The sequence below is a fragment of the Sphingomonas mali NBRC 15500 genome (assembly GCF_001598415.1).
GTDB lineage: Bacteria > Pseudomonadota > Alphaproteobacteria > Sphingomonadales > Sphingomonadaceae > Sphingomonas > Sphingomonas mali.
The window spans coordinates 1-94,081 of sequence record NZ_BCYX01000019.1 but is presented as its reverse complement, the minus strand read 5'-3'; the positions used below and the strand labels follow the sequence as shown (position 1 = coordinate 94,081).

Here is a 94,081-nt window from a genome sequence, read left to right as displayed (position 1 = left end):
AGGCCTGGCTCGACCAGGTGCTCCGATTCGGCTGGCGCGCCGAGCCACTCGGCCGTCCGCGCACCATCGACGGGATGACGCTCGGCGCGCTCCGGATCGAGATCACCCCGGACACGCCCGTTCTCCTGGCGGCCAACGGCATCCACGCGCCGGCCGAGCTCGAACGGGAGGCGGCATGATGGCGACCCGGCTCCCATCCGCCGAGACGGTTCCCGACCCGACGCGGCAGCTCCTCGAGCATGGCTATTGCGTCCTCAGCGGCGCCCTGCCCGCCGAGACGATCGGGGGTCTCGACCACGACCTTGCCCAGGCCTTCGCCGTCACGCCATTCTGCCAGGGTGGCTTCTATGGCGAGCGCACCAAGCGCTTCGGGCGCCTGCTCGCCCGCAGCCCCCGTGCCGCCGAGCTGGTCATGCACCCGGTAATCCTCGCCATCGCCGAGCACATCCTCGCGCCCTGGTGCGACTGCATCCAGCTCAACCTGACTCAGGCGATCGCGCTCCACCCGCGAGCGCTGACGCAATTGCCGCACCGCGACCAGGACATGTGGCGCGGCCCCACCGGCAGTATCGAATATCTCGTCAACGTGATGTGGCCGTTCACGCCGTATCGCGAGATGAACGGGACGACGCTGGTCTGGCCCGACAGCCATGGCGCAAAGGCGATCGAGCCGAGCCCCGACACCGCACCGATCGCGATCGAGCTCGATCCCGGCGACGCGCTCGTCTTTCTCGGATCGACGCTGCACGGCGCCGGCGGCAACCGCAGCTTCACCACCCGCCGCGGCGCGATCGTCAGCTACTGCCTGGGCTGGCTCAAGCCCTATGAGAACCAGTGGCTCGCCTATCCGCCAGAAACCGCGCGGCATTTCGCGCCCGAGCTCGCGGCGCTGGTCGGCTACCGCCAGCACCGCCCCAACCTCGGCAACTACGAGGGCCAATGCCCGTCGATCCTGCTCCACGACGCGCCCACCGGCCCGATCGGCGCGGTCGACGCGCTGCGCCCGGACCAGCAGGCGCTGATCGCGGCGCATGTCGACGGGCAACGCGAACGGGAATGACGCGATGAGTCCCGGCGCCACCTTCGAGCGGGTCTATCACGAGCTGAAGCGCATGCTGGCCGAAGGCGAACTACCTCCCGGCAGCCCGATCGAACCCGCGCTGATCGGACAGCGGATCGCCGCCAGCATCACGCCCATTCGCGACGCACTGCATCGCCTCACCGGCGAGCGGCTGGTCGAGGCGCCGAACCACAATGGGTTCCGCGTGCCCCAACTGACCGAAGCGGCACTCCGCGATCTCTATGACTGGAACGCGCAGCTTCTCCGTCCCGCCACCCGTCATATCCGCCCGGGTTCCGGCGAACGTGTCGTCAGCGCGGCCGTGGCAGAAGAGAAAGATGTAGCCACGGCAACTGCAAACCTGTTCATCGAGATTGCCCGCGCGACTGGCAGCGCGGAGCATGTCCGCGCAATCCAGCAGCTCAATGACCGCCTGGCACCATTTCGTCGTCTGGAAGCGGTCGTGCTTAAATGTCTCGATGAGGAATATCGATCCCTTGTTAGTGCTATCCTAGCGGCGGAAGGACCAGATCTCCGCCGTCGGCTCGCTTCCTATCACCGCCGCAGGTTGGGCGAGGTACCCGCTCTCCTGGCGGTAGCCTCGCCATAGTACCCGATGCCGTCGCGATCTCCCCGAAGACGCCACAACCCATATTGTCGAGGAGCAACCACATCATGGTGACCAGTCACCGGCGATGGCGATCAATAATATGATGCGACAAGATTGCGCTTTATCAGTCGTACCCATGCTCGGCCCGGTGCCAGGCGAGAGCCTTCGCGCTCGGGCTATCGCCCGCGACGAGCGGGGATCTCATCCGCGTCGTGGAAAGGCCCGCGTATTCGGTGTTGATGAGCTTCTCGGACGTGAGGATACCGCCATCGGCCGCGACCGAGATGAAACCGAGGTCGAACAGGGTGTGGATGTCGGCGCGGAGCAGCAGACCATTTTGCGTGACGTTGGTCTCCTTCCCGAGAAATGGGCGGATATGCGCGGCCTCGAGCAGTGCCTCGATTCCGCACCCGGTCACCACGCACTTGCCGCCATAAGCCGCTAGTAGGTCGCGCCGAAAGCGAGGCTGTCCTTGCCGCCGCGTGACCGCGCGGAGGATCTTCTCGCGCCCATCCTCGATGGTCTTGGGGTCGAACTCCTTGTCGGGAATCTCAAGGCTCGCCTGGCCCGTCCAACGCTGGAGCGTGAAGTTCGTGGGCTTCCCGCCGGCGTGGGCGACATAGCGAAACCGCCCTTCATAGCGGAAGCCGGCCTCGGGATATTGGCGTTTGCTCTCGCGGTAGAAGGCAATTAGCTCATCGCCGTTCACTTCGTGATCGATGATCATGCGATCGGTGCGGCCCTGGATCTGGCCTTGCCACTGGAGAATATCCCCCTCCAACCGATCCTTATATTGCGTTCGATCCTTGGTCTTGTCCCTGGTGACGAACAGCCAGATCGAATTGGTGTCCTTGAGGCGAAACACGCCATTATCGAAGTTGGCATCGGCGATGCCGAAGCGCTCGCGCATAGGAAGCCGCGCGTAGATCTCGCCCTCGACGAACTTTGGCGATAGCCAGCGCGAAACCTTGAAGCCGAGCGCATGCATACGCGCGATGACGGGAGCCCCACCGGCGAAGTCATCCGAGTGAAGGGCTTTGGCGCGACCGTGCTGGAACCCATATGCGGCGGCGGCCAGGGGCTTGCTGTCATAGCCCACCCCGTCCTCGACCACGAAATGATCCCTGGACCGATCGAAGCCCGCCTCCGGAACGCTGTATTCCGCGATGAATGCATCGCGCCCGAGTTCCCGGAACCGCGCCATCGCCAAGCGCACGGCGCGCGGATCAGTCAGATCAGCAAGCTCTCCCCCAGTCGCCATTCGTTCCCCCTTTTGATCCCAGCATTCACTACAGTCCATGAATGTCCAGCGCGGTCGGCGAGGGTACGGGGCGGGGCCCCTGACGCGCGGAAAAAATATCTGTGGGAAAGCTGGCCCGGGAGTGCGCGGCGGATTGACTATCGTTCGCAGTCTGTTCTTCCTGTTGCAACCAGACGAATCGCGCTGTAAAACGATTCAATCCGCGGCATTCCGCGGTATAGGAGTTTGATCGATGGGGCGTGACGGAGCAAACGCGAAGCGCGTGACGACGACGCTGACCTTCCAACGCAAGTCGCAATTGGAACGCGTCGCCGAGCGCGAGGGCGTTAAGGAGGCATGGCTGGTCCGCCGCGCCGTGGAGAAATTCCTGGACGAGATCGGAGCTGGGTCGGTGCTTGGAACGAAGGGCGACGAAAATGCGCACGGCTGAACTGTTCGCCGGGTGCGGCGGGATGGCGCTTGGCATGGCTCGAGCGGGCTTCGATCACGCGCTCATGGCTGAATATGATCGCGACGCGGTCGGCACCGTGCGCCACAATCGTGACCGGGGGCTCGAGCACATCGCCCGCTGGCCGATGGAGCTCACCGATGTCCGCGACATCGACTGGGCCGTGCATCGCGGCCAGATCGAGGTCATCTCCGGTGGGCCGCCTTGCCAGCCGTTCGGGATCGGCGGCAAGAAGGCCGGGCATGAGGATCTGCGCGACATGTGGCCCGAAGCGATCCGCGCGATCCGCGAGACGGGGCCTAGGGGTTTCCTGTTCGAGAATGTCCGAAATCTCGCGGGGCCCCGCTTCTCGCCCTATCTCGAATGGATCAGGCAGCACCTGCGCCATCCCCAGGATGAGCGCCGCGACGGTGAAGGATTCCATGAGCATCGCGAGCGCCTGCGCGCCTCGAGCAAACCGGCCAAATATGAGGTGATCGCCCAGGTGGTGAACGCGGCCGATTTCGGCGCGCCGCAGATCCGTTTCCGCGTGTTGATCTTCGGTCTCGCGACCTCGCTCGGTGTCGCGCCCTCGCCGATGACGCCCACCCATTCGCGCGATCGCCTGCTTTGGGATCAGTTCGTGACCGGCGACTATTGGCACCGTCACGGCATCGCTCCGCGCGCGCCGGTATTGGAGCGCGACCGTGCGCGCGTGGCTTGGCTGCGCACGAGCGAACGGGAGCCAGAGGGCCTGCCCTGGGTGACCGTGCGCGACACGCTCGCCGATCTCGGCGATCCCACGGGTCGCGACAATCATGTCTTCCAGCCCGGCGCCCGGGTCTACAAAGGGCACACGGGTAGCCCGCTCGACTTGCCGTCCAAGGCGCTCAAGGCCGGCGATCACGGCGTGCCGGGTGGCGAGAATATGATGGTCCTCGACGATGGATCGGTGCGCTATTTCACGCTTCGGGAAGCCGCGCGTCTCGTTGGGTTGCCGGATGACTTCGCTTTCCCCCGCTCCTGGTCGGAGAGCATGCGTCAATTGGGCAATGCCGTGCCCGCCCAACTCAGCGAGGCGGCGGCGCGCTGGCTTGACGAGATGATTAGAAGTGGGGATGTCGATCCGGTAGGCCAGGCCGTCGCGTGACGCGCGACCTGGCTCGACTGGATCGGGCGAGGCGTGGCGAAGAAATCGGAAGATTCCCTAGCGTTTGAAGGTCTGTCGCGCGCGCTCGCCGAGGTCGTGGCGATCGCGGACGCGGGAGTTTCTCCAGCGGTCTCGCGGCGCATTCGTAAGGGGCTCGCCGAGCATGCCGACGCGATCGAGTTGGCGCGCGCCGCCACCGATCCGATCCGCATGCCGCTCACCAGCTTCGATCCGTCGGACCCGAAGACGATCGGCCGCGTCGTCGCCCTCGCGCTCCTGGCCCAGGCGCGCGTGCCGCTGCGCTCGATCGAGCCGGCCTACGGCTCGGGCGTCTACGCGATCTATTACGAAGGTGATCATCCGCTCTATCGCCGGATCTCGGGCACCGAGACGCCCATCTATGTCGGCAAGGCGGATCCTTCCGACAGCGACGCGAGCACGCCTCGGGAACAGGGGCCACGGCTGACGGGCCGCCTGATCGAGCACGCGGGCACCATCGCGACCGCCGAGGGGTACATGGATCTTCCCGAGGGAATGCACCTCATCCGCCTCGCCGACTTCACCTGCCGTCGGCTGGTTTGCGCGACCAATGCCCAGCTGGTCGCCGAGAAGCATCTCATCGGTATGTTCTGGCCGCTCTGGAACTCCGAGACCAAGGCCTGTTGGGGCATGAGCAAGCATGGCGACGCGGCCAAGACGCGCGCCAATAAGCGTTCACCCTGGGATGTCGTCCATCCCGGTCGGCCCTGGGCGCTGGCCCCAGTGCTCGAGGATTCGCTATCGCTCGAGCAAATCCGCGCGCGCGTTGACCAGACCCTCGACAACGCGCCGCCGCGCACCGATCACGCGTCACTGCTCGAGGAAGTTCTCGCCGCCTTCCGACAAGAGCATGCCGACCTTTCCGTGCCGCTTATCCCGCCGGTTGGCGATATCGCGGGGCCTGAGGATGACGAGGCGGGTGGCGAGGACGACTGAGCCGGTTGATCCCGCTCGAAGCGCGCAGATGGCCAAGGTGCGCGGGTGGGATACCAAGCCCGAGATGCGCGTACGGCGGGCCTTGCACGCCGCTGGAATACGCTACCGGCTACACGCGAAGGATTTGCCGGGGCGGCCCGATATCGTCCTGCCCTCACGGCGGGTCGCGATCTTCGTGCATGGCTGTTTCTGGCACCGCCATCCCGATCCGAATTGCAAATTGGCACGGCTTCCGAAGTCGCGGCTGGACTTTTGGGTGCCCAAGCTCGAGGCCAATCGAGCGCGCGACGAGCTGAAGGAAGCGGCGCTACGGGACGCGGGTTGGACGGTGCGCGTGATCTGGGAATGCGAGCTCGATCGCGACAGGCTCGAACGGTTCGCACGGGAAATCGTGGAAATGCCGAGGGTCAGGACAAGCCGTGCGCGGCGGCGGTGACCGGGCAAGATCGTTCCTCGCCCGGCCTCGACCTCAGCCGGCCCGGACCAGATTGGAGATCGCCACGAACGGACGGCGCGCGAGTTCGAAGCTGTCGATCCAGCGCCCGCCCGGTCCAAAGCGCGCCACGGCCTCGTCGATGAGCGGCGGCACATCGGGCCCCTCGATCCGCCACATCGGGTGGTGCACCTGAACCACCAGCGGCTGAGCAGGGCCATGGACCAGAAGTGCCGGCACGGGCCCATCGGACACAACCTCCATATCGCCGCTGCGCGCGACCCGACCGAGCGCCTCCAGCGCGCCCGCTCGCCAATCGCGCAATTCCGGCGCGGAGAAATCGCCATCGCCTCCCAGCCGGTGCGCGGGATCGAGCATCGCGCGGGCGTAGGTCAAGCCCAGCCGCCAATCCAACAGGCCATGATAGGCGCGATTGCCATAGCGCTGCAGGCACTCGTAACAGGCCTGATCGCAGCGAGCCCGGTGCCCGTCCCGCATGAAATCCGCGAGCGGCCAAGCGGTCTCTTCCCGTACCATCGACGCGAGCAACTCGACCGCCCAGGGTGCGTCGGTGGGAAGGGATAGCTGCCGCGATAGGCCCGAGCCGTTCACCAACGTGTCCGCGATCTGAATGATCGGCCACTCCCGACCGTCGGCGTGCGCTACGCGCGGCGGCAGAATCTCGAATTCACTGGGATCGACGTCGAGCTCGAGCGCGGCGCGGTCGATCAGCAGGAAGGCCATGGTGAAGGCCGATGCTCGGATCGAGGTCACCGTGTTCGGGCCAGCGACCGAAGCGATGTTCAGCTCCGGTCGCATCGCCACGGGAGAAAGGAACAGGCTATCGGTGACCTTGCGCGAGGCGAGCCAGATACGGCCGGAGCGACCCGTGCCGGTCCAAGATCCGCGCAAGGCGGCGGCGGCGTCATCCAGAAGCGCTTGGTTCTCCATCTCGAACCGCGGGCTTCCAGGGCCGGGGCGCCAGAAGCGCTGGGTGCCTTCGTTCAAATCGAAGCCACCATCGAATAGATCGGTCCCGGTCGCGCCGGGATTGAGTCGAATGATGTTCGCCGAGCGCTCAAGCGCGAGCGCTACGTTCTCGTTGGGCACGGGAGTCGTCGCCACCGGGGTCGCCTCGGCGCAGACGACGCGGGCGCGAACCACGCGCAAATCATCCTCGCCGATCTTGACGGGCGTGAAGTCAGTCCGGAAGGCCCCCGGTGTGACGCATTTACGAAAGCTCTCGGCCGCGATCGCGTTTCCGCAAGCGGCGCACGCCGTCGCCTCGGCGGTCTCGCGGCGTGTCCAACCGCCGCACGCGGCGCACGCGCCGATCCACCAATCCTCCGAGATCGGATCGCGCGCGGCTTGATTGGGCAGGATCCAACGCCCGCGCTTGCGTGGCTCGGGCAGGGTCGAGGTGAAGCCGACCGCGCGGTGCAGCCGCTTGTCCCGCACCAACGTCGAGCCGGGCGCGAACTCGTAGATGGCGAGGTCGGCGTCACGGTCGGTCGCATCCCAGCACCAATCGTCTCCTCCTTGATGCTCGAGCCCGAGATAGAGGGGCCGCGCTCGGGTCGGCATGCCGTACATCGGCAATAGGCCTCCCTCCGCTAGCGAATGGGCGACACCGATATCGTATCGGGTCTCATGGTCGATGACGATCGCGATCGCGTCCATGAGGACGTCGACGTCGAGCGCGGCGCGCACCTGTTCGAGCAGGGTGTCGCGCTGACCTACCATCACCGCGGTGACCGCCGCGTCCCGGACGTCGGTGGTCGCGCTGAGCGTGTCGCGCAGCGCCGAGGGCCACGGCGAGTTCTCGTCCTTGTAGAGGTCGACCCTGACGAATTCGCCATGGATGTCGGGCGGAAGCAGGTCATAGCCTGGGTAGCGCGCGCCATGTTCGATCCTCAGGCGCCGGAACGCCGCCTGGAGCCAAGCTTTTCGGATCACCCTGAGCGGGATGTCCTCATAGCCCGTCGCGAGGAATGGAGGTGGCGGCGCGTCGCCGGTGATCCGCCCCGGATGGCGGAAATAGTGAAGATCATGGCTGCGGCTGCGGCACACGGTGAGCGCGAGCGAGAAGGCTTGACCACGACGACCCGCGCGGCCGACACGCTGCTGATAGTTGAAGCGCTGCGGGGGCATATTGGCCTGGTACACGGCCTGGAGAGGGCCGATGTCGATGCCGACCTCCATCGTCGTGGTGACGCTCAGCAGATCGATCTCCTTGGCCAACCGCGGAAGCTCGCCGGTGGGGTCCGCGCCGTCCTCGACCAGGATGCCCCTGAAGCGCCGGAGCCGCTCGGCGCCGTCGCGCGTCTGCCCGGTCAGTTCCTCGCTTCGCAATCTGAAGGGATCGGTGGAGTTGTCGCCCGCGCGCGCGATCCGATGCGCGAGGAAATTGTGCCGCCAAAGCGAAGCGATCTTACCGCTCGGGGTCTCGTCCAAGGGCGTGAAGCAGCGCGTGCATCGCTCGAGCCCGCGATGAAGATGGACGCGATCACAAGACCCGCATCGCCAGAAATCATCGTCCGCCCGGGAGAGACGAACACCGAGCCCGAACAACCTGATAAGGCCGCCGGTGTGGCCGTGCGCGGCGAACGCCGAGAGCACCGCGTCGAGCACGCGATCCGGGTCACTCGAATCGATCGCGCGGGCGAAGCGCGCGACCCGGTTCGTGTCCCGAACGTCGCTGGCGTCGTTCCAGAGCGACACCTCGGTGGGGTCGACCCAGTGCGAGGCTGGAATCCGGTACGCGTCCGCGAACACGCGTAGCCAGGCGTCCAAGCGATCGCGTTCCACGGTGCGCTCCCCTTCGAGGAACAACGTCGGATAGCCGAGGCCGGCCTCCTCGAAGGAGAAGTAGGTCTTGTTGAAGAGCGTGTCGTAGATCGCGGCCTCCTGGCCATCCACGATCGCCTCGCGGGCGTCGATCATCGCCTCGCGCATGCGCGGGTCGGATGGGGGCTGCCAATGCACCGCGTCGCCGTTCTTGTGGAACAGCGTCCACCAATGGTCATCGTCGGTGACGGTCGCTTCGCTGGGATGAATCCCAAGCCGCGCCATGGCGGCGATGAGCGGGGCGGCGGGCAGGGGAACACCGGCTTGCGTGCCCCGATAGCTGGGATCCGCCGGATCCTGGCCAATAGAGCGCAGCGTGGCTACCGCCTCCCCTTGCCCGCCGGCGCGGGCGATCTCGCGCTCCAATCGCTCGACCTCGCTCCACTCGCGATTGGCGATCGCTTGTTCCTGCGCGGCGCGCAGCGCCACGAGCGCCTCGGCGCGATAGGCTTGATCCACTCTCTCGCGTAGCAACCGAACGGTCATGTCGCGGATCAGCGCGCGATGATGGTTCGCCTCGAGATCGATCGCCGCGCGGGCCGCGTCCTGACGACTGTCCGAGAAAACGATGGCCTTGGGTGAGTCCAAACCACTCGCGTGCAGCAATTCGAACAATTCGGTCGCGAGCAACTGCGACGTCTTGGCGAAACCGGTTCGGAAATTCCGGATGGGACTCGATCGTCCCTTGGTGCGGAACAGATAGGATGTTCCGCAACATGGACAGGCGGCCGGAGCCGCCGACCCTTTGTCGCCGGGCCCGCGGCCTCGCGCGTCCCTGGCGGAGTCGGCGTCCGAGCGGCGGAAGAGCAGGCCCGGCAAATCCGTTTCACGCGGTGTGCCCACGCCAGTCGCGAGAACCCGCGCGCCGAACGGATCCAACCGCGCCGCGACCCAGGTCGGCGCGCTGCCATCCCGTTGGCCGGTGACCTCGGGGGGAGCCGCCTGCCCCCGGCTCGTCGGCCAGAAAATCGCGTAATCGCGATAGGCGAGGTCCTCGAACTCCGTTCCGGCGGACGCGTAGGGGAGCGCCTCCAGATTCTGACTGCTCGGGAGAAGCTCGATCGGCGCGCCCGCTATGCTTGCCGACCGCATGCCACCGAGCATGAGCTCCCCGCACGCTTCGCAGTAGAGCACCTCGATAATGCGTTTCGCGGGAGCATCGGGGCCATCGTCGCGTGGCGCGAGGCCCGTTCCACGCTCGATCGAGAGCGCCTCGTACACCGGCGCGCCCGCGGCATCCCGATCCATCGCGGCGAACAATCCCTCGAGCGCGCGGAAGAAGATATGCGCCCTGAAGGAGGGTGTGGTCTGCGCGACGCGCGGGCCGTCGCGATCGTATTGACGCAAGGCGTCGCCAAGTCCTCGCGCCAACAGGATGCCGCGCACCGCCAAGGCGTTGGGCGCGCCGAACAACGCCTCGCCGAGCTCGGAGACCGACCGCGCGCGCGCGCCATTGGCGTCGGTAGTGGCGGCGACCAACCGCGCCGCAGCGGCCTCGGCGAGCGCGCGGACGCGTTCGACCGCGCTGGCCGCGCTGGCCGCGCTGGCCGCGCTGGCGCCGGTGAGCGCCGTTAGCGCATCGGTAATCGGCGCGTCGATCCGTGCCAGGGGAGGTACTTGGAGGACGGCGCCTCCTTGTTCTCCCGCCGCCGCGTCCACCAGCGCCTCGAAGGGCCTAGGATCAAGGAGAATGCCGGGGCTCGATGGTACCACGGGATCCCCGCGGACGACACAGTCGCGCCAGAAATCGGGATTCTGGGCACCGGGCGATCCAGTCTCGGCGAAGGTGCCGAGCTCGCCGAAGAAGTCCCACAGATAAGTGAGTGACGCGGTCGCCGCCGCGTCCTCGCCCTCGACCGGAAGCGAGGCGCTCGAGGCGAGAATCCGGAGCTTGTGGCGCAGGTCGGGACGGTCCAACCCGAGACGGTTGATCAGCATGCGGATGAGGCCAGCCACCTCGCCACCGGACGAACCGCGCACGAGGTGGAGCTCGTCGATGACCAAGTGGAAATAGGCGTCGGGGTCGGAGGCGAGCCAGTCCCGCGTCTGGTCGAAGATCGGCTCCTCGACCTCACGCGCCAGCATCGCGTTCAGCATCGACGAGTTGGTCACGAGGATGTCGGGCGGCGCCGCCTGCATATCCCAACGCGTGTTGAGCTCCGCGCCGTCCACCGAGGGGAATAGGAAGCGTGTCTCCTCAAGCGCGTCGAGATCGCGGTCTCGTGCGAGCTGCGCGTCGTAGCGCATGGCCATATCCTGGCTATCAGCGAGGCCCCGCAGATACCCCCGCGCCTTCTCGACGGCGCGGTCCCGCTTATCCTCGGTGGCCTTGTCCCGGCGGACCGGATGGGTCTCGAAGCCCGTGGGCGGCGTCGCACTGTTGTAACGGCCGAAAAAGATGCGGTTGCCCCGAAACCGACGATCGCAGACCTCGCGCGCGGCTTCCGAATCCAGCGCCTTACGCAGGCGCGTGAGCTGGTCCTCGACGAGCGCGTTCATCGGGTAGAGGATGAGGGCGCGAAGCGCTTTCGGTCGGTTCGGATGCTCGAGGCTCCGGGCGAGCCGGAAATCGTCATCGCCTTCCCACCAATCCTCCGAGCCCAGCACGCCGTTCGGAGCCGGCCAGGACACCGCTTCCTCGGCGATGCGGGCCAGAATCGGCAGAAGGAAGGATTCGGTCTTTCCCGAGCCCGTACCCGACGTGACGATCCCGGGCCGGCCCGGCCGCACGCCCCGCGCGAGCATCTCGAACTGATGCTGGTAAGGCTTGTACTCGGGAATGCGGCGCGGCGTCGCGCCCTCGGCCTGATCGACGCCATCGAATAACCCTGACGCCGCGAGTTCGACGAACGCGACGCGGCCCTCGCGCGAGAACGCCGCGAGCGGTCCCGGCGCATCGACAAGAGCCTCTAACCCGGATTCGGCGGACCGATAGCGCAGGATCGGTTCGATATAGGGCTCGGCGCACATCCGCCCTGCGGTGGCGAGCAACGCCCGGCGCGCGGTCGCGACATCAGCGCGCCTGATTTTGAAAGCGGTATCCAAATAGGCGACGAAATAGTCGCGCATGCGCTCGAACGCGCCGATCGGATCAAGCATTGTTACCCCCCTTACGCATCGTATCGGCGCCGTTTCTGAGCGGCGTCGTTAAGCTCGCCTCCTCGCTCGGTCGCGCGCCTCCCGCCTTGAGCCAGCCCGCCCAAGCGATGAACTCATTCGCCAGCCGTTCGACGTCGTCGGGTCCGAAAACACGACTCGCCGCCCCGCGAAACGCCTCGACGCGGTCGCTAACCGCGAGGCCCATGAGCGGAGGCTGGACAAGATCGAGCGCCAGCTCGAGATCGCCCCGATTGGCTATCTGCTTCGGTGCGAGAGCGGCGCCGTCGAACCGCATCGGGAAGAGTTCGCCGACCCGGCCGTCCGCCAACGCGAAACGCTCCGCGTCATCCTCGACAAGCGCGGCCAGCAAGAGGTTGGCCGGCAGCCGGCCGCCCGACGCGCGATTGGCGCGTGCCGCCTCGGCCAGCCAGAACCCGCCGGCGGAGACATCGACATCGTCGAGAACGGCTAGGACCAAACGATCGGGATTGGCGCGAGCCCGCCCGATCGCGCCGGCCAGCGGCGCGACGCCCGCGCGCGCGCCGCCGTCGATCAGATCCGCGAGGCTGAGTATGGATGGGTCCGAGGCCCCGACCCGCACCGCGAGCGGGCACATGCGCGCGATCCATGCCTCGATGATATCCCGCGCCTTGGGACCGATCGCCACGACCAACTCCCGCGCGCGGATGGCGCTATCCATCACCATAAACCAAGGCTCTGGCGCCTGGATGGGGTTTACTTCCATCAGCGCGCGACCAAGCTCAGCCTCGGAGATCGAGACGCCGGCCTCAGGAACGGGATCAACGGGCTGGGAGGCTGGGACGTTCGCGCCTGGCGACAATCCGAACCTGGATAGCCACTCGGCGGCATAGGCCGCCGGCTCATCGCGCGCGCGCGCGATTAGACCCTCGAGCGACTTGGTGAAGCCCGCGGTCTCGCCGCGATGCCGCCGCCGGGCTTCCTCAAGCGCGCGTTCCGCCTCGGCGGTTTCCTCCCGGATCGCCGCGAGCGCCGCTTGGTCCGCGGTGAGCTTTCGCCGCGCCTCCGCCATCTCATTGTCGAGCCGCGCGCGCGCAGCGGACTCCAACTCGGCGACCGATGCCAGGGCCTGTTCCTCCAACTCGGCCCGGACGCGTTCGCGTTCCGCCGCGATCTCGGCCGCGATCGTTGGCGCGGAGAGCAGCGCCTCGACAAGGGCATCCAGATCCACTCCGGATCGCTCGGCCTCCTCGATCAACCCCTTGGCCCGATCGAGCGCGGCGCGGGTGTCCGCCGAGCGGAGCGCGGATAACCCGTCCAGGACAGCCGCCACATCCCTGAGCGCGCTCGCGGCAGCGGCGGCACGCGCCTTGTTCGGCGCGTGCGGAAGCCATTTGCGCAGGTCGCTGGCGAGTTGCTCGACCAACGTGGCCGGGGGGCGCCAATTGCGGATGTCGGAACCGTGGCCGGAGCGCACAATGGGAAGGGCCCAGCGGCCATCGGGGGTGGGTACGCCGGCGATCGTCTCCGGCGTGCCGCTCAGCACGCGCATATGGCCGAGCTGACGATCATCGGTCACGCGATAGCGATCGTCCGCGCCGCGTTCGAGCTCCGGGACCAGCACCCATTGGTCGTCGATCTCGGGGAGCAACAGGCCGCCCGTGGACGGGGCGATCTCAAGACCTTCGATCGTCGCCAGTCGCCGTAGCGCCTCCATATCGCGAGGCTCCATGTCGTGCAGGAAGCGCGTGGCCGGTTTGACCTGGATGGTCATGAACGCGTCCTTGCCATCCTCGGCGACAGCTTGACGCTCATTGGGTTTGACCTGGAATGTCCATAGGCCGCCAGCGGCGGCGTAGCGTAATTCCGGGGACAGGGAAAAGACGAGGCCCGAGGTCGGGAACCAGCCGCGTTCCACCGGGCCGTCCCAGCGCCTCCCGTCGAGCGAGTAGAGAAGCGGCCGGAGGCGCGCGAAATTATGCTGCGCGTACTCGACCTCGCCGAGCAACTGGCATTTCTGAACGTCCACCGCGTCTAGATCCCTTCCCGCGCAACCCGCCAGCTTGGCCGGACCTCGCGCTCCCCATTGTTCATCGTCGCCATGGTGCGCCACCGCCGGGACCTATCGGCAGGCGCGTGGCGGCGCTCGCCAGAAGCCGAGGCCAGGATCGCCGGATGGATCGCACGCGCGGCCCGTTCGACGATGGCGTCGCACGCATAGCCATAACCGTCCTCCAGCGGACCCGAGGCCGTCGCGGTGAGGAGGCGGACCCAGCGCGCGAAGTGAATCGGAAGACGCGCGTCGATCGCCCGCAGCCTTCCCTCGGCGACCGTGAAGGGTCGCTCGTCGACCTCGGCATAGGCATCGAGGATCGCGTCCTCCCGGTCGCGCCAATGCCGGGGTCCGCCCCGTCCCTCGACCTCCCACATCGACCCGATATCAAGGCGATCGAACGCCACATGCCGCAACGGCGCGTGACGGCTCGCTAACGGCACCGATCGACCTTCGCCGTCCTCCCGCCCGCGCGCCAAGGGTTCGCGAATCCGCCAGCGCGAGAGCGGATCGGGGCTGGCGCGTAGATAGCCAACCTCAAGATCCAGGACCTGAGCGAGTTCCAGCAGCGCGGACGCCTCCGCCGCCCACACACATTCGGTCGGCGGTGACCAGCCGCTCACGCCCGCGCGAGTCTCCCGCTTCAGGTCCAGCCGAGCGCTCGCCGCGTCGAGGCGGGCGAGAAAGGTCTCGCTCAGCACGCCCTCCAGCGTGAGCCGGGAGACCGCGCCCACTCGGGTGATCGCGCCGCGCGGTCCGAGGGGAAGGGCCGACCGGCCGCGAACGCCACGCGCCTCGAGCCAGCACAGCATCCCCGCGTCGCCCAAGGCTCGGATCACGTCCCAGGGCGACACCTTGGCGTCGCCGACAACCTGACGGCAAATCGCGAACACGTCGGCCAGCGGCATGGTTCCCGTCTTGACCGCGAGCGCCTCGGTGAGATCGAGAAGCGCCGGCGCGACGGCCTCGCCACCTGGTTCAGCGCCGCTGGCGATCTCCTCATGCCTGGCGTCGCGCGGCCACGCCGGAGTGGGAGGTGGATCGGCGTTGAACAGGCGCTCGGGCGGATCGCGGAAGGCGGGCACCAGAATCGCGCGCCGAAGCCTAAGACGCCGGCGTAGCGGCGGGCCAATGCGCCGCGGTTCGACGACGATGTCGACTTCCCCATCAAGCGGTTCTCGCGGCGTCAGCAGCCACCGACCGCTTCCAACCTCGGTGACCATCAACCGATCGGCGAGATCGCCCTCCAAACGGAGGCTTTCGACCAAGCCGCTCACCTCAACGACGAAGGGGAGCGCCGGCCGCGCCAGGATGGCGCCGTCGACGCGCCAGAATTGACTGGGCGCCAGATCTAGCAGGCGGTCGCGGTCCACGCCTTCGCCGCGACCGTCCAGGCCATCCAGGTCATGGATTAGCGCCCAGCCGTCGGCGCCCGCGACCGCCGCGCGCGTCCGCGCGCCGAGGCGGGACCGAAATGCTCGCTCCCGGACAAGCGCCGCCTGAGGCCGTGTTCCGGCGCGTTCGCCAGCCCAACGCAGGCGACCCCAATCGCGCTCGATCAAGGGGATCATGTGCCCTCGCGTCGCCGCGACGACGAGGCGCGAGGAAAGGGCATGATCGGCGAGCGCTTGCTCAAGGTCGAGAGGCGCGCCGCTCTCGGGGTCGACGAGCCGGTGGGCGCCCCACTCATCGACGAGGATCTCGAAGCCCCCACTCTCCGCGGCGGCGCGGAGCTGGGCTGTGACGAGCCGCCACCCCGACCAGAAACGATGGTCGGCCAAGGCACGTTCGGCCTGCAACCAGGCCGACCGGAATGAGTCGAAGGTCTCCTCGAACGTGCCAGAGAAACCACCGCGCTCCACCAACGGCGCTAGCCAGTCGAGTACCGCCCGTGGTGATTCCAGATCGAAACCACCCGAGCCAAGATCGGAGAGCAGGCGACGCGTGTCGTTGCGTGATGGAAATGTCAGCTCGATCGCGTGGCCGATCTGCGTACGGAACCTCGGATCGGGGAGCTTGAGCGGGCGGGTCAAAGTGGTCTCGGACCGCTTCACCGTCATCCTCGCCAGCCGACGCCACAGCTTCGGAAGCGCGTCGCAATGGGTGATGACCAGATCCCAACCCATCAGGTCGCGCAGGCGGCGGCGGAAGTCATTCTCGTCGCTGTCCGCCGCCTCGCTGGCGGCGAGACAACACAGGATCAGCAAGGGTAGCAACGCTTCCTCGGGCTTCTCCGAGCCGGTCAACCAACGCTGCACGCGAAAGCGGGGTGGGAATACGCCGAGGAAAAGCGATCGCGCGGCGCTAGGCTCGAGCATCAAGCCCGCGCGCGCGGCGCTCCGGGCGAAGAGATTATCATCGACATGCAGGATCGTGACCGGGCGGCCATCGCCTGCCTCGTCGTCGAACAACTCGCTCCACAGCCAGTCACCCCATTGGGCCATGGTCGTCGTGACCACTCCCGCCCCTCCCTTCACTTACCATCGTCAGCGACCAACGCGGTCGCTACCCCCCCTCGCGGCCATATGGCTTCATGTTCCTCCAAAGATCGAGACGCTATTTGCACCGAAGCGGTTGAATGGTCTTTCCGAACTTGTTCGATTGTTGGGACGATCGCACCACCGTAGGATTGCCCCGGAGCAGGGACTGAGTAGAGCAGGCAGGCTAAGGCATTCGCCACCTCCGTGGGCGTCGCTCGCGCTGAACTACTGAACCCGCTGGCCGACCCAGTGCGTTATTTGGCGATCCGAGGCGCCGATCGCCTCCCGGTGGTACGCACGTCACGCGCGAGGATCCGTTGGGATGCTGGGCGTTCTACTCAGGCTTGACGTATCGCCACCCGCATCAACGCACTGATATCAATATGATCGGTTCCCCGACACCGAAGCAAGAGGATGTTACCGCGCGGCGGTTCCGTTCCGGCGTGGCGAACTATGGCTGTTCGCTTCGGGTGAGATGGGACTTTACTCGAAATTGAATATCCCTATATACGGTTTTGCCTACCTATAAGGCGGGCGGGCTCGCCTTCAAGACGAGCATTCCATCAGCCATAATCGGCGGCCCCGGCCCGTCGATCTGTCAACACGACGGAGAACAAAATGCCCAATGCTAAAACCATCTATTCGACGACCGCGCTCACCACGGAACATCCGGCGCTCGCGGACCTGGACCTCAAGCACGGCAACTATAAGGCCTTGGGAGAGTCCCCTATCGGACAGGCTCTTTGCAAAGTGATGAAAAGTGAAGCCGCTGTGCTTTCCCTCGTCGCTTCACAAATCGTCGCTCCCTCTCGACCGCCCATCGTTAGCCTGAGCAAGCTTCTCACGCATGCCCTTGGGGAAAAGGTTTTCGAACCGGACTTCAAACGCCTCACTGGGCGCTACGTGCGTCAGATCCTTGAACATCTTGATTTCAGTTGGAAGCGCAGCGGCGTTGACGTTGTCGTTAAGGGCACACCGTATGCGTCCGGTTCGATCTACAAAATCTAACGCCACCAACTGAAGCACCGGGGAAGCGCATTGTCGGGATGCGGTTCCCCGTTCGGTTCAATGCCGAGGCGTTTGGCAGAATGAAGGAGATCTCATCGCCAATCTGTTGCTGCACATGACGGTCGAATGGCGCGTCCAAACCTGCTCAGGGAGCGGGCCGGAAACCGGATATGGCTCGACGGCACTGACAAATTGTCATGATCGGTGTCGGGGAGGCTGAATTCAGCGCGGCGAACCATTTTCCTGGGCCGGCGCGGACGCCATTATCAAAACGATATTACCGTTCAGCCAGCCGCGCCACTGATCAAAGATCGGCCCCGACCTTAGTTGAAACCGAAACGTTGCTGAGGTTTGGCTCGAATCAATCGTACAGGCTACGCCCTTAGCATTATTCACGCTCGTGCCCTCGAAGTTGCATTCGACCAGTCGATAGCCCGGCTCCGTCTGATATGTGACCTCGTAGGATTTCGTTTTGACTCCAATCCCATGATCTGTCTGGTATTGCGAAATAGCCCGCCGCATTGTCTTCCGGATGGGCGGAAGTTCTCCGGGCGTGAGCGCCGCGCGCTGCTGGTTGAGTGAGACGGTCGCCCTTAGCCAGCCACGCCACTGATCATAAAGTGGGCCAGACGTCAGCTTGAAGCGCAAAACGGCGGACGTCCTATCAGCCGCTACCTCACAGGAGACATCCGCGTAGTGCGCGGCGCTCAGTAGTTCGTAACTGCATTCATTGATGAGGTAGCCGGGCTCGGCGGCAAAAACTTTTGCATAGGGCGCGGTATTTGAGGTCAGCGCGTGATCATCCTTGGTTTCGGACACGCTATGATCGACATCTACTGCCGCGGGCGGCGGAGGCCCAGACACATTGGGAGTTGGTAATACGCTTGTCTTCGCGGAGGACCGGGTGAGGGTCGCAGGAGAAATCTGATACTCGGTTATCAACTGCGCAGGCAAACCCGAGAGATTTGTGGGACCCATCGGCGCGACGGGAAGCGCGGGTGAGATCGCTGCCGTTGGGTTCGGCGGAGGTGTGGGTGTGGCGATCGCGACGTCCGGCATCCAAGCAAATTGGTCGTCGCTAGGGTAACTCGTTCTCTCGTGCCAACACGCCGAGGTGGAATTTGCCTTCAGCCATTGGCCAACGGGAGACGCGGGCAATCGAGACATGGGAATCAGATCGTTTATTCCGGCGACTGGGATAGTCGTTCCGTCAGGCAGCTCCATTTGCGTCACGCCGCCGACCGCAATCGCCACAAGATACCCCTTCGACGAGAAAACGGGCCCGCCGCTATTGCCCGGATTGAGCGGCGCGTCGGTCTGAAGCAGATTGCCATCATCAGGACTTCCCATCAGTCCCGGCGCGACTCTCAGGTCGCGGTTAAGCGGATACCCCATCACGAACAGGTAACTGCCTTGCGCAAGAACGGCCGGCGGCATGAGGGCGGAGACGGGACAATAAGGCGAAGGAGTTCTGGGTGTAACAAGTTCAAGTAATGCCAGATCATTGACTTTGTCGCGCACAACAACGCGCGCCGCAACAGGGTCGTCCTTGCGGTGCACAAAGCGCACGTTGATCGTGGTACGCCTAAAATCGTCGCCAGTTTCTGGCACGACATGGTCGTTCGTAACGATATGGCGATCGTCTACCAGAAATCCCGACCCTTGAATGACTACATCAATTTTGCCGCTGAAGCGCTCGCCAATCATCTGGATCTGGGCCGTGCGCGGCCCGTAATAGCGGACGATGTCGGTCGCCCCCTCACCCGGCGTTTGCGCGTGAGCGTTGGCTGACCAAAGGCAGATTGCGCAGGCCGAGGCCAGGACGCATTTCACGAATAGACCTTTCGCAGAGCCTCTTTGTCGAGCTTGCTCAGCCCCCCTTGTCCGGTCCAGTTTTTATTGCAGTAATTCATAATCGAGTTTCCATCAAAGGCTGTCGCGAAGAAATCGCCGTCCGCGCCTTGCGGTGCCTCCTTGCACCAGTCGGGACGATCAGGGCGGTTCTGCTCGTGACTAAAGCCTAGCGCATGGCCAAACTCGTGAATGGCGATTGCCTCTACACAAACGTTCCGGCCGCGCGGGCAACTGATCGGCCTCCAGCGCACCATTGCAAAGTTCAGCGTTAGCCCTCGCGGTCGCCCGTCCAGTTTCCTGCCCAACTTTAGCGTCTGCGGCGTCTCATCCCGAACCGAGACACGAATACCAGAAGGCGGTCCTTCGCAGCCGCCCCACCCTTGAAAGACAACTTTACTGTAGTTCTTATTCCCCCAGCTGGTCATGACCGCTTGCTGGACCAGCGCACGATCCTCAGGTTTTGAATCGTTGAGATTCTCCCAACACACATCAATGACGGGAGGATCATCCCACCGTTGCGAGTACAACACGTATCCGTATTTATGAACAATTTCCCGGCCAACATCGATTGCCGACTGACCGCTCGAAGCGCCCGCGAAGAGCACAAGCGACAAAACCAGGAATCGTGCCCGGAACATTGCCACCCCCCCTTAAGCTCATATTATTGAAGATGCAGCCACGAGTCTTAAAGCTAAAGCATACACCAATAATTCCCTTCTGTGCAAATCGCTTTAATTGATATACTCCAATCGACTCCAAACTGTAAGCAGTGATACGTCCATTTTGGGGGTAATATTATGACCATCATTCGCTTGGTGACCCTGTTCTCCTGCGCGATGACCTGTTCCGCCTGTACATCTCTATCCAGTAGAACCGACCAACGTACGGCTGCCGCCAGCGACGCAGTAAAGGGTATCCCTTATAAACTTCCAGTTCTTCAGTATGATATCAAAGTTACTAGAACGCTGGCGCAGTGCATGGAGAAGGCGGGAGAGGGCAAAGCCGATATCGAGGTCGATGCTCTGAAATTCCTGGTCAAGGCGGAAGCGACCCCTACGGTCATCGGCGGGGAGCGTTACTCCCTAGATTATGAAAAGCTCGCTGGGTTCACAAAAATAAGCTCGGTGTCGCTTGCATTCTACGCGAACGGAACGTTGAAGACGTTGAACGCTGCCGCCGAAGATCGAAGCGCGGCAATCGTTGCCGACACCGCTAAGTCGGCATTCGCAGTGGCAAAGATTGCGATGGGTATTCCTGGCGCAGCACAGGCGCAAGGCAATAGCGGCGTGGCTCAGATGCTCGTCTGCGCACCCCGAGCGCAACAGTTGCTGGACAAGCTCAAGGAGGAGACTGCCAGTCTGAAACTAGCCAATGCGGCGCTCGACAAAGTAACGGAGCAGGTAAACGCCCTTACGAGTCAGCTCGCAATCGGCACACTAAACGCTGAAGGCAAGGGCACCCTCCAACACCGGCTGGACGACCAAAAGACGAAAGCCAAAGCAGTTGCCGATCAGCAATCGGCAGTGGAGAAGGCGACTGCGGCTTTGTCCCTCGTGACGGTTGAAAGGGCGCCCGTGAATGCACAGCGCCTCAACGGAGAGTTGGATCTGGAGGGACCAGATCTGGCGAAGTTCACAAAGCTGGTCACGCGAAAGGTGCTCACTGCCGGGCCCAACGCGGTGAATCAATGCGACGACGAGCGGATCGAAGACTGTGTTTCGAAAATGGTCCAGGCGCAGTGGGTGATCGAATCGCTAGCGCCAGCAATCGGCGCGAAGCTCGCGGTCAATGATCCGGCGGCAATCCACGCGGCCAAGCCCCAGCCCGGCGTCTTCATCCGTCCACCTGAGCCCGGACGACTGCTTGTCTGTAAGGCAAGTAAAGAGTCGGACGATTGCACAGCTGCGTCTGCCGACCTGCTCTTCAAGTCGCCTGATTCAATGATACCGCAACTCGGGCAACTGCGCTTCCTGCCGTTTATAAACGGCCCGTTTCAGAACAATTCCCTGAGCCTCGCCCTGAACGAAAATGGCGGAATAGACAGCTTCGAATATAAGAACTTGAAAGCGAGAGGCGAAGTCCTTGCCGGCGCCATCGCGGATGCAACGAGCCAGGGTGTCGCTTTTGCCGACGCCAGTCGCAAGAAGAAGCTGGACGCCATTGCTGCGGAAGCGGCAGCCGCCAAAACCGATCGAGAGACTCAGATAGCGTTGCTCCAGTTTCAGATCGATAGCCTTACAAAACAGGCAGAAATTACGAAGCTCGGGAATACGGACATTGCATTGCTTCAGTCCCAAATCGATAATATCACGAAAGAAAAGGAGCTCGATAAGCTCACCCAACCTCCGGCGGTTACAGAGCTCGATAGTGTGAAGGCTGATACGGAGTTAGCGGTTGCCCGGAAGACGCTATATGAAGCGCTACGCGCGCAGCAGCAGGCGAAGGAAGCGCTCGGGACGCAATAGCCGGCCATGCACTTTGGCGATCACCCAGAGCAGCTATGACCAGGAGCGCACCGGCCGGGACGCTTGAAAGCGAGTTCGTAGGGGAAGAACTTGCCGACGACTGTTCGGTTAAATTGGGGCGGCCGTTCATCAACATCATGTTGGCAGATCGACACGCTCAAGGCGCGAGCGGACGCTTGGAGTAGCCGACAGTGATTTCATAAGCGTTGAAGCTCGACAGGCAGCAAGGAATTCCTGATGCTGGCGACATTCGGCGACTTTCGTCGATAAATAAGATCCGCTTTCGGGGTGGCCGGCTCGGTCGCGGAATGACCTGGGTTATGGGCGCGTAGCTGCCACTGCGAGCTTCATCAACAAGCGTCCCCTTACGCCGTCTGAGCGCCCGTAGACAGACGGGCGACTTTCTACCGTCATGTGGTTGCGGCTACGTGATCGGGATCGGCGCCAGAGCAGCTGGAAGATCACAATTGAGGCGCGAAGCTGCCAAGTTTGCGAGATCGCCAGCGATATCAATTCTTCCTAGGCAGCCGCACTCCGTTTAAGCGCGGCGATATGCTCCTCGCAGATCACCTGCACGGTGCGACCCAGCTCCTCCACGCGCTCCCGAAGCCAGGCCAGTTCCTCATTGCTGATGCGATAGTGCTTCGAGTACCGCGCCTTGACGTACGCGGCTTTCAGCTTCTCGAAGCGTCCGCGATCCACGCGGGTGTCGCGCGGCCACGCATCAATCAATCGCGGATCGATCCGTTCTGCCTGCGTCCGGAGAAAACCGAGATTGTGAACGTGCGGCGTGTAGAAGGTGCACACCAGCAGCACGCAGTGGTACAGGAACTCAGAGGTCTGGTGGAGGTCGAACGCCGCTTCTTTGAGGCGCCCTTGACCTAGAACGTACTTCGCCGTGTCGAGACGACCAGCGGCCGCAGGGAACCATTCCGCGAAATATTCCTGCGCCATCGCCAGCGCCTGCCGTGGCGTCTTGGGCTTGGGCTCATGCAGTTCGGTGCTGTCGCTCTCGTACAGCGCGATCCCGTCGCGGACGACATCCATGAAAAAGTACCGCCCGTGCGCCAGCCCGTCGTTCACCTCGTGCAGCGTGTGGACGATGAAGTTGACCGGCGTGCGCAGCGTCTTGGTGACCGCCAGTTCGCGGTTGAGCCGATCCTCGGCCGTCGACCAGAAGGCGGCGCGGTCGGTCAGCTTTTCATGGTTGACGATGATCAGCAGGTCGAAGTCGGACTGGTATCCCTTGGCCGTGTGCGGCTCGTCGACCCAGCCGCCCCGGGCATAGCTGCCGTAGAGAATGACCTTGAGAATGCGCGCCTGCTTCTTCCAGTCCGAGGTCGCGATCGCGGTCGCGTCGCCGAGCTCCTCGAACAGGATCTGCACCACGCGCTCGAGCTCGCGCTGCTTGGCGGGGGGCAGATGATCGAGATCGGTGCGCATCGCCGGAATCCTAGAGCGCCGCGACGGCGATGCAACCGCCGGGAGCGCGATCATGCGCCATTTCGGACCGGTCCCTCGTCAGCGCCGTCCCCCGCGAGGTGGCGGGCGAGCAGGACGAGCGCGCTCGCGAGCAGCCGTTCGACCTCGGCCAGATCCACGCCTAGCCGCGCGGCGACCGTGGCATAGTCATATTCGTCGATCGCATGGAGCACGAACACCGCCTGCTCGGGCTCGGGCAGCGCGGCAACGGCGGCACCCATGCGGGCAACCAGTCTCGCATCAATATCGGACATCGAAACGCTCCTTCCCGCCGGCCAAGGGGACCGGCGGCGACGCACAGCGGGCGCGTCACAAGCGGGGGCCCCGCACCGCAGGGGCGAAGCGTGAGCGGAGCACCCGGCATCGCCGGGTTGCGGGGCGCCGCGGCGCGCCCGACACGCGGCGCCCGGTCACGGCTGGCCGGGGAGCGATCGGGCCGGCCATTGGGGGTGTTGCGAACGCCCGCGAACTGACGCAGAATCGTTCGCGCAGCGCGGTTCAAGGCCGGCGGCCCGCTGCGGACTGACCGCCAGGCATCAAGCGCTTCCGGCCCTTTCGGTCGGGGGTAATATCCGAGGCATTGCCCGGCACGAGACAGGCTCTCGTGCGATCGACTTTCCATGTCCGCGCCCCGCGCGGCGCCAGCTGCTCGCGGTAACGCGATGCGGCGGCCGATTGACGACGCCGACCCGTCGCCCCGAGACGGCGGCACCGGTGAGGCACGCTTCGACATGCTCTACCGCGAGCAGGCACCTCGCCTGCGGCGATGGCTCGATGCGCGCCTGCGCTCGACCGAGGACGCGAACGACCTGGTGCAGGACGCGTTCGCGCGCCTACTCGGCTCGGGCGCACGCGAGGGCCTGCGCCAGCCCGAGGCATTCCTCAACCGGATCGTCCGCAACCTGCTCATCGACCGGTCGCGCCGCGTCTCGAACCGCACCCCGCACATGCCGATCGACGAGGCGAACGAGCCCGCGACCCGCGCAACCCAGGAGGACGCCATCGAGCTCGCACAGATGCGCGAGCGTTTTCGGACCGCCGTCGACGCGCTGCCGCCGCGCACACGCCAGGTGTTCCTGCTCCACCGGACCGATGGCCTGGGCTACAAGGATATCGCGACTCAGCTCGGCATCAGCATCCGTACCGTGGAATGGCATGTCGGCGAGGCGCTGGTGAAGATCGGCAAGGACCTGAGGCAATGACCATCGCCGGCGGCCGGGCGGAGGATGGCGGCGAGGCGCTCGCCCGTGAGGCCGCGCACTGGTTCGCGCGGATGCGCAGCCCCGATGCCAAGGACAGCCGCGCCGAATTCGAGGCATGGCTGGCCGAGCACCCCGCGCACCGGAGCGCGTACAACCGCGCGTCCGAGATTTTCGCGATGGGAAAGCTGCTCGCGGAGCTGGACGAACCGATCCCGCCATCGGCGCCGACCCGCCGACACGGCGTACTGGCGGTGGCGCTGGCGAGCCTGGCCGCCTGTGCGGTTGGCATCGGCGGATGGGTGGCCTTGGATCACGCGGGACCCGGCATGGCCCCGCGCGACGCCATTGTCGCCACAACCGACCATCGCAGGCTCTCGACGGTCGCCGGCGAGGGACGCGTCGTGCGGCTCGCCGACGGCTCGACCGTGCGCCTCGGCGACCAGACCCTTCTGGACGTCGATATCGGGAGCGGCCGGCGCAACCTGAGATTGTCGCGAGGCCAGGCACGTTTCGAGGTCGCGCACGAGCAGCGTCCCTTCATCGTCTCGGCCGGCGGTGGCAGCGTGACCGCCCGGGGCACGATCTTCGAGGTCGCGTTGACGCACTCGGGCAAGGTCGATGTGCGTCTCCTGCAGGGCACGGTCGATGTCGCGCTGCCCCGCGCCCCGGCGTCGCCGCCAGCGCCGGTCCGCAGGCTAGCCGCCGGCGAGGGAGTCTCGTTCGTCGCGCGGCCGGACGTCGCCGCGATATCCGCTCCGTCCATCGGCGTGAAGGCGGTGCCGTCCGCGGCCGCGCGCGAGTTCGCGGGAACGCCCGTCGCCGACCTGATCGTGCTCGCGAACCAGAGGACCGCGCGTCCGATCCGGCTGGCCGATGCCTCGCTCGCCGCCCAGCGCGTGTCCGGGCGATTCCGGGTCGACGACACCGATCTGCTGGCCAGGCGGCTGGGCGCCCTGTTCGGCCGGGACGTGGACACCAGCCGGCCCGGCGAGATCGTGCTGGCGCCGGCGGGTGGCGCAGCGCCCGATCCCGCGGCGATCGGCAAACGCCGCGCCGCGCCGGGGGAGGCCCCGCGCTAGCCGGACTGGCGAACACGTTGAAGATAAAGCCAATTTGGGCGAAATCGGCGTTTTCCGACGCGCGCAGGGCCAATATATCAACCGCCAGCTTGTCGCACAGACCCGTGCGGCCGGGTGGCCACCGCTATGTCCAGGCCTGATGGCTAAAGGCGGTGGCGCATGTTCCAAGACATGCTTTTCCCGCCCGGCTTCGGCGGCACGAGAAGCTGCTTCGAAAACAATCGAATTATAACCGGATTATAAGATTCTTATAACCGCGAAGCGCGCTACAGTCGGATGGTCATGGCCATGACATTTCCCAACTGGAGAAAAGCCATGAACCGCGAACACGAAGACACGATCGAGCTCGGCGCCGTGAGCGTCGAGACCAAGGGCCTTATCGTCGGCGGCCCCGACCAGGACAACGGCCAGCTGAAGCCGTTCGGCCTCAGCGACGACTGACCAGCCTGGTGCGTGCCCTCCGGGGCACGCACCGTTTCCTGGTGACATCACCATGCCGCCCATCGATCGCGCCGGCATCGCCTGGTGCCTCTGTGCCCGCCAGGCCGTGTTCCTGGATCTGGCGCGCGATCGCTATTTCTGCCTTCCCGAGGCGCTCGACCTGTCCTTCCGGCGCTGGGCCGCGGGAGAAGCGCCCACCCCCGCCGACCTGGCGCGGCTCGTTGCCTGCGGCGTCGCCGAGCCCGACGCGCGAGAACCGGTCGCGGCGACCAGCCATGCGGCGCCGACCCTCGACCTGGCGACCGACCTTCCACGCAGGCAAACCGTTCGTGACATCGCGGCAGCGGTCGTCCTCCAGCTCGGCGCTCGCCGCGCACTGGCGCGATCGCCGCTTTCGACCATTATCTCCGGGATCGAGGCCCGTCGTCTCGTCATGACCGCGAATGACCGGGATGAAGCGCGCCTGCGCCGGGTCGCGGGAGCCTTCGCGGCGAGCGCCGCTATTCTGCGGGCGCACGACCAGTGCCTTCCAAGGGCGATCGCGGCGCGGCGCCTGTGCGACCGGCTCGACCAGGCCGCCGCGCTGGTCTTCGGCGTGCGCCTCAGCCCGTTCGCCGCGCATTGCTGGGTCCAGTCGGGAGACGCCGTCGTCACGGGCGATCTCGAGGTGGTCAGGCTCTACACCCCGATCCTGGTGGTCGCGTGAGACCGCGATACCTGATCCTGGTCGGAGGGGGCGACGGCTTCGCCGCCCGCGCCGGACGCATCGCCGAGGCGCAAGGCTTACGCCTTGCCCGCGCCACGCCGCCATTGGCCGTCCTGGTCGACGCGGCCTGCGGTTTCCTCGACATGGGCGCGGACGGCGGGGTGGTCGGCACGCTGTTCCCCCGCCACGGCGCGCCGCGCGCGATCACCGGATTCGAGGAAGCGGAACGCGACACGCTCACACACGGGGGCAGCCAGGAACTCCTCAGCTCGCATTGGGGCGGCTATGTGAGCGCCTGGGTCAAAGGGGACGCCGTCGAGATTCTGCGCGATCCGTCGGGCGCCCTTCCCTGTTACCGCGCCCGCATCGGCGAGATCGCTGCCCTCGCCTCGGACCTCGATCTGCTCGCCGCAGCGGGCATGACGCCGGCCGGCATCGCGTGGGATGCGCTCGGCCGGATGCTCTACTCCTGCGGGCTTCCCATGGTGGAGTCCGCGCTCACCGGCATCACCACGCTGCTCGCCGGCACCGCTATCATCCTGGAAGGGCACGCCGAGCGGCCGGCGCCGGGGTGGTCGCCCTGGGCGTTCGTCGAGCCGTGCGCGAGCGAGGAGCGGGCGGCGACGTCCGAGCGGCTGCGGCGGACGGTCGAGCACTGCGTCTCCGCATGGTCGTCGCTCTATCGCCGTCCGCTGCTCAGCCTGTCCGGCGGGCTCGACTCGTCGATCGTGGCGGCCTGCCTTGCCCGCTCGAAGCGCGCCGCCACCTGCCTTACGCTCCATACCGACGATCCCGCAGGCGACGAGCGTAGCTATGCGGCGCTGCTGTGCGAGGCGCTCGGCCTGCCGCTCGCCGAATGGCGCTACGACCTCGGTGCCGTCGACCTCGGGCACGCGCTGGGCGCGCATTTGCCGCGCCCGATCGGCCGGGCCGAGGCGCAACCTTATGAGGCGGCGCACCGGGCGGTCGCCGCGCGGGTTGGCGCCGACGCCTTTTTCAGCGGCAATGGCGGCGACAATGTCTTCGGCTTCTCGCAATCGGCGGTAGCGCTGGCCGACCGGGCGCTACACGAGGGGCCGGGCGCGGGCGCGTTCGCCACCTTGCGCGACATCTGCCGCCAGACCGGCGCGGGGCCGCTGCGCGTGGTTCGCGCCGCCACGCGCATCGCCAGGCAACCGCCCGCCTATCGCTGGAAGCCGAGCCCGGCCCTGCTCCATCCCGAGCTGATCGCGTCGCTACGGGATTTCCCGCTTGTCCACCCCTGGCTCGAGGCACCGGCATGGGTCCTTCCCGGCAAGGCAGTCCATATCGCGGGGATCGCGCGCGCCCATCCCAACCTCGAGTCCGACCGCGGCCGCATCGCGCATCTGGTCAACCCGCTTCTGTCCCAGCCAATCATCGAAGTCTGTCTGTCGATACCGAGCTGGCAGTGGCGCGAGGGCGGGCGCGACCGCGCCATGGCGCGGACCGCCTTTGCCGGCATGCTTCCCCAGGCGATCGTCGAGCGGAAGGTCAAGGGCACGCCCGATCCGTTTTGCGGCGAGATCGTCCGACGCAAGCGCCAGGAACTGCGCGAGCGCCTGCTGGGCGGCCGGCTCGCCGCGCACCGGATCCTCGATCCGGACGCGGTCGACGAGACTCTCCGTGCCGATCGCGCGACGACCAGCGAGGAGAATGTGCGCCTGCTCGAGCTGATCAACGCGGAGGCCTGGGCCGGACGGTGGTCATGACGGCAGGCGTGCAAGCGCGGGCCGGACGACCACCGACGCGTCATCTCGGGTCAGGAGCCGCGGCCTCACGCCGCAGCGCATCCCAGCGCGCGACCTCCGCCTCGCGGCCGGACGGCCTGATCCCGCTCAACCAATAATCGAACCAGTCGATCGATCGCGTGTAGACCGCGAGCCGGTGTGCCGGCTGCCATTTGACGTGATATTCGTCGGGAAAGACGTACATGTCGATTGGGCGGCCGAGCTCGCGAAGCACGGTGAAGGTCTGGAGCGCGCTCAGATATTCGGTGTCCGCCACCTGGACGAGGATCGGGGCCCGGATGCGTCCGGCATTGGGCGTGAATGCGATCTCCTTCCAGAAGGCGGTCGCGGCCTGACTCTGGTCGACGGTCTTGGGGTAGCCCATGGCGTAGAAGATCCGGGCCGCGCTCGGGCCGACCCGCATCGCCAGGTTCGTGTCCCAGCAGCAACTGCTCATCGCATAGGCCGAGAACAGCTTGCTGTGGAGAAGCGCGAAGCCCGCGGTCGACGATCCGTCGCTCAGCCCGGTGATGCCGATGCGGGCGGGGTCGGCGATGCCGCGCGCGATCGCGACCCGGACCGGCGCCTCGACCGCCTCGAGCACGCTGCGCCGGTCGGCGAAGTCCTTGAGATCGATCCGGCTGGCCTTCTCGAAGTCGCTGGTGCCTCGCAGCCCGATCTCCCGCGGCCGGTCGACACTCAGCACCGCATAGCCGCGATTGGCGAATGCCTGGATCGGATAGTCGTCGCCGGTGCCGCCACGCAGAAAGCCGCGCGAGACATATTGGACCACGACCAGCGGGTAGCGCGTGCCCGGCCTGTAATCGACCGGCAGCACCAGGTCGGCGAACGATTCCGCGCCGAAGCTGTTGCGCGAGCGCAGCCGCTCGACCTTGCCGAGCCGGAGGTGCGCGAATTCCGGATTGGGATCGAAGATCACGTCGCGCCGCCCGCTGCCAGGGTCGAGGCGCTCGAGCCGGCGCGGCTGGGTCGAGCCTTCGCGCAGGCAGATGAGCGTCTCGCCGGTCGGCACACAGCCGAGGAATAGGTCCTCGGTGGCATAGAGGCGTCGCACGTCCCGCGCGCCCGGCGTCCATTCGTAGATGGCGGTAACGCTGTTCGCCCAGCCTTCGTGCCGGAGGAAGCGAACCTTGCCGCGCGTCCACCATGGGTAGCTCGCATCCGCGCATTCCGGCGCCGGGCACGAGAAGCTGCGGCCACCTTCGGCGACGGTGAGCCGTCCGCGCTCGGAAAAGAGGGCGTCCGGCGGTACCCGCACCGATGCGGTGGCGCCGGACGGCGCCCGCGCCACCGTCCAGCTGCCTTCCCGCATCGACGGCTGGTCGAGCAGCGCGGCTTCGCTGGATGTCGCCGGCCGCGTCGCGCCGTTTGCCAGGTCGAGGACCCGGACGGCCCGGGCGATCGGCGCCGGAGCGAAGGGCCGGTCGCTCGCGGAGGGCGCGAAGCGATCGTCATAATGGAATCCCGACAATCCCTCGCGGTCGATCGCGGCGAGCGCCCCTCGCAGCTCGGGCTTGCTCGCATAGACGATGCCGCGTCCGTCCGCCGTGAAGCGAAAGTCGTCGATATCGTCGATGCTGTTCGTGATCGCCTTGCTGCCGCTGCCATCCGTCTGGGCGCGCCACAGCTGGACGGCACCACCGTCCCGCCGGCGATAGACGATCCATTTGCCGTCCGGCGACCAGCGCGGCGTGATCGGATCGGTGAACCCGCTCGGAAAGCTCGCCCTGCCCCGGAAATCATAGCGCAGCCGCAGGAAGTCACCGCCACGATCGACCACCGTCGCCGCTCCCCCTGGGCGGAGGTCGACCACCAGCATCGCGACGCAGAAGCTGTTGGTGGTCGGGTCCCCGCGCCGGAGCTGGAACGCGGCGTGGGTTCCGTCCGGCGAGACCGAGAACAGCCCTTCATATTGCTGGTTGTTGTCGACCGGGCCGATATCGCGCAGCCGGACGAGGTCCTCGGGTACCAGGTCGCGGACGGGGAAGCCCGCGCCGGACGGCATCAGGTCGGCACAGGCCGGGGCCGCCCATGCCGTCGCCGGCGCCAGGAGCAAGGCGACGGCGAGCGCCATGCGTACGCTTACCATTGCTTGGTCACCGAGAAGCTGACGAACCGGCCGATCGGCGACTGGTTGGTCGAATCGAACGGGATGGCGGCCGCCGCCGAGTTGCGGATCGGATCCGGCTCCTCGCCCAGCAGGTTCTGCACGTTGAGGCGGAACTCGATATTGGCGAGCGGCCCATGCCTGACGGACGGCCGGAACGCCCCGCTCAGGTCGAGGGTGGTGAAGGCGCCGATCGTCTCGGTCTGGGGGAAACGGTTGTCGAGCGTGCTGCCGACATAGTTGAGCGCCGCCGACAGCTGGACGCTTCCGGCCTGCCAGCTCGCCGAGCCGTGCGCCCGGAAATGCGGTGGCGTGAAGATCAGTCCCGCCCGTCCCTCATAGGGCTGGCCTGCGACCGGCTGGCGCCTGGCGTCCAGATAGCTCGCCGATGCCGCGAGCTGGAGCCGGCCCCCGCCCCTGAGGGCCGCGCTATAGTCGATCGCGAGGTCGACGCCGCGGTCGTGCTCGCGCGCGGTGTTGCGCAGGCTCGAGTCGACGACGGCGGCGACCTGCGCCGGATCATAGGCCTGTCCGCTCTGGTTCTCGAGCCCGAGCGGCGCCCCCGCGATCAGGCCCTGCAACAGGCTCGCGCTAGGAGCGAAGAGCACGAAGTCCGCGGCGACCGGGTTTGTCAGGGCCGTCGTGTAGTCGCTGACGCCGCTTGCGATACGGCCGCGATAGTCGATGTCGAACCAGCTCGCCTCGATGCGCAGGCCGGCGAGGAAGTGGGGCTTGACCTCGACCGACAGGGTCGAGCTCGTCGCCCGTTCGGCGCGCAGGTCGGGATTGCCGCCGGCCAGGAGCAGCACCGTCGATCCCGCCGAAAGCGGCGGGACCGGCTGAGGCGAGAACTGGCTTTGGTCGAGCAGGATCGCTTCGCGAGGCTGGTTGACCTGCTGGAGGGTCGGGATCTTGAACGAGCGGCCCCAGCTGTACTTGAGCGTGATGTCCGGGTGGGGCGCATAGACTAGCCCCAGCTTGGGAGTCGCGACCGCGTCGATACCCTTGTAGCTTTCGTAGCGGACCGCGGCGCTGAGCCGCAGCGCTTCGATGAAGGGCATTCGATTGGCCGCGCCGACCAGGGGAACCGACAGCTCGCCATAGCCGAAGATGCTCTCGCGGCGCTCGCTCGCGTCACGGGTGACGCGGGTCACGCCCGCGCTGGTCGAGCGGACGTTGAAATCGAGCCGGAAGCGACGATAGCCGCCGCCAAAGGCAAGGCGGACCTCGCCGCCGGGCAGGCGGGCGAGCGGGCCCTCGGCACCCGCCTCGAAATTGGTGAGGTGGTTGTCATAGGCCGAGCGCCCGACCTGGAGGTTGCCGTTGATGTAGCGCCGCGCCGTGCTGACGGTGTCGCTGTCCCCGTCGGTCATCTCGAGCGTGGCTTCCCACCCGCCGCCGGGCCGGAGACGAAGCAATGGCGTGACCGCATAGGAGCGCACGACGGGCAGACTGAGCTGGCCGAAGACGGTGACCGGCGCCGTCACCGAAAAGGTATTGCCCTTGCGCGAGCGGCGGTCGGCGAGCTGGGCGTCCAGCTCGAACGAGACCCAGCTCGCCAGGTCCTGATGGCCGGTGAGCACGCCGCTCACCTGCCGGCTCCCCGTTCCGATCATCTGCGTCGGATTGAGGCTGCGCGAATAGGGCCGGTCGTCGGCATAGATCGGCGTCGCCTTGCTGTAGTCCAGCGCGGCCATGAAGCCGCCGGTTGCCCAGCGCGCGCCGCCGACGCCTGAATATTGCTGCTGGACGTTGCCGCCTTGCGTGGAGGCGCCGACCCGGGCGCTGGTCTGGAGACCGTCATAGTCGCGGCGCAGGATAAGGTTGGCGACGCCGCCGACGGCATCCGAGCCGTAGAGCGCCGACGCGCCATCGGTGATCACCTCGATGCGTTCGAGCGCGGCCAGCGGGATGGTCGAGATGTCTACCCCCTGGTTGACAGCGTCATAAGGAAGGCGGTGACCGTTGAGGAGCGTCAGCGTCGCGTCCGAGCCCAGCCCGCGAAGGTTGAGCGTCGTCGAGTTGTTGATGTTGTTGTATCCGCCCTGGTCGCCGCCCCCCGCGACCCCCGGGTTCTGCCCGCCGGTGAAATTCTGCGGGATGATCCGCGAGACGCTTGCCATGTCGGGGAGGCCCTGCTCCTCCAGCCCCCGGCGCGTCATCACGATGACCGGCGAGGGCCCGCTGGCACCGCGGATACGCGTGCCGGTCACCGTGATGTCCTTGGCCTCATCCCCGGCTTCTTGAGGACGCACCCGCACGACCAGCGCACCCGCCTGCTCCTCGACGATCAGGTCGCTGCCGCCTATGGCGATCCGCACCGCCTGCTCGACCGTGAATCTGCCGCGGACCGCCGGCGACCACCTGCCGCGCACGTCCTCGTCGGCAAACAGGATCTCGCGGCCAGCCTGGCGCGCCACCGCGCGCAGCGTCGTCGCTAGGTCCCGCGACGGCAGGTCGAACGCCACCGGCGCCTCCTGCGCGGTGGCCGGCGGGATGGCCATGCCCGCAGGATATGCGGCAGCGGCGAGCAGCACCGCGCAAAGTGCCTTTGTCGAGATCGTCATTCTATCCTCCCTTGGCCGGTTGTTCCGGCGCTGAGGGGGTTGACGCGGTGCCTCGCCAACTACGGGGCGACGTACGAAAATAATTTTCGTGCCGGCAGCACCTGCGGGCCTGCACGGATCACGCACTTAGACCGAGCAGGCCGGCAGGTTCGGAAACGAATAAGGGACGACCGCACCCTCAGCGGGCGGCGACTGGCAACGCCACCGGCACCATCGAGGCTCGCCAGAGGCGCTGGGCACGCGGTACTCCCGGACCTAGTACTGTCCGAAATTTGTCGTTGTTTTTCGGACGGGCGATTGCGCTCCAGTCGCGCGGGATCGGTCCTCCCGCGATGCTTTGTCGTTCGGCGTCGGCGGATATAGGACTCCGCTTGCCGCCCCGACACCGGCGGTCACCCGCCGACCGTCTCCACCTTTCCGCGGTGCATGATGCAGCCAGCACGAGATCACCTTGCCCGGATCGACCGGTCCGCGGCCATTCGATGGGGAAAACATCTTTTTTTCATTCGCTTGCTCGCGTCCGCCCGAGCGCCGTGCTAGCGTCCCGAATCGGGACAGTCCGGGGGTGGGCTGCCGCGCGGGGAGTCTGTTTATGGGGGGTGATCGGGCGCTCAGCCTGCTCAATGACATGTTGTGGAACAGCCTGATGGTGGCCGGGCCGGTGCTGATCGCGACCCTGCTCGTCGGGCTGGTCATCAGCGTCTTCCAGGTGACGACGCAGGTTCAGGAAATCACGCTGAGCTACGTGCCCAAGATCCTGGTCTCGGCGGTCATGCTGATCGCGATCGGACCGTGGATGCTTGGCCGCGTCACGCAATTCGCGACGTCGCTCTACCAGCTGATCCCCACCCTCGCGCACTGATCCAATGCCTGCGCTGAGCGACGAGGCTGTCGCTATCCTGTTGTTGACCCTGCGCGTGGTGCCGGCGTTCGCGTTCACCGCGCCGTTCACCTTGCTGCGCGTGCCGGCGATCGTGCGTGTGCTGCTGAGCATCTCGCTCGCGGCCTGGCTGGTCACCGCCAATCCCGCCCAGACCTGGCAGAGCGGCTTTGCCGGACACGGGCTGGCGATTGCCGCCGTCAACGAACTCGTGCTCGGTATCGGTCTCTCGCTCTCGCTGCAGTTCGCGTTCGCCGCCTTGCTCACGGTCGGGCGGGCCCTCGACATCCAGGCCGGCTTCGGCCTCGCCGTGCTGGTCGATCCCACGACCAAGAGCCAGATGCCGCTAGTCGGCACGCTCTTCGCCTATGCGGCAGCCGCGATCTTCTTCACCAGCGACGGCCCCGCCAATCTGCTCGCGATCTGGACCGCGTCGGTACAGGCCGTGCCGCTGGGGACCGGCGCCCTGTCCGGCGATCTGGGCCCGCTGCTCACCTATCTGTCGAGTGCGTTCGTCATCGCCTGTGGGCTTGGCGGCGCGATCATGCTGGGCTTGTTCCTCGCTGACCTCGCCATCGCCTTCATGTCGCGCACGCTGCCGCAGATGAACGTGATGCTGCTCGGGTTCCAGGTGAAGGCATTGATGACGCTGGCCTTGCTGCCGGCGTCGATCGCCTTGTCGGGCGCCCTCCTCCTTCGCCTGCTCCGGACAGCGCTCGAGGCAGCGCCTCAACTGGTGGCGGCGCGCTGACATGGCCGAGGGACAGGAAACCAACCGGACCGAGCAGGCAACGCCGTTCAAGCTCAAGCGCGCCCGCGAAAAAGGCATGGTCGCGCGCGGACTCGACCTCGGCTTCGTCGCCAGTCTGATCGGGCTTGCCGCGTTCGTCATCGTCGCCGGTGCCAAGCTGGCCTCGGTCCTCGGTGTCGAGATGCGCCGTGCGCTGGTCGGCGGGATCAGCGCGGCAGGCGATCCCCATGCATCGATCGCGCTCGCCGCGGGCTCACTCTGGCCGGTGCTCAAGCCTGTCGTTCTGCTCGGCGCGACGGTGATCTCGGTCACGCTTCTGGTCGAGATCGTGCAATTGCGCGGACTGGTGTTCAGCGCCACGCCGCTCACCCCCGATTTCTCGCGGATCAATCCCGCCAAGGGCCTGAAACGCCTGTTCTCGTTCCAGATGCTCAAACAGGCGTTCAAGAGCATCCTCAAACTGGCGATCTACACGACGATCACCGTGCTCGCCATTCGCACGGCGCTCGCCGGTGCCAGCGGGCGCATCACCGATGCGGCCAAGCTCGCCGAGGCGCTCGATCATGCCGGCATGAAACTGTTGCTGCTCTTCATCCTGGCCGCCGCCGGACTTGCCGTGATCGACCAGCTTCTCGCCCGCGGCGACTTCGCTAAGCAGATGCGGATGAGCCGGCGCGAGGTGACGCGCGAGCATAAGGAGCGCGAAGGCGATCCGCGGCTCAAGAGCAAGCGCAAGCAGCTGCACAAATCGTTCGCGCAGCAAAGCCAGGGCCTCGCCAATCTGCCGGGCTCGGACATGCTGATTGTCAATCCGCGCCACGTCGCGGTCGCGCTCGCCTATCGTGCCGGGGCCGGCGCGGCACCGGTCGTCCGGGCCAAGGGCGCGGATCGCCACGCCTTGCAGCTCAAGGCCGCCGCCGCCCGCCTCGGCATTCCGATCATCGAATCGCGCGGGCTGGCCCGCGCATTGTTCCGCGACAGCGAGATGGGAAGCGAGATCGCCCCGCGTCACTACCATGCCGTCGCCGAACTCTATTTCAAGCTGGGAGCAACCGCGCGTGCTTGACCGCCTGCTGCGCAACAACCGCGATCTTCTGCTGGTTGCCGCGATCTTCCTGATCCTCGTCATCCTGTTCGCGCCGATCCCGGCTGCCGTGCTCGACCTGTCGATCATCGCCAATTTCGGGCTGGCGCTGACGATCCTGCTGCTCACCTTCTATGTGGCGAAACCGGTCGAATTCTCGACCTTCCCCTCGCTGCTGCTGGTGGCGACGCTCTACCGCCTCGCGCTCAACGTGGCGGCGACCCGACTGATCCTGACCGGTGCCAGCGCCGGCCAGGTGATCGGCTCGATCGGCACCTTCGCAGTCCAGGGCAATTTCGTCGTCGGGCTGGTGGTCTTCGCGATCCTCGTCGTGGTCCAATATATCGTCGTCACCTCGGGTGCGCAGCGCGTGTCCGAAGTGGCCGCGCGCTTCACCCTCGATTCGATGCCCGGCGCGCAGATGAGCATCGACGCCGACCTCAATATGGGCCTGATCGACCAGGTCGAGGCCGGGCGCCGCCGCAAGGGGATCGAGCGAGAGGCGAGCTTCTACGGCGCGATGGATGGCGCATCCAAGTTCGTGAAGGGCGACGCGATCGCCGGGATCATCATCCTCTTGATCGACATCATCGCCGGCTGGATAGTCGGTGTGCTCCAGCTCGGGATGGAGTGGAACGAGGCGCTGCAGCATTTCACCTTGCTGACGATCGGCGACGGCATCGCCGCGCAGCTGCCCGCGCTGATCATCTCGGTCGCCACCGGCATCATCGTCACACGATCGGCGTCCGACCGCGAATTGTCGACCGAGGTATTCAGCCAGCTTGCCTCGATTCCGCGCATCCCGCTCATCGTCACCCTGGTCCTGATGCTGCTGCTGCTGTTGCCGGGCATGCCGAAATGGCCGATCCTGGTGATCCTCGGCCTGGCGGTGCTCGCCTGGCGGCGTATCCGCAGCACCACCGCCGCCAAGGACACCGTCATCGCCAACGAGGTGGCGGCGTCGCAGGCCGCGAGCGCCGGCCAGGCCTCGATCGAGATCCGGTTGGGCGCCGCGCTGGCGGAGGCGTGGAAGGCGCAGCAGGCGATCATTCTCGACCGCGTCGAAGGGCTGCGCCAGGTGCAGGAACAGAAGCTCGGCATCGCGTTCCCGCCGGTCCGTATCCTCGACGGGTCGGGGCTCGGCGACACCGAATATGAGATCCGGCTGTTCGGGTCGCGCTTCGCGCTGGGCGAAGCGCGACCCGACCGCGCGCTGGTGATTGGCGCGGCGGGCGCCGCGCCGGCGATCGAGGGGATCGCGACCACCGACCCCAGTTTCGGACTGCCGGCGGTTTGGGTCGACGCCGACGGCGAGGAGGCCGCGCGCGCCGCCGGGCTCACCGTCATCGATCCGATCACCGTGCTGATGACCCAGTTCAGCGAGGTCGTCTCGGGCGAGGTCGCGACCCTGCTCACCCGCCCGGTCGTGACGCGGCTGATCGAGGACGCCAGGACCCGCCAGCCCGGGCTGATCGAGGAGCTGATCCCGGCTATCCTCGGCGTTCCCGACATCCAGCGCGTGCTCCAGAACCTGCTCGCCGAAGGCGTGTCGGTCGCCAATTTCGACCTGATCCTCGAGCATCTCGCCGACCTCGCCCGCACCCAGCGCGACCCGGCCGAACTGACCGAGCAATTGCGCCAGCGGCTGAGCTACGCGATCTGCAACCAGTTGCGCGGCGACCATCCCGATCTTGCCGTGCTGAGCCTCGATCCGAGAATCGAAAACCAGATCGCCTCGGGGCTGGGCGCGGCGCAACAAGGCGGCCTGCCGATCGAACCCGGCCTCGCCGATCGCTTGATCCGCCGCCTGTCGGCGCTGGCCGAGGCGATGCACCGCGACGGGCGGGCGCCCGTCCTGTTGTGCGGCGCCGAGTTGCGCCGCCACCTCAAGGCGTTCACCAGACGCAGCATTCCGCGCCTCGCGGTGGTTTCGGTCAACGAGATACCGATGCGGATCAATCTGAAGTCGTTCGATGTCGTCAAGCTGGAAGGATGAAATGATGGGCGAGGAGACCGGTCGAGCCGCGAGCGAGGCGAGCTATCAACGCCTGCTCGGCTATCTCGAGCACGACCCGGACAATCAGGCCTTGCTGGCCGACGCCGCCGAGGCGGCGATCGCGGCGGGCCGCGCCGACGCGGCGTTCGGCCTGCTCGACCGCGCCGCCGCCCGATCCGCGCCAGGCCCGCGCGAACGCAGTCTCGCGGGGCTCGCGGCGATGCATAGCGAACGATTCGCCGATGCGATCGCGACGTTCGCGGCGCTGCTCGACGACGGCATCGACAATCCGGCGATCCGGTTCAACCTCGCCTGGTCGCGCGCGGTGTCCGGCGATCCCGAGGGCGCGCTCGCCATGCTCGACGACGCCACCTGCGACGCGCTGCCGCAGGCCGCCGCGCTCGATGTCCGGTTGCGCCACGCCGCGGGCGGGTTCGAGGAAGCGTATCAACGCGGCAAGCACTATCTCGACCTCCATCCCGAGGACCCGGCGCTCGGCGCGGCGATGTCGGTGCTGGCGCTCGACATGGACGAGCCCGAGTTCGCCGCGGCCTGCGCGGCGAAAGCGCCAGGACATGCCGATGCGCTGACGACGCTCGGCACGCTGGCGCTCGACGGCAGCGATGCGAGCCAGGCGAAAGCCTTGTTCGACGAGGCGCTGGCCCGCAATCCCAAGGCGCCACGCGCCTGGGTCGGCCGCGGGTTGTCCGAACTACTTACCGGGCAGACCGACAAGGCACCCGCCGATATCGACCGCGGCGCGGAATTGTTCGGTAGCCATCTCGGCTCGTGGATCGCCGCCGGCTGGGCCCATTTCGTGAATGGCGACATCGCCACCAGCCGCGCGCGGTTCGAGCACGCGCTCGCCCTCGACCCGACCTTCGCCGAAACTCATGGCTCGCTCGCCGTGCTCGACATCCTGGCGGGCGATATCGACGCCGCGCGCGAGCGCGCGACGATCGCCGCGCGGCTCGACCGGCAAAGCTACGCGGCGGCCCTCGCCCAGGCGATGCTGAGCGCGGGGAGCGGCGATGCCGACAGGAGCCGCGCGATCATCGAGCGCGCGCTCCATTCGCCGCTCGACGGCACCGGCCGCACCCTCGCCCAGGCGCTGGCGCGGATGGGCGCGGGCGGCGGATCGGTCCACTGAACGCCGCAGCCGGCGGCCCGATATGACCTGGCGATAGAAGCGCCGCGTCGTCGATGACCGGCAGAAACCGCGAACGCCCCCGCGCGAGCGACCGATCAGCCTTCAGGTCGCCCGGAAGTCGCGCGCGACGCGGTCGAGCAACTGCTGCGCTTCGGGCGATGCCTCGATCAGCCGCAGGACCTCGCCAGTTACCGCCTCGAACGCGGGCTCGGCGACCAGTTCCTCGCCCAGCCGCTCGCCGAGCAGGCCGCGCACCAGCGCCCGGCGGAAATCGCGTTCGGGCAGATCGCGGATCGCGGCCAGTGCCTCGATTCTCTGTTGCGCGGTCGCCGACCTGCGCTGCTCGCGATCGGCGCCTCGCACGCGGCCCCGCTCGCTGCGCTGCAATTGCTCGCGCAGCAGCAGCAGGATCTGGTCGGTTGCGCTGATCTGGGTCATCTGACCTAGTTGGACCGCCCGGAAAACTGACCGAGCAGCAGGCTGGTCGCCGACATGGTCTCGTCCCCGCCATCGCCTGCGGTAAGCTCGCTGATGCGATCGATGATCAGCTGCATGTCGCGATTGAGCGGCAAATTTTCCTCATTGGTCGCGATACCCAGCCGCAATTGCTCGACCGCGGCTGCGAATTCGTCGCGGATGAGATAGGTCAGGCCGGCGACGAACGTGCGCAGATAATGACCGTCCGGCAGGAGGGCGAGCGGCCCCCAGGTCGACAGCGCGTCGCCCGCTTCGCCCGAGGTCAACTGGAAGAAGCCGAGCTGGAAGCGCGCGATCGCGAAATCGGGCGCCAGCGCCACCGCCGCCTTGAGCGCCGACAGCGCCTCGATCGGCCGGCCGATCGCGGCGAGCAGCGATCCGCGCAGGAAATGAAGCCTGGGATCGTCCGGAAAATCCGCCAGCGCGCGATCAACCTGCGCGATCTCGTCGCCCTTGTCGGCGGCGATCGCGGTCATCAGCTCCTGGAGGCGGATATCGTCGCAAAGCGTCATGTCGAACTGTCCCTAGTGATGCCTGAGCCGCCGCCGAAGCCGTTCGATGGCGCTCTTGTGGAGTTGCGATACCCGGCCGCGCGTCAGCCGCAACAGATCGGCGATATGCGCGAACGTCAGCCCGGTGTGATAGTGCTGGCGGATCACCGCGCCTTCATTGGCGGGCAACCGTTCGAGTTCGGCGGCGATCGCCGCCTGGGTCTGGCGCCAGGCGAGGCCTTCATAGGGCGTCGGCCGGCGATCGACGCCGTCCGCCTGCTCGACCATTCCCGTCCCCTCAAGCATCAGCCCGAGGGCGAGATCGACGGCGAGATCGGCGAGGGCCGCGAGCGGGTCGGCCGGCGCGGCCTCGATCGGGCCGAGCGACCGCATACGTTCCTGCCGCAACCGCTGGCGCTGGCTCAATTGCGCGTCGAGATCGCTCATCCGCTTCATGCCGTCGGCGACATTGCCGGCGATCCGCGGCCGGGCATAGGCGCCGAACGGTACGCCCAGCAGCGGATCATAGCGGTCGAGCGCCTGCAACAGGCCTTCGTAGGCGAATTGCTCGAGATCGCCGCGATCGACCGCGCGCCGGCGCCAGCCGAAATGGCGCGCCGCGACCGAGCGCGCGAGCACGATATAGCGGTTGAACAATGTCTCGCGCGAGCGGCTGTCGTCCTCGAACCGCGCGCGCCGCCACAGCGACGCCTCGGCGCGCACCGGATCGGTCACGATGTCGAGCCCGGTCTCGCGCGTCGGCTTCATCGGAAACTGCCCAGGACGCCCTGAATGACGAGGCTCCAGCCGTCGATCAGCACGAACATCAGCAGCTTGATCGGCAGCGATATCGTCGCCGGCGGCACCATCATCATGCCGAGCGACAGGAGGATCGACGACACGACGAGGTCGATCAGCAGGAACGGCAGCAGGATGACGAACCCGATCGTGAACGAGACCCGCAGCTCATTCATGATGAAGGCAGGCGCGAGCTTGAGGATCTCGACCTGGTCGGGACGCGCCGGCACCGGCGTATGCGAGATCGCATAGATCGCCTCGATGTCGGAATCGCGCGTCTGGGCGAGCATGAACGTCTTGAGCGGAGCGCTTCCGCGGGTCATCGCCTCTTCGGCGCCGATCTGGCCGCCGAGGAACGGCTGGACCGCCTGGCTGTTCAGCGTGGCCAGCGTCGGTCCCATGGAGAATGCGGTCAGAAACAGCGCCAGGCTGATCAGCACCGGATTGGGCGGCGTCTCCGGCATGCCGAAGGCGTGCCGGACCATCGACAGGGTAATGATGATGCGGACGAAGCTCGTCATGCTGATGAGGATGGCCGGCAGGATCGCCAGCATCGTCAACAGCAACGTGGTGCGCACGACGTCGGCCGAGAGCCCGGCCTGGGGTGCCGCCGCGGCCGGCATCGCGACGAACAGCGCGCCGCCAGCGAGCGCCAGCAACCACCTATTCACGCAGCCTCTCCGCCGTCCGCCAGCGCACGCTCGCGCAGCACCTGGCTCGATCCGACCTGGATCAGGAGCAGGAATTCGCGTCCGTCGTGGCGCACGACACCGATATCGGCATGCATGTTCAGCCGCCGCACCTCGACGACCTCGATTACGCCGGTGCGCGGGCCGACCTGGCGCAGCCACCCGGCCAGGTCGCCCTTGCCCATCCGCTGGCGGATCAGGAGTATCGCAAGCACCGCGATCGCGATGCAGATCAGGAAGGCGATGATGATGCGGCCGACCGGCACGTCCACCCCGCCGCCGCCCAGGCGGCCGACCGCCTGATCGGCGAGCAGGATCATTCGGCGACCTCGCTCAGCCGCACACCGAACTTGTCTCCGACCGCGACCAGTTCACCCTGGCCGATCACCACGCCGTTGAGACGCAGCTCGACGGCCTGATTGAGCGGCGCGTCGAGCGTCACCACCGACTGCGGCTTGAGCGCACCGAGCTCGGCGACGGTCATCCGCGTGCCGCCGACAAAGGCCTCGATCTCGACCTCGACGTCGTCGATCATGCGCGCGGCGAGCGTCCGGCCGGACGGCGTCGCGGTATCTGTTTTCTTGGGAGAGGGCTGGTTCACAAGGGGGTACTCGTTGGAGAGACGGTCAAACGATGGTCAGCTGCAGCCGGTCATCCTGGCGATCGACGGTGCAGCGCAACGGCTTGGGGCGGTGGCCGATCGCGACATCGACCGCGGCGGTCAGGTCGCGATCGAGCACCAGGACATCGCCGACGGCAAGGCCGGCAAGCTCGGTGGTCGTCAGCCGGCTGCGGCCGACCAAAGCGGAGACCGTCACTTGCTGGCCGGCAAGCGCGATGGCGAGCGGCGCTACGGTCTTGCCCGTCACGAACGGCGGCAAGGCCGCCCGCGCGCGCCGGACGATCAGCTCTTCGCTGAGCGCGATCTGAAGCAGATCGGCGCGACCTCCGTCCGCCACGCGCCACGTCCACCACGGTCCCCTGCCGGACTCGACCGTCCCCGGGCGCCAGGCCGCGCCACCCAGCCCCAGGGTGGCGGCGAGGCGGCTGCGGAAATCGGCAACGCAGGCCGCGGCCGCCGCATCGAGCGCGGCGCGATCGGCCGGCGTCGGCGATGCCCCATCGTCCGGCCCACCGTACATCATCGCCGCAATCCGCGCGTCGGCATCCTCGGCGAGCGACAGCACGACACCATCAGCCAGTTGCCAGCAGGTGCCACGCGCCGCCGCGGGGTTGGCGCCGACCGCGGGATCGCCAGCGAGATCGACAGATCGCGCGGCGAACCACGCCGCGCTCCATTCACGCACGCAAGGGCGCAGCGCGACCTCGCGCACGGCGCGTTGGACCGCTTCGGGCGGCAGCCAGGATCGAACATGGGTCATGCCAATGCCGCCGATCAGCCCTGCCCGCGGATGCCGAACAATTGCTGGATCATGTCATTGGTCGCGCTGATGATCTGCGACGATGCCTGGAAGCCGCGTTGGACCAGGATGAGGTCGGAGAATTCGAGCGTCAGGTCGACGTTCGACGCCTCGAGCCGGCGCGACTGCACCTTGCCGACGCGCACGTCGCCGCTCGGCAGGATATCGCGCATCGCGGTCTCGCGCGCGCTGAACATGCCGCTCGATTCCTGCGTGAGGTCCGACGTGTCGCGGAAATCGGCGATGGCGACCGCGCCGAGCTGCTGCTTTTGCCCGTTCGAATAGCTGACCTCGAGCTGGCCGGAATCGTTGACGGCCAAGGCGGCGAAGGTGCCGACGCCATAGCCGTCGACCGACCCCGCGCTCAGCGTCGAGGAGGCTCCGGCAAAGCTCTGCGCGCCCGAGAAATCGAGGGTCACGACCGTGCCCGACCCCGGATCGGTGAAATCGAGCTTGCTCGCGCTCGGATCGGCGATGGCGCCGATGAACTTGAGCTGTTTGGTCTGGGGCTGCGCGTTGGCGCCGGTTCCGTCCTTGAGCGGGCCGTTGGTGTCGTTGACGGTAATGTTCCAGGTGCCGGGCGTAGCGGTCGCCGACGTGTCCTTGGTCGCGGTCACCGTCCAGACGTGCTTGCCACCATTCTTGTCGAATATGGTGATGTTGCCCACCGTGGGCGGGGTGGTCGCGTCGGTCGCGATGAAGCCAGTAAAGGGAACCGAGGTTGTCGCCTTGGGTGGATTGGTCCGCGAGACGTCGACCGAGAGGGTCTGCGGGCGGCCTGAAGCGTCGAGCGTGGCGAGCCGCCAGTCGGTGCCTGACAGCACGATATAGCCGCTCTTGTCGATGTCGAAACTGCCGGTTCGCGTGTACATCACGTCGTTGCCGCGCATCAGCATCAACAGGCCCCCGCCCTGGATGGCGAGATCGAGGTCGCGATCGGTCTGGCGCAATTCGCCGGCCGCGAAGTTGAGCCGGCCAGGCGCGTTCTGGACGCCATTGCCGGTCGCGCCGCCATAACCGTTATTCGATCGGCTGTTGGCACCGAGGATGTTCTCGAAACTGACGGTCGACCCCTTGAACCCTTGCGAGTTGAGGTTGGCGACGTTGTTGCTGATCTGCTGCAGCCCGCGCGAATAGGCGGCAAGCCCGCTCAAGCCGATATAGATCGATCCGAACATGTCAGTTCCCCTGGCGAATCTGGGACACGTTGGCGAGCGACAGACCGGAAATGGTCTGCTGGTCGCCAGTGGTGATGGTGAGCTGCGGGTCGCCATTGGCGAAGGAGACCGCGGTGACCTTGCCGGAAATGACGGTCGAGCCCGACGGGATGTCGACGATGCGGCCGAGCAGCGACGCCGCCTGGGCGGTCCCTTGCGCCGAGACCAAGGTGCCGAGCTTGTCGTTGGTCGTCTGGCCGAGCTGGATCTGCGAGAATTGCGCGAGTTGCGAGACGAACTCGAAATTGTCCATCGGCTTCAAGGGATCCTGATAGGTCAGCTGGGTCAGGATGATCTTGAGCAGTGAGTCGAAGCTCAATCCGAACGCGCTCGTTGCCGCGCCCTGAGTTCCGCTACTGCTGGTGTTGGCCGACACCGGCTGGGTCGGGGAAATCGCCTGCATCTCAATCCTTCCTGTCTTGCCCGGCGGCGCCGGGACTGCGGCTGACGCGCAATTCGCTGAGCACGAGACCGTGACGCGCGAGCAATTGGGCAACCGCCTCGTGCATCGAACCGGCATCGCCCTCGGGCTCGCCATCGGCGACGACCGTCACCGCCACGCCCGCCTCGCCATGGTCGATCGACACCTTGACGCGCGACGCGGCGAGCGTCTGGTCGCGAACCGCGATGCGCGGCGCGCCGCCGGGCGACGCTGCGTCTTCGGCCAGCACTCCGGCCGCGCTCAGGCGCGGGACCGGCGGTGGCGATGATGCCAGGCCCGGCGCGCCGCCGGCTGCCGCACCGGGCCACAGCGGTGCGACAGCCGGCGATCCGCCGATCGCCAGCTGTCCGGCCAGCAGCGGGTCGGAAGCCAGCCCGGACGGCGCTCCCGAACCCGGCTGCGTTCCGGACGGCGGCTCAGGCGCGCGCGACGGGTCGGAGGCGAGCACGGGCAGCGCGCCAGGCGGCGGCACCGGCGGCTGCGGCACGCCAGGCTGGTCGGACTCGGACGCGAGGGCCGGATCGTGCCGGGCGGTCGCCGCGCGGTCCTCGAAGAACCCGCGCTCGTTGAACCGCTCGACCGAGCCGCGCATCGTGCCCGCGGCGAAGCGCGCCGACGGCCGGCCCGATTGCTCGACCAGTGCGCGGTCGACCAACGTCACCAACGTATCGGCGAACGACGCGCCGGACGCGGACCGCGACGCCCCGGAGGGCTGTGCCGCGGTTCCGGCAAAGGGAGCGGCCGGGCCAGGCGTGATCGCGGTCATCGCCGCCGCCAATCGAACGTCGCCCGCTCGGCAACCGCGGCCAGCGCCGCTTCCTCGTCGAGTCGCGCGGCGTCGCGGGCGAGCCCGCGTGCGACGTCGCCGGTCGCGCGCATCGTTGCATCGAGCCGACGCCAATGATCGGTGCGCGCCTCGCGCACCGACGCCATGTCCCGCGCCACAAGCGCCGCGCGTTCGGCGGTCGTATCGGCGTCGAGCAACGCGGCCCCGATCGCCGATACCATCTCGGGGAGGAAACGATCCGAGCCGATCGCCGCGTCCCAGGTCCGGGCGAGTGCGAGAACACGGTCGGCGTCGCGCTCGGCCGCCTCGACCGCGGCCGTCTCGCGCGCCTGGGCCTCACCGACATCGATCGCGGCGACATCGCGTTCGACACGCTGGAGCAGTTCGAGTTCGCGCATGCGATGGAGAGCACGTCGCGGCGTCATGACGGCCACGAGGTCTTGAGCGCACGCACGGTCTGGGCGAAGTCCGAGCGCTCGTCGGCGGGCTGGCGCAGGACGGCGGCGATCGGCTCGCGCGCGGCGATCGCCCGGTCGATCCGGTCGCTCGACCGGGCCCGATAGACCCCGCTTTCGATCATCACGCGATTCTCATCATAGGTCGAGAGCAGAGAGGCGATCTCACGCGCCTGGGCGGCGTGATCGGGATCGATCAGCCGCGAGGCCTGGCGGCTGACGCTGCGGATGATGTCGATCGCCGGAAAATGGCCCTGCTCGGCGAGGTTGCGCGACAAGACGATATGGCCGTCGAGCAGCGACTTCATCACCTCGACGATCGGGTCGTCGACCTCGTCGGTCTCGCTCAGCACCGTCATGATCGCGGTGATCGCACCCCCGCCCCGGACCGCGCCGCAACGCTCGACGATGCGCGGCAGAACCGCGAACACGTTGGGCGTATAGGCGCGCACGGTGGGCGGGGCGCCGGCAGCGAGGCCGATTTCCCGCAGCGCCATGGCCAGCCGCGTGATCGAATCGATCAGGAGCACGACATGCTCACCGCGATCGCGCCAATATTCGGCCAGCGCCAAGGCCTGCTCGACCGCGCGTGCGCGCATCACCGGGCTTTGGTCCGATGTGGCCGCGACCAGGGAGAAGCGATCGGGCGCGGCGGACGTGGCGGCGAGCGACCAGAGGTCGGAGACTTCCCGCCCGCGCTCGCCGACCAGGCACAGGATGCAGCGATCGCAATCGATCTGGCGGGCGAGCTGCTCGACCAGGCTGGTCTTGCCCACGCCGCTCGCCGCGAAGATGCCGACCCGCTGGCCGACGCCCAGGGTCAGGAGGCCGTCGATCGCGCGGATGCCGGTCGCCAGCACCGCCGCCGGATTGACCCGGTCGAGCGCCGAGATCGCGGCTCCCTCGATGCGCGTCGTGCGATCGATCCTGCCCTTGCCGTCGATCGGGCGGCCGAGCGCATCGACGGCACGACCGGCAAAACCGTCGCCCCGCGCGATGCCGGAGCGGCCGGGCGCGGCGGTCACCCGCGCGCCGAGGCGGAGCCCGCTATGCTGTTCGAGCGGGATCAGGGTGATACCGCGCTCGCTCACCGCCACGACCTCGGCGATCGCCTCGCGGCCATCCGGGCCGGCGATGTCGCACAGCTCGCCGAGCGCCGCGGCGGGACCCGTCGCGCGAACGAAGCCGGCACCAAGTTCGTCGAGATGCCCGTAGAGCGGCGCGGTATCGACCGCTGCCAGCCGATCGAGGAAACGATGCGGCTTCATGTCCTGCGCTCCATCGCCGCCAGCGCGCCGTCGAGGATCGCCCATTGTCGTGCCGGTTCGACGTCGATGGCGCCGAGCTTGAGATCGATCCGGCACCCCCCGGCATCCAAATCGGGGTCGATCGCGAGACGCGTGCGCGCGACGTCGATCCGCGTGCTCAGGGTATCGAGCGCGTCGCCCGGAAAATCGGCCGCGCTGACCCGCACGCCAACCACCGAATCGGCGGCAAGGCCGGCAACGTGATGCGCGACCGTGCGCGTCACGAGCTCGCCGAGGTCGGAGCTTTCACCGAACATCTTTCCGAGCGCGGCACGGGCCAGGGTGACCGCGAGGAGCTCGAGCTCCTCGAGCCGCTTGTCCCAGACCGCGCGCGCGTCAGCGAGGCCGCGCTCGACCTGCGCGGTGCGGCTGGCGTCGGCGGCGACGGCGGCGTCGCGCCCTTCGGCGCGCGCGGCCTCGATAGCGCGCGCCGCCTCGCGCTTGTGCGAAACGAGCGCCGCCTCGAGCCGCGCGATCTCGGCCTCGAGCTCCGCCAGGCGCGGATCGGGCGCCACGGTCTCGACGGCCGCGTCCCGGTCGCGGCGCGGCGCCGCCGGCAGCGCGCCGACGCTTGCCAGCGCGTGAGGCTCCTTGATGAGCCCGGTCATCGCGATTTTCCTGCCGCGAGCAGCCCACCGGCTGCCTGAAGCAAGGTCCGTCCCGCAACGCGCGGCGCGGCGTTCGCCTCGCCCTGACCGTCGAGCAGGGCCGCGCGCGCGGCCGGTGTCATGCCGCCCTCGCCGTTCCGCGCCGCCGCGATCAACGTTTCGAACCATTCCGAATGGCTACCGGGCGCTGCCGGGCGCGGCGGTGCCGCCGGCCGCTGGCCCCGCATCGCCGTCTGCAGCCGGTCGCGCTCGTCCGCGTCGAGCCCGGCGAGGATCGCCCGGCGATCGCTGCCCGCCAGCGCGGCGAGATCGCGCGCGATCGCGGTGAGCGGGTCAGCCGGCATTGGCCACGTCCGGATCGCGCAAGGTCGCGCGGATGCGCTCGATCATCGCCTCGCGCTCGTCGGCCGACAGGCGCGGCGTCCGCATCGCGGACCGGACCCCCTGCGCCAGCGCCGCCAGCAGAAGGAGAGCGACGGCGATCAGCACGTACAGCCAGAACCCGCCGAAGCGAGCAGCACCGGCGGGGCTCCCGACAGGCGGAACGGCAGCGGCCGGAGCCACCGCCGTTCGCGCCGCCGGGGTGGTCTCGCCGGTCGGGCCAAGCCCGACCTGGAAGGTGAGTTCGTCGCCGGCCGCCTCGTCGAGCCCCACCGCGGCGGCGATCTCGTTGCGCGCCAACCGGCTCTGATCAGGGTCGAGCGGCATGGCGGTCGCGACGATGATGCGCAGGCGGAAATTGCGCTTCGGCGCATTGGGCAGGGTCGCCGGCGTCGCGGCGCCGGCCGGGGTCGCGATCGCCCCCGGCGTCGCGCTCGCGGCGGGTGCCGGCGCCGGTGTCTCTGGAACATCGACCTGGTCCTTGCCGAGGACGATGACGCGTACGTCGGTCTGCACCCCTGGCAAGGCCGGTTCGACCGCGGCGCGCACCCGCGCGCGATAGTAGCGCTGGACCGCCTGCTGCTCCTCGGCGTCCGGCGCGAGCGTTACCTCGGGCGCGCTCGACTGGCTCAGGACCCGGCCATCGGCATCGACGATGACGACATCGCCGGGCGCCAGATCGGGCACGGCGAAGGCCACCAGACGCTGGATGCCGGCGACACGGTCGCTGTCGAGCTGGCGTCCTTCCTTGGTGATCAGCTCGACCGCGGCCTTGGACGGGCTGCGTTCGCTGCGGAACAGCGAGCGCTCGGGCATCGCCAGATGGACGCGGGCGGTCTCGACCTCGTCGATCAGCATGATCGTGCGTTCGAGCTCGCCCTGGAGCGCGCGCTGGTAATTGATCCGCTGCGCGAAGTCGGTGAGGCCCATGTCGGACTTGTTGAACAGCTCGAAGCCCACTCCGCCCTTGAGCGCGATATCGGATCCGGCGATCAGCAGCCGCGCCTGGTCGGCCTGGTCCGACGGCACCGCGATGCTGGCGCCGTTATCGCCGAGCCGGTAGGCGATGTTCTTGGCGTCGAGCTGGGCCGCGACCGCAGAGGCCGCGGCGGGACGCAGATTGCTGAACACCGGCACGTAGCCTGGGCGCAGGAACAGGAAATAGCCGAGCGCCAGCAGCCCGAAGACCACGGCGAATACGATCGCGATCAGACGGACCGGCAATTGCCGCTGGGGGGACGCATCACTCATGATCGGCGATCCGCGGCTAGAGCTGCATGTTCATGAGTTCGCGGTATCCGTCGAGCAGGCGCCCGCGCACCTGCATCGCCAGTTCGACCGACAGCCGCGCCTGCTCGAGCGCGAAGGTCACCTGATGGATCGGCACATTGGGATCGAGCGTGAACTTGCGCACCATGTCATCGGCGGTGGCAAGCTTGCTTTCGACCCCCTGCATGCCGGCCGAGAGGATGTCGCCAAAACTCGCCGCCGGTGCCGGCTGCGGCGCGGCGGCCACCGGCCCGAGGGTAGTGAGTGCCGGCGGGGCCGCCAGCACGCTGTCGATCGCCGCGATCGCGCTCATGACGACCGCCCGAGATTGAGTGCGCTCGAGAACATCTGGCGCTCGATCGCGAGCGCGGTCAGATTGGCCTCGTAGGAGCGCGAGGTGCGGATCATCAAGGTCATTTCCGAGGCCTGATCGATGGCGGGCAGATTGACGAACCCGTCGGCGCCGGCCGACGGATCGCTCGGATCATAGACGCGCCGGACGCCGCCCGGCATCGCCTCGACCCCGAGCACGCGAACGGGTCCGGGCTGACTGACGGCGCCCTTGCGGGCCAGCGCGTCGGCGAAAGTCGCGTCAGGCCCTGAGATGACGCGCATCGGGCGATAGGGGTCGCCCGAGGCGGTGCGGCTCGTGTTCAAATTGGCGAGGTTCTGGGCGATGACCTGCAGCCGCTGCCACTCGACATCGAGCCCCGAGCGACTGATCGCCATGGCGTCACTCATTACTGGCCTCCCCGGATGACGGTGCGCGAAATGTCGAATTGGCGGCCGAGCAAGTCGATCAGCGCCGAATAGCGCCCGGCCGTGGAAGCGGCGGTATCGAGCTCGAGGTCGGTCCGCGGCTCGTCGCCGAACGGTGCCCGCGGCAACGCCTCGATCCTCGGCTCGACCGCGGCGATCGCATCGGGACCCTTGGCGGCGGCCGCCCTCAGACTGTCCTCGAACGTCACGCGCGACGGCCGATAGGTCCTGGAATTGGCATTGGCGATGTTGGTCGCGGTCACCTCGAGGCGGAGCGCGAGGCCGTCCAACGACTTGGTGATGAGCGCAGCTGAGACAGGATCCACGAATGGGTACCTTATTGAACGAGGATAGCGGCGTGGAGCGCGCCGGCGGCCTTGATCGCCTGGAGCACACTGATGATGCCGCGCGTGTCGACCTTGGCCCGCGACAGGCCCTGGACGAGATCGGCGACGGTGGTGTTGGGGAAATTGACGACAGTGTCGCGCTTGCGATCCTCGACGGTCAATTTGGTGTTGGTGACGACGAGGCTGCCGACCGAATTCAGATCGCTCGCGAACCCGCCGGCGAAATTGGGCTGCGACGCGGTGCGCTCGCCGGTGATCGTGACCTTGAGGTCGCCCTGGGCGATCACCACGCTCGAGATGCGCACGTCGCCACCCGCGACGATCGTCCCGGTGCGTTCGTTGATCACCACGCGGGCCACGCGGACCGGCTCGACCGGCAGGCTCTCCAGCCGCGCCATGAACCCGGCGAACTGGCTGGCATCGCCGCGAAAGGCGATCCGTACCTCGTCGGCATTCTTGACCGAGGCAATGCCGGCGCCGAACTGCAGGTTGATCGCCTCGGCGATGCGCTCGGCACCCTCGAAGCTGGGCTCGCTCAGTACGAAACCAACGGTGCCGTCGCTCGCAAGCAATTGGGTGTCGACCGCGGTCTCGACGGTCGCGCCGGCCTCCAGCATCGCGGTGGTCGGATAATTGCGCTGCTCGCGGTTGAGATCGCTCTTGAAGTCGTAGCCGCCGGCCAGCAGCGGCCCTTGCGCCAGGGCATAGACATGCTGGTCAGGCCCGAGCAGCGGCGTCATCAGCAGCGTTCCGCCGGCCAGGCTGCGGGCGTCGCCGATCGACGAGACCGTGACGGTCAGTCGGTCGCCGACATTGGCCGAGGCGGGCAAGGTCGACGTGACGATGACGACCGCGACGTTGCGGCTGTTGATCTCGTCGTCCGTCACGCTGGTCCCGAGCCGGCTGAGCACGTTGCGCAAGGCCTGGCGGGTGACGCCGTTACGCCGCGTATCGCCCGATCCCGCCAGGCCGGTCACCAAGCCGTAGCCGATCAGCGCATTGTCGCGCCATCCCTGGAACCGACCGATGCCCGACAGCGGAACGCCGGCCGTCGCAGGCCGCGCGCCCGCGCTCGCGGGCACGGCAAGGCCGGCAAGAAGCAGCGCCAGCAGTGGAAATGCCCCCCGATGCCGCATCATCCAAGCCCCAGGAAGCGAAATACACGGGCGACCAGACCGGGCTTGGCGCTACGCGCGACGAACCCCTTGCCGTCATAGATGATCTTCGCGTCGGCGATCCGGCTCGACAGGATGCGGTTGTCGGCCTCGATGTCCTCGGGGCGGATGCGTCCCTCGATCCCGATCAGCGTGTTCTCGCCGTTGAGCTTCATCGTCTGCTGGCCCGACACCATAAGGTCGCCATTGGGCAGCACCGACCGGACGGTCACCGTGATCTGCGCGACCAGCTTATCGCTGCGCGTGACCGCGCCGCCGCCCGAATAGCCGCCGCCGAACTGAAGGCTGCCGCTCTCGCTGAGCTTCCCGCCGGAGACGGATCCCCCGACCTGCGTGCTGCGCTTGGAATCGGTCTTGGTCGTATTGGTCGATTCCGCATTCTCGTAAACCACGACAGTCAACAGATCGCCGACTGCGGTGGCGCGGCGATCGGCGCTCATCGCCGACCAGTTGCTGCGCTTGTAGAGGTCGTCGGCGTGCGCCGCGCCGGCGGGCAGCGCGATCGCGGCGAGCAGCGTGAGCAGAACCCTCATGGCGTCACCGTCGCGACCGGCGCGGCGAATACATGTCCGCCGCGGTCGCGGACGAACACCCGTCTGCCGACGCTGCCCGACTGCAACGCGGTCACTGAACGCTCGACCGTGACCGGGCCGGCACGCGACACCAAGGTCATGGCATCTCCCTTTGCGACGGTCGCGGGTGGCGGCACCACCAGATGGCCGAGCGGACTTCCGGCAGGCAGGTCGCGCCGCGCGACGAGATAACCGCGCGCGGCGTCGTAGCGGATCGCTGCCGTCATGGCCGCGCACGGCCCGGCCGCAATCTTGTCGCGCGTGATGGCGGTGCCCGCCGCGATCGCGGCGCTGGTCACCTGGCAGACACCCGCGCCCGCTTCAGCGCGGCGAACATACCGAAACGTCACGACGCGGGCGTCGCCGCCGTCCACCACAATCCCGGGCACCGCGCGGCGCACCAGGGTGGCGATCGCGCGCCGCGAGAGCGACAGGCGATCGCGGCCGACCGGCAGCCGCGCAATCTCCACCGCGCCAAGGCGCCCGAGACCGCCCCGCCCAGCGACATCGGCAAGCGTCACCGCCGGTCGCGACAAGACGATCTCGCCACGATCGGCCAACGCCAAGGAGTCGCCGCCGACGAATGCGGCAGCCAGGACGAATGCCATCATCTCAGCGCCGGAGGCCGTTGGCGATCGACATCAGCTGATCAGCTGCCTGGACGATCTGCGCATTGGCGGCATAAGCGCGCTGGACGAGCATCAGCTCGACCATCTCGCCGGTCATCTCGACGTTCGAACGCTCGACCGACCCCTGCACCAGGGTCCCTGCCCCGTCTTCGCCGGCGACCGCCTCGCGCATCCGGCTCTCGTCGCCGATCGAATAGAGGCCGCCGTCGAGCGCGGTCAGGCCACTCGTATCGTCGGCGGTCACCAGCGAGATCTTGCCGATCTCGACCGGCGCCGCGTCGGCCGAGGTGACCGCGTTCACCGTGCCGTCGGCGGCGATGGTAAACGACGTCGCGTCGGTCGGCACGCTGATCGCCGCCTTGAGCGGCAGACCGCTGTCCGCTGCCGCCAGCATGCCGTCATCGCCGACCTTGAGCGCGCCGCCGCGCCACAACAAGGTCTGGCCGCCGGGGCCCATCAATTCGATGAACCCCCGCCCGTTGATCGCGAGATCGTTCGCCTTGCCGGTCGATTGCAGGTCGCCCGGCTCGTCAAGCGAGGGCGCGGCCGAGGCCATCACGCCCGCGGCGGAGAACAGATCCGCCGCATTGGCCGCGGGCACGTCCGGATCGTTGCGCGACGCTAGCACCGTCGAGAAGCGGACGTCCGAGCGCTTGAACGCCGGCGTGTTGATATTGGCGATATTGTTGGAGACGATGGCGAGCGCGCGCTCCTGCGCCTGCAGGCCGACCGCGCCGACATAGAAGGCGCCGTTCATCGACCGACCTGCCCGAAGGTGGAGATCGCCTTGCCCATCAGATCGTCATAAACCTGGACGAGTTTCGCCCCGGTCTCAGCGCCCCGCAGCGCTCCCATCATCGATATCATCTCGTCCCCCAGCGATACGTTCGACGCCTCGACCGCGCCCTGGCGCAGCGACGGCGTGGCGATCGCCTCGGCATCGTCGTCAGCGAGCATGAACAGCGATCCGTCGAGCGGCGTCGCGGACGCCCCTTCGCGGATCGAATAAACCGCGATCTGACCGAGCGGCTTGTCGCCGTCGAGAATGGTGCCATCGGCCGCGATCTTGGCCGTTCCGGTGTCGAGCACCAGATCGCCGCCGCCGGCCTGCTGCAGCGCATAACCCTGCGGCGTGATCACCCGCCCATCGCTCGCCAGGGAGAAATTTCCCTGCCGCGAATAGACCAGCTTATCGCCCGCCTTCAGCTGGAAGAAGCCGCTACCGTTAATGGCAAGATCAAGCGGGCGTCCGGTCTCGACCAGCTTGCCGGCCTGCATGTCGACGCGCAGCCGCGAGAGCGTCGCAGCGAAGTCGCCATTGACCTGATCACTCGATTGCAACTGCCGCTTGAAGCCCGGCGTCGATACGTTCGCCACGTTCACCGCGGCCCGATCCACGCGAGCCGAAGACGCACGCATCACCGCCGTGGCAGAATCCACTAAACCCGACATTTCCCCGCACCCCTATGTCCCTATATGGGACACATCTTGAGCGAGTCGGTCAAGCCTTTCTGAGAAATAAATTCACATTGGATCAAAATCATACGCGTTGACGTGATGGGTTGGACGACCCCTGCGGTGCAAGAGCTTTCGTGCAGCGATGAGCACCGGTCGGGTGCATCCATGTGTTCGGCCTGTTGATGCAGCACGACATGGCTGCTGGCCCTGATGAAGTCCGCGGATCGGATCCCTGATCACGTCATCGCGCTCGAAGCGCTCTGCTCCCCTGGGTTTGTTCGATCCCCGGTCTGACCGGTTTGTCATCACCACTCAGCTGCCCTTACACCATCCCGCCGCCGCGCGCTTCAGCGAGCGGCGAGGGCCGCGGTCACGCGGCGGTGGCCGCGTAGACCTCCTTGCGCGTCATCACCGCCCACGCGATACGCGCTGTCTTGTTGGCGAGCCCGACGGTCGCGATCTTCACCGGCTTGCGCTCAAGCAGCTGTGCGACCCAAGGCTGGCGGCTCGCATCCTTGCGCGCCATGCGCATCACCGCAGCGGCGCCGACGACCAGCAGCTTGCGAAGATACCCGTCACCCTGTTTGCTAATGCCGCCAAGCCGTTCCTTGCCGCCAGAGCTATGGGCGCGGGGCGTAAGACCCAGCCAGGCCGCGAACTGACGACCCGAGCGGAACAGCGATGCGTCGGGCACGGCTGCGGCGATAGCCGACGCGGTGATCGGACCGATGGCGGGGATAGTGGCGAGCCGGCGGCTTGTGTCATCCGCGCGATGCCAGGCCAGGATCTGCGCCTCCAACCGGTCTATGTCGCTCGCCAGCGAACGTAGCTGGGCACCGCTCGTGTGGAGCGCCGATCGCGCATGTGCCGGTAGCTTCCCCTGCTCCTCGTGCAGCAACTTCATCAGCGCTGTGACACCGCCGGGTCCTTTGCTGGTGACAATGCCATACTCCGATAGATGGGCTCGCAAGGCGTTAATCAGTGCGGTTCGCTGCCGGACCAGCAGATCGCGCGTCTTGTGGAGCATCAACACCGCCTGCTGATCGACGCTCTTCACCGCGACGAACCGCATCGTCGGCCGCGTAACAGCCTCGCAGATCGCCTCTGCGTCGGCCGCGTCGGTCTTGCCGCGCTTCACGTACGGCTTCACATAAGCTGGCGGCATCAAGCGCACATCGTGGCCAAGGTGACGTGCGCCCCTGATTGTTACCACTCAGAGGTAGAGTGCGGCTCCTTCATGATGGTTTGTTGAGGGGATGGCAGCGTGCCTGGGGGCATGCCCCCAGGTACGTTGGCCGGCGATCTCGGCGGGGGTCTTCCCGCCCAGTTTCGAGTGCGGCCTGACGTGGTTGTAATCGTGCTGCCAGGCATCGAGCACGAAGCGGGCATGGGCCAGCGACGTGAACAGCATCTCATTGAGGCATTCGTCCCGCAGGCGGCCGTTGAAGCTGTCGATGATCCGCTGCGAATAGCGTATCCTCCTTCTCTCGCCGCATTCGATTTGATGATGGTCGTGCCAGCCCTATCGCCTCGAAACACGGTAACGAATTCTGGCGCAGTAGTCTCTGCGGCAACAGAGCACTCCGCTAGTGGGACAGGTTAAGACCCATCAAACTATTCGTAGAGAATTTCGCGGAGCTTCTGTTGCACCTGGGATGTTTCTCCGCCGTTAAAACATTCTTCATCAGAATGAATTTCGATTACATTAGGCGCAATAGGTCTAACAGTAATTTTTCCAGTCGTAAGATCGATTGAATTAGGCGTTTTTCCGACATGGCTCCAAAATTGATGCCCTATCCACATCTTGGATCCGATCGCCTCTATGTATCCTTGCTTAATTTCTACCCGTGCCGGATTGCGGGAGGTATCGATTACCTCGGCTTCCAAAGGGAACGGGAGTCCGTTCGACTTCATCGGCAAATTGGCAAAATCTTTGCCGACAGCCTCATACTCGAGCGGGTCTGATGCATTTTGCCAATAGTCGTAATCAATGTCTGCTATCCAGGCTTGAACAAAGCTATCCTCATTCAAAAATGGCCGCACCCATTCGTCCCATAGTCCAGCGGACCCAGGCTTCACTTCTTCGATCGTGATGACAGTCTGCATCATAGCTGGCAGTTCAGCGACATGGAGTTTCAAACCGCCAAACTGTAATGGCCCACCCCATTTTGCGCCTGACTTTAAACGCTTACATAGCTCGGAAACTGAAACGTTGCTGCCATCCGTTTTTTTAAGGCGGCTATCGATCTCCAGTCCCGGCCAAGTATCCGCGATTTTTTGCAATATCACGTCGTTACTAATGCCGCGCTGGCGCGTCGGATGCTCGAACTTTTGTCGTCCAACCATGACCTTTTCATCGAATGATACATCGAGAAACAAGACGATCGTCATTTTCTCAAGGCGCGAACTCATTTGAACTCCTTAACGACGACGGTAACATTGTTGGCTCGACCAAATTGAATTAGCGGGCGAGCAGCAGCTGCGCCTCCCGGTTGCACACGCATATCCAGTATCATATTTGCTGGCTTACCACTCACCGTTGCACCGTTAGTTCCGAGGTCAACGATATGATCCTCCATGCGAGCCATCCATGTGGAGCCAGCAGTGTCAACCGTTTTCAGGCTCACCAAATTTTGTCCGTTCTGAAAGTCGACCAGCGGGAAATAGCCGTTCTTTTCGGCACCTACGTTATACCAACCGTTCGTCTCGCCGTATTCAGTTTTCGCAAGATAAGATTCGACCCATTGCCCTCGTTCAGTCGGCCGAAGATTGAATACCTCCGAAAGCTTGGGACCAACCTTCCCTACGACGCTACTGTCTGCGGCGCGATCTATCGCTGCCGCTTCGCGAGATAGTCGCAAGCCTTCTTCGCCGATACGAACAGCCTCCATTCCCTTTCCAATTATTGGGAGCAGCGTAACGGCGTCCATCGCACTCAGCTTTTCGCCATTATACGCACGGTAGCCGAGATCGGCCACGCCCCCGACTAAGGTGACAGTCTTGGCGACCTCCCACTCGCCTTTCATAAGCCCGACACCGAGATCCCTGACCCCTTGTTCACCAATTTGCTGCTCACGGTCGTGTAGAGCTTGAACTTTGTCGGCGAGATCCGAAAACTGCTTCCCGTACTCGCTGCCCTCCGCCGCTCCGCGGTAGATCGTGATGGCCATTTGTTGCGCCATAGGATCTCCCGCCAAGCCAGCGAGTGCATCCCGGTCTAGATCGGCGAAGGACTTTAACTGATCTCCCAGTCTAACCCCGTATCCCTTAAAGTAACCGGGAGTATCAATCCCTTGCCCATAGACATTTCTGATACCCTGAGCGAATGAAATACTGGGATCAAAGTTTAGGCCCGTGAAAGTCCCCAATGCGGGAAGGCCATCGGGCGATTTCCCACCGAGCGCGTCGGAGCGAGCGTCGGCTGCGGCTCGTCTGGCAGCGGCAGCGGCTTCCTCCTCGCCGCTTAGTGCCTTGCGGCTCGCGGTGATAACGATGTCGTCAGGCAAAGGCCCAACATCAAGCACCTGCACGGTGGCCATGATTGAAGGGTCGATCCGCGAAATAGCTTTATCGTCCAATGTATCGATGACGACGGAAGGCCCATTGCCCGCCACTGGCGTCTTGTCCTCGGGTTTGGCCCGCCGTTTCGCGGCGACATCGCCACCGCCCCCAATCGCGTTCCCGATTAGGCTGCCAATGGTGTTGCCGACTACGCTGGGCAGTGAGGCTAATACGTTGTCGCCGAAGTCCGAGCCCTGGATGAGACTGCGCGTCGCGGCCTCAGCGATGGAGTCCGCAGCACCCGCGATTCCGCCCTTGAGCGCATTGCCGGGGTTGAAACCCTTCAGCTTGGGATCAAACCCGACCGACCGCCCGACGGCACCGCCAACTCCTGCGCCGATCCCTGCTGCCGCGACGCCGACCCAGTCGAAGTTCTTCTGCAAGCCGGTCACGACGCCGACGCCCTGGCTGATCGCGCTGCCGAGCGCGCCGCGAACAAGATCATTGCCGAAAGTCTGAAGACCCTTCAGGGCCCCGCTAGCCGTCGTACCGAACGCGTTCACCCCCTGAAGCGCGCCGCCGACGGCGCCACCGATGGCGGCCAGAGCAACGCCTTTCCAGCTGAAGCTGCTTTGGATGCCGGTCGCTACGCCAACCACTTGGCTGGCCAAGCTGCCCAACACTGCAGTGGTGGCACCAGCGACAACCGTGGCCGCAGTGCCGGACAAGCCGAGACTCGAAGCAAAACCCGCGCCGACGCCGTGTGTCGCAATCGTGACCGCAACCGCGATCACGACGAGCAAGATCTGCCCAAACGCGCCGCACTTGTTACCTTTTGCCGCAGCTGGCGGTGCCGGCTCCGGCGGCAAGGTCGGCAGCGTGTCGCCAATCGCCTCGCCGGGATTGTAAACCCGGTAGGTGTTGGCGTTGTTGTGGAAATTGGTGACCTTGTTCGGGATCTGCAGGGTCTGCCCTGCGACCAGCGACGTGCTCGCGGTCAGGCCGTTGGCATCGGCAATCAGATACCACAGGCTGGAGTCGCCCCAGACCGTCTGGGCGATGGCCTGCAGGCTGTCGCCGGTGCGGACGGTGTAGGTCGTCCCCGATTGGTCGGGATAGCTGCCGTTGATCGGCTGGAAGTTCTGGTCGAAATCGGCACTAGCGACTGGCTTGCCGTACCGGAACCCGTTCTTGCTCGGCGCAGCACTGCGGTCGGCCGCCAATGCCTGGGCATAGTCGGTCAGACTGGGAGCAGGTCCGTTATTGCCAACATCACCGATACGGTGGCCATCGAAATAATAATAGAGCTGCCGCGGCCCGAGGGTGGTGCCGAGCTTCTCCTCGCGCACGAGCACCTGGCCATAGGCGTCGTTTTGATAGGTCATCACGCGATTGCCGGCATTGTCGATCGCCTGCGCCAGATGGCCGTTCACATCATAGCTCAGCTGCGTGTAGCCCTTCCCCCACTGGCCGGTGTTGGGATTGGATGGATCGGTCGCGCCGATCGTGATCCGCGTCTGCTTGGCGTCATCCCACCATTGATAGCTATAATCGGTCTGGGTGGTGACGCCTTGCTTGACCGCCTGCGTATGCGTCAGCACGCCCTGATCGGCGCCGCTATAGCCCGAGCCCGCGACATAGAGCCGGTAGTCGTTGTGGAGCGTCGTCGTGACGTTGCCGTTGGTGTAGTCCACATCGGTTTCGTCGGTGACCCGGTTCGCCCGGTCGTATGTCATCGACCGCGATAGGTCATTCCCGGCGGAAGCGGTATATTGGTTGTAGGTGGTTACCCGACCCAACGCGTCGTTGGTGCGCTTCGCGCGCAGCACGCCGCCGATCGTCGTATTCTCGAGGAAGCCGTCGGTCGTGTAGCTGTAGACTTCGGTATGGCCGTCATAACCATAGGTCGCGGTCTGGCGATTGCCCGCCGCGTCATAGCCGATCGCGACGCCTACAGCGCCGGTCGTGATGACACCCCCGGACAGCGTCCCCATGGTCAGGGTGAAGCGGTCCATGCTGTCATATTTGTACCAATAGTCCTGCGGAGGCACGACCGCACCATTGATGCCGTCCGTATAGACGCTCTTCACCTCCCGGCGATTGCCATTGGCGTCATATTTATAGGTGATGTCGGCCTTGGCGTCCTTGAACTCGGTGATACGGCCAAGCGCATCGTAGCTGACGGCCGCATTCTGATAGAAACGGGGTGCCGCATCTGTGCTGTTATAGGTTTCGAGCGTGCGGTTGCCTTCGCTGTCATATTCGAAGGTCGACTTCATCTTCAGGGCATTGTCGGTGATGCTCGAGACATAACCGTTGGTGTAATAAGTGTAGGAGACCGATTGCCCGGTCGAGCCGGTCTGCTGGACGAGATGGCCGGCGAGATCGTAGCCGTAGCCAAAGGTGTGGCCGCCGAAATCCTGGCGCCACACCATTTGCCCGAACAGTCCGTCATTCTCATAGGAGGTGAGGCCGGCGGCGTTGGTGGTTATGGTCTGCCAACCGCCGAAATTGCCAAGGCCCGTCGTCACGATCTGGCCGCCTGGGACGCCATACCAGACATAGGCATAGTTCGTGGTAAGACCGGCAAAGTTCGTGGTCGTGGTTACCCGACCCTTATTGTCGTAATCGGTCTTCTCGACAATCGAAGCCCCGTAGAGCGAATTGGTGTGGGTGATGCGCTGGCCCAGGCCGTCATAGCCGTAATAGTCCTTCAGCTGGACGCCGTTGGAATTGCCGCCGACCCGCATGGGGTGGTCGACCTCGATGAGCCGACCGGCCTTGTTGTAGGTGTTGTTCGTGGTCGCGTTCAGTTCGTCGGTCGAGGTCCGCAGATCGCCGAAGATGTCGTAGCCGAACGTCTTGTGCGTGCCATCGGGATTGTATTGGATGAGCGTGCGCGCGTCGGCACCGCCATGCCCGCTTCCGGCCAGCAGGGTTTCTCGCGAGATTGGGCCATTAGCGAGATTGCTGTTGGCATCGCGCTTGCCCATGAGGCGGCCGGAAACGTCGTAGAAATAGGTCTCCGTCGGACTTTGCAGGGTGGTGTTGCCGGCCTCATCGGTTACCTGAACCTGCGGGCTGACCTTCTTGGTGAGCTTGCCGAGCGTATTGTAGTAAAGGCTTGTCGTCGCCGATTTGCCGTCGACCTCCGACGATATCTCGCCGAACGCATTGTAGTTCTGCGCGCGATGGATGAGATATTGCGATGCCGCCTTGGTATCGATCACCCAGCGGGTCTCATGGTTCTGGGGGTTGGTGTAGCTGTCACTACCCAACGCCAGGATACCGCGGACATGGTCATCACCGTTGAGCGGCGGCAACTTGCTGCCGTCGCTCGCATAGGCATCGTAATAATATTCGAGAGTGCGCGTGCCGCTCGCCGGCCGCGCGCCCGCGGCATCGACGTCCCAGGCGAACACGCCATCGCCGCCCTTGGTGATGGTCGAGGCGCTGAACGCACCGGTCGTGCCAGCATCGCGCCAATAGATTTTAAGCGTAGTCGCACTGGACTGCTGCGGCGTGAAGACGACCTTGGCCGGCGACCCCACCGTATTGGTGAAGCCGCTCACGCTCTGGCCATTATAGCCGAGGTTCAGCGTGCCGGTGGCCTGGGAGACGAGCGTCGAGCCGTTATAGGTCTCGTACTGAATCTGATAGCTACGATTGCTGTAGAAATCAGCCAGCGCCGCCGCATCATAGGTCCAACTGCCGCCGCTGTTCTGGACGATCCAGGACGACCAAGCGCCATTCTGGTAGTAGCGGAATTGCTGCTTCGTGACTGTCACGCCGGACGGCGGATTCAACTGAACGGCGTGCGAGGCTTCATAGGATTGCGTCAGGACGGATGCCTCACCGCCGACGGTGAACGTGCCAAAGCTCCGAACCGTCCTTAGGATACCGCCGATGTCGGGCACCTGTAGCAGATTGCCGGTAGCGTCGTTCAGCTCGACCCAATATTCCATTGATCCGTTGATCCCGGTCACGTCGACCGACTTCAAACCCTGCTGTCCGAACGCCGCAGTGGAATCGATATTGCGGACCGACCAGCCGTTCGAGCTGCCGGCAGCACGATAGAGGATGCGACCGCTGACCGCGTTGCCCGGCAAGCCTGACAGGACTAGCAGGTCGTGGCCGCCGCCGTTGGTCAGCATCGCCTGGCCGGGCCCGCCCACTGCCGCGGGATCGAAGCGCGTGCTCGGAGTGCCCGCCGCATCGACCGACAACGTTCCCTGCTTCGCATCATAGATGTGGCCACCGGCATCCATCGCGAAGTACTTGATTTCCCAGCTACTATTGGCCGCCAGGTTATTGAACGGAGGTTGCGTCAGATCGTAAGTAAACCAGCCTGCAATCGTGGCGCCGGCTGAGTTCTGGAATTGGGTCGCGTTCAATTCAGTGTAGGCGCCGGTGGATCCCGTCGGTCTGACGAACATACGCAGCGCAGTGGCGCTGGCATTTTCCAGAGGGAACTGCAGCAAAGGGGGCGGCGTCGCGGAGCCATAACTGTCGGATTCGTTGGGACCGTCGTCCCCCTTGTTTGGAATAGGAGGCACGTCGATATTCATCGATATTTGCGCGATATTCACCTGTCCGGTGAATACATCCTGATAGATATTGAAAGTTACATCGCCATCAGGGAACACAAACCCGCCGCTGTATGGGCTATCTTTAGTGTCAGCGATCCAAAATTGTCCTTGGTAGAAGTCACCAAGATAAGTGGTCACGCCCGACTTCGTGACAGAAACATGAACCGTACCACTTCCGTATAAGGTCGCGCTATTGAGATCGATTTCGAGCCGCCGATAATCGTAGGTATGAAAGCCGGCCCATCCGTGCTCAACGCTGGCTAAAGCAGTGATTGCGTCGGCCTTGCTTGGGGATACGCGGGCATCGGGACTTTCCGTCACGAGGCTGCCGGCCGCGCCAGTCGCCACCGCATTACTGGCAGACACGGCGTTCGCACTGGAATTGTAGAACGTGGTTCCGCCTGATCCGGTGGTATCGACCTGCACGGCATGGATCGGATTGGCGCCTGCGTTGTTGCTGGCGGGCTGGATGGTATCGGTGAGCTGGTTGCGCTTGTCGAACACACTGATGGTCTGCGTGATGGCGCCGCTTTGGTCGGCGAGCAGCGCGCTGAGACTGGTGTAGTTCTTGAGGTTTACGGTGCCGGTGCCCTGGAGCAGCATCGTGGCGTTGCCGCTGCGATCATAGACATAGGCCTTGGTGACGCCATCGTTGAAATTGGTGCGCCACACATGTCCGGCATTGTCGTATTCGGCAAATTCCTGGGCATTGGCGATATTGCCGCCCGAATTGGTGCCGCGCGCGATCACCTCGCCAAAGGCGTCGTAATATTCGTCGGTGGTGTCGCCATAGGTCCAGGTGCCGCCGCTCAGCACGCCTGATTTGCGGCTGGTCTCGCGGCCAGCTGCGTCATAGGTGATGAAGACGCCGTCGCTTTCCGTCGTGCCGTTGGCCTTGAGACGCCCATAAGTCTGCGCCACGACGTTGCCGGCATTGTCGTAGAAATAGCTGGTGGCGAAGTTGGTGGAATCGGTGACGCTCGTCAGCCGGCCGCCTTTGCCATAGGCATTGGTAGTGACGCGATCGGGGGCCGAAGCAGTACCGTCACCATGGACGGTCGTGGTCACTACTTCGTTCAGGCCGTTATAGGTCATGTCGGTCGAGGGCGTGACTGTTACGCCACGATAATCGACGAATGCGTTCTGCTCGGTGTGCTTGACCCGCCCGAGCAGGTCATAGCCCTGCTTGGTGTAATCTCCGTTCGCCTCGGTCTTCTGCAAGACCTGGCCGAGGCCATTGTAGGTGTAGGTGATAGTCGAGGCGGCCGAGCTCGTGCTCAGCACGCCATTGGCATCGAGCGAGGAGGCAGCGAGGTTCAGCCTGCTTTCCGAAACACGCCGTCCGGCGAGATCATAGAGGAAGGTGGTGATCCGGTCGTCGTTCGACGCGGCCGGCGCGGCCGGTGCCGTGCTGGTGCCGGGCGTACCGATCAGCTGTGTTGCAAAACGGGTCTCTTTCTTGACGTTGCCGTTATGGTCAAGATCCCAGGTCGTCAGGTAATTGGCGGCATCGACCTGAGCGGTCTTCTGGCCGAGCTTGTTGTAATAGGTGTAGGTGACGTTGCCGCGGCCATCGGTCTGCGTGATCGCATTGCCCGCCGCGTCGTAGCTGGTGAACGTCGTGATGTCGGTCGTGCCGTAGACGTAGTTGCCGCCGACATATTCGCCATATTGCACGCCGATGACGAGCGTTGAGGTCAGGCGGTTGTTGCGGTCATAGTTGAGCCGCGTCTCGCGATACGTACCCGTGCCTGCGGGCGGTGTGCCACCGGGAGTTCCTGGCAGGGAAACGGGGGTGGCATAGACGCGCTGGGACTTGATATTGCCCGATGCGTCGAACGTGCGCGTCGTCAGCGTGCCGACCGCGCTGATCTCGGCGCTCTTTCGGTCGAGGTCGTCGTAGAAGACGAAACTGCTCGCATTGTTCGCGTCGGTCACCTTGATGAGGTTGCCGCGAAGGTCATATTGATAGCTCTCGACCACCGGTTTGTTGGTGGTGCCGAGATTGTCGGCATTCTGGACCGGAACCGCGTCGCCGGTCTTGGTCTTGACCAGATCGTTCAGATAATAATCGTAAGTGGTGGTGCGCTGCTCGGGCAGGCCCGCAGCCTCGACCACGCGGATCTTGTTGCCGCGCGCGTCATAGGCATAGGTGTTGGTGATGGTCGTGCTCGCGTCGACCTGCATGGTCTCACTCAGCAGCAGCCCGCGCTTATCGTAGACGTTGGTGGTGAGGCTGCCGAGCTTGCTGGTGGCCGTGTCGCGGTCGCCAAACACGTTATAGTGGAAATGCTCGAGGATATTGTCCGCGACATTGGCATCGACGACCTGGGTCGTGTCGGTGACGTGGTCGAGCTTGTCGTAGATGAAGCTAGACACCGCATCGCCGCCGGTGTTCACCCCGGTCGTGGAGACGATGGTTGGACGGGTCGTGACGGTCGGCGTGCCGGTCGGCTTGGCGGCATAGCGGGTGACCGTGTCGATCTTGCCCGACGCGGTATAGGTGGTCGCGGTCGCATAGCCTTCGGGGTCGATCTGCAAGACCAGCCGGTCGAGCGCGTCGTAATAGAAATATCCGGCATTGTTGCGCGGATCGACCAGCTTCACGACATTGCCGAACGCATCATAGGTCTTGGTCGTGACCGCGCTGGTGCCGGCGTCGAGCGCGACCGTCGTCGTCACCACATTGCCGGCGGCATCATAGCCATAGGTCGTGCCATAGATGGCATAGACATTGTCGACCTGCGCCTGGCTCGGGTTGGATCCGAGCGCTGCCAGCTGGAGGCTGCCATTGCCGTCGAGCGTCCCGGTCAGCCGGCCGAGCGCATCGTAGCGTGACGTGGTGGTGCTCGCTTCCGCCTGGCCTGCCGCACGCGTCACCGAGATGACATGGCCGACCGCGTCGAACGTCCGGGTGGTGACGCTCGCATCCTGGGTGCCGCTCGCCACTTCGGTGGAGACCGCGCGGCCGAGCTTGTCGAGGGTGAGCAACGTCACCATGCCGATCGGGTCGATCGTCTTGTAGAGCCGCCCGGCGCTGTCATATTGGCGCTCGGTCACCGCCGCAGCGGCGCTCTGCGTGACGGCGACATTGGTCAATGCCTGGGCGAGAGTCGTGCCGTCGGTGAAGGCCGCATAAGCGACGCCGGCATTGACATGCCCGTCGAACCGGTCGGCGTAACGCGTGGTGAACCGCACATTGCCGATGGCGTCATAGGTATATTGGGTGACGAACTGCTCGGCATCGATCGCGAAGCGGAGCTGGCCGTTCTGGTCGTAGATGGCGCGGGTGACGCGATCGCTGGTGCTGCCGTTCGCCGCGACCCAGCTCGCCATCGCCTGATCGGTCGGGTCATCGGTCGCGGTGTAGGCCGCGAGGAGGTGCACCTCCTTCACCGTGTTGCCGAACGCGTCATACGTATAAGCGACGACGCCGCCGAGCGCGTCGATCGTGTAGGTGAGTTTCCCGCCCGTGCTATAGACATTGCGGGTGATGCGCGCCGCCGCCTTGGCGGCGCTGCTCATCGCGCTGATCTGCGACTGGATCGCCGAAAGAGTGTAGGTCGCAGCCGGGGTGATCGCTGTGGTATAGGCAATGCGGCGGATGACATTGCCGCGCGCATCATAATCATATTCGGTCAGGAAATTGCCGGGATCGACCGTATAGCGCAGCCGCCCGATGCCGTCATAGACCGACCGCGTCTGTTCGTCGGCACTGCTGTTTGAGGTGACCAGCGGCTGGATGTCACTGACGCTGGGCGCGGTCGACAGGCCGGTGAGCGAGATCGGGGTAGCGTAAGCGCGGGTCGCGATGATCCGGCCATCGCTGTCATAGCTGTTCTGGGTGACGTTCCCGAGCGGATCGACGGTGTAGATCAGCCGGTCGAGCTTGTCGTACGCGCGGCGGGTGATGTTGTTCAGCGCATCCTTGACCGTGACCAGATTGCCGCGACGATCATAAGTGTAGAAGGTCGAGTTCGACAGCGCGTCGATCGTCTGGATGACGCGTCCATCGCGATCATAGACGATCGAGCTTGGATTATTGAGGGCATCGGTCGTTAGGACTTGATGGCCCATTGCATCATAGCTGAAGCTGCTGGTGATCGCCTTACCGCCGCTCCCGGAATCCACCACCTGGCTCTTCAGCAGGCCGCGATGATCATAATTATAGGTCGTGACTGTGTTGATCGCATTGATCGCGGTCTGGCGCTCGCCGAACGCGTTGAGCGTATACGTCTCGGTCTGGTTGAGCGCGTCGGTCATGGTCAGGACCCGGCCATCCGCGTCATAGGTGAATTTGGTGGTGGTCGCGACCGAAGCCTGCAGATCGGCCACCACGATCGAATCGCCGGCCGCCGCCGTCGCGGTATTGGTTCCCGCGTAGAGATAGACCGATGCGGTAGCGTCAGCGTGGAAAGTGCGCGTGACCACCACCAATGTGGGCTGGTTGGCATCGAGGCCAGCGATCGACCACAGACCGTTATACTGGCTGATCGTGCCGCCGCCGCTCATGACGACTGCGGTATCGCTGCTGTCCCCCCAGATCGGGGTCGTCGAGCTCCTGATCCCGAAAGCGGCGAAGTCGACCGTGCCCTTCTTGATCCAGAAGGAGAAGGTTACCGATTGCCCGTTGGCGACCGGGGTGGCGGTCGAGGTCATGGTCCCAGGCGCGCCGCCCGCCGAAACCGCCAAATTATAAGCCGGCGCACCATTAATGGTGTCGTTAGGCGCCGGCGCGCCCGCTATCGTCGAATTGGTATGAACCACAGACGTTAGATCGGCTGGCCAAAGGTTGGTTCTGTACCGGGAAACCGACGCGACATCGCCCATCACCGTATAAGCGGTGTCGGTCTCATAGCCGTCGGCATCGACCTTGCGCGCCACGCGACCCAGGGTGTCGTAATAGAGCTTGGTGACCGCGTCGCGCGCCGAGTCCGGTGTCGGCGCGTTGTAGGCGCTGACTGATCCGCTTCCCGGATTACCGCGCCGGACGACGGATGTAACCTCGCCAAAAGCGTTGTAGCTGGTCTCGGTCGCGTTGTTCTCGGCATCGAGCGTGGCGACGATCTGGCCTAAGCGATCGTAATAGGTGTAGCTTTTATTGCCGACCGGATCGGTGACCGAGGTGACCTGACCGAAGGCGTCATAGGTGAACTGGGTCTGGGTGACGTCGCTCGATCCATAAGCATCGTAGCGCGAGACGACGCGCCCGGCGGCATCATAGACGTAATAGGTCTGGGCCGCATCCGAAGTGCCATAACCTTCGGTCTTGGTGCTGAGCGTGCCATTGGCATTGTAGACGTAACTGGTGACCGCTCCGACGCCATCAGTCGTGGTCGCAACGCGCCCATCCATGTCGTAGCTGGTCGCGGTCGCCGTATAAGTGCCCGAGACGAGCGCCGGGATGTCGGTGATGAGGGTAGCGTCAGTAACCGACGCGAGCGAGACGGGATTGTCCCAGCGCACTGTCCCGACCTGCCGGTCCTCGGCATCATAATCGTACCGCGTGACATAGCCCTCACCATCGATCGTGAAGGTGAGATCACCGCGCGCGTCATAATAGCTGCGTGTGGTGCGATCGTTGGCGGCGCTCGCATAAGCCGTCACCCAGCTGTCCATGTCGCTGGTGTTCGGAAGCGTGGTGGTCGCCCGGAGTGTTGCATAACGGGTCGTCTTGATGAAGTGACCCATGGCGTCATATTTATAGCCGACAACCGCGCCGGTCGCGTCGATCGAATAGGCCAGGTTCTCATGGGCGTCGTAGATCGCCCAGCTTGAACGATTGGCGGCGTTGGTCGACAGCCCACTGACCGCATTGATCGCCGACCGGACAGCGGTGACCGTCCAGGCACTCGGCGTTGCGATCGTGCCGGCATATTGGATGGTTGTCCGCGTCTTGCCGATGGTGTCCGCCAGACTCTGCCCGGGATAGACATATTCGGTGACGTGATTCTGCGCGTCGACGACGAAGGCCAGCAGACCCTGATTGTCGTAAACGTAATGGGTCGTGCGATCGGCCGCGCTGGTCCCGGTGGACAGAGTCGCGAACGACGCCGTCGCCCCGTTCGCCGGCTTGTTCGCATAGGCCGTCTCGGCGATCTTGAACCCACCGGCATCATAGGTGATCGTCGAGAGAAATCCCTCGCCGTCTAGCGTACCGACTACGCGGCCAGTCTTGTCGTAGAAGATCCGCGCGGTCTTGTCGTGCGTGGCATCTGCGGTCGGAAGCGTCAGGGTGGAACTGGGCGCGAGCGAGATGGACGGCGCGGACAGGGAGACGGCATCGCCGGCGGTCGCGCTATTGACCCCCTTGAGATAGAAGTACGCGCTTGCCGATGTCGCGGTCGCGAAGGTGCGTGTGATCCGGATTCGCGTATCGGCGTTGGTCTGAAGGCCGGTCAGGGTGACGGGGCTGTTGGTGTTCACGGTGATCGAGCCGGGACCGGACAGGATCGTGGCGGTTACGTTGGTGCTGTCGCCCCAGCCGCTCGCCGTGTTGAACCCGAGCGCGTCGGTGAGCGTGGGGATTGAGCCCGCGCCCCTCACGGTGACCTCCCAGGTCAGCGTGTCGCCTGCCGCCACGGTGAAGTTGCCGGCCCACAAGTTTCCGGCCGTACCGGTTGCCGTGAACGTATAGGGACCCGTCCCGGTCCGGGTGAGGCCCGAGAGCCCCCACTGACTCGTGTTCGACAGGTCGGGCTTGAGGTTGACGGCCGACACAGCCGTCTTGAGGTTGGCGATCTGCGTGGCGGTCAGCTTGTTGGCATAGGCCGTTGTGCCGATGAGCTTGCTCGACGCGTCATAACTATAGGCGGTCGCGTCACCCGCGCCGTCGATCGTCTCGACCCGTTGGCCATCCTTGTCGTAGACATTGAATGTCCACAGATCGCCGGCATTGTCAGCAGGACGGTTGGTCGCCAGATCGAACGAAGAAGTTGGGTTCTGGAGGGTCGTCAGCTGGGTCGACGTCAGCGCGGTTGCATAGCGAATTGTCGCGATGATCCGATTGTCGGCGTCGTACTTATATTCAGTCAGCATGCCGTAATGATCGACATCGCCGACCTTTCTGCCGGCATTGTCGTAGATCATGTAGCTGTTGTGCTGGGTCGCGTCAGTTGCGATCCGCAAACGCCCGAGCTGGTCGTAGCCATAGGTCGATGTCGCGACCGTCACCTGCGGATCGGCCGCCGTCGTCTTGACGATATTGGGCGAGGCCAGGATGACGGAATCGCCCGCCGCGCCGCCACTCGAAGTCTTGACGTAGAAATAGCCGTAGACCGTTTCAGGCTGGGTGAAGGTCCGGGTGATCCGGACGCGTGTTTCGGTGGTCGTCGACAGGTTGCCGATCGTCCACAGCGAAAGATATTGGCCGGTGAACGAACCCGGCCCGGACACGATCGTCGCGGTCGTATGGGCGGTATCGCCCCACCCCGATGCCGAACCGTAGAATCCCAGCATGTCCTGGAGGGTTGTGCCCGATCCCTTGAGCGTGACTTCGAACGTCATTGTGTCGCCGGCAGCAACCGCGAACGTGCCTGTCGTGAGAGCGCCACCGCCGGTACCAGTTGTGAACTGTGTGGCCGGCGCACCTCCGATCGTGCCCGCCGAGGTTGCCGTGACGTTACTCTTGGCCCACTGGCTCGCATTGGACAGATCGGGCTTGAGGTTGGTGCCGATAGTAGCAGCCGCGGTCTTGACGATATTGGGCGAGGCCAGGATTACCGAATCGCCCGCCGTCGTGCCGCTACCCGAGGTCTTGACGTAGAAATAGGCGTTGACCGTTTCGGCTTGCGTAAACGTGCGCGTAATCCGGACACGCGTTTCGGTGGTCGTCGAGAGGTTGCCGATCGCCCACAGCGAATAATATTGGCCCGTGAACGAACCCGGTCCCGAGAGGACGGTCGCCGTGGTATTGGTGGTATCGCCCCAGCCCGAGGCCGAACCATAGAAGCCCAGCGAGTCCTGGAGGGTCGTGCCTGCGCCCTTGATCGTGACCTCCCAGGTCATCGTGTCGCCGGCTGCAACTGTAAACGAACCCGCTGCAAGCGATGCTCCGGCACCGGTCGTCTGGGTCGTAAACTGGGTCGCGGGCTCCCCGCCGATAGTGCCGGCCGCAGTCGCCGTGACGTTGCCCTTCGTCCACTGGCTCGCGTTCGTGAGGTCCGGCTTCAGATTGGTGCCGACAGTGGCGGCTGCCGACTGTGTGGAGGCGATGAGATCGCCGGCCTTGTTGTAGGTAGAGGTCTGGGTAAGGCCGTTGGCGAGTGTGACGATCGTCTTCGCGTTGGCGTCATCGAACAGCACGCTGGTCGTGCTGCCCTGGAGATCGACCGACGCGACGACCCGGCCAAGGCCGTCATAAACGAACGTCTCGGCGGTATGCTGATAGTCCCGGCGCGACAGGAGCTGACCGGCCTGGTCGTAGACGTAATCCGTGTAGCTGTAGCCGTTGGCGGTGGCACCACTCCCTGGCGAAGTCGACTTGCCATAGTCGATGACATTGATGATGTTACCACGCGCGTCATAGCTGATCTGGCGCTGGTTGACCGCGGTCGGGTCGGTCAGCCCCGTCACCCAGGAGGTCATCTGGGCAAGCGTCGGTGCCTGGCTCGAGGTCAAACCGCTCAGATTGTAGACTTGTCCGACATAGGTCAGGGTCTGCCATTCGCCGGCCTGGACGTAGCGATGTTCGACGACATTGCCGTCGGCGGTGAGCGAGAATGCGAGGCGGTCATACGTGTCGTAAACGTATCGCGTCGTATGCGACTGGCCGGAACCCGCCTGATCGTCTCCGGTCACCGTCTCGGTGAGGAGCTCGTTCTTCGAGCCATAGGTGCGCGTGGTGACGTTGCCGAGCGGATCGGTAATGGTCTGGGCAACACCATTAGCGGTGAAGTTCGAATAGCCGGTCGTGTTGCCGAGCGGATCGACGACGCTGGTGACATTGCCGCCGGCGTCATAGGTGAACCTGGTCACCTGTGGAGCGAGACCAGCCGAGGCTGCGGGCGCGGTGATCTTTGTCAGGTTGTCGTTCGCGTCATAATCGAGCCGCGTCACCTGGCCGGTGGCATCGGTGACGGTCGAATATCCCGTATAATAATCGATCGTCGTAATACGCGTGGTGCTGCCGGCGACCGCCTGGGTCAGGGTATGGACGCGGTTCGAGCCGTCATAACCGATCGTCAGCGACGAGCCGTCGGTCTCGGTGATCGTCGCGACCATCTTGGTCGCGCCGACATAGGTGTAGCTGGTCGTATAGACCTTGCCGTCGGCGATGCTGTTGTCGTTGGGCGACAGATCGACCGTGACGGTGCTCAGCCGGTTGGAGCCGTCATAGGTGTAACGCGTGCGGGTCAGCGTCCTGGCGGTCGAGGTGACGAGATCGGTATAGCCGGTGGTGATCTGGGTGATGTTGTTGCCCGACCAACTGTACTGCAGATATTGCGTGCCGCTGCCGTCGGCGGTCGTCACCTTGTCGAGATGGCTGGTGCCCGCGACATAGCTGAAGGTGACCGCGTTGCCGCTGGTGTCGGTCTGCCTGGTGATCAGATACTGGCTGCCGGACGCCTGACCATAGGTCTCGGTCAGCTGACTGCTGCCGTCGGTCCAGGTCCAGGCCGAGGTCCCCGCATTCCAGGTCAGCGTGTCATACGCCCCCGACCCGTCTTTGGCGACATACGCACTTTTGGTGGTGTCCCAGCCATAGGTGATCTCAGAACCATCGGCCGACACGCGCTTGACCGTGCTGCCGGCCGCGTTGACCGTGCCGGTCAGGCCATAGATCCGCCGGTCGGTCGATTGCCGCCAATTGTCGCCATTCTCGTCGGACAGATCACCCAGGCTGTTATAGGTCCGCGCGACCGACGCATCTGGGCCCAGTCCGACCAGCATCTCGTCCTTCTGCTGGATCATCAGATTGCCGGTCGCAGCGTTCAAGAGCACCTGCTCCGCCGACCGACCCAGCGAGCTCCCGCCAAGCAACCCCGCCGCACCCAAAACGTTGCCCGATCCACGCTCGGCACCCGCACCAAGACCCGTGAAAATCGCTACCATCTGATCTACCCCAGCTCTGATCAGGCAGGGCACACCCCGCCGTTCACGAGTTTTGTCGGGACGATCCGACGATAGTTTAGGGAAAAATTTGTCGGCTGAATCAAACTGCCGAATGGTGTTTGCACCAGTCATTGCTGGCGAATGGCCCCTGCAACCCGGGTTGCCACCTGGCTCGGAGCCCGGCCATCACGGCAAGCTCAAGCTCCTGGCCCCTGCCTTTCCCGGCTCCAGCGCTGCTCAAGCCAGCCCTTATCGGCTTCCCTCACCGCCGCAGGGCCATCACTTTCTCAAGCAGCCCATTTACATGTTGGGAATAAACGTTCAGCCCGAAACACTGACGCAATGCCCGCGACGGTTCAAACTTACTAGACCAAGTCAAATCGCCAATTTCGGCGTTTAACGGCTTATGTCTACTTGAGATCGGGAACCAACATCCTTTGGTTTCCGGGACGATGTCGCGCGCCTGCCGCTCAGTCTACGTGCTAACTATAGGAGCGACACATGGTTGCCAATCTCGTGGATCTTACAAGAATCTACTCAACCACAACCGGAACCGGAACGATCACGCTCGGGACGGCGATCCCCGGTTACCGCGACAGCACCGCCCTCGTCGACGGCCTGACCTATTCCTACTCGATCCAGCAGGGATCGGCGTACGAATATGGCCGCGGCACCTATAATGCGGCAGGCCAGACCTTCACGCGCTCCCCGATCGGATCGTCGGCGGCAGGCAACGCGCCTATCAGTCTTGCCGCGAACGCCGAAGTGGCGTTCGAGCCCCTGGCCGAAGACCTGCCGCTCGGGCTGACCTCCCCCAAATCCCTGGCCGGCAATGGCACGACCGACGATCGCGGCGCCATCGCGGCCTGGGACGCGTTCCTGGGCACGGGCAAGGACTTCTGGTTGCCGGCGGGCACCTACCGTATCGCGAGTAATCTCACGATCGCCAACCGCGTTCGCTTTGCCCGCGGTGCGGTGATCAAGCCGGATGCCGGCGTCACCGTCACCTTTTCCGGCGGTGTCGACGCGGACCCCGTCACCAAGATTTTCGACGTGTTGAATAGCGGCGCCTATTGCTGGGCACTGTCTGGCGCTCTGAGCCAATATAGCTGGGGGGCGATCGGCAACGGCGTTGCCGACGACCACTATGCCTTCCAGATGTTGACCGACAACCAGCTCTATTTCCAGCACGCCCCGATCCGGCCCCTGCCCGGCACGCATCTGTGGGCGTCCGGCATCATCCTCAATTATGGTTCAGCCGGCGTGGGTGATTATCGCTCGGCGCCCTGGCTCGGACCGGCCACCAAATATGGTGGTGGCGGCACTTTTGGCGGGCTTTCGATCACCTATACCGGCTGGGAGAATGCGATCGAGGTGACCGGTTGCCGCGGTTTCATTTTCGAGCGCACCTCGCTCAAGGGCAATTTCTACAACTGGATCTTGAACAATTATCTCGGCAACGGCACGGCGATTCCAACGCTCGATCCTTGCCTGCCCGAGAGCTGGCTGCCTAGCGGCGCCAATCCGCTGGCACTCAGCCGATTCAAAATGAATGCGGGTATTCATATCGATCCACGCTGCGGCGCCAAGCCGGCCGCCACCGCTTGGGCACCGAACACTGTCTATCTTTTCGGCGCGAGCGTTACCAACGGCGGCAATCTCTACGTCAACTATGCCTGGAATCCAGGCAATTTGAGCTGGTCGACCAGCGCCGCGTCGGGCGGCCCCACCGGCACGGGCACGGCGATCATTACCGACGGGACTTGCCGTTGGCTTTATGCTGGCCCGGACACTACCTCGATCGCCTATACGGACGTGGCCTATCCCGCTTATGCCGGCGGCTCGACGCAATATAACAAACCGCTCAGCAGCCGCGCTACGATCCGAGATGCCGAGGTGGTGGGCTTTGGCTGCAATGTTGCCGTCAAGGGATGCAACGCGTCGTCGAACGGCGACTATGTTGCCCTCGAAAACATCCTTTGCAGCTATTCGCCCTTCCCGTGGAGTTGGGGCAACATCCAGGCGCGACTGTTCAAAGGCGACCTCGCGCTGCTCACCCAGGCATTCTGCGCGGTATCGAGTTGCGTCGTCGGTCAGCAGAGCGGGTTCGCGCAGGTATCGCTCAGGAACTGCGAGATCGGCAGCAGTCAGCAAATGGTCTGTTTCCCGCAATCAGCAGCCGGCGGCTCGGTCGTGCTCGACAATTGTTATGGCGAGGTCTGCAACCGTGTCGGCGATGTGTGGAGCCCGGGACCCAGTGGCGTCGGACTCAAGATAGCAGGCGGCAGTTTCGGCTTCTATCACGAGGCCTGGAAGCGCATCCCCAATAACATCATCAATGTGGATGGCGTGTGTCTCGAGATCAGCGCAATGGCAAGATTCGGCTACATGCGTGCGCCCCTGGTGATCAAAGGCGATCCAAATCTTTGCCGCATCGACGCGGAAATCTCCTCGCCAATGTGGATGTCGGAAATGACCGACGGTCAACCGAAAACGCCGATCACAATTGGCGAAGCCATCATGCTACGTTCAACGCATAGCGTCGTGTTCCTGAACAAGGATCAGGGGCCCTGGGAGGGGCATCTGCGCGACAGCTGGGCCTATAGCATTACCAGCGGCGCCGGCCGCGCCACGGTCAATGTCGGCCCCCACGCGATATCGGATATCAACACCCCGATTCCCTTTTGCGCGAAAACCGTTTCGGGGAGCTATCGGAACGGCAATTATCCGTTGAGCGTGGCACTTGGCGGCTATGCGGCCGGCCTGGCTGGCAATTCATCGGTAGTCAGCTTCTCCGAGACGGGTCGCATCGCCACGATCACGCTTTCGGGCAGTCCCACCGCCGGCACGGCAGCTAATCTCGGGTACGACAAGGGGAGCGTTGTCTACCATTATCAGACTGATTCCCTGTTCGTTGTCACCGATCGATCCGGTGGCACGTTGACCGCCAAGCGACTGAACGATTGGTATGCGAGTGGCGGACCGGTCAGCACGATCGACAGCGTGGGTACTGGTACTTGGTATTTCGTTCCCTGCGGCCATTTCGTCCCACCGGTCGGGTATGAATTTACCTACACAGCCGGGTCGCCCGCGGTTACCTTTGCTCGACCCGATGGCGCGGCCACGGCTATCACCGACTTCAAGGTGACCGTTGCCGGGGCCGACTATTACGCGGTCAAGGCATGCTATGATGCCGCGGACGCCATGGCCCCCGTTCTGGCGACCAACACGACCATCGCGACGTCGCCGGCACCGGTGAACGGGTCGTTCTCGTTCACCGGCGCCGCGCGACGATCGACCACTGAGCGCGCCGGCCTGTGGCTTGTGCCGAGGCCGCCTATGTGACCTGAATGATCGTCCATCGTTCAGAATCACAATGTAACGACTATTTCTGAGACCATTTTTGAGGCTGGGCGGCGATGCCGCCCAGCCTTTCTTCCGAGCGTAGGACGCAGCGGAAATGCCGCGAAACAAATTGGCGCTCCACGCACCGATACGCGAAATTCACGCTGCTCTCGGCTCAGTCGCTCAGGTCGCGAACCTCGCCGACAATCCCATCCGACGTTGCGCGGCACCTCCGCTTCGAATGAGGGCACCGAGACGTTTCGCCGAGATTTCGCGGTGCTTCGGCAACACGCCCGGTTTCGTGAAGCCACTACCTCAGGCGGACTAGTTGGTCTGATGCCGCGCGCCCTGGTCGTGCGTCGTGAGCGCAACACGCCATGGCGGTGACCTGCCCATTGATCGAGAAATTCGTCCACCGACATCCAGGATCTACCCGGCAAGTCCATGAACGAAGTATTGACGATGTTCTCGGTTTGGTCCGGACAATTAACATCTAAGTCATTGAAATTACTGGTGACCCCTACGGGACTCGAACCCGTGTTTTCGCCGTGAGAGGGCGACGTCCTAGACCGCTAGACGAAGGGGCCGGCGGTGGCGCGAAGCGGCGCCTCTAGGGGCGTTGCCCGGTTGCGTCAAGGCGATTGAATGAGCTGGTCAAGCGCGGTTGCTGGTTCGATCACGTCCGGCCCGCATCGGACGCGATCGAACCTCGGCGGTGATTGACCGGCTCGGCTCGATGGAACCCGAAGCCGTAACGAACGTCTTTCATCCTGCGGGGCAGGACGGTCGGTACGAGCCTTTCCGCCCGGCCAAAACAGGAAGGACAAGAAATGCTCTGGACAATCGTCGTCATTTTGCTGGTGCTCTGGCTGCTCGGTTTCACCGTGCTCCACGTCGGCAGCCTCATCCACCTGTTGCTGGTGATCGCGCTGGTCGTGGTGGTGGTTCGCCTGATCCAGGGGCGCCGCGCTATTTAGACTGAAACCGCCGGGTCGAAGCGGCTCCTGGCGTACGCGCTGGATTCGTTGAGCTGATGGTGCGGGGGTCGACTGTCGAACGCGCGCCGCGACTATAAGGCAATATTCTCGAAAATGCCCGGCGGGCGCGGCCGCCGGGCAATATTTCTTGCTTCTTCGTTGGTGCCGCCGAGGCGGGCGCCGGGCTTGGGCGCATCCCGAACCGATGCTTCGCCCGCCAAGCGACACACCGAACGGCCGCCAGCGGTTGCTCACCCATTGAAAGGTCAGGTCAAACAACACCGCGGTGGGCCGCAGCCCAAACGCGCCACTCAGGCGTAGCATGCGCTTGCTGTCAATCGCCGGCGAGCGATAGCTCGGCGCCAACAGCCAAGGTGTTCGACAAGTCGATGTTGGTCGACCGGATGCGGCGAAGATCTGGACACCTTTAACGGCGTTTCCGCGACGCCAGTCGTGCCGGAAAAATGACGATCGCATGAAACTACTGAGCGACATGGGTGTTTCGACCCCGATCGGTAATGGTCATCGTTCCTGCGGAACGGTGTGCCTGGCCGATACGAACCGTTCCAAGAAGGGGATGCGCATGATCAAGAAGTTACTCGCCGCCGCCGCGGCTCTCACGCTGTTGCCGCTCGGCGCTTGCGGTCACAAGACCGACGCCGCCGAAAACGTCCAGGCCGCCGCCGACAACACCGCCGACGCGATCGACGCGAACGCCGACGCCATGCGCGACCAGGGTGGCAACATCGCCGACAACGTCGAGGCGACGATGGACAACAAGGCGGATGCGCTGAACAACAAGGCGGATGCGGTCCGCGCGGCCGGCGAGAACAAGGCTGACGCGATCGACGACGCCAAGAAGTAAGGTCGGTTCGGGCGGCGGAGGGCGCTTCCTCCTCCGTCGCCCAATCCTGATGTCAGGCGGCGGCGCGATCGGTCCGCGATATCGCGGTGGCACTGGCGAGCGCCTGGCGCACCAATTTGGTGAATCGGCCGCCCTGGCGAAGCAGTTGCGCTTTGTCGAAACAGGCAAAGGCGCCGCGTTCAATCGATTCTGCCTCGTTCGGTGACCCCGCTACGGTATGCGACGACACGACCAGCACCGGGGCATGCGGCCTGCCTGCGAGTTCGTCCAGAAAAGCGAATCCATCGATTCCCGGCATCGCCAAGTCGAGAGTGATGAGGCTCGGCACAAATTGTTCGATCAGATCGCGCGCCGCCGGCACGCTCGCCGCCGATCCGACCACGCGCATGTCTTTTTCCGTCGCCAGCAACTCCTCGATGATCGCCCTGACCGTCAGCGAATCGTCGATGACGAGAATGTTGAATGCCACGGCTCAGGGCTCCTCAGGCTGCACGAAGTTGGGCGACGAACGCCCGGGTGGATTGAAGAAGCGCGCTGACATCACCGCTCAGCGAGGTCGCCGCGCTGCGCACTTCGGTCGACAGCCGCCGCGTCGCTTCCGCCCAGCCGGTCAGCGCGTCGGTATCCTCGACCAGTGCGTCGGCGGTTGCCGCCAGATCGGTCGATCGCGATCGTGCCGCCTCGGCATCGGCGCGTTGCGATCGCATCGCGTCGCGCAGATCGTCGGCGGTGCCCGATGCGCCATCCAGGACGATGCCCGCTTCCTTCAGCGCATCCTCGGCCTCGGCCGCGCCCGCCCGGATTAGCGCGACCAGTTCCTCGATCTTGTGGCTTTCGCCGCGCGCCTGCTGCGCCAGCATCTTCACTTCGCCCGCCACGATCGCGAAACCCTTGCCCGCATCGCCGACCTGAGCAGCCTCGATGGAGGCGTTGATCGCGATCAAATTGGTGCTGGTCGACAGGTCACCGATCGTCCGCGCGAATTGCTCGACCTGCGTCGCACGGTCGATCAGCGACAGCACCGTTTGCTGTCCGGTCGCCGATGCAATGCGCGCGTGACGGGCATGGTCCGCCTGTTGGCCGGTACGGTCGTCCATATCGGCGATGACGCCGGATAACGCGGCGACATGATCGGCCACGGCACGTGCCGCGTCGGATGCCTGGGTCGCGACGTCGGCGACGCTGTCGGCGCGGATGTCGGTTTCCTGGGCCAACCCGTTCAGGCTTTCCGCCGATCGCGACAAGGCGTCCGCTGCGCCGCCGAGCGATTGCGCGAGGTTGGTGATCCCCGCTTCGAACGCATCGGCAATGGCGATCAGCTGTTCGCGTTCTCGGCGGCGGGAGATTTCCTCGGCTTCCTCGCGGCGGCTGCGCTCGCCATTTGCGCGCTGCTCCGCCTTGGCAGCGGAATCGAGCGCCGCTTCGGCCGCTGTACGATTCGCTTGGGCGTCCGCCGCGATCGCCTCGCTGGCCGCCCGTGCCGCAGCCAGTTCGCCGATCATCAGCTTCGACCGCCGCACCAGCATCGTCAGGAACATGAGCTCGACCACAACCGCACCGATGTGAAGCATCAGCCGGAACAGATCGGTGCCGCCCTCGAATGCCAGGCGCGGCATGATCGCCCAGGCGAGTACGTGATGGATCGCCATCACGCCCGCCGCCGCGCGCATCGCCCATACATCGTACAAGAGGCTGATCGCGGCGAGCGCGACGAGGAAGTACAAATGCGTGTCCATCTGCCACGCATGACCGCCCAACACGAGCACCGCTATTGCCGGATAGGCCGCGTAGCTCAGTGCCAATGCCAGCCGCACGGCCGGATCGCGTCGCCCGCTAAGCACGACAATCGACGTCGGCAGCGACACGATCGCGGCGAGCGCCGGCGCGAGCCAGACATCGGCGTAGTGCTGCGTCGCCGCGATCGCGCCCAACAATATGATCCAGCCCCACGAGCACGAAGCGAGCATCAGCACGCCCCTTGCGCGGATCCGGTCGAGCTCGATGGTCGGATGGGGATCAACCATCGTCCGGTTCGCCGCACAGCGATTCGGGATAAGCAAGCGGGAGGACACCCATCGCGATGAATGCCCTCCACGCCGGGTCGCCAGTCGGCTTGATGACCAACGACCCACTGACCGGTCCCGCTCCCAGAACAAGCGTCTTCCCGTCGAACAACCGACCGGAGAGATCGCGCGCCGCCTGGCGCGTGACGGGAAGCATGAGGACGGGGTCACCGACACGGGGCAGCACGATAGCCGCCGCCAAGACGGTCGCGGTCAGGACGGATTGCCCGGCAAGGAGCAGATGGGACGAAAAGACACGGAAATCGATCACCTTGGTTCCCCTTGCCGGTCCTCGCTCTATGAGCACGCCGTCATTGCACCCAGGTTCAGGGTGCCCTCCGTAGATATACGGCTGGGGAAAGTGCAGAGGCGGGCAAGGTGATCGGGTCCCCGCGCGACGATGGTTGCCTCGTGAAAGGACGCACGATCAAGCCATTGATCATCGGACCGCTTGTCGCGATGAAGGTGCCGGGCTCAACACTGATCGCCAGGGGAAAGCAGAATCACGATGGGCGGCAGAACACGGGGGCGGCGTCGATCGCATTCGGCGAAGATCAGGCGGCATAAGATCCTCATCGCGTCGGTCGCGCTGGTCGTCGTCATGGGCCTGGCCGTCTTTGCCGCGAGCTACCAGGTGTCGGAGCTGTTCAATATCGAGGAGTCGGATCTCCCGCCGGTCGACGCGCATTGACCCGAATGCCGAAACGGCCCTCTCCACGCGGCATCGAGCGGATCGGGCATCGATAGGCGGATTCAAATGCCCGACATTTCCCTCGCCCAGGCGCGACGCATCGTTCTCGCTGCTCAGGGCTTCGGCGCGCGCCGCGATTCCTCAGTCGGTCGCGGCCAGCTCGGGCGCCTGATCGATCGGCTGAACCTCCACCAGATCGACAGCGTCAACGTGCTCGCCCGGGCGCATTATCTGCCGGCCTTTTCGCGCCTGGGCTGCTATGATCGCGAGTTGCTCGACAAGGCGGCCTGGGGCGGCAAGCGCGACCGCCGATTGTTCGAATATTGGGCGCATGAAGCCTCGCTGCTTCCGCTCGAACTGTTTCCGCTGATGCGCTGGCGCATGGCGCGCGCGGACCGAGGGGAGGCGGGTTATGGTGCGCTACGCCGCTTCGCGACCGAGCAGCGCCCACAGGCCGAGGCCATCCTCGCCCGGATCGCGGCGGAAGGACCGCTCGCAGCATCCGACTTCCCCCATGGCAAAGGTCGCTCCGGATGGTGGGAATGGGGCGACACCAAGCGCGCGCTCGAATGGCTGTTCTATGCCGGCCACCTGACCACAGCGACCCGGCGGCGGAGCTTCGAGCGCGTCTATGACCTGACCGATCGAGTCATCCCCGCGGCCGTCCTAGCCTTGCCGGCCCCGGACGAGCGCGACGCCCGGCGTGAACTGATCGGACGAGCGGCGCGCGCGCTGGGCCTCGCGACTGCGGCGGAGCTTCGCGATTATTTCCGGCTCAAGCCGGTGGAGAAGGACGAGGCGATCGCCGACCTAGTCGATGCGGGCGTCTTGCGCCCCGTTCGCGTGGAGGGGTGGAGCCAGCCCGCTTTCCTGCATCGCGACGCGCGATCGCCGCGCCGCATCGCCGCCAGCGCGCTCCTGGCGCCATTCGATCCGTTGATCTGGCATCGTGATCGCACCGAGCGATTGTTCGGCCTGCGCTACCGGATCGAGATCTACACCCCGGCGGCGAGCCGCGTTCATGGCTATTACGTGCTGCCGTTCCTGATGGACGAACGACTGGTCGCGCGCGTCGATCTGAAGGCGGATCGGCAAGGCGGTGCGCTGTTGGCGCGGGCGCATTTCGAGGCCGACGCGCCACCAGACAGTGGAGATAGACTAACGGTCGCGCTCGACGAGATGGCCAGCTGGCTGCAGCTCGATCGGGTTACTCTGCGCTGATGCGCGCAGGGAAAGGGATGGCCCGCCACGAACCATCCCGTCCGTTACGGTCAGCGTCGATGGCAGACGCGCACCCAACGGTGATGCCGCCGCACATTGTGGCAGCGACGGGCGCCCCAGCCGGTGTGACGAACGCTACGGCTGGTCGTGCGGGTGGTTTCGGTATGGCGATCGACTCGACCGTCGCCGCGAACCCGTTCGGTCGTCGTCGTACGCGTCACGCCGCCGCGCATATCCTGCGCGGCGGCCGGAACCGCGAAGCCAAGTATCGCCGCCGCCATGCTGGCAGCAATCAAGAGAGATTTCATAGAAGATCCTTTTGGCCCGGAAACGGACCGTCTTGAACAGACGGTCGTAAGCGTAGAAAGTTCCGCATCCGCAACAAGTTCGACGCCGTGGCGGCGATGATCTGTCACCGCCGGCACGGCATCCGATTGTTCAGGGATGCATGTCGCGCAGCCTGCCGCCGATCGCGCCGGCGACGGCGCCGATAAACGCCCCGACCAGCAGCGACAGCCCGGTGAACCCGGCCACTGACATCGCGGCCTTGCGCGCAGCATCAATCGCCTCCTTGCTCATATCCACGTCGACCGGCGCTGCCGTGATGTTGGACAAGGCCGATGCCGCCACGGCGACCATCGCCACCAGCACCGTGGCGGTGGCCCAGGTCAGCAGGCCATGCGCGGTGTCGCGAAAGAATACTTCATCGGTATGCAGGCCATGCCACCGCACGCGCAACCGACCGGCCAGATAGCCGCCGACGGCAGAAGACAGCCATTGCGTGACGATAAGCCAGACGCCTGCCGCGATCGTGAAGGTGGTGGGTGCGGCGCCGACGCCCGGCCATGGCGAGACCGACGCGAAACCAAACGCCGATCCGATCGCTATAAGGATGAGCGTCATCGCCACCGCCGCGACGGTCCCGGCGAAAATCGCTGACCAAGACACCGCGGAAGCGCTGGAGGCACTGCCGACGCCCGATGGATAAAGGTCAGGATTGACCATCGGTGGAATATTCGTCGCCATGATCAATGCCAGAACAAGAGGAGTAGGATGATGATGGGCAGTGGAATGCCCAACAGCCACAGCAGAATACCTTTACCCATGTTAATCCACTCCCTTCGTCATCATTACTATACGGGTGCGCAACGTTTTGGTCGGGGTAGCGGTTCCGGTATTTCTGTCGGGCGGCTGATAAAGGGGTGAAGAAATTACTCTCCTTATCTTCATGTCGATAGTGGCGATGTGGGCTGGCCCGTCGGAGGAAGCGCATCGGCCATCCCAGCGAAGGTACGGAGCGCTATCGGTCCTCCGAACCACGTGACGCCCAGCCGCAGCGCGGCTATGAAACGTCGCCAGCCGAGGCGATCGACGCACCCCTTTTGGCCGAAGTGGCATGGGCGTCGGCATTGCAAGGTTCGATCGCGCGTTGCTGGCTGCACGGCAACTTCGGGTGGAGGACGACCGTAATGACACAGCAGGATCGACGCACGGCACTAGCCTCGCTTGCGGGCGTCGGGTTGTTGGTGGCGGGCTGCGCCAAGCACGATGCCGATGGCGCCAAGAATGCCGGCGATAACGAAGACGCCGTTACCGCAAACGAGGACTTGATGCGGGAGCATGGCGTGCTCCGCCGAATCCTGATCGTCTATCGTGAGGTCGCGCCGAAGCTGGTGGCCAATGCCGGCGCCGTCGACGCCGCGGCCATTGCTGCCGCCACGACGTTGTTCCAATCGTTCGGCGAGCGCTATCATGAGCAGATGCTCGAGGAGCAGCACATCTTCCCGATCGTGCGAAAGGCAGGCGGCGAGGCGGCGGGGCTGATCGACGCTCTGCTCACGCAGCACGCGCGCGGTCGCGAAATCACCGCCTATGTCCTCGACCGGACGAAATCGGGCCGCGTCGGCACTGGCGATGCTCAGCCGCTGGCGCGGACGCTGACCGCGTTTGCGCGAATGTACGAACCGCACGCCGCGCGCGAGGACACGATCATCTTCCCCGCGTTCAAAAAGGCAGTCGGCCCCAAAGGCTATGACGAGCTCGGCGACCAGTTCGAGGATATCGAGCGGCGCACCTTCGGCGGCGACGGCTTCGACATGGCGATCGACAAAGTCGGCGATATCGAACGCCGGCTCGGTCTCGCCGATTTGAGCGCCTTCACTGCGCCCGCCGTCGCCTGACGAGGCGACATCACCCCAGCATTATCCACTCATCCCGCCCGACGCACAGCCGGACAGAATCGGGATTGTTGGAGCAGCAATGCTCGGCTTGGGTCGATGGGCTCGTTAACCATTGGGAAGAGTGTGTGATGTCGGCGTCTGTAACGAAAATGATCCCCGCGGCCGTGATTTTGCTTGGTGCGATGGGGTTGGGTGGCTGCGCCACCAAGAGCTATGTCCGCGAGCAGATCGCTCCGGTGAGCCAGCGCGTCGACGCGCTCGAGGCGAAGCTGAACGAAACCGACGGCACCGCGAAATCGGCATTGTCGCAGGCGCAGGCTGCATCCGGCCAGGCGCAGAACAATGGTCAGCGCCTCGACCAGCTCAATGCCCGGGTCGATGGCATCGAGCAGCGGATGGCGGAGAGCCAGAAGAAGCGGCCGCGCAATTGACGCCGGACGGACGCCTATGCCGATCGGCCCCGTGCTGATCGGCCGAATTCCGATTAGATCGCAATGTCGAGCGTCGCCCCATTCTTCGGGGCGGCGCGCGCTTCGTGTTGAGCGCCGCCAGCGATGATCAATATCCTGTTGGCGCTGGCTGGTCTTGCGCTCACTGTCCCCGCATCCGCTCCGGCGGCGAAGCGCACTCGGCCGCCGGCAGCCAAGCCCGCGCCGCGGGCGAGCGATGCGGCCAAGGTCGAGGTCACGCAGTCGGCGGCGGCGACGCGCGTTTTCGACTGGATCGCGGCGTCGGGCGACAACGGCTCGCTGCCCTATATCGTCATCGACAAGAACAATGCCGCCTTGTTCCTGTTCGACGCGAAGGGGCAATTGCTCGGCAAAGCGCCGGTGCTGATCGGGGTTGCCGTCGGCGACGATGCTACGCCGGGCATCGGCAGCAAGAATCTGGCCGAGATCGGCCCCGCGGAGAAGACGACGCCGGCGGGACGTTTCCTGGCCAAATACGGACTGGCCGCGGGCAGGCAAAAGGTGCTGTGGGTCGATTACGCCACGTCGGTCGCGCTCCACCCGATCCCGACGGGATACAATCCAAAGGAACGCCGCCGCCAGCGCATGCTGTCGCCGACCTCGGACGACAACCGCATCACGTTCGGGTGCATCAACGTGCCCTCGGTCTTCTACAGCAAGAGCGTGCAACCCTTGTTCCGGAAGCAGGGCGGATATGTCTATATCCTGCCCGACACCAAGCCGCTCGAAACCGTCTTTCCGCTCTTGCTGGGTCAGGCGGTCGCGAACACCGGCTCACGCTGACGGCATCATCGCTGCTGCTGCGGCCAATCCGCGGCGTCGAGCGAAATCGGTCTTGCGGCGAGGCTGTCATGGACCGACCGGCACGGCCGCCTCGGTTGTCAGTCGCTCGAGATAAGCGCATAGCATGTCGGCCAGCGCCTCCGACCAGAGGACGATCTCCGTCTCCGTCCGCGGCGTCTCAGAAAAGCTGCTGCCCACGCCGCTAAGCGTCATCTTGATCAGGTCGCCGGCAAGCATCCGCTTATGGTCGGGCACGTCGGGCAACGCTTCTTGCAAGAACGTGCGGAAAATCTTGGCGTTTTCCTTCTTCGCGTCGATCGCCTCCGGCGCGTCGCGATAGAGCGGTGCCGCGTCGCTCAGCGCGGTACGGATCGCCGCTTCCTCGCATTCGGACTGAATGAAGGCATGGACCAGCCGGCGGACGCGGGCCTGCGGCAAGGTAGCTTTATCCTCGAGGATGCTCCGCAACAGCGCCGAGGTGCGCTGCCACTCGTCGCTCTGCAGGCGGAACAGGATCGAGGCCTTGTTCGGGAAATATTGGTACAGCGAGCCGACGCTCACGCCGGCGCGCTCGGCGACTCGCGCGGTGGTGAAACGCTGCGCGCCTTCCTTCATCAAAACCTGAACAGCGGCGTCCAGCACTGCCTCGACCAACTGGTTCGAGCGTGCCTGCTGGGGCTGTTTCCGCGAGGTGATCGCGGTGCTGCGAGTGGCGGTCATGCGGGCGTCCTGCCAATGCGAATAGTCAAAGCTGACGAACTAGTCGTATTTTCCGTTCCGGCAGGCAAGCCCTGTTCGCACCTGGAGAAAACCCAAATGACGACGCTTTCGAGCGCCCCCGTGGCGCCTCTTCTCGCACGCCTGTTCGCCGAGGCCGATGCCAATTCGCCGGCACAAAGCCCGACCTTTGCCGGCGTGACCAGCGAGGAGCGTGGCCGGATGATGCGCAGCAAGACCGATTATCGCGATTTCTACGCCCAGCTCAGCGACTTCGCGCTGCCGGTGTCGCGTGAAGTCGGCGGCCTGCTCTACATGCTGGCCCGCGCGACCCATGCCCGCTCGATTGTCGAGTTCGGCACGTCGTTCGGCCTGTCGACGCTCCATTTGGCGGCGGCTCTCCGCGACAATGGCGGCGGCCGGCTAATCACCAGCGAGTTCGAGCCCGGCAAGCTGGCGACGGCCAAGGCCAACCTGGCCGAGGGCGGGCTGGTCGACCTGGTCGAGTTCCGCGAAGGCGATGCGCTGGAGACGCTGGCGGTGGACCTGCCCGAGACGATCGACCTCGTGCTGCTGGATGGCGCCAAGGCGCTCTATTCGGACATTCTGGACCGGGTGGAGAGCCGGTTGCGGCCAGGCGCAATCCTGATCGCCGACAATGCGGATTATTGCCCGGACTATCTGGAGCGGGTCGGCAACATCGCCAATGGTTATATGTCGATGCCGTTCAGCGACGAGGTGGAGCTCTCGATCCGGCTCGGCTGATCTCCGGCCGCTTCTCGATGCGATCGGCGGCCCGGTTACCGCAAAGGCACCGGGCCGCCGCGCTTCACGCCTATTTTGCGGTGCTGACCCCGCATTGCTTCTGTTCCATCGGAATCTGCTTGGTGATGCGGGTGGCGTTCTCGGCATAGGCCTCGGTCACCGAGCCGCTGTTGACGGTCTTGCCGCGCAGCGGACTCACGCCCTGGCAGAGATGGAAGACGTGCGGCGTCGACGACTTCTTGGCGCCGTTCTCCGGAGCGATCCAATAGACGAGGTCCTGGCCGGCGGGGTTTGCGGCGGTCTTCGTCGCGTCAGCCACCGTCGCGGAGTCCCTGGCGATATCCTTCGCCTGATCGGCGACCTCGGGCGAACAGGCCGTGGTGGGCTCACCGGCTTTGATCTGGGCCGCGCACTTGTTCATATCCTGGGTATATTGCTCGGTCGACGGCGGCTTGAAGTCCACCCCGATCACGGTGGCGACCAGCGCCAGAACGACCCCGATGCCGCCGGCGATCTTCTTGTTCTTCGAATCCATGTCCTTGTCCAGGAAGATCAGGGCAATCAGCGGGAGGAAGGCGATCACCGTAATGATCGCGCCGAGCTGGTTCTGGACGAAGAACCGGAATGCGTCCGCTCTGGTGGCCGGATCGTGCTTGTTGGCCGCTTTCCACATCAGGCTACCGGCAATCGCGAACACTGCGATCACCACCAGAAGGCCGATCAGCAGCGCAAGGTTGCCATGGTCAAACTTGTGCTGCTTGAGCATGACGATACCGGCGATCTCGGTGCCGATGGCAACGACCCAGGCGAGCGCGGCGAACAGGCGAAGTCGCTTGGCGGCAGATTGCTGGCCCTGTGACGCTTGCCAGTCTTTTGTGACGTCGACATCTGCGCCAGGATTGGTGTCAGGCATGTTCGGAACCCCCTTATCGACCCTTCGACCCTGCGGACGTTGGTCGGGAAGCCCAGACCACCGCGCGCAGCGTCATCGCAACACCCTTATTGACGACAACCTAACCGACGTGGCCGGTCCGGACCAGCAAGAATTGGCAGCAACTATCGGTTGTCGCCGCTCCCTGACGGCGATGCAGAAGGAGTGGATCGAAAAAACTTTTGCAATCGCTTCCAAGGATTTGCGGAGCCGACGCGTCCCAGTGACATGCGGATCATGACGCCGCTGTCGCCAGAGGACCCTCCTATTGCGCAATATGACGGGCGAGCACGCCCGACGGCGGCAGTGTCGCAAAACGGCGGCGCGCGAGACCCGACAGGCCGAGCGCGAGCCTTCGCTTGATCGCCGGCAGCCGGTCGAGCACGCGCAGCAGCAGATTGCGCAGCCGGCGTGCGGAAGCGGATCGCAGGGTAGCGATCTTGGTCAGCCGGCCCGCCAGCGCGAGCACTTCCTGGGCAGCGGGCCGGCGGGTCCGCGCATAATCGTCGAGGGCCGTATCGGGCAGATGATCGCGCACCACGCGCGTGAGCGCGTCGGCGAGCACGATGGCGTCGACCAGTCCGGTGTTCATTCCCTGCCCACCGGCGGGGCTGTGGACATGCGCCGCGTCGCCCATCAACAGGAACGGTCCGCTGCGATAGGTATCGGCCAGCCGGTGATGCACGCGGAAGCGCGACGCCCAGCCAATCCCGGTCACCCGGGCCGTGCGGGTCGGACCTCGCGCGTCGAGCAATTTCTGGATGTCCGCTATTTCCGGCTTTTCGGGTGCATCGTCGAGCGTCGCAACGATGCGATACGATCCGTCAGGCAGCGGCGCGACCACGACGAGGCCGGCAGGCGAGAAGAACAAGGACACTTCGTCGTTGAGCGGCCAGTCCATCGTGACATCGGCGAGCACGAAGGATTCGCCGTAGGCCTCGCCATGAAAGGGGATGCCGGCAGCGTCGCGGACGATGCTGTGCATGCCGTCGGCTCCGACCACGTAGCGGGCATGGATCACCTGCTCGCCAGTGGCGGTCTTGACGGTGACGGCGGCACCGCCGGCGTCGGTCACTGCGGCGAGCGCCGCGACTCCTCGATGGACCGCGCCGCCGAGCTCGTTCAACCGCGCCTGCAATACCGCCTCGGTTGTCGATTGCGGCACCATCAGAAGGTGCTGGAACGCGGCAGGCAACCGGTGGAAGCTGACCGTGAGCAACACCTGGTCGCGGTCGCGCACGGCAAAGTCGGGCAATGCGATTCCGCGCGCCTCGAGCGATCCGACCACGCCGATCGTGTCGAGCATTTCAAGCGTGTGGGCGTGCACGACCGCGGCGCGCGACGTGTTCTGTGCGCCGTCCAGCGCATCGACCAGCACATGGTCGACACCATTCCTTTGCAGCGCGGTTGCAAGCGCCAGCCCAGTGGGACCGGCGCCGATGACGAGTATGTCCGTTTGAACGGGTAACATGATCGGGCCTCATTTTTGCCAACGAGCGTTGACTAATTTCGTCGCTTGATTTTGTCAACACGCGTTGGCAAAAAACCGACATGACCATAGCTCGCCGCTCCACTCCGAAATCGGTCCGCACGCGTGAAGCGATCGAAACTGCCGCCAAGGAATTGTTTTCTCTCAATGGCTTCGATCGCACGACGGTGCGCGACATCGGCGCCAGGGCGGGAATCGATCCGTCGATGATCATCCGCTATTTCGGCGGCAAGGAGGCGTTGTTCGCGCACGTCGCGTTGCCCGATTTGCAGTTACCCGACCTCAGTCAGGCGGATCCGGCAACGATCGGCGAGACGATGGTGAGACACTTTCTCGAGCAATGGGAAGGCGAACAAGCCGGCGGCGGAATGCCCGTATTGTTGCGCTCGGCGGCGTCAAACGAGGAGGCGGCGGAGCGGCTGCGCGCGATGTTTCGCGATCAGGTCTTTCCTGCGATCGCGCGAGTCGGGCCGTCCGAAACTGCGGCGATGCGCGCCGGGCTGGTGGCGAGCCAGATCCTCGGCCTTGCCATGGCGCGCTATGTCCTGTTGCTGCCGCCGGTGGTGATGATGTCCCAGGACGTGATCGTCCGCACGGTTGGGGAAACGGTGCAACGTTATGCGACGGGCGCGACCGGGCTGTAAGCCTTCGTGGCTGATCACGATACCGGTCCGCCGGGGTGCTTGTATTTCGGCAGGGGGCGAGGCACCCCGGCGCGGATGCAGACCGAGGCGGATCTTGAGACCATGTTGCTGGGGCCGGTTCTCGCAGATCGCGCCTGCGGGGATTGCACAATGTGCTGCACCGTCCTCAAGATGGATGCACCCGACTTCAAGAAGCCTGCGGGAATCCCTTGCGAGCACCTCGCGTCGCATGGTTGCGGGATCCATGCCGTGCGCCCCGATATCTGCCGGTCGTGGTTCTGCGGCTGGCGCCGGGTCGCGGCCTTGCCCGACGACGCCCGACCGGACCGGTCGGGACTGCTGGTATCGCTCAATTTCGAGCGCGAGCCGCGCAATTGCCTGGAGGGCGTGTCGATCAACGTCCGGGCGCTCCCGGGCAGTGACGCGATCGCAAACGGCATGGCTGCAATCGTCCTCGACCGCCTGTGCGACGGGTTGGTCCCCGTCTGGTTCAGCGACGGGGCGAAGAAGATGCTGATGCACCCGGAGCAGGAGGTCGCCAGCCTTGTCATCTCGGGAGACCCTGCACCCGCTCATTTGCAGGAGGAGGTCGCCGCGTGGCGCGAGCATTACGGTGTTTTCGGGGCGACCCGCGGGGTATCGTGACAGTTCACTAATTAGAGATGGCGCTTGTCGGTCAAATGCTGACCCGAGCCGCCGAGTTGCTCCCCATCTCAGTCCAACAAGCCAGCCTCGCGGGCGAGCGCGGCCGCCTCGCCGCGGGTGCGGGCGCCGAGCTTGCCGAGGATCGACGAGACGTGGTGATCGATGGTCTTGGCCGAGACGAACAACTGCTCGCCGATCTGCCTGTTGGTCCAGCCTTTGTCGATTGCGCCGAGCACGTCGATCTCGCGTCGCGTCAGCCCAAAGCTGTTGCGACGTGTCGACGCCCGGGGACCGCGCACGCCCTTGCGCATCCCTCGCGTCGCCAGATCGCTGCGGGCCCGCGTCGCCCACGCACTGGCGCCCAGCCGGTCGAGGATCGCCAGACCATCCATCGCCTGCGCGTCATCGCCCTCGATCAGCGCCTGTGCTTGGCCGAACGGCATCGCCTGATCGGCGAAGGCCGCCGCTGCCGCCGCCACCTTACCCTGCCCGAGTTGAGCATAAGGCGAGGGTAGGTTGGGCGGTGCCGCGGTGTCGTCACCGAGCTTGCGGCGCCAATACCATATCTGCGCGCGATCCCATGGACTACCGTTGCGATGGATCAGAGCCGCCGCCTCGGCGAGCAGCGCGAGCGGCTCGTCCGGTGGTAGCGCGCAGGTCCAGGCGTGCTCGGCGACGATCAACGCGAGACTTGAAAATCGCGGCGCCTCGCGCCCGCGCGCCATATGCTCGTGCAGCTCGGCGATCAGTTCGCTCGGGTCGGCGTCGCCGCACCGGATGTTCAGCATCGCCATCGCCCGCACTGCCGGATTGCGCATGAGATACGTATTGGTCGTCGACGACACGACGGGTTCGGCCGTCGCCCGCGCTTCGTCCCAACGGCCGAGATCGAGCAAGGTCAGCGCCTGACCGCCAATCATATAATCGCGCCACGTATCGAGGTCGCGCTCGCGGCAATAGGCAACGCCCTCGGCCGCGACCGCCAGGGCCGCATCGAGGCGGCGCGCCTGGCGCAACAGCCAGCTCTTGTTGGTGAAGGCGCGCGCGACATGCTCCTGGCTGCCCGTCGCCGCGCCCAGCGCGATGCTCTCGTCGAGCAACGCCATTGCTCGTTCGAGGTCGTCATATTGCATGCCGGTGCCGTAATTGTTGAGCACCGTCGCGAGAATGTCGTCACGGCCGAGAGCGCGCGCGATCGGGATCGCCCGCTCGCTCCATCGCAACGTCTCGTCGGGGTCGTCAGCGAGCATCGCGAGCTGCGCGAGATTGGCATAAGCCAGCGCCAGCTCGGGTGTGTGGCTATAGGGCTCGAGCGCGGCCACTGCCGCCTCGCCAGTCTGATCGGCAAGCGCGCGATCGCCATTGAGATAGTGCAGTCGCGACAGGAAGCGCAGCGCGTCGCCCTGCCGCAGCCGGTCTCCGTCCGCCTCGTATATCGCCAATACGCGCCGCTGCCACTCGACCGCGCTGGCGAGGTCGCCGGTGACGTGCAATTCGTGCGCGAATGCTTGGCCGTGCGCGGGGTCGAGCGGTTGTTCGTCGCGGGACAATAAAGCATCCCATGCCGCAACCGCCTCGTGATGCGCGCCCAGCGCCGCCGCGGTCCGCGCGGCCTCCGGCGCGAGGGCGCGGATTGCCGCCATCTCGCCCGCGCCGACCGCATGATGCAATCGCCGCGCGGCGCTCGCTCCGGCCTGGTCGAGCCGCGCGAGCTCGCGCGCGTGGAGCTGTTTGCGGGCGAGTGGCGACAGCGCCGCGGCGACCGCGTGCCGGGTGATTTCGTGACGGAATGCCAGGCCTTCGCCGTCGGCCAGCAACAGCCCGGCATCGACGCAGGCCGCGATGTCGCGGTCCGTCGCACCTTGCGCCTCGATCTGCGCCAGCGACACGCGACGCGGAACGATCGAGCAGAAATCGAGAAACGCGCGGGCCGGCGGGTCGAGCAGGTCCGCACGGGCGAGCACGAGATCGTCGATCGAGGTCGATCGGCTGCCCTTGTTGGCGAGGATTTCGGTCACCAGCAGCGGATTGCCGTCCGTGGCGTCGTGAATCGCCGAGCCGATCAAGCCTTTTGCCGCGGCGAGCTTGCCGACCGCGGCGGACGACAGTCGCGCGAGATCGACGCGCCGGCGGACCCCCGCCGGCAAGTCGCCGGCGGCGCGGCTCAGCCGTCCGCGCGCGCCCTGATCCTCGTTGCGCGAGGAAATCACGATGAGCAGCGGGCGATCGGCGATCCGCCGGCCAAGATAGCGGATCAGATCGATGCTCCCGTCGTCGGCCCAATGCAGGTCTTCGATGAGCAGTGCCGTGGGCTCTTCGCTGAGCCGTGCCAGCGTGTCCCCGAACAGCGCGAACCGCGTGCTGCCGTCATGGGCATTGTCGAGCGCGGCAGTGTCGATCACCGGCAGATCGCGCAAGATCGTCAGTGCTTCCGCCGTGCTCCAATCTTCGCACACCGCCCACATCAGGCGAAGTCGCCCGTCCATCCGCGCGGCCGCGGCGCGCAGCACGCTCGTCTTGCCGATGCCTGCCTCGCCGACGACAAACACGACCCGACCGTGCCCCGCAATCGCGTCGACGGCCAGGCGATCGAGGCTGTCGAGAATGGAGTCGCGCTCGAGCAACATGGCGGCCGCCACAATAGGTGAAAGCGGCCCCGGAACATAGGTAACCCAAAATAGGGAATGGCCGGTCCGCAAAATAGGGAAGTCCGCCGATGCGGCAGGGCGGATTTTCGGCGATCTCGTCCTTGCTCAACCAAGCAAAGGAGAAACATCATGCCGCGTTACATGGTCGAACGGAGCTTCCCGACGGGCCTTCATATCCCCTGCAACACGGATGGCGCTGCCGCCTGTCTCAACGTCGTCGACGAGAATGCCACCGGCTCGGTGAATTGGGTTCAGAGCTTCGTGTCCGCCGACAAGCAGAAGACCTTCTGCCTCTACGACGCGCCCAACCCGGACGCGATCCGCTCGGCGGGCGAACGCAACGGACTGCCCGTCGGCCCGATCACCGAGGTCCGTGTGCTGGACCCGTTCTTTTATTACTAACCAGGAGATCTACCGTGAAAGACCAATTCAGCCGGGCACAGAGCTCGATCATTTCCTTCGTGCTCGCGCTTGCCGCGCCGCTCGTTCCGGTCGCTCTCGCGGCGCAGGTAATGCTCGACTACGCCAACAGTGCGTTCGCCTGATACGCGTGCTGCGGGAGCTGATCCGAGCTTCCGCAGCATCGCTTCGTCAGGCACTCGGCGCCAAGATTTCGCCCTGCGTCAGCGGCTAAGCCGCCTCAGCCCGCCGCTGCCTGAGCTCGTCATTGAGCATCTCCGCCAGCAGGAACGCCAGCTCCAGGCTCTGCCCCGCATTCAGCCGCGGGTCGCAATGCGTGTGATAGCGATCCGCCAGGCTCTGCTCGGTCACGTCGACCGCGCCGCCAGTGCATTCGGTGACGTTCTGCCCGGTCATCTCGGCATGGATGCCGCCGGCAAAGGTGCCTTCGGCGCGGTGCACGGCGAAGAAGCCGCGGACCTCGGCCAGGATGCGTTCGAACGGGCGCGTCTTGTAGCCGTTGGCGGCCTTGATGACGTTGCCGTGCATCGGGTCGCAGCTCCAGATCACCGGATGGCCCTCGCGCTTCACCGCCCGGACCAATTTGGGCAGGCCAGCCTCGATCTTGTCATGACCATAGCGCGTGATCAGCGTCATCCGCCCGGGCACGCGGCCCGGGTTGAGCGTGTCGAGCAAGCGCAACAGCACGTCGGGCTCAAGGCTCGGCCCGCATTTCAGACCGATCGGATTGCCGATGCCGCGCAGGAACTCGACATGCGCCGATCCGTCGAACCGCGTGCGGTCGCCGATCCACAGGAAGTGCGCGCTGGTATCGTACCAATCGCCGGTCAGGCTGTCCTGACGCGTCATCGCCTGCTCGTACTGGAGCAACAGCGCTTCGTGGCTGG

General features: G+C 65.2%; 76 protein-coding genes, 1 tRNA gene and 2 pseudogenes. 31 read left to right on the top strand and 48 right to left on the bottom strand.

Translation table 11 applies throughout. The annotated features are described in order from the left end of the window. Positions 1 to 178: 178 nt before the first annotated feature. Both SMA01S_RS14670 and SMA01S_RS14665 read left to right on the top strand, forming a co-directional pair. Positions 179 to 1,060, top strand: coding sequence for a phytanoyl-CoA dioxygenase family protein (locus SMA01S_RS14670; protein ID WP_066823761.1), 882 nt, complete (start codon positions 179 to 181; stop codon positions 1,058 to 1,060). Continuing rightward, a complete protein-coding gene (locus SMA01S_RS14665) occupies positions 1,032 to 1,670 on the top strand; it encodes a GntR family transcriptional regulator (RefSeq protein WP_066823758.1) in 639 nt (212 codons plus the stop codon). Before SMA01S_RS14670 ends, SMA01S_RS14665 begins: the two co-directional genes overlap by 29 nt. 124 nt (positions 1,671 to 1,794) lie before the next feature. On the opposite strand, the gene SMA01S_RS14660 is transcribed toward SMA01S_RS14665, so the two are convergent. Beyond that, positions 1,795 to 2,931 (bottom strand): HNH endonuclease, encoded by a 1,137-nt coding sequence (locus tag SMA01S_RS14660; RefSeq protein ID WP_169804242.1) that lies wholly within the window; start codon positions 2,929 to 2,931, stop codon positions 1,795 to 1,797. Between the two features lie 262 nt (positions 2,932 to 3,193). Between SMA01S_RS14660 and SMA01S_RS14655 the strand changes: the two genes are divergently transcribed. Genes SMA01S_RS14655 through SMA01S_RS14640 form a run of 4 tightly spaced genes read left to right on the top strand, consistent with a single transcriptional unit; the run spans position 3,194 to position 5,919 of the window. Then, complete coding sequence (locus SMA01S_RS14655; protein WP_245649288.1) at positions 3,194 to 3,361, top strand: CopG family transcriptional regulator; 168 nt, start codon at positions 3,194 to 3,196, stop codon at positions 3,359 to 3,361. Then, positions 3,348 to 4,508, top strand: a complete 1,161-nt coding sequence (locus SMA01S_RS14650; RefSeq protein ID WP_066823748.1) for a DNA cytosine methyltransferase — start codon at positions 3,348 to 3,350, stop codon at positions 4,506 to 4,508. Before SMA01S_RS14655 ends, SMA01S_RS14650 begins: the two co-directional genes overlap by 14 nt. Positions 4,509 to 4,541: 33 nt before the next feature. Next, a complete protein-coding gene (locus SMA01S_RS14645) occupies positions 4,542 to 5,483 on the top strand; it encodes an Eco29kI family restriction endonuclease (RefSeq protein ID WP_066823746.1) in 942 nt (313 codons plus the stop codon). After that, positions 5,467 to 5,919, top strand: a complete 453-nt coding sequence (locus tag SMA01S_RS14640; RefSeq protein ID WP_245649287.1) for a very short patch repair endonuclease — start codon at positions 5,467 to 5,469, stop codon at positions 5,917 to 5,919. Before SMA01S_RS14645 ends, SMA01S_RS14640 begins: the two co-directional genes overlap by 17 nt. A gap of 33 nt (positions 5,920 to 5,952) precedes the next feature. Here the strand turns inward: SMA01S_RS14640 and SMA01S_RS14635 are convergent, their stop codons facing one another. The 3 genes from SMA01S_RS14635 to SMA01S_RS14625 are packed head-to-tail and all read right to left on the bottom strand — an operon-like array spanning position 5,953 to position 16,353. After that, positions 5,953 to 11,862 (bottom strand): DEAD/DEAH box helicase, encoded by a 5,910-nt coding sequence (locus tag SMA01S_RS14635; RefSeq protein ID WP_066823742.1) that lies wholly within the window; start codon positions 11,860 to 11,862, stop codon positions 5,953 to 5,955. Beyond that, positions 11,855 to 13,870, bottom strand: a complete 2,016-nt coding sequence (locus tag SMA01S_RS14630) for a hypothetical protein (protein WP_157093956.1) — start codon at positions 13,868 to 13,870, stop codon at positions 11,855 to 11,857. Before SMA01S_RS14630 ends, SMA01S_RS14635 begins: the two co-directional genes overlap by 8 nt. A gap of 5 nt (positions 13,871 to 13,875) precedes the next feature. Next, positions 13,876 to 16,353 carry a hypothetical protein gene (locus tag SMA01S_RS14625; RefSeq protein WP_066823736.1) on the bottom strand — a complete coding sequence of 826 codons (2,478 nt, stop codon included), beginning with the start codon at positions 16,351 to 16,353 and terminating at the stop codon, positions 13,876 to 13,878. Between the two features lie 639 nt (positions 16,354 to 16,992). On the opposite strand from SMA01S_RS14625, the gene SMA01S_RS14620 reads away from it, so the two are divergent. Beyond that, positions 16,993 to 17,382, top strand: coding sequence for a hypothetical protein (locus SMA01S_RS14620; RefSeq protein WP_066823733.1), 390 nt, complete (start codon positions 16,993 to 16,995; stop codon positions 17,380 to 17,382). A 222-nt stretch (positions 17,383 to 17,604) separates the two neighbouring features. Here SMA01S_RS14620 and SMA01S_RS14615 read toward each other — a convergent pair whose 3' ends face one another. Both SMA01S_RS14615 and SMA01S_RS14610 read right to left on the bottom strand, forming a co-directional pair. Beyond that, positions 17,605 to 19,215 carry a S1 family peptidase gene (locus tag SMA01S_RS14615; protein ID WP_066823730.1) on the bottom strand — a complete coding sequence of 537 codons (1,611 nt, stop codon included), beginning with the start codon at positions 19,213 to 19,215 and terminating at the stop codon, positions 17,605 to 17,607. Beyond that, the gene (locus SMA01S_RS14610) at positions 19,212 to 19,874 is read right to left on the bottom strand and encodes a M12 family metallopeptidase (protein ID WP_066823723.1); all 663 of its coding nucleotides are present in this window, start codon (positions 19,872 to 19,874) and stop codon (positions 19,212 to 19,214) included. Before SMA01S_RS14610 ends, SMA01S_RS14615 begins: the two co-directional genes overlap by 4 nt. A 159-nt stretch (positions 19,875 to 20,033) precedes the next feature. Between SMA01S_RS14610 and SMA01S_RS14605 the strand changes: the two genes are divergently transcribed. After that, positions 20,034 to 21,701, top strand: a complete 1,668-nt coding sequence (locus SMA01S_RS14605; RefSeq protein ID WP_157093955.1) for a hypothetical protein — start codon at positions 20,034 to 20,036, stop codon at positions 21,699 to 21,701. 519 nt (positions 21,702 to 22,220) lie between these two features. Here the strand turns inward: SMA01S_RS14605 and SMA01S_RS14600 are convergent. Together SMA01S_RS14600 and SMA01S_RS14595 are read right to left on the bottom strand one after the other, a co-directional pair. After that, entirely contained in the window at positions 22,221 to 23,144 is a 924-nt protein-coding gene (locus SMA01S_RS14600; protein ID WP_066823716.1) for a HEPN domain-containing protein, read from the bottom strand. Positions 23,145 to 23,194: 50 nt separating this feature from the next. After that, entirely contained in the window at positions 23,195 to 23,437 is a 243-nt protein-coding gene (locus tag SMA01S_RS14595; protein ID WP_084250321.1) for a sigma factor-like helix-turn-helix DNA-binding protein, read from the bottom strand. Between the two features lie 366 nt (positions 23,438 to 23,803). Here SMA01S_RS14595 and SMA01S_RS14590 point away from each other — a divergent pair, with 366 nt between their 5' ends. The 5 genes from SMA01S_RS14590 (at position 23,804) to SMA01S_RS14575 (ending at position 28,341) form a co-directional block, all read left to right on the top strand. Next, positions 23,804 to 24,385 carry an RNA polymerase sigma factor gene (locus SMA01S_RS14590; protein WP_245649286.1) on the top strand — a complete coding sequence of 194 codons (582 nt, stop codon included), beginning with the start codon at positions 23,804 to 23,806 and terminating at the stop codon, positions 24,383 to 24,385. Further along, positions 24,382 to 25,464 carry a FecR family protein gene (locus SMA01S_RS14585; protein WP_066823712.1) on the top strand — a complete coding sequence of 361 codons (1,083 nt, stop codon included), beginning with the start codon at positions 24,382 to 24,384 and terminating at the stop codon, positions 25,462 to 25,464. Before SMA01S_RS14590 ends, SMA01S_RS14585 begins: the two co-directional genes overlap by 4 nt. Positions 25,465 to 25,779: 315 nt before the next feature. Continuing rightward, on the top strand, positions 25,780 to 25,905 hold the full coding sequence (locus SMA01S_RS24600) for a benenodin family lasso peptide (protein ID WP_157093954.1): 126 nt from the start codon (positions 25,780 to 25,782) through the stop codon (positions 25,903 to 25,905). 52 nt (positions 25,906 to 25,957) lie between these two features. Then, a complete protein-coding gene (locus SMA01S_RS14580) occupies positions 25,958 to 26,611 on the top strand; it encodes a lasso peptide biosynthesis B2 protein (protein ID WP_066823705.1) in 654 nt (217 codons plus the stop codon). Next, on the top strand, positions 26,608 to 28,341 hold the full coding sequence (locus tag SMA01S_RS14575; RefSeq protein WP_066823702.1) for an asparagine synthase-related protein: 1,734 nt from the start codon (positions 26,608 to 26,610) through the stop codon (positions 28,339 to 28,341). Before SMA01S_RS14580 ends, SMA01S_RS14575 begins: the two co-directional genes overlap by 4 nt. Positions 28,342 to 28,381: 40 nt before the next feature. Here the strand turns inward: SMA01S_RS14575 and SMA01S_RS14570 are convergent, their stop codons facing one another. Together SMA01S_RS14570 and SMA01S_RS14565 are read right to left on the bottom strand one after the other, a co-directional pair. Next, positions 28,382 to 30,454: an Atxe2 family lasso peptide isopeptidase gene (locus SMA01S_RS14570; RefSeq protein WP_245649285.1), complete on the bottom strand. Its 2,073-nt coding sequence runs from the start codon at positions 30,452 to 30,454 to the stop codon at positions 28,382 to 28,384. An 8-nt stretch (positions 30,455 to 30,462) separates the two neighbouring features. After that, positions 30,463 to 33,054, bottom strand: coding sequence for a TonB-dependent receptor (locus SMA01S_RS14565; RefSeq protein ID WP_066823697.1), 2,592 nt, complete (start codon positions 33,052 to 33,054; stop codon positions 30,463 to 30,465). 592 nt (positions 33,055 to 33,646) lie between these two features. Here SMA01S_RS14565 and fliQ point away from each other — a divergent pair. From fliQ to SMA01S_RS14540, 5 genes are read left to right on the top strand one after another with little or no spacing between them, the layout of a single operon-like run. After that, a complete protein-coding gene (gene fliQ, locus SMA01S_RS14560; protein WP_066823695.1) occupies positions 33,647 to 33,916 on the top strand; it encodes a flagellar biosynthesis protein FliQ in 270 nt (89 codons plus the stop codon). Positions 33,917 to 33,920: 4 nt separating this feature from the next. Further along, a complete protein-coding gene (locus SMA01S_RS14555) occupies positions 33,921 to 34,685 on the top strand; it encodes a flagellar biosynthetic protein FliR (protein WP_066823693.1) in 765 nt (254 codons plus the stop codon). A 1-nt stretch (position 34,686) separates the two neighbouring features. Then, a complete protein-coding gene (locus SMA01S_RS14550; RefSeq protein ID WP_066823690.1) occupies positions 34,687 to 35,751 on the top strand; it encodes an EscU/YscU/HrcU family type III secretion system export apparatus switch protein in 1,065 nt (354 codons plus the stop codon). After that, positions 35,744 to 37,765 carry a flagellar biosynthesis protein FlhA gene (locus SMA01S_RS14545; protein WP_066823688.1) on the top strand — a complete coding sequence of 674 codons (2,022 nt, stop codon included), beginning with the start codon at positions 35,744 to 35,746 and terminating at the stop codon, positions 37,763 to 37,765. Before SMA01S_RS14550 ends, SMA01S_RS14545 begins: the two co-directional genes overlap by 8 nt. 4 nt (positions 37,766 to 37,769) lie before the next feature. Beyond that, positions 37,770 to 38,915 carry a tetratricopeptide repeat protein gene (locus tag SMA01S_RS14540; protein ID WP_169804240.1) on the top strand — a complete coding sequence of 382 codons (1,146 nt, stop codon included), beginning with the start codon at positions 37,770 to 37,772 and terminating at the stop codon, positions 38,913 to 38,915. Between the two features lie 102 nt (positions 38,916 to 39,017). On the opposite strand, the gene SMA01S_RS14535 is transcribed toward SMA01S_RS14540, so the two are convergent. The 27 genes and pseudogenes from SMA01S_RS14535 to SMA01S_RS14405 form a co-directional block, all read right to left on the bottom strand. Continuing rightward, entirely contained in the window at positions 39,018 to 39,353 is a 336-nt protein-coding gene (locus tag SMA01S_RS14535) for a hypothetical protein (RefSeq protein ID WP_066823683.1), read from the bottom strand. Between the two features lie 5 nt (positions 39,354 to 39,358). Then, positions 39,359 to 39,904: a tetratricopeptide repeat protein gene (locus SMA01S_RS14530; protein ID WP_066823681.1), complete on the bottom strand. Its 546-nt coding sequence runs from the start codon at positions 39,902 to 39,904 to the stop codon at positions 39,359 to 39,361. Positions 39,905 to 39,916: 12 nt separating this feature from the next. Continuing rightward, a complete protein-coding gene (locus tag SMA01S_RS14525) occupies positions 39,917 to 40,651 on the bottom strand; it encodes a sigma-70 family RNA polymerase sigma factor (protein WP_066823679.1) in 735 nt (244 codons plus the stop codon). Beyond that, positions 40,648 to 41,352: a flagellar type III secretion system pore protein FliP gene (gene fliP, locus SMA01S_RS14520; RefSeq protein ID WP_245649284.1), complete on the bottom strand. Its 705-nt coding sequence runs from the start codon at positions 41,350 to 41,352 to the stop codon at positions 40,648 to 40,650. Before fliP ends, SMA01S_RS14525 begins: the two co-directional genes overlap by 4 nt. Next, positions 41,349 to 41,690 (bottom strand): hypothetical protein, encoded by a 342-nt coding sequence (locus SMA01S_RS14515; protein WP_066823677.1) that lies wholly within the window; start codon positions 41,688 to 41,690, stop codon positions 41,349 to 41,351. Before SMA01S_RS14515 ends, fliP begins: the two co-directional genes overlap by 4 nt. Beyond that, a complete protein-coding gene (locus SMA01S_RS14510; RefSeq protein ID WP_084238978.1) occupies positions 41,687 to 41,971 on the bottom strand; it encodes a FliM/FliN family flagellar motor switch protein in 285 nt (94 codons plus the stop codon). Before SMA01S_RS14510 ends, SMA01S_RS14515 begins: the two co-directional genes overlap by 4 nt. A 25-nt stretch (positions 41,972 to 41,996) precedes the next feature. After that, the gene (locus SMA01S_RS14505) at positions 41,997 to 42,752 is read right to left on the bottom strand and encodes a FliM/FliN family flagellar motor C-terminal domain-containing protein (protein ID WP_066823675.1); all 756 of its coding nucleotides are present in this window, start codon (positions 42,750 to 42,752) and stop codon (positions 41,997 to 41,999) included. A 14-nt stretch (positions 42,753 to 42,766) separates the two neighbouring features. Continuing rightward, entirely contained in the window at positions 42,767 to 43,969 is a 1,203-nt protein-coding gene (locus SMA01S_RS14500; RefSeq protein WP_066823672.1) for a flagellar hook-basal body complex protein, read from the bottom strand. A gap of 1 nt (position 43,970) precedes the next feature. Next, positions 43,971 to 44,411, bottom strand: a complete 441-nt coding sequence (locus SMA01S_RS14495) for a flagellar hook assembly protein FlgD (protein ID WP_066823670.1) — start codon at positions 44,409 to 44,411, stop codon at positions 43,971 to 43,973. A 1-nt stretch (position 44,412) separates the two neighbouring features. Then, positions 44,413 to 45,216, bottom strand: a complete 804-nt coding sequence (locus tag SMA01S_RS14490) for a hypothetical protein (RefSeq protein ID WP_157093953.1) — start codon at positions 45,214 to 45,216, stop codon at positions 44,413 to 44,415. Then, positions 45,213 to 45,635, bottom strand: a complete 423-nt coding sequence (locus tag SMA01S_RS14485) for a hypothetical protein (protein WP_066823666.1) — start codon at positions 45,633 to 45,635, stop codon at positions 45,213 to 45,215. Before SMA01S_RS14485 ends, SMA01S_RS14490 begins: the two co-directional genes overlap by 4 nt. Before the next feature lie 23 nt (positions 45,636 to 45,658). Then, positions 45,659 to 46,960: a FliI/YscN family ATPase gene (locus SMA01S_RS14480; protein WP_066823765.1), complete on the bottom strand. Its 1,302-nt coding sequence runs from the start codon at positions 46,958 to 46,960 to the stop codon at positions 45,659 to 45,661. Beyond that, complete coding sequence (locus SMA01S_RS14475) at positions 46,957 to 47,607, bottom strand: FliH/SctL family protein (protein ID WP_066823664.1); 651 nt, start codon at positions 47,605 to 47,607, stop codon at positions 46,957 to 46,959. Before SMA01S_RS14475 ends, SMA01S_RS14480 begins: the two co-directional genes overlap by 4 nt. Then, the gene (locus SMA01S_RS14470; protein ID WP_066823654.1) at positions 47,604 to 47,951 is read right to left on the bottom strand and encodes a hypothetical protein; all 348 of its coding nucleotides are present in this window, start codon (positions 47,949 to 47,951) and stop codon (positions 47,604 to 47,606) included. The genes SMA01S_RS14475 and SMA01S_RS14470 overlap by 4 nt, the downstream gene beginning before the upstream one ends. Beyond that, positions 47,941 to 49,239, bottom strand: a complete 1,299-nt coding sequence (fliF, locus tag SMA01S_RS14465) for a flagellar basal-body MS-ring/collar protein FliF (RefSeq protein WP_084250317.1) — start codon at positions 49,237 to 49,239, stop codon at positions 47,941 to 47,943. The genes SMA01S_RS14470 and fliF overlap by 11 nt, the downstream gene beginning before the upstream one ends. 16 nt (positions 49,240 to 49,255) lie before the next feature. Beyond that, the gene (gene fliE, locus SMA01S_RS14460; protein WP_066823648.1) at positions 49,256 to 49,570 is read right to left on the bottom strand and encodes a flagellar hook-basal body complex protein FliE; all 315 of its coding nucleotides are present in this window, start codon (positions 49,568 to 49,570) and stop codon (positions 49,256 to 49,258) included. Continuing rightward, positions 49,567 to 49,998, bottom strand: a complete 432-nt coding sequence (gene flgC / locus SMA01S_RS14455; protein ID WP_066823646.1) for a flagellar basal body rod protein FlgC — start codon at positions 49,996 to 49,998, stop codon at positions 49,567 to 49,569. The genes fliE and flgC overlap by 4 nt, the downstream gene beginning before the upstream one ends. Beyond that, on the bottom strand, positions 49,998 to 50,342 hold the full coding sequence (locus tag SMA01S_RS14450; protein ID WP_066823643.1) for a flagellar basal body rod protein FlgB: 345 nt from the start codon (positions 50,340 to 50,342) through the stop codon (positions 49,998 to 50,000). Before SMA01S_RS14450 ends, flgC begins: the two co-directional genes overlap by 1 nt. 11 nt (positions 50,343 to 50,353) lie before the next feature. Beyond that, entirely contained in the window at positions 50,354 to 51,502 is a 1,149-nt protein-coding gene (locus SMA01S_RS14445) for a flagellar basal body P-ring protein FlgI (RefSeq protein ID WP_066823640.1), read from the bottom strand. After that, positions 51,499 to 52,071: a flagellar basal body L-ring protein FlgH gene (locus tag SMA01S_RS14440; RefSeq protein ID WP_066823637.1), complete on the bottom strand. Its 573-nt coding sequence runs from the start codon at positions 52,069 to 52,071 to the stop codon at positions 51,499 to 51,501. The genes SMA01S_RS14445 and SMA01S_RS14440 overlap by 4 nt, the downstream gene beginning before the upstream one ends. After that, entirely contained in the window at positions 52,068 to 52,718 is a 651-nt protein-coding gene (locus SMA01S_RS14435; RefSeq protein WP_218016899.1) for a flagella basal body P-ring formation protein FlgA, read from the bottom strand. The genes SMA01S_RS14440 and SMA01S_RS14435 overlap by 4 nt, the downstream gene beginning before the upstream one ends. A gap of 4 nt (positions 52,719 to 52,722) precedes the next feature. Further along, positions 52,723 to 53,496 (bottom strand): flagellar hook-basal body protein, encoded by a 774-nt coding sequence (locus SMA01S_RS14430; RefSeq protein WP_066823627.1) that lies wholly within the window; start codon positions 53,494 to 53,496, stop codon positions 52,723 to 52,725. Beyond that, positions 53,493 to 54,191 carry a flagellar hook-basal body protein gene (locus SMA01S_RS25305; protein ID WP_084250316.1) on the bottom strand — a complete coding sequence of 233 codons (699 nt, stop codon included), beginning with the start codon at positions 54,189 to 54,191 and terminating at the stop codon, positions 53,493 to 53,495. Before SMA01S_RS25305 ends, SMA01S_RS14430 begins: the two co-directional genes overlap by 4 nt. A 376-nt stretch (positions 54,192 to 54,567) precedes the next feature. Next, a pseudogene (locus SMA01S_RS14420) lies at positions 54,568 to 55,383 on the bottom strand (IS110 family RNA-guided transposase); the annotation flags it as partial. Between the two features lie 27 nt (positions 55,384 to 55,410). Then, positions 55,411 to 55,653 (bottom strand): annotated as a pseudogene (locus tag SMA01S_RS14415) (integrase core domain-containing protein); the annotation flags it as partial. A 158-nt stretch (positions 55,654 to 55,811) separates the two neighbouring features. Then, positions 55,812 to 56,609 carry a hypothetical protein gene (locus tag SMA01S_RS14410; protein ID WP_157093952.1) on the bottom strand — a complete coding sequence of 266 codons (798 nt, stop codon included), beginning with the start codon at positions 56,607 to 56,609 and terminating at the stop codon, positions 55,812 to 55,814. Further along, a complete protein-coding gene (locus SMA01S_RS14405; RefSeq protein WP_066823618.1) occupies positions 56,606 to 72,340 on the bottom strand; it encodes a LysM peptidoglycan-binding domain-containing protein in 15,735 nt (5,244 codons plus the stop codon). The genes SMA01S_RS14410 and SMA01S_RS14405 overlap by 4 nt, the downstream gene beginning before the upstream one ends. 501 nt (positions 72,341 to 72,841) lie before the next feature. Between SMA01S_RS14405 and SMA01S_RS14400 the strand changes: the two genes are divergently transcribed. Then, positions 72,842 to 75,685, top strand: a complete 2,844-nt coding sequence (locus SMA01S_RS14400; protein ID WP_066823615.1) for a hypothetical protein — start codon at positions 72,842 to 72,844, stop codon at positions 75,683 to 75,685. Between the two features lie 511 nt (positions 75,686 to 76,196). On the opposite strand, the gene SMA01S_RS14395 is transcribed toward SMA01S_RS14400, so the two are convergent. Further along, positions 76,197 to 76,272, bottom strand: a tRNA-Glu gene (locus SMA01S_RS14395). A 243-nt stretch (positions 76,273 to 76,515) separates the two neighbouring features. Here SMA01S_RS14395 and SMA01S_RS24595 point away from each other — a divergent pair. Together SMA01S_RS24595 and SMA01S_RS14390 are read left to right on the top strand one after the other, a co-directional pair. Then, the gene (locus SMA01S_RS24595) at positions 76,516 to 76,662 is read left to right on the top strand and encodes a lmo0937 family membrane protein (protein WP_157082372.1); all 147 of its coding nucleotides are present in this window, start codon (positions 76,516 to 76,518) and stop codon (positions 76,660 to 76,662) included. 577 nt (positions 76,663 to 77,239) lie between these two features. Further along, positions 77,240 to 77,527: a hypothetical protein gene (locus tag SMA01S_RS14390; RefSeq protein ID WP_157093951.1), complete on the top strand. Its 288-nt coding sequence runs from the start codon at positions 77,240 to 77,242 to the stop codon at positions 77,525 to 77,527. A 52-nt stretch (positions 77,528 to 77,579) separates the two neighbouring features. On the opposite strand, the gene SMA01S_RS14385 is transcribed toward SMA01S_RS14390, so the two are convergent. From SMA01S_RS14385 to SMA01S_RS14375, 3 genes are read right to left on the bottom strand one after another with little or no spacing between them, the layout of a single operon-like run. Beyond that, positions 77,580 to 77,996 carry a response regulator gene (locus SMA01S_RS14385; RefSeq protein ID WP_066823608.1) on the bottom strand — a complete coding sequence of 139 codons (417 nt, stop codon included), beginning with the start codon at positions 77,994 to 77,996 and terminating at the stop codon, positions 77,580 to 77,582. Positions 77,997 to 78,009: 13 nt separating this feature from the next. Next, the gene (locus tag SMA01S_RS14380) at positions 78,010 to 79,551 is read right to left on the bottom strand and encodes a methyl-accepting chemotaxis protein (RefSeq protein WP_066823605.1); all 1,542 of its coding nucleotides are present in this window, start codon (positions 79,549 to 79,551) and stop codon (positions 78,010 to 78,012) included. Further along, positions 79,544 to 79,861, bottom strand: coding sequence for a hypothetical protein (locus SMA01S_RS14375; RefSeq protein WP_066823602.1), 318 nt, complete (start codon positions 79,859 to 79,861; stop codon positions 79,544 to 79,546). The genes SMA01S_RS14380 and SMA01S_RS14375 overlap by 8 nt, the downstream gene beginning before the upstream one ends. Before the next feature lie 237 nt (positions 79,862 to 80,098). On the opposite strand from SMA01S_RS14375, the gene SMA01S_RS14370 reads away from it, so the two are divergent. Next, on the top strand, positions 80,099 to 80,281 hold the full coding sequence (locus tag SMA01S_RS14370; protein ID WP_066823599.1) for a hypothetical protein: 183 nt from the start codon (positions 80,099 to 80,101) through the stop codon (positions 80,279 to 80,281). 66 nt (positions 80,282 to 80,347) lie between these two features. After that, positions 80,348 to 81,502 carry a winged helix-turn-helix domain-containing protein gene (locus SMA01S_RS14365; protein ID WP_066823597.1) on the top strand — a complete coding sequence of 385 codons (1,155 nt, stop codon included), beginning with the start codon at positions 80,348 to 80,350 and terminating at the stop codon, positions 81,500 to 81,502. Between the two features lie 50 nt (positions 81,503 to 81,552). Here the strand turns inward: SMA01S_RS14365 and SMA01S_RS14360 are convergent, their stop codons facing one another. Both SMA01S_RS14360 and SMA01S_RS14355 read right to left on the bottom strand, forming a co-directional pair. Next, entirely contained in the window at positions 81,553 to 81,810 is a 258-nt protein-coding gene (locus SMA01S_RS14360; protein ID WP_157093950.1) for a hypothetical protein, read from the bottom strand. 130 nt (positions 81,811 to 81,940) lie between these two features. After that, positions 81,941 to 82,405 (bottom strand): hypothetical protein, encoded by a 465-nt coding sequence (locus SMA01S_RS14355; protein WP_218016898.1) that lies wholly within the window; start codon positions 82,403 to 82,405, stop codon positions 81,941 to 81,943. 566 nt (positions 82,406 to 82,971) lie between these two features. Here SMA01S_RS14355 and SMA01S_RS14350 point away from each other — a divergent pair. The 3 genes from SMA01S_RS14350 to SMA01S_RS14340 all read left to right on the top strand — a co-directional run bounded on the left by SMA01S_RS14350 (position 82,972) and on the right by SMA01S_RS14340 (position 84,935). Further along, positions 82,972 to 83,682, top strand: a complete 711-nt coding sequence (locus SMA01S_RS14350; RefSeq protein WP_084250323.1) for a hemerythrin domain-containing protein — start codon at positions 82,972 to 82,974, stop codon at positions 83,680 to 83,682. Positions 83,683 to 83,810: 128 nt separating this feature from the next. Then, complete coding sequence (locus SMA01S_RS14345) at positions 83,811 to 84,113, top strand: hypothetical protein (protein WP_066823585.1); 303 nt, start codon at positions 83,811 to 83,813, stop codon at positions 84,111 to 84,113. Between the two features lie 123 nt (positions 84,114 to 84,236). After that, complete coding sequence (locus tag SMA01S_RS14340; protein WP_066823583.1) at positions 84,237 to 84,935, top strand: hypothetical protein; 699 nt, start codon at positions 84,237 to 84,239, stop codon at positions 84,933 to 84,935. 66 nt (positions 84,936 to 85,001) lie between these two features. Here SMA01S_RS14340 and SMA01S_RS14335 read toward each other — a convergent pair whose 3' ends face one another. After that, positions 85,002 to 85,655: a TetR/AcrR family transcriptional regulator gene (locus tag SMA01S_RS14335; RefSeq protein ID WP_066823579.1), complete on the bottom strand. Its 654-nt coding sequence runs from the start codon at positions 85,653 to 85,655 to the stop codon at positions 85,002 to 85,004. A 96-nt stretch (positions 85,656 to 85,751) separates the two neighbouring features. On the opposite strand from SMA01S_RS14335, the gene SMA01S_RS14330 reads away from it, so the two are divergent. Next, positions 85,752 to 86,417: an O-methyltransferase gene (locus SMA01S_RS14330; protein WP_066823577.1), complete on the top strand. Its 666-nt coding sequence runs from the start codon at positions 85,752 to 85,754 to the stop codon at positions 86,415 to 86,417. Between the two features lie 70 nt (positions 86,418 to 86,487). On the opposite strand, the gene SMA01S_RS14325 is transcribed toward SMA01S_RS14330, so the two are convergent. Both SMA01S_RS14325 and SMA01S_RS14320 read right to left on the bottom strand, forming a co-directional pair. Continuing rightward, the gene (locus SMA01S_RS14325) at positions 86,488 to 87,330 is read right to left on the bottom strand and encodes a DUF485 domain-containing protein (protein WP_066823573.1); all 843 of its coding nucleotides are present in this window, start codon (positions 87,328 to 87,330) and stop codon (positions 86,488 to 86,490) included. Positions 87,331 to 87,613: 283 nt separating this feature from the next. Further along, positions 87,614 to 88,819, bottom strand: a complete 1,206-nt coding sequence (locus SMA01S_RS14320) for an FAD-dependent oxidoreductase (protein WP_066823572.1) — start codon at positions 88,817 to 88,819, stop codon at positions 87,614 to 87,616. Positions 88,820 to 88,899: 80 nt separating this feature from the next. Between SMA01S_RS14320 and SMA01S_RS14315 the strand changes: the two genes are divergently transcribed. After that, positions 88,900 to 89,481: a TetR/AcrR family transcriptional regulator gene (locus SMA01S_RS14315; RefSeq protein WP_066823569.1), complete on the top strand. Its 582-nt coding sequence runs from the start codon at positions 88,900 to 88,902 to the stop codon at positions 89,479 to 89,481. Positions 89,482 to 89,556: 75 nt separating this feature from the next. Further along, on the top strand, positions 89,557 to 90,126 hold the full coding sequence (locus tag SMA01S_RS14310; protein WP_066823568.1) for a hypothetical protein: 570 nt from the start codon (positions 89,557 to 89,559) through the stop codon (positions 90,124 to 90,126). 68 nt (positions 90,127 to 90,194) lie between these two features. On the opposite strand, the gene SMA01S_RS14305 is transcribed toward SMA01S_RS14310, so the two are convergent. Then, positions 90,195 to 92,753: a helix-turn-helix transcriptional regulator gene (locus SMA01S_RS14305; protein WP_066823565.1), complete on the bottom strand. Its 2,559-nt coding sequence runs from the start codon at positions 92,751 to 92,753 to the stop codon at positions 90,195 to 90,197. A 150-nt stretch (positions 92,754 to 92,903) separates the two neighbouring features. On the opposite strand from SMA01S_RS14305, the gene SMA01S_RS14300 reads away from it, so the two are divergent. Both SMA01S_RS14300 and SMA01S_RS25300 read left to right on the top strand, forming a co-directional pair. After that, positions 92,904 to 93,176: a DUF4242 domain-containing protein gene (locus SMA01S_RS14300; RefSeq protein ID WP_066823562.1), complete on the top strand. Its 273-nt coding sequence runs from the start codon at positions 92,904 to 92,906 to the stop codon at positions 93,174 to 93,176. Positions 93,177 to 93,190: 14 nt separating this feature from the next. After that, positions 93,191 to 93,319, top strand: a complete 129-nt coding sequence (locus SMA01S_RS25300; protein ID WP_281179188.1) for a hypothetical protein — start codon at positions 93,191 to 93,193, stop codon at positions 93,317 to 93,319. Positions 93,320 to 93,404: 85 nt separating this feature from the next. Here SMA01S_RS25300 and SMA01S_RS14295 read toward each other — a convergent pair. After that, positions 93,405 to 94,081 (bottom strand): 3-deoxy-7-phosphoheptulonate synthase (locus tag SMA01S_RS14295; RefSeq protein ID WP_174543153.1); only part of this gene is annotated, 677 nt, incomplete at its 5' end.

Bases quoted from the DNA above. Each gene is read 5' to 3' on its own strand.
- SMA01S_RS14670 (WP_066823761.1), top strand. From the start codon at position 179: ATGGCGACCCGGCTCCCATCCGCCGAGACGGTTCCCGACCCGACGCGG.
- SMA01S_RS14665 (WP_066823758.1), top strand. From the start codon at position 1,032: ATGTCGACGGGCAACGCGAACGGGAATGACGCGATGAGTCCCGGCGCC.
- SMA01S_RS14660 (WP_169804242.1), bottom strand. From the start codon at position 2,931: ATGGCGACTGGGGGAGAGCTTGCTGATCTGACTGATCCGCGCGCCGTG.
- SMA01S_RS14650 (WP_066823748.1), top strand. From the start codon at position 3,348: ATGCGCACGGCTGAACTGTTCGCCGGGTGCGGCGGGATGGCGCTTGGC.
- SMA01S_RS14635 (WP_066823742.1), bottom strand. From the start codon at position 11,862: ATGCTTGATCCGATCGGCGCGTTCGAGCGCATGCGCGACTATTTCGTC.
- SMA01S_RS14620 (WP_066823733.1), top strand. From the start codon at position 16,993: ATGCCCAATGCTAAAACCATCTATTCGACGACCGCGCTCACCACGGAA.
- SMA01S_RS14610 (WP_066823723.1), bottom strand. From the start codon at position 19,874: ATGTTCCGGGCACGATTCCTGGTTTTGTCGCTTGTGCTCTTCGCGGGC.
- SMA01S_RS14605 (WP_157093955.1), top strand. From the start codon at position 20,034: ATGACCATCATTCGCTTGGTGACCCTGTTCTCCTGCGCGATGACCTGT.
- SMA01S_RS14600 (WP_066823716.1), bottom strand. From the start codon at position 23,144: ATGCGCACCGATCTCGATCATCTGCCCCCCGCCAAGCAGCGCGAGCTC.
- SMA01S_RS14595 (WP_084250321.1), bottom strand. From the start codon at position 23,437: ATGTCCGATATTGATGCGAGACTGGTTGCCCGCATGGGTGCCGCCGTT.
- SMA01S_RS14590 (WP_245649286.1), top strand. From the start codon at position 23,804: ATGTCCGCGCCCCGCGCGGCGCCAGCTGCTCGCGGTAACGCGATGCGG.
- SMA01S_RS14585 (WP_066823712.1), top strand. From the start codon at position 24,382: ATGACCATCGCCGGCGGCCGGGCGGAGGATGGCGGCGAGGCGCTCGCC.
- SMA01S_RS24600 (WP_157093954.1), top strand. From the start codon at position 25,780: ATGAACCGCGAACACGAAGACACGATCGAGCTCGGCGCCGTGAGCGTC.
- SMA01S_RS14580 (WP_066823705.1), top strand. From the start codon at position 25,958: ATGCCGCCCATCGATCGCGCCGGCATCGCCTGGTGCCTCTGTGCCCGC.
- SMA01S_RS14570 (WP_245649285.1), bottom strand. From the start codon at position 30,454: ATGGCGCTCGCCGTCGCCTTGCTCCTGGCGCCGGCGACGGCATGGGCG.
- SMA01S_RS14565 (WP_066823697.1), bottom strand. From the start codon at position 33,054: ATGACGATCTCGACAAAGGCACTTTGCGCGGTGCTGCTCGCCGCTGCC.
- fliQ (WP_066823695.1), top strand. From the start codon at position 33,647: ATGGGGGGTGATCGGGCGCTCAGCCTGCTCAATGACATGTTGTGGAAC.
- SMA01S_RS14555 (WP_066823693.1), top strand. From the start codon at position 33,921: ATGCCTGCGCTGAGCGACGAGGCTGTCGCTATCCTGTTGTTGACCCTG.
- SMA01S_RS14550 (WP_066823690.1), top strand. From the start codon at position 34,687: ATGGCCGAGGGACAGGAAACCAACCGGACCGAGCAGGCAACGCCGTTC.
- SMA01S_RS14540 (WP_169804240.1), top strand. From the start codon at position 37,770: ATGGGCGAGGAGACCGGTCGAGCCGCGAGCGAGGCGAGCTATCAACGC.
- SMA01S_RS14535 (WP_066823683.1), bottom strand. From the start codon at position 39,353: ATGACCCAGATCAGCGCAACCGACCAGATCCTGCTGCTGCTGCGCGAG.
- SMA01S_RS14530 (WP_066823681.1), bottom strand. From the start codon at position 39,904: ATGACGCTTTGCGACGATATCCGCCTCCAGGAGCTGATGACCGCGATC.
- SMA01S_RS14525 (WP_066823679.1), bottom strand. From the start codon at position 40,651: ATGAAGCCGACGCGCGAGACCGGGCTCGACATCGTGACCGATCCGGTG.
- SMA01S_RS14515 (WP_066823677.1), bottom strand. From the start codon at position 41,690: ATGATCCTGCTCGCCGATCAGGCGGTCGGCCGCCTGGGCGGCGGCGGG.
- SMA01S_RS14505 (WP_066823675.1), bottom strand. From the start codon at position 42,752: ATGACCCATGTTCGATCCTGGCTGCCGCCCGAAGCGGTCCAACGCGCC.
- SMA01S_RS14500 (WP_066823672.1), bottom strand. From the start codon at position 43,969: ATGTTCGGATCGATCTATATCGGCTTGAGCGGGCTTGCCGCCTATTCG.
- SMA01S_RS14495 (WP_066823670.1), bottom strand. From the start codon at position 44,411: ATGCAGGCGATTTCCCCGACCCAGCCGGTGTCGGCCAACACCAGCAGT.
- SMA01S_RS14490 (WP_157093953.1), bottom strand. From the start codon at position 45,216: ATGACCGCGATCACGCCTGGCCCGGCCGCTCCCTTTGCCGGAACCGCG.
- SMA01S_RS14485 (WP_066823666.1), bottom strand. From the start codon at position 45,635: ATGCGCGAACTCGAACTGCTCCAGCGTGTCGAACGCGATGTCGCCGCG.
- SMA01S_RS14480 (WP_066823765.1), bottom strand. From the start codon at position 46,960: ATGAAGCCGCATCGTTTCCTCGATCGGCTGGCAGCGGTCGATACCGCG.
- SMA01S_RS14475 (WP_066823664.1), bottom strand. From the start codon at position 47,607: ATGACCGGGCTCATCAAGGAGCCTCACGCGCTGGCAAGCGTCGGCGCG.
- SMA01S_RS14470 (WP_066823654.1), bottom strand. From the start codon at position 47,951: ATGCCGGCTGACCCGCTCACCGCGATCGCGCGCGATCTCGCCGCGCTG.
- fliF (WP_084250317.1), bottom strand. From the start codon at position 49,239: ATGAGTGATGCGTCCCCCCAGCGGCAATTGCCGGTCCGTCTGATCGCG.
- fliE (WP_066823648.1), bottom strand. From the start codon at position 49,570: ATGAGCGCGATCGCGGCGATCGACAGCGTGCTGGCGGCCCCGCCGGCA.
- flgC (WP_066823646.1), bottom strand. From the start codon at position 49,998: ATGAGTGACGCCATGGCGATCAGTCGCTCGGGGCTCGATGTCGAGTGG.
- SMA01S_RS14445 (WP_066823640.1), bottom strand. From the start codon at position 51,502: ATGATGCGGCATCGGGGGGCATTTCCACTGCTGGCGCTGCTTCTTGCC.
- SMA01S_RS14440 (WP_066823637.1), bottom strand. From the start codon at position 52,071: ATGAGGGTTCTGCTCACGCTGCTCGCCGCGATCGCGCTGCCCGCCGGC.
- SMA01S_RS14435 (WP_218016899.1), bottom strand. From the start codon at position 52,718: ATGGCATTCGTCCTGGCTGCCGCATTCGTCGGCGGCGACTCCTTGGCG.
- SMA01S_RS14430 (WP_066823627.1), bottom strand. From the start codon at position 53,496: ATGAACGGCGCCTTCTATGTCGGCGCGGTCGGCCTGCAGGCGCAGGAG.
- SMA01S_RS25305 (WP_084250316.1), bottom strand. From the start codon at position 54,191: ATGTCGGGTTTAGTGGATTCTGCCACGGCGGTGATGCGTGCGTCTTCG.
- SMA01S_RS14410 (WP_157093952.1), bottom strand. From the start codon at position 56,609: ATGAGTTCGCGCCTTGAGAAAATGACGATCGTCTTGTTTCTCGATGTA.
- SMA01S_RS14405 (WP_066823618.1), bottom strand. From the start codon at position 72,340: ATGGTAGCGATTTTCACGGGTCTTGGTGCGGGTGCCGAGCGTGGATCG.
- SMA01S_RS14400 (WP_066823615.1), top strand. From the start codon at position 72,842: ATGGTTGCCAATCTCGTGGATCTTACAAGAATCTACTCAACCACAACC.
- SMA01S_RS24595 (WP_157082372.1), top strand. From the start codon at position 76,516: ATGCTCTGGACAATCGTCGTCATTTTGCTGGTGCTCTGGCTGCTCGGT.
- SMA01S_RS14390 (WP_157093951.1), top strand. From the start codon at position 77,240: ATGCGCATGATCAAGAAGTTACTCGCCGCCGCCGCGGCTCTCACGCTG.
- SMA01S_RS14380 (WP_066823605.1), bottom strand. From the start codon at position 79,551: ATGGTTGATCCCCATCCGACCATCGAGCTCGACCGGATCCGCGCAAGG.
- SMA01S_RS14370 (WP_066823599.1), top strand. From the start codon at position 80,099: ATGGGCGGCAGAACACGGGGGCGGCGTCGATCGCATTCGGCGAAGATC.
- SMA01S_RS14365 (WP_066823597.1), top strand. From the start codon at position 80,348: ATGCCCGACATTTCCCTCGCCCAGGCGCGACGCATCGTTCTCGCTGCT.
- SMA01S_RS14360 (WP_157093950.1), bottom strand. From the start codon at position 81,810: ATGAAATCTCTCTTGATTGCTGCCAGCATGGCGGCGGCGATACTTGGC.
- SMA01S_RS14355 (WP_218016898.1), bottom strand. From the start codon at position 82,405: ATGACGCTCATCCTTATAGCGATCGGATCGGCGTTTGGTTTCGCGTCG.
- SMA01S_RS14350 (WP_084250323.1), top strand. From the start codon at position 82,972: ATGACACAGCAGGATCGACGCACGGCACTAGCCTCGCTTGCGGGCGTC.
- SMA01S_RS14345 (WP_066823585.1), top strand. From the start codon at position 83,811: ATGTCGGCGTCTGTAACGAAAATGATCCCCGCGGCCGTGATTTTGCTT.
- SMA01S_RS14340 (WP_066823583.1), top strand. From the start codon at position 84,237: ATGATCAATATCCTGTTGGCGCTGGCTGGTCTTGCGCTCACTGTCCCC.
- SMA01S_RS14335 (WP_066823579.1), bottom strand. From the start codon at position 85,655: ATGACCGCCACTCGCAGCACCGCGATCACCTCGCGGAAACAGCCCCAG.
- SMA01S_RS14330 (WP_066823577.1), top strand. From the start codon at position 85,752: ATGACGACGCTTTCGAGCGCCCCCGTGGCGCCTCTTCTCGCACGCCTG.
- SMA01S_RS14325 (WP_066823573.1), bottom strand. From the start codon at position 87,330: ATGCCTGACACCAATCCTGGCGCAGATGTCGACGTCACAAAAGACTGG.
- SMA01S_RS14320 (WP_066823572.1), bottom strand. From the start codon at position 88,819: ATGTTACCCGTTCAAACGGACATACTCGTCATCGGCGCCGGTCCCACT.
- SMA01S_RS14315 (WP_066823569.1), top strand. From the start codon at position 88,900: ATGACCATAGCTCGCCGCTCCACTCCGAAATCGGTCCGCACGCGTGAA.
- SMA01S_RS14310 (WP_066823568.1), top strand. From the start codon at position 89,557: ATGCAGACCGAGGCGGATCTTGAGACCATGTTGCTGGGGCCGGTTCTC.
- SMA01S_RS14305 (WP_066823565.1), bottom strand. From the start codon at position 92,753: ATGTTGCTCGAGCGCGACTCCATTCTCGACAGCCTCGATCGCCTGGCC.
- SMA01S_RS14300 (WP_066823562.1), top strand. From the start codon at position 92,904: ATGCCGCGTTACATGGTCGAACGGAGCTTCCCGACGGGCCTTCATATC.